Annotated in this window: 107 protein-coding genes, 5 tRNA genes and 1 other RNA gene (2 of these 113 running past the window's edge); 62 read left to right on the forward strand and 51 right to left on the reverse strand. The window is 63.4% G+C overall.

The window, feature by feature from the left end; translation table 11 throughout:
- The 9 genes in view from K426_RS12145 to K426_RS12185 are tightly spaced (at most 36 nt apart) and all read right to left on the reverse strand, a layout consistent with a single transcriptional unit that may run on beyond the window.
- Positions 1–320 carry the 5' portion of a Zn-ribbon domain-containing OB-fold protein gene (locus tag K426_RS12145; RefSeq protein ID WP_066557395.1) on the reverse strand. It extends 97 nt beyond the left edge of the window, so 320 of the gene's 417 nt are visible here — the first part of the coding sequence; its start codon is at positions 318–320; its stop codon lies beyond the left edge, outside the window.
- Positions 321–323: 3 nt separating this feature from the next.
- Entirely contained in the window at positions 324–1,475 is a 1,152-nt protein-coding gene (locus K426_RS12150; RefSeq protein WP_206377390.1) for a thiolase family protein, read from the reverse strand.
- Entirely contained in the window at positions 1,472–3,547 is a 2,076-nt protein-coding gene (locus K426_RS12155) for a 3-hydroxyacyl-CoA dehydrogenase NAD-binding domain-containing protein (protein WP_066557397.1), read from the reverse strand. The genes K426_RS12150 and K426_RS12155 overlap by 4 nt, the downstream gene beginning before the upstream one ends.
- Positions 3,534–5,612 carry a PQQ-dependent dehydrogenase, methanol/ethanol family gene (locus tag K426_RS12160; protein ID WP_066561722.1) on the reverse strand — a complete coding sequence of 693 codons (2,079 nt, stop codon included), beginning with the start codon at positions 5,610–5,612 and terminating at the stop codon, positions 3,534–3,536. Before K426_RS12160 ends, K426_RS12155 begins: the two co-directional genes overlap by 14 nt.
- A 5-nt stretch (positions 5,613–5,617) precedes the next feature.
- Positions 5,618–7,153, reverse strand: a complete 1,536-nt coding sequence (locus K426_RS12165) for an AMP-binding protein (protein WP_066557399.1) — start codon at positions 7,151–7,153, stop codon at positions 5,618–5,620.
- A complete protein-coding gene (locus K426_RS12170) occupies positions 7,153–8,481 on the reverse strand; it encodes an MFS transporter (protein ID WP_066561724.1) in 1,329 nt (442 codons plus the stop codon). The genes K426_RS12165 and K426_RS12170 overlap by 1 nt, the downstream gene beginning before the upstream one ends.
- A 36-nt stretch (positions 8,482–8,517) precedes the next feature.
- Positions 8,518–9,744: an acyl-CoA dehydrogenase family protein gene (locus tag K426_RS12175; protein ID WP_066557401.1), complete on the reverse strand. Its 1,227-nt coding sequence runs from the start codon at positions 9,742–9,744 to the stop codon at positions 8,518–8,520.
- Between the two features lie 23 nt (positions 9,745–9,767).
- Positions 9,768–10,508, reverse strand: a complete 741-nt coding sequence (locus K426_RS12180; RefSeq protein ID WP_066557403.1) for an SDR family NAD(P)-dependent oxidoreductase — start codon at positions 10,506–10,508, stop codon at positions 9,768–9,770.
- Positions 10,509–10,526: 18 nt separating this feature from the next.
- A complete protein-coding gene (locus tag K426_RS12185; RefSeq protein ID WP_066557404.1) occupies positions 10,527–11,549 on the reverse strand; it encodes a phosphotransferase family protein in 1,023 nt (340 codons plus the stop codon).
- A gap of 97 nt (positions 11,550–11,646) precedes the next feature.
- On the opposite strand from K426_RS12185, the gene K426_RS12190 reads away from it, so the two are divergent.
- Genes K426_RS12190 through K426_RS12210 form a run of 5 tightly spaced genes read left to right on the forward strand, consistent with a single transcriptional unit; the run spans position 11,647 to position 17,143 of the window.
- Positions 11,647–12,366: a TetR/AcrR family transcriptional regulator gene (locus K426_RS12190; RefSeq protein WP_066561725.1), complete on the forward strand. Its 720-nt coding sequence runs from the start codon at positions 11,647–11,649 to the stop codon at positions 12,364–12,366.
- Between the two features lie 30 nt (positions 12,367–12,396).
- Positions 12,397–14,793, forward strand: coding sequence for a 5-amino-6-(D-ribitylamino)uracil--L-tyrosine 4-hydroxyphenyl transferase CofH (gene cofH / locus K426_RS12195; RefSeq protein WP_443018225.1), 2,397 nt, complete (start codon positions 12,397–12,399; stop codon positions 14,791–14,793).
- Positions 14,783–15,448, forward strand: coding sequence for an NADPH-dependent F420 reductase (gene npdG / locus K426_RS12200; RefSeq protein WP_066557415.1), 666 nt, complete (start codon positions 14,783–14,785; stop codon positions 15,446–15,448). The genes cofH and npdG overlap by 11 nt, the downstream gene beginning before the upstream one ends.
- Positions 15,449–15,462: 14 nt before the next feature.
- On the forward strand, positions 15,463–16,635 hold the full coding sequence (locus tag K426_RS12205; protein ID WP_066557418.1) for an acetyl-CoA C-acetyltransferase: 1,173 nt from the start codon (positions 15,463–15,465) through the stop codon (positions 16,633–16,635).
- Positions 16,636–16,687: 52 nt separating this feature from the next.
- Positions 16,688–17,143, forward strand: coding sequence for a carboxymuconolactone decarboxylase family protein (locus tag K426_RS12210; protein WP_087575796.1), 456 nt, complete (start codon positions 16,688–16,690; stop codon positions 17,141–17,143).
- Positions 17,144–17,391: 248 nt separating this feature from the next.
- Here the strand turns inward: K426_RS12210 and K426_RS12215 are convergent.
- Together K426_RS12215 and folK are read right to left on the reverse strand one after the other, a co-directional pair.
- Positions 17,392–17,467: transfer RNA gene (locus K426_RS12215), tRNA-Lys, on the reverse strand.
- 45 nt (positions 17,468–17,512) lie between these two features.
- On the reverse strand, positions 17,513–18,013 hold the full coding sequence (gene folK / locus K426_RS12220) for a 2-amino-4-hydroxy-6-hydroxymethyldihydropteridine diphosphokinase (RefSeq protein ID WP_066557421.1): 501 nt from the start codon (positions 18,011–18,013) through the stop codon (positions 17,513–17,515).
- Between the two features lie 23 nt (positions 18,014–18,036).
- Between folK and K426_RS12225 the strand changes: the two genes are divergently transcribed.
- Complete coding sequence (locus K426_RS12225) at positions 18,037–18,690, forward strand: uracil-DNA glycosylase (protein ID WP_066557423.1); 654 nt, start codon at positions 18,037–18,039, stop codon at positions 18,688–18,690.
- Position 18,691: 1 nt separating this feature from the next.
- Here K426_RS12225 and K426_RS12230 read toward each other — a convergent pair whose 3' ends face one another.
- From K426_RS12230 to K426_RS12250, 5 genes are all read right to left on the reverse strand, one after another.
- Positions 18,692–18,982, reverse strand: a complete 291-nt coding sequence (locus tag K426_RS12230; RefSeq protein WP_066557424.1) for a putative quinol monooxygenase — start codon at positions 18,980–18,982, stop codon at positions 18,692–18,694.
- A 16-nt stretch (positions 18,983–18,998) separates the two neighbouring features.
- On the reverse strand, positions 18,999–19,847 hold the full coding sequence (gene aguB, locus K426_RS12235; RefSeq protein WP_066557426.1) for an N-carbamoylputrescine amidase: 849 nt from the start codon (positions 19,845–19,847) through the stop codon (positions 18,999–19,001).
- Positions 19,848–19,857: 10 nt separating this feature from the next.
- Positions 19,858–20,211 (reverse strand): DUF3147 family protein, encoded by a 354-nt coding sequence (locus tag K426_RS12240; RefSeq protein ID WP_066557429.1) that lies wholly within the window; start codon positions 20,209–20,211, stop codon positions 19,858–19,860.
- Complete coding sequence (locus K426_RS12245) at positions 20,212–21,192, reverse strand: agmatine deiminase family protein (protein ID WP_066557434.1); 981 nt, start codon at positions 21,190–21,192, stop codon at positions 20,212–20,214. It lies immediately after the preceding gene.
- A 255-nt stretch (positions 21,193–21,447) separates the two neighbouring features.
- On the reverse strand, positions 21,448–23,103 hold the full coding sequence (locus K426_RS12250) for a M28 family peptidase (RefSeq protein WP_066557437.1): 1,656 nt from the start codon (positions 23,101–23,103) through the stop codon (positions 21,448–21,450).
- A gap of 123 nt (positions 23,104–23,226) precedes the next feature.
- On the opposite strand from K426_RS12250, the gene K426_RS12255 reads away from it, so the two are divergent.
- Positions 23,227–25,212, forward strand: a complete 1,986-nt coding sequence (locus tag K426_RS12255) for an alpha/beta hydrolase family protein (RefSeq protein ID WP_066557441.1) — start codon at positions 23,227–23,229, stop codon at positions 25,210–25,212.
- A gap of 62 nt (positions 25,213–25,274) precedes the next feature.
- Here K426_RS12255 and rpsD read toward each other — a convergent pair whose 3' ends face one another.
- Entirely contained in the window at positions 25,275–25,889 is a 615-nt protein-coding gene (rpsD, locus tag K426_RS12260) for a 30S ribosomal protein S4 (RefSeq protein ID WP_066557445.1), read from the reverse strand.
- A gap of 192 nt (positions 25,890–26,081) precedes the next feature.
- On the opposite strand from rpsD, the gene K426_RS12265 reads away from it, so the two are divergent.
- A complete protein-coding gene (locus K426_RS12265; protein ID WP_066557448.1) occupies positions 26,082–26,381 on the forward strand; it encodes a chorismate mutase in 300 nt (99 codons plus the stop codon).
- A 36-nt stretch (positions 26,382–26,417) separates the two neighbouring features.
- Here K426_RS12265 and K426_RS12270 read toward each other — a convergent pair whose 3' ends face one another.
- The 4 genes from K426_RS12270 to rpiB all read right to left on the reverse strand — a co-directional run bounded on the left by K426_RS12270 (position 26,418) and on the right by rpiB (position 29,799).
- Positions 26,418–27,473, reverse strand: coding sequence for a TrmJ/YjtD family RNA methyltransferase (locus K426_RS12270; protein WP_082748591.1), 1,056 nt, complete (start codon positions 27,471–27,473; stop codon positions 26,418–26,420).
- Between the two features lie 88 nt (positions 27,474–27,561).
- The gene (nrdR, locus tag K426_RS12275; protein ID WP_022682631.1) at positions 27,562–28,023 is read right to left on the reverse strand and encodes a transcriptional regulator NrdR; all 462 of its coding nucleotides are present in this window, start codon (positions 28,021–28,023) and stop codon (positions 27,562–27,564) included.
- A gap of 6 nt (positions 28,024–28,029) precedes the next feature.
- The gene (gene glyA, locus K426_RS12280; RefSeq protein WP_066557451.1) at positions 28,030–29,349 is read right to left on the reverse strand and encodes a serine hydroxymethyltransferase; all 1,320 of its coding nucleotides are present in this window, start codon (positions 29,347–29,349) and stop codon (positions 28,030–28,032) included.
- Between the two features lie 12 nt (positions 29,350–29,361).
- A complete protein-coding gene (gene rpiB / locus K426_RS12285) occupies positions 29,362–29,799 on the reverse strand; it encodes a ribose 5-phosphate isomerase B (RefSeq protein WP_066557453.1) in 438 nt (145 codons plus the stop codon).
- Between the two features lie 102 nt (positions 29,800–29,901).
- Between rpiB and K426_RS12290 the strand changes: the two genes are divergently transcribed.
- Positions 29,902–30,099, forward strand: a complete 198-nt coding sequence (locus K426_RS12290; protein WP_066561728.1) for a hypothetical protein — start codon at positions 29,902–29,904, stop codon at positions 30,097–30,099.
- On the opposite strand, the gene K426_RS12295 is transcribed toward K426_RS12290, so the two are convergent.
- Together K426_RS12295 and K426_RS12300 are read right to left on the reverse strand one after the other, a co-directional pair.
- On the reverse strand, positions 30,096–31,181 hold the full coding sequence (locus K426_RS12295; protein ID WP_066557456.1) for an HPP family protein: 1,086 nt from the start codon (positions 31,179–31,181) through the stop codon (positions 30,096–30,098). The genes K426_RS12290 and K426_RS12295 overlap by 4 nt on opposite strands.
- A gap of 184 nt (positions 31,182–31,365) precedes the next feature.
- Positions 31,366–32,022, reverse strand: a complete 657-nt coding sequence (locus tag K426_RS12300) for an alpha/beta hydrolase (RefSeq protein WP_046762752.1) — start codon at positions 32,020–32,022, stop codon at positions 31,366–31,368.
- A gap of 131 nt (positions 32,023–32,153) precedes the next feature.
- On the opposite strand from K426_RS12300, the gene K426_RS12305 reads away from it, so the two are divergent.
- The 12 genes from K426_RS12305 (at position 32,154) to K426_RS12360 (ending at position 42,173) form a co-directional block, all read left to right on the forward strand.
- The gene (locus tag K426_RS12305; RefSeq protein WP_066557458.1) at positions 32,154–33,200 is read left to right on the forward strand and encodes a cysteine desulfurase family protein; all 1,047 of its coding nucleotides are present in this window, start codon (positions 32,154–32,156) and stop codon (positions 33,198–33,200) included.
- Positions 33,197–34,285 (forward strand): cysteine desulfurase family protein, encoded by a 1,089-nt coding sequence (locus K426_RS12310; protein ID WP_066557459.1) that lies wholly within the window; start codon positions 33,197–33,199, stop codon positions 34,283–34,285. The genes K426_RS12305 and K426_RS12310 overlap by 4 nt, the downstream gene beginning before the upstream one ends.
- Positions 34,286–34,308: 23 nt before the next feature.
- Entirely contained in the window at positions 34,309–34,644 is a 336-nt protein-coding gene (locus tag K426_RS12315; RefSeq protein ID WP_066561729.1) for a 2Fe-2S iron-sulfur cluster-binding protein, read from the forward strand.
- A 2-nt stretch (positions 34,645–34,646) separates the two neighbouring features.
- Positions 34,647–35,576 carry an SGM family class A beta-lactamase gene (gene blaSGM, locus K426_RS12320; RefSeq protein ID WP_066557463.1) on the forward strand — a complete coding sequence of 310 codons (930 nt, stop codon included), beginning with the start codon at positions 34,647–34,649 and terminating at the stop codon, positions 35,574–35,576.
- 152 nt (positions 35,577–35,728) lie between these two features.
- Positions 35,729–35,826: signal recognition particle sRNA small type (gene ffs, locus K426_RS12325), an RNA gene on the forward strand.
- 103 nt (positions 35,827–35,929) lie between these two features.
- Complete coding sequence (locus tag K426_RS12330; RefSeq protein ID WP_066557466.1) at positions 35,930–37,540, forward strand: DNA polymerase III subunit gamma/tau; 1,611 nt, start codon at positions 35,930–35,932, stop codon at positions 37,538–37,540.
- A complete protein-coding gene (locus tag K426_RS12335; RefSeq protein ID WP_066561731.1) occupies positions 37,537–37,860 on the forward strand; it encodes a YbaB/EbfC family nucleoid-associated protein in 324 nt (107 codons plus the stop codon). The genes K426_RS12330 and K426_RS12335 overlap by 4 nt, the downstream gene beginning before the upstream one ends.
- A 130-nt stretch (positions 37,861–37,990) precedes the next feature.
- Positions 37,991–40,387 carry an endopeptidase La gene (gene lon, locus K426_RS12340; protein WP_066557468.1) on the forward strand — a complete coding sequence of 799 codons (2,397 nt, stop codon included), beginning with the start codon at positions 37,991–37,993 and terminating at the stop codon, positions 40,385–40,387.
- Between the two features lie 177 nt (positions 40,388–40,564).
- On the forward strand, positions 40,565–40,837 hold the full coding sequence (locus tag K426_RS12345; protein ID WP_007688799.1) for an HU family DNA-binding protein: 273 nt from the start codon (positions 40,565–40,567) through the stop codon (positions 40,835–40,837).
- A 290-nt stretch (positions 40,838–41,127) separates the two neighbouring features.
- Positions 41,128–41,204 (forward strand) — tRNA-His (locus K426_RS12350).
- Between the two features lie 65 nt (positions 41,205–41,269).
- On the forward strand, positions 41,270–41,653 hold the full coding sequence (gene hisI, locus K426_RS12355; RefSeq protein WP_066561733.1) for a phosphoribosyl-AMP cyclohydrolase: 384 nt from the start codon (positions 41,270–41,272) through the stop codon (positions 41,651–41,653).
- A complete protein-coding gene (locus tag K426_RS12360) occupies positions 41,640–42,173 on the forward strand; it encodes a hypothetical protein (protein ID WP_066561732.1) in 534 nt (177 codons plus the stop codon). The genes hisI and K426_RS12360 overlap by 14 nt, the downstream gene beginning before the upstream one ends.
- A 28-nt stretch (positions 42,174–42,201) precedes the next feature.
- On the opposite strand, the gene K426_RS12365 is transcribed toward K426_RS12360, so the two are convergent.
- The 4 genes from K426_RS12365 to K426_RS12380 form a co-directional block, all read right to left on the reverse strand.
- Positions 42,202–43,398 carry an MFS transporter gene (locus K426_RS12365; protein WP_066561735.1) on the reverse strand — a complete coding sequence of 399 codons (1,197 nt, stop codon included), beginning with the start codon at positions 43,396–43,398 and terminating at the stop codon, positions 42,202–42,204.
- A gap of 118 nt (positions 43,399–43,516) precedes the next feature.
- Positions 43,517–44,185: a L,D-transpeptidase family protein gene (locus K426_RS12370; RefSeq protein ID WP_066557473.1), complete on the reverse strand. Its 669-nt coding sequence runs from the start codon at positions 44,183–44,185 to the stop codon at positions 43,517–43,519.
- A gap of 58 nt (positions 44,186–44,243) precedes the next feature.
- Positions 44,244–46,511: an NADP-dependent malic enzyme gene (locus K426_RS12375; RefSeq protein WP_066557480.1), complete on the reverse strand. Its 2,268-nt coding sequence runs from the start codon at positions 46,509–46,511 to the stop codon at positions 44,244–44,246.
- 62 nt (positions 46,512–46,573) lie between these two features.
- Positions 46,574–47,500, reverse strand: coding sequence for a LysR family transcriptional regulator (locus K426_RS12380; protein ID WP_066557482.1), 927 nt, complete (start codon positions 47,498–47,500; stop codon positions 46,574–46,576).
- A gap of 92 nt (positions 47,501–47,592) precedes the next feature.
- On the opposite strand from K426_RS12380, the gene K426_RS12385 reads away from it, so the two are divergent.
- The 3 genes from K426_RS12385 (at position 47,593) to K426_RS12395 (ending at position 53,708) form a co-directional block, all read left to right on the forward strand.
- Positions 47,593–49,686: a malate synthase G gene (locus K426_RS12385; protein WP_066557484.1), complete on the forward strand. Its 2,094-nt coding sequence runs from the start codon at positions 47,593–47,595 to the stop codon at positions 49,684–49,686.
- A 140-nt stretch (positions 49,687–49,826) separates the two neighbouring features.
- Complete coding sequence (gene alaS / locus K426_RS12390) at positions 49,827–52,481, forward strand: alanine--tRNA ligase (protein WP_066557486.1); 2,655 nt, start codon at positions 49,827–49,829, stop codon at positions 52,479–52,481.
- A gap of 288 nt (positions 52,482–52,769) precedes the next feature.
- Positions 52,770–53,708, forward strand: coding sequence for a glutaminase (locus K426_RS12395; RefSeq protein WP_066557488.1), 939 nt, complete (start codon positions 52,770–52,772; stop codon positions 53,706–53,708).
- Here K426_RS12395 and K426_RS12400 read toward each other — a convergent pair.
- From K426_RS12400 to aroA, 7 genes are all read right to left on the reverse strand, one after another.
- Complete coding sequence (locus tag K426_RS12400; protein WP_066557489.1) at positions 53,705–55,489, reverse strand: cation:proton antiporter domain-containing protein; 1,785 nt, start codon at positions 55,487–55,489, stop codon at positions 53,705–53,707. The two genes, K426_RS12395 and K426_RS12400, sit on opposite strands and share 4 nt — an antisense overlap.
- A gap of 78 nt (positions 55,490–55,567) precedes the next feature.
- Positions 55,568–55,653 (reverse strand) — tRNA-Leu (locus tag K426_RS12405).
- 54 nt (positions 55,654–55,707) lie between these two features.
- Positions 55,708–55,998: an integration host factor subunit beta gene (locus K426_RS12410; protein WP_066557492.1), complete on the reverse strand. Its 291-nt coding sequence runs from the start codon at positions 55,996–55,998 to the stop codon at positions 55,708–55,710.
- 168 nt (positions 55,999–56,166) lie between these two features.
- On the reverse strand, positions 56,167–57,879 hold the full coding sequence (gene rpsA / locus K426_RS12415) for a 30S ribosomal protein S1 (protein WP_066557495.1): 1,713 nt from the start codon (positions 57,877–57,879) through the stop codon (positions 56,167–56,169).
- A gap of 170 nt (positions 57,880–58,049) precedes the next feature.
- Positions 58,050–58,685: a (d)CMP kinase gene (cmk, locus tag K426_RS12420; RefSeq protein ID WP_066557497.1), complete on the reverse strand. Its 636-nt coding sequence runs from the start codon at positions 58,683–58,685 to the stop codon at positions 58,050–58,052.
- Positions 58,682–58,933: a CBU_0592 family membrane protein gene (locus tag K426_RS12425; RefSeq protein ID WP_066557499.1), complete on the reverse strand. Its 252-nt coding sequence runs from the start codon at positions 58,931–58,933 to the stop codon at positions 58,682–58,684. The genes cmk and K426_RS12425 overlap by 4 nt, the downstream gene beginning before the upstream one ends.
- The gene (aroA, locus tag K426_RS12430; RefSeq protein WP_176392327.1) at positions 58,930–60,240 is read right to left on the reverse strand and encodes a 3-phosphoshikimate 1-carboxyvinyltransferase; all 1,311 of its coding nucleotides are present in this window, start codon (positions 60,238–60,240) and stop codon (positions 58,930–58,932) included. The genes K426_RS12425 and aroA overlap by 4 nt, the downstream gene beginning before the upstream one ends.
- 178 nt (positions 60,241–60,418) lie before the next feature.
- On the opposite strand from aroA, the gene K426_RS12435 reads away from it, so the two are divergent.
- The 10 genes from K426_RS12435 to trxA all read left to right on the forward strand — a co-directional run bounded on the left by K426_RS12435 (position 60,419) and on the right by trxA (position 72,850).
- Positions 60,419–60,754 carry a TIGR02300 family protein gene (locus tag K426_RS12435; protein ID WP_066557504.1) on the forward strand — a complete coding sequence of 112 codons (336 nt, stop codon included), beginning with the start codon at positions 60,419–60,421 and terminating at the stop codon, positions 60,752–60,754.
- A 90-nt stretch (positions 60,755–60,844) separates the two neighbouring features.
- Positions 60,845–60,920: transfer RNA gene (locus K426_RS12440), tRNA-Ala, on the forward strand.
- Positions 60,921–61,118: 198 nt separating this feature from the next.
- Positions 61,119–61,194 (forward strand) — tRNA-Ala (locus tag K426_RS12445).
- Between the two features lie 427 nt (positions 61,195–61,621).
- Positions 61,622–63,967, forward strand: coding sequence for a sensor histidine kinase (locus K426_RS12450; protein WP_066557507.1), 2,346 nt, complete (start codon positions 61,622–61,624; stop codon positions 63,965–63,967).
- The gene (tsaE, locus tag K426_RS12455) at positions 63,960–64,418 is read left to right on the forward strand and encodes a tRNA (adenosine(37)-N6)-threonylcarbamoyltransferase complex ATPase subunit type 1 TsaE (protein WP_066557509.1); all 459 of its coding nucleotides are present in this window, start codon (positions 63,960–63,962) and stop codon (positions 64,416–64,418) included. The genes K426_RS12450 and tsaE overlap by 8 nt, the downstream gene beginning before the upstream one ends.
- Positions 64,415–65,401, forward strand: coding sequence for an aminoglycoside phosphotransferase family protein (locus tag K426_RS12460; protein WP_066557512.1), 987 nt, complete (start codon positions 64,415–64,417; stop codon positions 65,399–65,401). Before tsaE ends, K426_RS12460 begins: the two co-directional genes overlap by 4 nt.
- Positions 65,398–66,108, forward strand: a complete 711-nt coding sequence (locus K426_RS12465; RefSeq protein WP_066557515.1) for a nucleotidyltransferase family protein — start codon at positions 65,398–65,400, stop codon at positions 66,106–66,108. The genes K426_RS12460 and K426_RS12465 overlap by 4 nt, the downstream gene beginning before the upstream one ends.
- Complete coding sequence (addB, locus tag K426_RS12470) at positions 66,101–69,076, forward strand: double-strand break repair protein AddB (RefSeq protein ID WP_066557523.1); 2,976 nt, start codon at positions 66,101–66,103, stop codon at positions 69,074–69,076. Before K426_RS12465 ends, addB begins: the two co-directional genes overlap by 8 nt.
- Positions 69,057–72,500, forward strand: a complete 3,444-nt coding sequence (addA, locus tag K426_RS12475; protein WP_066557529.1) for a double-strand break repair helicase AddA — start codon at positions 69,057–69,059, stop codon at positions 72,498–72,500. Before addB ends, addA begins: the two co-directional genes overlap by 20 nt.
- A 29-nt stretch (positions 72,501–72,529) precedes the next feature.
- Complete coding sequence (gene trxA, locus K426_RS12480; RefSeq protein WP_066557531.1) at positions 72,530–72,850, forward strand: thioredoxin TrxA; 321 nt, start codon at positions 72,530–72,532, stop codon at positions 72,848–72,850.
- Between the two features lie 69 nt (positions 72,851–72,919).
- Here trxA and K426_RS12485 read toward each other — a convergent pair whose 3' ends face one another.
- The 4 genes from K426_RS12485 to K426_RS12500 are packed head-to-tail and all read right to left on the reverse strand — an operon-like array spanning position 72,920 to position 77,132.
- Positions 72,920–73,531, reverse strand: a complete 612-nt coding sequence (locus K426_RS12485) for a glutathione S-transferase family protein (RefSeq protein ID WP_066557539.1) — start codon at positions 73,529–73,531, stop codon at positions 72,920–72,922.
- A gap of 18 nt (positions 73,532–73,549) precedes the next feature.
- Positions 73,550–74,347, reverse strand: coding sequence for an inositol monophosphatase family protein (locus K426_RS12490; protein WP_066557541.1), 798 nt, complete (start codon positions 74,345–74,347; stop codon positions 73,550–73,552).
- A gap of 16 nt (positions 74,348–74,363) precedes the next feature.
- Positions 74,364–75,590: a bifunctional glutamate N-acetyltransferase/amino-acid acetyltransferase ArgJ gene (gene argJ, locus K426_RS12495; protein ID WP_066557543.1), complete on the reverse strand. Its 1,227-nt coding sequence runs from the start codon at positions 75,588–75,590 to the stop codon at positions 74,364–74,366.
- A 30-nt stretch (positions 75,591–75,620) separates the two neighbouring features.
- The gene (locus K426_RS12500) at positions 75,621–77,132 is read right to left on the reverse strand and encodes an ArnT family glycosyltransferase (protein WP_066557546.1); all 1,512 of its coding nucleotides are present in this window, start codon (positions 77,130–77,132) and stop codon (positions 75,621–75,623) included.
- A 227-nt stretch (positions 77,133–77,359) separates the two neighbouring features.
- On the opposite strand from K426_RS12500, the gene secA reads away from it, so the two are divergent.
- Positions 77,360–80,092, forward strand: a complete 2,733-nt coding sequence (gene secA / locus K426_RS12505) for a preprotein translocase subunit SecA (protein ID WP_066557553.1) — start codon at positions 77,360–77,362, stop codon at positions 80,090–80,092.
- Positions 80,093–80,291: 199 nt separating this feature from the next.
- On the opposite strand, the gene K426_RS12510 is transcribed toward secA, so the two are convergent.
- Positions 80,292–80,744, reverse strand: a complete 453-nt coding sequence (locus K426_RS12510) for a DUF983 domain-containing protein (RefSeq protein ID WP_140404553.1) — start codon at positions 80,742–80,744, stop codon at positions 80,292–80,294.
- 273 nt (positions 80,745–81,017) lie between these two features.
- Positions 81,018–81,218, reverse strand: a complete 201-nt coding sequence (locus tag K426_RS12515) for a hypothetical protein (RefSeq protein WP_066557556.1) — start codon at positions 81,216–81,218, stop codon at positions 81,018–81,020.
- Positions 81,219–81,602: 384 nt separating this feature from the next.
- On the opposite strand from K426_RS12515, the gene K426_RS12520 reads away from it, so the two are divergent.
- Together K426_RS12520 and K426_RS12525 are read left to right on the forward strand one after the other, a co-directional pair.
- The gene (locus tag K426_RS12520; RefSeq protein ID WP_066554352.1) at positions 81,603–82,505 is read left to right on the forward strand and encodes a tyrosine-type recombinase/integrase; all 903 of its coding nucleotides are present in this window, start codon (positions 81,603–81,605) and stop codon (positions 82,503–82,505) included.
- Positions 82,506–82,510: 5 nt separating this feature from the next.
- Complete coding sequence (locus K426_RS12525; protein WP_066554355.1) at positions 82,511–83,704, forward strand: IS91 family transposase; 1,194 nt, start codon at positions 82,511–82,513, stop codon at positions 83,702–83,704.
- A gap of 525 nt (positions 83,705–84,229) precedes the next feature.
- Here the strand turns inward: K426_RS12525 and K426_RS32530 are convergent.
- A complete protein-coding gene (locus K426_RS32530; protein ID WP_237229782.1) occupies positions 84,230–84,592 on the reverse strand; it encodes a hypothetical protein in 363 nt (120 codons plus the stop codon).
- On the opposite strand from K426_RS32530, the gene K426_RS32535 reads away from it, so the two are divergent.
- Entirely contained in the window at positions 84,591–84,731 is a 141-nt protein-coding gene (locus K426_RS32535) for a hypothetical protein (protein WP_237229783.1), read from the forward strand. The genes K426_RS32530 and K426_RS32535 overlap by 2 nt on opposite strands.
- Positions 84,732–84,733: 2 nt before the next feature.
- Here K426_RS32535 and K426_RS30320 read toward each other — a convergent pair whose 3' ends face one another.
- A complete protein-coding gene (locus tag K426_RS30320) occupies positions 84,734–84,892 on the reverse strand; it encodes a DUF2274 domain-containing protein (protein WP_443018189.1) in 159 nt (52 codons plus the stop codon).
- A 113-nt stretch (positions 84,893–85,005) separates the two neighbouring features.
- Here K426_RS30320 and K426_RS12535 point away from each other — a divergent pair, with 113 nt between their 5' ends.
- The 10 genes from K426_RS12535 to K426_RS12580 all read left to right on the forward strand — a co-directional run bounded on the left by K426_RS12535 (position 85,006) and on the right by K426_RS12580 (position 95,476).
- The gene (locus tag K426_RS12535; protein WP_158511725.1) at positions 85,006–85,317 is read left to right on the forward strand and encodes a hypothetical protein; all 312 of its coding nucleotides are present in this window, start codon (positions 85,006–85,008) and stop codon (positions 85,315–85,317) included.
- A gap of 31 nt (positions 85,318–85,348) precedes the next feature.
- On the forward strand, positions 85,349–85,543 hold the full coding sequence (locus K426_RS12540; protein WP_066554362.1) for a hypothetical protein: 195 nt from the start codon (positions 85,349–85,351) through the stop codon (positions 85,541–85,543).
- A 506-nt stretch (positions 85,544–86,049) separates the two neighbouring features.
- On the forward strand, positions 86,050–87,942 hold the full coding sequence (locus tag K426_RS12545) for a TonB-dependent receptor (protein ID WP_237229784.1): 1,893 nt from the start codon (positions 86,050–86,052) through the stop codon (positions 87,940–87,942).
- Between the two features lie 92 nt (positions 87,943–88,034).
- Positions 88,035–89,405: an IS1380 family transposase gene (locus tag K426_RS12550; RefSeq protein ID WP_066557561.1), complete on the forward strand. Its 1,371-nt coding sequence runs from the start codon at positions 88,035–88,037 to the stop codon at positions 89,403–89,405.
- Positions 89,406–89,589: 184 nt separating this feature from the next.
- Positions 89,590–89,943, forward strand: a complete 354-nt coding sequence (locus K426_RS12555; RefSeq protein WP_066554375.1) for a TonB-dependent receptor — start codon at positions 89,590–89,592, stop codon at positions 89,941–89,943.
- Positions 89,944–89,983: 40 nt separating this feature from the next.
- Positions 89,984–90,838: an FAD binding domain-containing protein gene (locus tag K426_RS12560; RefSeq protein WP_066554377.1), complete on the forward strand. Its 855-nt coding sequence runs from the start codon at positions 89,984–89,986 to the stop codon at positions 90,836–90,838.
- Complete coding sequence (locus K426_RS12565; protein ID WP_066554380.1) at positions 90,838–91,362, forward strand: (2Fe-2S)-binding protein; 525 nt, start codon at positions 90,838–90,840, stop codon at positions 91,360–91,362. The genes K426_RS12560 and K426_RS12565 overlap by 1 nt, the downstream gene beginning before the upstream one ends.
- Complete coding sequence (locus K426_RS12570) at positions 91,359–93,770, forward strand: xanthine dehydrogenase family protein molybdopterin-binding subunit (RefSeq protein WP_066554385.1); 2,412 nt, start codon at positions 91,359–91,361, stop codon at positions 93,768–93,770. Before K426_RS12565 ends, K426_RS12570 begins: the two co-directional genes overlap by 4 nt.
- On the forward strand, positions 93,767–94,438 hold the full coding sequence (locus K426_RS12575) for an SRPBCC family protein (protein ID WP_066554390.1): 672 nt from the start codon (positions 93,767–93,769) through the stop codon (positions 94,436–94,438). The genes K426_RS12570 and K426_RS12575 overlap by 4 nt, the downstream gene beginning before the upstream one ends.
- Positions 94,439–94,465: 27 nt before the next feature.
- Positions 94,466–95,476, forward strand: coding sequence for an XdhC family protein (locus K426_RS12580; RefSeq protein ID WP_066554392.1), 1,011 nt, complete (start codon positions 94,466–94,468; stop codon positions 95,474–95,476).
- Here the strand turns inward: K426_RS12580 and K426_RS12585 are convergent.
- Positions 95,448–95,996, reverse strand: a complete 549-nt coding sequence (locus tag K426_RS12585) for a winged helix DNA-binding protein (RefSeq protein ID WP_237229785.1) — start codon at positions 95,994–95,996, stop codon at positions 95,448–95,450. The genes K426_RS12580 and K426_RS12585 overlap by 29 nt on opposite strands.
- Positions 95,997–96,209: 213 nt before the next feature.
- Here K426_RS12585 and K426_RS12590 point away from each other — a divergent pair, with 213 nt between their 5' ends.
- The 14 genes from K426_RS12590 to K426_RS12655 all read left to right on the forward strand — a co-directional run bounded on the left by K426_RS12590 (position 96,210) and on the right by K426_RS12655 (position 108,812).
- Positions 96,210–97,556, forward strand: coding sequence for a Rieske 2Fe-2S domain-containing protein (locus tag K426_RS12590; RefSeq protein WP_066554396.1), 1,347 nt, complete (start codon positions 96,210–96,212; stop codon positions 97,554–97,556).
- A 3-nt stretch (positions 97,557–97,559) separates the two neighbouring features.
- A complete protein-coding gene (locus tag K426_RS12595) occupies positions 97,560–98,597 on the forward strand; it encodes an FAD-binding oxidoreductase (RefSeq protein WP_066554398.1) in 1,038 nt (345 codons plus the stop codon).
- Positions 98,594–99,919 (forward strand): M20 family metallopeptidase, encoded by a 1,326-nt coding sequence (locus K426_RS12600; RefSeq protein ID WP_066554414.1) that lies wholly within the window; start codon positions 98,594–98,596, stop codon positions 99,917–99,919. Before K426_RS12595 ends, K426_RS12600 begins: the two co-directional genes overlap by 4 nt.
- A 31-nt stretch (positions 99,920–99,950) precedes the next feature.
- Positions 99,951–101,054: an alcohol dehydrogenase catalytic domain-containing protein gene (locus K426_RS12605; RefSeq protein WP_237229786.1), complete on the forward strand. Its 1,104-nt coding sequence runs from the start codon at positions 99,951–99,953 to the stop codon at positions 101,052–101,054.
- Between the two features lie 38 nt (positions 101,055–101,092).
- A complete protein-coding gene (locus K426_RS12610; protein ID WP_145907190.1) occupies positions 101,093–101,623 on the forward strand; it encodes a cupin domain-containing protein in 531 nt (176 codons plus the stop codon).
- 55 nt (positions 101,624–101,678) lie between these two features.
- A complete protein-coding gene (locus tag K426_RS12615) occupies positions 101,679–101,894 on the forward strand; it encodes a hypothetical protein (RefSeq protein ID WP_066554421.1) in 216 nt (71 codons plus the stop codon).
- Entirely contained in the window at positions 101,887–102,666 is a 780-nt protein-coding gene (locus K426_RS12620; protein WP_197672708.1) for an SDR family NAD(P)-dependent oxidoreductase, read from the forward strand. The genes K426_RS12615 and K426_RS12620 overlap by 8 nt, the downstream gene beginning before the upstream one ends.
- A gap of 53 nt (positions 102,667–102,719) precedes the next feature.
- The gene (locus K426_RS12625; protein ID WP_066554429.1) at positions 102,720–103,496 is read left to right on the forward strand and encodes a 2-keto-4-pentenoate hydratase; all 777 of its coding nucleotides are present in this window, start codon (positions 102,720–102,722) and stop codon (positions 103,494–103,496) included.
- A 3-nt stretch (positions 103,497–103,499) separates the two neighbouring features.
- Positions 103,500–104,456: an acetaldehyde dehydrogenase (acetylating) gene (locus K426_RS12630; protein ID WP_066554432.1), complete on the forward strand. Its 957-nt coding sequence runs from the start codon at positions 103,500–103,502 to the stop codon at positions 104,454–104,456.
- On the forward strand, positions 104,453–105,484 hold the full coding sequence (dmpG, locus tag K426_RS12635) for a 4-hydroxy-2-oxovalerate aldolase (protein ID WP_066554435.1): 1,032 nt from the start codon (positions 104,453–104,455) through the stop codon (positions 105,482–105,484). The genes K426_RS12630 and dmpG overlap by 4 nt, the downstream gene beginning before the upstream one ends.
- A gap of 37 nt (positions 105,485–105,521) precedes the next feature.
- On the forward strand, positions 105,522–106,379 hold the full coding sequence (locus K426_RS12640; RefSeq protein ID WP_197672709.1) for an alpha/beta fold hydrolase: 858 nt from the start codon (positions 105,522–105,524) through the stop codon (positions 106,377–106,379).
- Between the two features lie 63 nt (positions 106,380–106,442).
- Positions 106,443–107,387: a 3-carboxyethylcatechol 2,3-dioxygenase gene (locus K426_RS12645; protein ID WP_257721814.1), complete on the forward strand. Its 945-nt coding sequence runs from the start codon at positions 106,443–106,445 to the stop codon at positions 107,385–107,387.
- A 103-nt stretch (positions 107,388–107,490) separates the two neighbouring features.
- Positions 107,491–108,402 (forward strand): LysR family transcriptional regulator, encoded by a 912-nt coding sequence (locus tag K426_RS12650; RefSeq protein WP_082748433.1) that lies wholly within the window; start codon positions 107,491–107,493, stop codon positions 108,400–108,402.
- Between the two features lie 86 nt (positions 108,403–108,488).
- A complete protein-coding gene (locus K426_RS12655) occupies positions 108,489–108,812 on the forward strand; it encodes a hypothetical protein (RefSeq protein ID WP_066554438.1) in 324 nt (107 codons plus the stop codon).
- A gap of 15 nt (positions 108,813–108,827) precedes the next feature.
- On the opposite strand, the gene K426_RS12660 is transcribed toward K426_RS12655, so the two are convergent.
- The 8 genes in view from K426_RS12660 to trbE are tightly spaced (at most 5 nt apart) and all read right to left on the reverse strand, a layout consistent with a single transcriptional unit that may run on beyond the window.
- On the reverse strand, positions 108,828–109,049 hold the full coding sequence (locus K426_RS12660; protein WP_066554441.1) for a DUF2274 domain-containing protein: 222 nt from the start codon (positions 109,047–109,049) through the stop codon (positions 108,828–108,830).
- A complete protein-coding gene (locus tag K426_RS12665) occupies positions 109,046–110,266 on the reverse strand; it encodes a TrbI/VirB10 family protein (RefSeq protein WP_066554444.1) in 1,221 nt (406 codons plus the stop codon). Before K426_RS12665 ends, K426_RS12660 begins: the two co-directional genes overlap by 4 nt.
- Positions 110,263–111,279, reverse strand: coding sequence for a P-type conjugative transfer protein TrbG (gene trbG, locus K426_RS12670; protein WP_066554446.1), 1,017 nt, complete (start codon positions 111,277–111,279; stop codon positions 110,263–110,265). Before trbG ends, K426_RS12665 begins: the two co-directional genes overlap by 4 nt.
- Entirely contained in the window at positions 111,276–111,959 is a 684-nt protein-coding gene (gene trbF / locus K426_RS12675; protein ID WP_066554451.1) for a conjugal transfer protein TrbF, read from the reverse strand. Before trbF ends, trbG begins: the two co-directional genes overlap by 4 nt.
- Before the next feature lie 3 nt (positions 111,960–111,962).
- Positions 111,963–113,273, reverse strand: a complete 1,311-nt coding sequence (trbL, locus tag K426_RS12680) for a P-type conjugative transfer protein TrbL (protein ID WP_066554453.1) — start codon at positions 113,271–113,273, stop codon at positions 111,963–111,965.
- 1 nt (position 113,274) lies between these two features.
- Positions 113,275–113,577, reverse strand: a complete 303-nt coding sequence (gene trbK-alt / locus K426_RS12685; protein WP_066554455.1) for a putative entry exclusion protein TrbK-alt — start codon at positions 113,575–113,577, stop codon at positions 113,275–113,277.
- Positions 113,578–113,582: 5 nt separating this feature from the next.
- Complete coding sequence (gene trbJ, locus K426_RS12690) at positions 113,583–114,341, reverse strand: P-type conjugative transfer protein TrbJ (RefSeq protein WP_066554458.1); 759 nt, start codon at positions 114,339–114,341, stop codon at positions 113,583–113,585.
- A protein-coding gene (gene trbE / locus K426_RS12695) for a conjugal transfer protein TrbE (protein WP_066561377.1) crosses the window boundary here: on the reverse strand, positions 114,338–115,343 show its end. Its footprint extends 1,487 nt past the window's final position; the window shows 1,006 of its 2,493 coding nt (coding positions 1,488–2,493); its start codon lies off the right edge, out of view; its stop codon occupies positions 114,338–114,340. Before trbE ends, trbJ begins: the two co-directional genes overlap by 4 nt.

A 115,343-nucleotide genomic window follows, 5' to 3' on the forward strand; every position in this document is an offset into this window, starting at 1 on the left:
TCAATCAGCAAGCCCGGCACGCGCACGCCGGGCGCATCATCCGGCTCGAACAGGACGACGGTGAAGGGCACTTCCGCCTTGTGATCGCCGGGCAGCAGGCTGCGGATGACAGTGGTGAAGCTATAGGCGCTGCCCTCCGGCGAAACCGGGCGCCATTCCAGCACGGCGTCGGGCTTTCCGGGGATGACTTCGGGCGGATACCATATCCATTCGCCCGTCTCGGCGTCGGCGGTGATGCGCAGCTCGCCTGCTTCCAGCCCGTCATAATAGCCCTGAAACAGCGGGTCTTCGATCTTCGGGGGGTAAATCGGAATGCCCATGGATCAGCTCCGCGCCAATATGGTGGTGGAATGATTGTTGCCGCCAAGCCCCGCGACGGCGCAGAGCTTCGCGTTCGGCACCTGCCGATCGCCTTCCTGCCCGCGCAATTGCCGCACCGCCTCGATCAGCAGGTTCATGCCCGGCACATAGCCGCCCGACATATGTCCGCCGCTGGTGTTGATCGGCATGCGCCCGCCCGGCATCCCATGCCCCGCAGCATAGAAACGCGGCCCTTCGCCCCGCTCGCACAGGCCCAGCATCTCGGTCTGCACCAGCGCAGAGATGGTGAAGCCATCATAGATCTGCGCCAGATCGAGGTCCTTGGGATCGCAGCCCGCCATGGCATAAGCGAGCTTCGCCGACACCTCACCGGGGAAGTCGTAGGTGCAGGGCGTCTGGGTGAACAGTACCCCCTGTGGCCAGTTGTTGAAGCCCAACCCCAGCCCCTGCACGCTCACCACCGGATGGGGCATGTCGCGGGCTTCCTCTATGGCGCTCACCACATAGGCGCCGCCGCCATCGGTGGTGAGGCAGCAATCCGCTGCCCTGAGCGGCGTCGAGATCATGGGCGACTGGCGATAGGCGGCGAGGTCCATCGGATCGCGCCGCTGTGCGCTTGGCGTCAGCACCGCCCAGGCCCGATAGGTCATCGGGATGGCGGCCTGATCCTCCTCCGTCATACCATATTCATGGGCATAGCGGTTCGCCATGCTCGCAAAATAGGTGGGCTGGCCGAAGAAGCCGACCGGCATTTCGATCCCTGCCTTTTGCGGCTCGCGCGCATGGAAGCCATAGACGCCGCCCGGCTTGGTCGACTGGATCGCATAGGGCACCAGCACATGCCGCGCCAAACCTGCCTCGATCGCCATCTGCGCCAGTTGCAGCGCCTGCCCCGAAGTCGCCGTGCCACCGACGCTGTCGGTCGTGGCGCAAAAGCGCTTCTCCCCCGCGCCGATGGCAAAGGCGACCTCGTCCGATCCATGCCCCGCATATTTGTTGGAGATATAGCCGTCGATGTCCTTCGGCGTCAGGCCCGCATCGGCAATCGCCGCGAGGCTGGCGCGGGTCATCATCTTCATGACCCCTTCCTCGCCTTTACGGAGGAAGGGGGTTTCACCGACCCCGGTGATGGCGATGCGGTTTCCCTGTATCATGCGTCCTTGAACCCCTTGCCTTGCGCCACCAGCCGCTCGATCAGTGGAGAGGGCTTGAATGCCTCGCCATGGGCGGCTTCCAGCGCCTTCAGCTTCTCCAGCACCACGGGAAGCCCCTGCAAATCCGCCCAGAACATCGGCCCGCCCCGATATTTCGGCCAGCCGTAACCGGTGATCCAGACGATATCGATGTCCGACGCCCGTGAGGCGATACCTTCGTCGAGAATGCGCGCGCCCTCATTCACCATGGCAAAGAGGATGCGGTCGTGGATTTCCCCGTCACTCACTTCGCGCCGGGCGATGCCCTGCTTCGCGGCGAAATCCTCGATGACCTGCATGGCGATGGGGGAGGGCGTCTGCTTGCGGTTCTCGTCATAGTCATAATAGCCGCCCTTCGTCTTCTGCCCATGGCGGCCCATTTCGTTGAGGATTTCCCGTACATTGGCGGAACTGGTCGCGTCCCGATTCCAGCCGACGTCGAGGCCGACCAGATCGCGCATCTGGAAATGCCCCATGGCAAAGCCGAAGTCATAGAGCACCTTGTCTACTGCCCAGGGCGTCGCGCCTTCGAGCACCAACTGATCTGCCTGCGTGTTGCGCGCCGCAAGGATGCGGTTGCCCACAAAGCCGAAGCCATTGCCCACCAGCACGCCGATCTTGCCGATGGTCTTGGCCAGCTTCATCGCTGTGACGGTGATTTCGGGCTTGGTATCCTTGGTCCGCACCACTTCCAGCAGCTTCATGACATTAGCGGGCGAGAAGAAGTGCAGGCCGACGACGCTTTCGGGCCGCTGGGTGGCGGCGGCAATGTCGTCAATGTCGAGATAGCTGGTGTTGGTGGCAACGATCGCACCGGGCTTGGCGATCTTGTCGAGCTTGGCGAAGACCTCTCGCTTGACGTCGAGATTTTCGAACACCGCCTCGATGATGAGGTCGCAGTCGGCCAGATCCTCCATCGCCACCGATCCGGTCAGCAGGCCCATGCGGCTGTCGACATCCTCGGGCTTCATCTTGCCCTTCTTCGCGGTGGTTTCATAATTGCCGCGAATGATGCGCAGACCCCGGAACAGCGCTTCTTCGTTCGTCTCCAATAGGGTCACGGGAATGCCGGCATTGGCGAAGTTCATCGCAATGCCGCCGCCCATAGTGCCCGCGCCGATCACACCGACCTTCTGGATTGGCAGGATGGGCGTGTCGGCGGGAATGCCGTCGATCTTGGCCGCCTGCCGTTCTGCGAAGAAGACATGGCGCTGGGCGGCGGACTGGCTGTCGGCCTGAAGCTCGTTGAACAGTTCGCGCTCATAGACCATGCCCTCGTCAAAGGGCTTTTCCAGCGCGCCCTCGATGCAGCGGATGATATGTTCGGGCGCCTTGAAGCCACGGAATTTTCTGGCATTGGCCTTGCGGAAGTCCGCGAAGATTTCCGGCTTGCCGCGTGCTTCATCCAGCTTCTCGGTACGGTCGCGGACCTTGAGCAGTGGACGCTTCTCGTCGAGTACGCGCTGCGCAAAGACGATGGCCTCGGCGCGCAGATTGCCCTCCGTCGCGAGTTCATCGAGCAGCCCCATTTCCTTCGCCGCCTTGGCGCCGACCGGCGCGCCGGAAGTGATGAGGTCCAAAGCCTTCTCCACCCCGACGATGCGAGGCAGACGCTGCGTACCGCCAGCGCCGGGCAGCAGGCCCAGATTGACTTCGGGCAGCCCGCATTTGGCCGAAGGCACGGCAATGCGATAATGCGCCACCAACGCCAGTTCTAGACCGCCGCCCAGCGCCGTGCCATGGATGGCGGCGATCACCGGCTTGGACGCATTTTCGACAACCAACTGGAGATTGCGCAGGGTCGGCTCGACCGGCGGCTTGCCCAGTTCGCTGATCTCGGCCCCTGCGAAGAAGGTTCTTCCTTCGCAGATCAGCATCATCGCGCCCACGCCACTATCGCCGATGGCCGTCTGCACCGCGCCCGCGACGCCCTGCCGCACGGCATTGGAGAGCGCGTTCACGGGCGGCGAGTTGACCGTGATGACCGCGATTGGGCCTTCCACCTCATAGGTGACGACGTCATTGACCTTCATTCAAGCCTCTATGTGTCTGGGCGCCCGGCTTGGCAGCGGCTTGCGTTGCCAAAACCTCGCGGGCGCGTTGGCGGAAATAATGTTGCAGACTGGTGATTTCGGTGTCGGTCAGTTCCTCGAAGCGCGGCATGCCCCGTTCGCGCAAGATGCCCTTGTGCAGCACTTCTTCGAAACTGGCCTTGTCGAGCGGTACGCCGGACTGGAGCAGGTCCGGCGCCATGCCGCCCGACACCGCATTGGCGCCATGGCAGATGGAGCAGCGCTGGCCGAAAACGGTCGCGCCGGGGGCGGCCTTGGCAGGATCGACGGCGAAATCGGGCATGTCGATGACCGGCGTTTCGACGGGCTGCACCGGTGGCAAAGCAGCCTTGCCATCAAGCGAGAAGGTGAGGACGCGCCATTGCTGGGTGCGGTAGTTCCATTCATGTCCAATGCCGGTGGCGCTGGGGAAACGCGATCCCGCAATCACCGTCACATATTGCTTGCCGCGTGCCCGATAGGTGATCGGCTGCGCCATCACGGCTGTCTGCGCATCGAAGAACCAGAGCGGCGTCCCGTTATTCGCGGCATAGGCGACGAACTTGCCCGCCGCATTGCCCTGAAACAGCAGATTGCCCGCAGTGGTTGCCGTGCCGCCGCCACCGCGAATGCCCTGCATCGGCACGCGCCACGCCTCGCTCTGCGTCACCGGGTTCCAGGCGAGCAGGAAGCTGGTCGCGGGCCGATCCGGCACCACGTTCGGAGGCGGCGCGCCCGTGCCGACACTGATCCGCTGGCCGTTCAGATGCTTCCAGCCCTGCAAGGACTCGGCCGGATCGATATAGACCCGCCCCTGATCCATGGTCGGGATATAGACGAGGCCGGTCCCCGGATTGAACGACATCGCCTCGATATTATGCGCGCCGAAGGGGGAGGGGTAGACGATCGCCGCCTTGCCGCCCGGATAGCGCGCCGCCGGATTCTCGATCGGCCGCCCGCTCTTGATATCGATCCCGCTCGCCCAGTTGACGGGCACGATGTTGCGGGCGGAGATCAGCTTCCCCGTCTCCCGGTCGATTACATAGAAGAAGCCGTTTTTCGGCGCGTGCATCAGCACATCGCGCTCTTTCCCGCCGATCTTGAGCCGGGTCAGCTCGATATCCATCGCGCTGTTGAAGTCCCAAGTCTCGCCGGGATTGGTCTGATAGTGCCAGACATATTCGCCCGTATCGGCATCCAGCGCGACGATGGAGCAGAGGAAGAGATTGTCCCCGCCGCCCGGCGAACGGATCTTCTGGTTCCATGGAGAACCATTGCCGATGCCGATATAGATGCGGTTATATTTGGGGTCATAGGCCATGGCGTTCCACGCCGTCCCGCCGCCGCCATATTTCCACCACTGGCCGGTCCACGTCCGGGCGGCCATCGCCATCGCTTTATTCTCGAAGCCCAGCTTCGGATCGCCCGGCACGGTGTAGAAGCGCCAGAGCTGCTTCCCCGTCTGCTGGTCATAGGCGGTCACATAGCCCCGGACCGGCGCGAAGTCCGCGCCGCCATGGCCGATGATGACCTTGCCCTTGAACACCCAGGGCGCGCCGGTGACATAGCGCTCGTCATCCTTGCCGATGGTCTGCGCGGTCCAGACGGGATGGCCGGACTTGGCGTTGATCGCGATCAGCCGCCCGTCGATGGTCCCGGTAAAGACCATGCCACTGTCATAGGCGATGCCTCTGATGCCCCAGGCGGCGCGCATCTTCTGCCCCGCGACCTTCCAGCTTTGCGGATCATAGGTCCACAATTCCCGGCCAGTCGAAGCGTCCAGCGCATGAATAACGCTATAGCCCGAGGCATAATAAACGACGCCATCCACCGCGATAGGCGCGGAAAGGCTCGACCCGCCACCGCTGATGTCATGATACCAGGCGAGCTTCAGCTTCCCGACATTGCGGTCATTGATCTCGGTGAGCGAGCTGTAATGGTTCTCATCGATCCCGCCATAGCCCGGCCAGTCGCTCCCATCTCGCCGGGCTTCCCCCGAAGGCGCGCAAGCGGCGAGCAACAGCAGCAAGGGCAAGACAAAACGCATGAAGCTCAACCCCCGATGGTGCGATCAGAAGGCCAGAAGCGCTGGCGCAGCGCCTTCTTGTTGACCTTGCCCATGACGGTGCGGCCGATATCATCCACCATCTCGTAACCGCGCGGGCATTTGTAACCGGCGAGGTTGGCGCGGCAGAAGGCGTTGAGTTCTTGCGGACTCGGCGGATCGTCCGCATCCTTGGGAATGACCAGCGCCCGCGCTTCCTCGCCCATTTCCGCATTGGGTGCGGCAACCACGGCCACATCCGCCACCTTGGGATGGCGCAGCAGCACATGCTCGGACTCGGCGGGATAGATGTTCACCCCGCCGCTTACGATCATGTCGGACACGCGGTCGGTGATGAAGAGATAGCCCTCCGCATCGACATAGCCCATCTCGCCCAGCGTAAAGACGCCCGGCGCGATATGGGCGGCGGCCGTCTTTTCGGGATCGCCGCGATAGACGATGCCATGGCCGCTGGTGTCGCGGAAATAGACCTGTCCGACTTCGTTCGGCCCCAGCAACTGCCCATCCTCGCCATAAATCTCCGTCTCGAAAGGCGGGAGCGCCTTGCCGACGGACCCCGGCCGCTCCAGCCATTCCTGCGAGGTGATGTAGGTGGTCGATCCCGCCTCGGTCCCGCCATAGGCCTCGACCAGCACCGGCCCGAACCAGTCGATCATCGCCTGCTTCACCGCACGCGGACAGGCCGCGCCGGTATGGGCGAGCCGCTGGATGCTCGACACATCATATTTGGTGCGGATGTCTTCGGGCAGAGCCAGCATCCGCTGGAAATGCGTCGGCACCATCACCGATCCTGCGACCTTATATTTCTCGATCAGTGCCAGCGTCTTTTCCGCATCGAAATGCTCGACGGTAATCAGGCTCATGCCGCCAAAGACATTGCGCGCCATGCCGAGCGGCCCGGTATGATAAAGCGGCCCCACGGCAATGCCGGGCGAAGGCGTGATCTTCGATCGGATCGCTTCGGCCAGAGCCTTCACCGTGGCAGCGCGCGGGAAATATTGCGGCGGCGTCTCGGTGGCCTTGGGTCGTCCCGTGGTGCCGGACGTATAGTGGAGATGCGGCAAAGGTGGCACCTCAGGATCGGGTTCAGCGGTCGAAGCCGCCGCGATCCAGTCCTCCCAATGGATGACATCTTCACGATCAGGGCAGCGCCAGCCGATCACCGTCTTGACGCCAGCCTCAGCGGCTGCGGCAAGCCCGGCCTCCATCGTCTCCGGCCCGACCAGCAGCGCCACCGCGCCACTGTCCTTCAGAATATAGGCGGCCTCCGAAGGCGTCAGGTGAAAGCTCACCGGCACGCTGGAAATGCCCGCCTCCAGACAGGCGACATAGGCGATCACTGTCTCGGCGCTGTTGGGCGCGAACACCGCCACTCGCCGCTCGGTCAGGTCGAGGCCATTGAGCGCATTGGCCGCCCGGTTGAGCAGCTCATCCAACTGATGCCAGTCATAAGTCACCCGCTCATCGGCAAGGGCGAGTTGGTCACGACGCGCGGGATCGACCCCGCCAAGGCTCAAAGACATCAAACGTCCTTTCGGGAAGCAATGGCGGGCGCCAGATAGCGCAGCGCCATGCGGAAGGAGATCAAGGCGATCACCGAACAGACCGTCACCACGACGGCGAGCGACTGTCCCAGCGCGCCCTCATCATGGAACACATATTCGGTCAGCGCCGCGACGATCGCCGGCCCCGCACCGAGGCCAAGGATCGTGAAGACGAACAGGAAAAAGGCCAGCATCCGCGCCCGGATCGTGGCTGGCGCGATCAGCCCCATGACCGACGACACATAGACCATGAACGGCACGGTGATGAACTGCGCCACGCAATAGCAGGCCAGGAACACATAGACGTTGGTGGCGAAGAACATATAGCCGACCACCGGCAGGAAACCGATGATCAGCCAGCTATAGAAGCGCAAATGCGCGTCCTTCATGCCGCCGGAAAAGAGCCGGTCGACGATCCAGCCATTCACCACCAGCGACACGGCCGACACGATGTTCATCATGCTGAGCGCGAGGCCATATTGCACCGGCTTCCACCCGAAATGCCGCTCGATATAGGCGGGCACCCAGTTGGTCATCGAATAGCCGCACATGGCGAGGCAGGATGTGCCCACCAGCATCAGCGCCAGCAGCTTCCAGTTGCGCGAAACGAAGGTTCGGATTTCGCCCGAAGCCGCCATTGAAGCCGCGCCCGGCGGTTTCCTGCGGCCCGGATCGGGAAAGGTGAACAGCAACAGCGCGAAGATGATCCCCGGCAAGCCCACCATCATCATGACCAGCTGCCAGGGCTGCGCGGGGCCATGAAAGGGAATGTGAATGCCGGTATGCGCCGTCGCAAAGGCAATCGCGACGCCTCCCAGCGCAAAGGCCGTCGCCGACCCCACTTTGCCCGCCATCTGGAAGGTCGAGGTCGCCCGCGTCAGCAGGCGCGGCGGAAAGGCGTCGGCAATCAGCGAATAGGCGGCAGGTAGCAGCGCCGCTTCCCCCACGCCCACGAAAATCCGCCCGATCAGCAGCGCCTCATAGGTCTGCGCGAAACCGCAGGCCGTGGTCGCGATCCCCCAGATCACCACGCCGCCAAAGATGATCCAGCGCCGCGAAAACCGATCCGAAGCCCAACCGAGCGGCAAGCCGAAAACTGCATAAAAGATGGCGAAGGAGGTCGAAGTGATCATGCTGATCTGCACGTCGGACAGCAGCAGATGCGCCTTGATCGGCGTCACCAGCATCGACACGATCAGCCGGTCGACCCAGCTGAGCACGTACAGCCCGAACAGAACCGCCACCATCCACCAGGCACTGCCGAGGCCGGGGTTGGCCCGGCTGTCGGCTTGGTTCTGCGGGGTCATCAGCATGATCCTTCCTCGCCTTTCCGGTTAAAAAGTTCAGCGCACCGGCAATTGGTTGAGTTCAGCAATCTTGAGCTTGCCAAGCTGCGCCATGTGAACCTCGTCCGGGCCATCCGCGAAGCGCAGGTAGCGCGCATTCATGAAGGCGGCGGCGGGTGGGAAATCGCTCGAAATGCCGATGCCGCCGAACACCTGCATGGCCCGATCCGCCACCGTCTGGGTCATGCGCGGCGCGACGATCTTGATGGCGGCGATCAGGTCCTTGGCGATCTTGTTGCCATAGCGGTCCATCGCATCGGCGGCCTTCAGCGTCAGCAGCCGCGCCTGCTCAATCTCGCAGAAGGAGAGGGCGATATCCTGCCTTATGCTCCCCTGATCCGCGAGCTTGCGCCCGAAAGCGACCCGGCTTTCCACCCGCCGCGCCATATATTCCAGCGCCCGCTGCGCTTGCCCGATGAGCCGCATGCAGTGATGGATACGGCCCGGCCCAAGTCGTCCCTGCGCGATCTCGAAGCCGCGCCCTTCGCCAAGGATCAGGTTCTCCTTGGGCACGCGCACATCCTTGAACACCATTTCCGCATGACCGCCGGGCGAATGCACGGCGTTCATCACATCGAGCGGGCGGATGATCTCGATGCCGGGCGTGCCGGCCGGGATCAGGATCTGCGAATGCTGCTGGTGGCGCGGCCCGTCATTGGGGGTCTTCCCCAGCAGGATGAAGATTTTGGTATTGGGATCGAGCGCGCCCGAAATCCACCATTTGCGCCCATTGATGACGTAATCGTCGCCATCCGCGATGATGGTGGTGGCGACATTGGTCGCATCCGAAGAGGCGACCTCCGGCTCCGTCATCACATAGGAGGAGCGGATCGTGCCATCGAGCAGCGGCTTCAACCACTTCTCCTGCTGCTCCGGCGTGCCGTAGCGGGCCAGCACTTCCATATTGCCGGTGTCGGGCGCCGAGCAGTTGAAATATTCCGACGACCCGATCACGCGCCCCATGATCTCGGCCAGCGGTGCATATTCCAGATTGGTTAGGCCGGGACTCCATTCGCCATATTCATGCGGCAGGAACAGGTTCCACAGACCGGCTGCCTTGGCCTTGGCCTTGATCTCCTCCGTGCCCGGCCAGCGCTTCCACAGGTTCGCCGGGTCATGGTGGAAATGGTCGCGCTCTTTCTCGATCGGATAGACATGGGCGTCCATGAAATCGATGAGCCGCGCTTGCAGCGCTTTCACCTTATCGGAATATTCGAAGTTCATCGGATGATCCTTCTTGGAAAAATTCAGGTGAGCGTGAGGCCGCCGTCGACGACCAGAGTCTGCCCGCAAATATAACCGGAGAGGGGAGAGGCGAGGAAAAGCGCCACGCCCGCCATCTCCTCGACCGACCCGAAGCGGCCCAGGGGAATCTTCGCCAGCGCTCGGGTCCGCCGCTCGTCATTGTCCATCGTCACCTTGGTCATCTTGGTATCGACCAGGCTCGGCGCGATGCCGTTGACGCGGATGCCGTCGCCCGCCCAGGCAATCGCCAGCGCCCGCACCAGATTGACCGCGCCCGCTTTGGACGCCGCATAGGCGGGGTTGCCGAAGGTCGCCTTGAACGCGCCGATGGAACTGACGACGATGATCGCCCCCTTGGCGGCCGCCAGCGCTTCCCGGCACAGATTGGAAATATGCAGGATGGAGTCGAGATTGACCGCCATCACCTTGTTCCAGCCCTCGGCCTCGAACTCCTGCCGCCGGTAGAGCACGGCCCCCTGCGAATGGATCAGCACATCGAGCCTGTCGAAAGGCACCGGCGCCGCTGCAATCGCTGCCGCATCGCTGACGTCGACCTGCGTATAGCCGACGCCTTCGAGGTCGGAGCCTTCCTCGCCCGCATAGTCGGCCGCGCTGGTCCGCGTGCCCCAGACATGCACCTGCGCACCGCGCTGGCGGAAGGCCTGCGCCATGCCGTTGCCGATGCCGCTCGATCCGCCGACCACCAGCACCGTCTTTCCGGTGAAGTCGAGTTCGTTGGTCAAAGGGGATTCCTCTTCATGTCAGCGGATCAGCGCTTCAGCGCGCTCGAAAAGATGGATGGCGCGGCCGTGGAGCTTGTCGCCGGTCTCGCGCGGCGCCTTGCCAGCGCAGGCGCGGGCGTAAGTGCCCTCCAGCAGGATGCCGAGCTTGTAGCAGGCCAGCACATGATACCAATCGACAGCCGACAGATCGCGCGCCGATCCCTCCGCATAGCGCGTGACCAATTCGCCCGCGGCCGGGAACCCATTCCAGGGTTTCACCGATACCGTGCTTTCCGATTTCCCATCCGGCCAGGTCGCCAGCACCCATCCCAGGTCCAGCAGCGGATCACCGATCGTCGCCAGTTCCCAATCGATGATCGCCGCCAGTTCCGGCCCATCATTGCGATACATCACATTGGCCAGATGATAGTCGCCATGCATGATGCCGGGCATGAAGCGGTCGGGCCGATGCCGTTCCAGCCAATCCCCTACCGCGCCGACGGAGGGCAACGCCTCCGGCCCCGTCCACCCGTCAAACTCGCCATAGCCCGCAAGCTGCGATCGCCAGCGATCGACCTGCCGCCCGAGGAAATTCTCCGGCTTCCCGAAATCGGCCAGGCCCAATGCCTGATGATCCTGCGCGCCCAGGGCCGCGATCCCATCCACCAGAGCCAGCCCCATGGCATGGCGCATCGCCGGCGAACTGGCATGGGGTTCGGGCAATTGTCCCACCGGATTGAAGCCATCCACCGGCTCCATCAGATAGAAGGCGACGCCCAGCACGCTCTCATCGCTACAATCCGCGATCAGTCCCGGATGCGGCACTGCTGTCCCGGCCAAAGCGCGCAGCACGCGTGCCTCCCGCCGCATCGTCTCATTGCTGTTGGGACGGGGATGCGCGGGCGGGCGACGGAACACATAATCGCGCCCATCACGGCTGAAACGCAGCAGGATGTTCTGCGTCCCTCCCGCAAGCGGCGTCACGTCCATCAACGGGCCGGAGCCAAGCCCCTGATCCGTCATCCACGCCGCCAGCGACTCGATGTCGACCGCTGATTCCACTTAGGCATCCCTCACTTTTATCGACTGTTCACCCGTCGATTAGATCAATTGGATAATGCACTTGACGAACGCGCTTGGCAATGAGAAAAATGCACACATGGTCAGACTTCAACTTGCCAAGGCCGATGACGTCACGCGCAGCGCCGCTGCGGAGCAGCTCAAGAAGGTCGCCCTGCGCCTGTTCGCGGAACGGGGCGTGGATGGCGTCACCGTGCGGGAGATCGCGGCGGCGGCGGGGCAGAAGAATCACGGCGCTGTCGGCTATTATTTCGGGTCGAAGGAAGCGCTGGTGCGGGCCATCGTCATGGACGGCGCGGTGGCGCTCGACCGGGAACGCAACGCCGCGCTCGACTCGCTGGAGCGGGAGGGCGGACCCCGCACGATCCGGGAGGTCGTGGATATCCTTGTCCAGCCGGTTCTTGGCCTGCCCGATGAGCATTATGTCCAGTTCATCGTGATCTTCGCAATGACCCACAGGGACATGATGCTGGACGCGATCGATCCGGCGTGGAACATCGCCTATGGCCGCTGCCTCGATCATTTGCGCCGCCTGATGCCGCATCTGTCGCCTGGACTTCAGAACCAGCGCTTCGTGTTCATGGGCGCATATATCAGCGCGGTCCTTTCGGCGCGGCAGCGCGCCCTGGTCGACCATAGCCGCGCGCATCCGATGTGGGGTAGCGACTCCAGCCTCGAACATTTCATGCAGTCGCTGGTCGCCCTGCTGGACGCGCCCGCCGATCTCCCGCAGGAAATGCTCGACGGTATTGGTGGAGGCGCGGGCGCAATCCCCGAGCAGCCGGGGCCGGTCGGCTGAGACGGGCGCAAAGATAAGATGATGGAGCGGATGATGACGGGCAGGAACGGGATGAGCGAACAGGCGGCAGCTTTGCTGGAAACGCCCTTGGCCGATCTGCTGGCCGCCGCTTCGGCGCTGCGCGAGGCAGGCCATGGCCGTGTGCAAAGCTGGTCGCGCAAGATATTCATCCCGCTGACCCAGCTTTGCCGGAATCTTTGCCATTATTGCACATTCTCCCAGCCCCCGCGTCCCGGCGAGAACGCCTATATGACCCGCGAGGAGGTGCTGGCCGTCGCCCGCGCAGGCAAGGCGGCGGGTTGCACCGAGGCGCTGTTCACTCTGGGCGACAAGCCCGAACTGCGCTTCACCGCCGCCCGCGAGGAACTGGCGCGGCTCGGCCATGCCACGACCATCTCCTATCTCATCGAAATGGCCGCGCTGGTACGTGACGAAACCGGACTACTGCCGCACATCAACGCCGGCGTCATGACCCGCGAGGAAATGGCCGCGCTCCGCCGGGTTTCCGTAAGCCAAGGCCTGATGCTGGAGTCCATTTCAGACCGGCTCTGCCGGAAGGGTGGCGCGCATTATCGCTCGCCTGACAAGGAACCGGCGGCACGGCTGGAAACGATCCGCCTCGCGGGCGAACTGCAAATCCCCTTCACCACCGGCATATTGATCGGCATCGGTGAAACCCGCGAGGAGCGGGTCGAAGCGCTCGAAGCCATTCGAGACCTGCATGAAGGCTATGGCCACATCCAGGAAGTCATCGTCCAGAACTTCCGCGCCAAGGAGCGCACGGTGATGGCCCATGCGCCCGAACCGGACATGGAAGACCTGCTCTGGACCATCGCCGCCGCTCGCCTGATTTTGGGTCCTGAAATGAACATCCAGGCGCCGCCCAATCTCTCGGCTGCCGACTTCCCGCGCCTGCTGTCGGCGGGGATCAACGACTGGGGCGGAGTCTCGCCGGTCACGCCCGACCATGTGAACCCCGAAGCGCCCTGGCCCGAAGTCGAGCGCCTGCGCATGGCGACCGAAGGGGAGGGGCGGATGCTGGTCGCGCGCTTGCCGGTCTATCCCGCCTATGCGCAGGATAATGATCGCTGGCAGGATGCGGCCATGGTGCGCCACATCCTCGCCCATGCCGATGCGGACGGCTTTGCCCGCGAGGATAGCTGGTCGCCGGGCATAGCGCTGGAGCCCCGCGTCACGCGCCCCTCGACCCTGCCGGTCGATCCGAAGATCGCCGCCATCGTCGAGCGCGCCATGACGGGCACTTTGCTGGAAGAGGAGGAGATCGCTGCGCTCTTCTCCGCCCGCGAAACCGACCTCGAACATATTTGCGACAGCGCTGACGCCTTGCGCGAACAGGTGATGGGCGACGAGATCAGCTATGTCGTCAACCGCAACATCAACTATACCAACATCTGCGCCTATAAATGCAGCTTCTGCGCCTTCTCCAAGGGCGACAAGGCGGAGGAACTGCGCGGCAAACCCTATGATCTCGACCTCGAAGAAGTCATCCGCCGTACCCGCGAGGCCTGGGATCGCGGCGGCACCGAGGTCTGCCTGCAAGGCGGCATCCACCCGCATTATACCGGCGAAACCTACATCAACCTTGCCAAAGCGGTCCGCGCCGCCGTGCCGGAGATGCATATCCATGCCTTCTCCCCGCTGGAAGTCTCGCAAGGCGCTGCGACGCTGGGCCTGACGGTCGAGCAATTCCTGATCCGCCTTAGGCAAGCGGGTCTCGACACGCTTCCCGGCACGGCGGCGGAAATCCTCGACGATGAAGTCCGCGCTCAGATCTGCCCGGACAAGCTCAGCACCGAGAAATGGCTGGAGGTGGTCGAAACCGCGCACAAGGTCGGCTTCACCACCACCGCCACGATCATGTTCGGCCATGTCGACACGCCCCGCCATTGGGCGCGCCATCTGATCCGCATCCGCGACCTCCAGCGCCGCACTGGCGGCTTCACCGAGTTCGTGCCGCTGCCCTTCGTCCATATGGAAGCGCCCATGGGCCTGCGCGGCGAGGCGCGCCATGGCCCGACCTTCCGCGAAGTCCGGCTGATGCACGCCGTGGCGAGGCTCGCGATGCACCCCCATATCCGCTCGATCCAGACCAGTTGGGTCAAGCTGGGCGAGGAGGGAGTGAAGGCCTGCCTTATGTCGGGCGCCAATGACCTTGGCGGCACGCTGATGAATGAGAGCATTTCCCGCGCCGCCGGCACCCAGCACGGGCAGGAGATGCCGCCCGCCGCCATGGAGGCGCTGATCCGCTCGCTGGGCCGCACCCCGCGCCAGCGCAGCACCGCCTATGGCGCCATCGCCCAGGATATACATGAGCGCGGCATGGCCGCTGAGGAACTCACCCCGATGATCCTCACGCCCCCGCGCAAGCGCCGAAAAGAACAGGAGAGGTTTGAATATGCAGAATGAAGCTCTGGCGAGCATCGCCGTCCTTGGCGGCACCGGCAAGGAAGGCGGCGGCCTGGCCCTCCGCTGGGCGCATAAGGGCCACAAGGTCATCATCGGCAGTCGCACCGCCGAGCGCGCGCAGGAAGCCGCCGCCCAGATGAACGAGCTTCTGGGGGAGGGCGCTGTCACCGGCGCCGCCAACCCGGAAGCCGCCGCGCAGGCCGATATCGTCGTCCTCGCCGTGCCCTATGCTGCGCAGCAATCGACGGTGAAGGATGTCGAACCGGCGCTGGCGGGCAAGATATTGATCGACGTGACCGTTCCCCTGGTCCCGCCCAAGGTCAGCCGCGTCCAGCTTCCCGAAGGCGGTTCCGCCGTCGAAGCCGTGCAGAAGATGTTGGGCGAGGGTGTGCGCGTCGTCTCCGCCTTCCAGAATATCAGCGCCCATCACCTCACCAAGCTGGATGAGGAAGTCGAGTGCGACGTTCTGGTCTGCGCCGACGACAGCGAAGCCGCCGATACTGTGGTCGCGCTCGCGCAGGAAATCGGCCTGCGTGCCTGGAATGCAGGCCCCTTGTGCAACTCGGTCGTGGCGGAAGGCCTCACCTCCGTCCTGATCGCCCTTAACCGCAAATATAAAGTTCCCGGCTCCGGCATCCGTATCACCGGCGTCTGACAGGAGAAAAAGACATGGCTGAAGCCTATATCGCCGCCGTCGCGCGCAGCGCTGGCGGCAAGCGCGGCGGTCGCCTCGCTGGCGTCCACCCCGCCGATCTCGCGGGCAAAGTCCTTGCGGGGCTGGTCGAACGCTCCGGCTTAGACCCCGCCGCTGTCGAGGATGTCATCATGGGCTGCGCCTGCCCCGGCGGCGAGCAGGGCGCCAATATCGCCCGCAACGCCGTCCTCGCCAGCGGCCTGCCGGAATCCGTCCCCGGCACCCATGTCGACCGCCAATGCGGCTCTTCGCAACAGGCGCTGCACTTCGCCGCCGCCACGGTCATGTCCGGCGTGCAGGATGTGGTGATCGCGGCGGGGGTCGAAAGCATGACCCGCGTCCCCATGGGCCTGCCCTGGACGCTTCCCGCCAAACATGGCTTTGGCACCTATCGCAGCCCCGGCATCGAGGCCCGCTATCCGAACCAGCCCTTCAGCCAGTTCGGCGGCGCGGAAATGCTGGCAAAGAAATATGGCCTGACTCGTGATGTGCTGGACGCCTATGCGCTCGAAAGCCATCGCCGTGCAGCCGCCGCGACGGAAGCAGGCAAGTTCGACGCGGAAATCATCCCCCTCGAAATCGTCACCCCGGAAGGCGAAACCGTCCTCCACAAGATCGACGAGGGCATCCGCTTCGACGCGACCCTGGAAAGGATCGCCAGCGTCAAGCTGCTGACCGAGGATGGCGTGATCTCAGCCGCCAACGCCAGCCAGATTTGCGACGGAGCCGCTGCGCTGCTGGTGGTCAACGAACGCGGCCTCAAGGCGCATGGCCTGACCCCGCTCGCGCGCGTGCATGAGATGACCGTGCTGGGCCACGACCCCGTCATCATGCTCGAAGCCCCGATCCCCGCGACGGAAAAGGCGCTGGCCAGAGCGGGCATGAAGCTCTCCGACATTGACCTTTATGAAGTCAACGAAGCCTTCGCCCCGGTCCCGCTGGCATGGGCGCAGGCGCTCGGTGCCGACCCGGCGAAACTCAATGTCCATGGCGGCGCGATCTCGCTCGGTCACCCGCTCGGCGGCTCAGGCGCGAAACTCATGGCGACGCTGGTGAGCGCCCTCCGCGACCGGGGCTCCCGCTATGGCCTGCAAACCATGTGCGAAGCGGGCGGCATGGCCAACGTCGCTATCGTCGAAAGGCTCTGAGATCATGGCGCGGCTCGCCCTCCCACCCGGCGACGGAGAGGAGGGCGCCCGCATGTGGTCCCTCCGCCCGGATCTTGGCGCTGCGGCGCATGCCTTTGGCGACGCGTTGCAGGAGGGGGCGCGGCTTCCGGTCCGCATTCGCGAAGCCGCCCGCATCCGTATTGCCCATATCAACGGCTGCATTCCCTGCTCGGAAACGCGGGTGGAGGATATGGAACGCCACGGCCTTACCGAAGATTTCTACGCAGGGGTCGACGATCCGGACCGGCGCACCGATTATGCGCCACGCGAAGCGCTGGCCATCGCTTTTGCCGAACGCTTCGCGACAGGCCCGGCCGCCTTTGACGACCTGTTCTGGGCGGAACTCCATGCCCAATTCAGCGCCGCAGAATTGCTGGAACTCGCCACCCATTGCGCGAAATGGCTGGGCCTTGGTCGCCTCAATGCAGTGATGGAGATCGCCACATCCTGCCCGATCCGCATCAGCGCCGGGCCGGATATTCCCTGACAACCGGCTACATCTCTCCACCATTTCGCCGGAAATGCGGTGAACCGATGCTCTGCGCCAAAGCGCTCCGGGAACCAGACGCATGGTTAAGCCGTTCATCTTGCAGAAAGAATTGGAGAGGGCAGATGGACGACGCGCTGAAGCCTCATGCCATGTTCGGCATCCTGTTCGGCCTGCTGGTGTCGATCGAACTATGGTGCTGCGCCGCGCTGCTGCTGACAGCCCTGACCTGATGATCGGAAGGGGGATGGTGAGCCCTGCTGGATTCGAACCAGCGACCTACTGATTAAAAGTCAGTTGCTCTACCGACTGAGCTAAGGGCCCTCATATCATGAGGTCCGCACGCACTAGAGGCGGTGGTGCGGCTGGTCAACCTCCAGAAATCGCTTTTCGTAAGCGGAAGCGCAAATGGCGCATGGAAAGTCCTGAAACCGGGTCGCGCCAATCCGGGGCAATCGCGCAAAGCGGCGTCAGCACGAAGTCCCGCTCCCGAAAAGCCGGATGCGGGATGCGCAGTGAACGGCTGTTCCACCGCCCGCCGGACCAGAGAATGATGTCGATATCCAGACGACGTGCTCCCCAATGCATGAATCGCTGGCGCCCCAGGCGGCGCTCGATCGCCTGCAAGTGCAAAAGCATCGCCTCGGGCGGCAAGCGGCTCTCCACCAAGGCCGCGCTATTGGCGAAAATCCGCCGCGATGGTCCCAGGGGCAGTGTTTTTATGACAGGAGCCACGGCCAGAACCGTGCCCAACTGCCCGATCAGGCGAACTGCTTCCTTCAGCAAGCGCGCAGGAGCGAGCCGGGCCGACAGCGGGCGGTTCGATCCCAATGCGAGCGCGTAAACATGACGAGTGCTTGTCTTTGTCATCCGACAGCGCCTATCCCGTCGCCATGACGCTGCAAAGCCCTATCCCGCATAGCGAACCGCCGCATGATTGTCCGCTTTGCCCGCGCCTCGTTGCGTTCCGCGACGAAAACCGGGCAGAACATGCCGACTGGTGGAATGCTCCGGTTCCCGTTTTCGGTGATCCTCTCGGCAAGATCGCGATCATCGGACTGGCGCCCGGCAAATCGGGCGCCAACCGCACCGGCCGGCCCTTTACCGGAGATTATGCCGGCGATCTTCTCTTCGCGACGCTCCACAAATTCGGGCTTGCCGAAGGCGTCTATGAAGCGCGCGCGGATGACAGCCTGAAGCTGCGGAACATCATCATCCTCAATGCGGTCAAATGCCTGCCGCCGCAGAACAAGCCACTGCCGGAGGAAATCCGCAATTGCCGGGCCTTCCTGAAACCCGCGGTGGCAGCGTTGCCCAATGCGCAGGTCTTCATTGCGCTCGGCCAAATCGCGCACCAGTCAGCCGTGAAGGTGCTGGGCGGCAAGCTCCCCAAGGCGCGCTTCGCCCATTTGGCGGAGCATCGCATGCCCAGCGGCAAGATCGTAATCGATAGCTATCATTGCTCGCGCTACAACCAGAATACGGGGCGGCTGACCGCCGAGATGTTCGAGGCGGTCTTCGCCCGCGCGCTGACGCTCAGCGCATGAGTCAGCGCATCAGATAGTCAAGATAAGCCCCATCCGGCGGCCCGTCGAGCGCCGCCATCAGCGAGGCGAACAGCCCCTTGTCGATCAGCGCCGCAGCCGATTTGTGCGCGTCGACGTCGGCCCATCGCTCGATAAAGACGAAGCGCCGTTCATTCCCCAAATCGCGCAGCATTTCGACACCCTCGCAGCCGGGCAGCGGACGCACTGCATCCGCTATGGCACGCAGGGCCGTTTCCAATGCGGCGTCCATGCCTTCCTTCGCGTGCATGATATAGTGCCGGGCAACGGTCATAGCCTCTCTCCTGCTGTCAGATATCCTGGGCGATACGTGCATAAAGCTCCGGCCGCCGGTCGCGAAAGAAGCCCATGCCGGCCCGATGTTTGCGCGCTTGCGCCAGATCTAGTGTCGCCACCAGCGCGCCATTGTCCCTAGCGTCGGCTTCGGCGGCGAAATCGCCCCATTCGTCGCTGATGAAGCTGTGGCCGTAGAATTTCTGACCATCTTCCTCACCGATACGGTTGGCGGCGACCACCGGCATGCAGTTGCTGACCGCATGGCCGATCATTGCGCGGCGCCACATGCGGCTGGTGTCGAGGCCGACGTCATAGGGTTCCGATCCGATCGCGGTCGGGTAGAACAGCATTTCCGCGCCCATCAGCGCCATCACCCGCGCGGTTTCGGGATACCATTGATCCCAGCATATGCCAACGCCGATGGTGCCGAACTTGGTCTTCCAAACCTTGAAGCCCGTATTGCCGGGGCGGAAATAATATTTTTCCTCATAGCCCGGCCCGTCCGGGATGTGGCTCTTGCGATAGAGACCCATGATCTCGCCCTCATCGTCGATCATGGCGAGCGAATTGTAATAGTGCTGCCCATCGCGCTCGAAGAAGCTGGCCGGGATATAGACGCCCTCGGCCTTCGCCACCTTGCGCATTTCCTGCACGGCGGGATGCTCGTCGAGCGGCAGAGCATTGGCGAACAGCGCTTCTTCCTCGACCTTGCAGAAATAGGGGCCTTCGAACAGTTCCGGCGGGAGGACGATCTTCGCGCCCCGCGCGGCGGCCTTCACGACATGGCCGGCGACCATTTCGATATTGTTCGCCCGGTCGTCGGAAAAGGCGAGCTGGAGCGCGGCAACGGTGACTTTGGTCATGAACGATACCCTAGAGTCGAATGCCCATCCGGGCGGCAATGGCAACGGTCAGGAGATAGAGCAGGATCGTCAGCACGCAACCCACGATCAGCGCTGGCCCAAAGCCAACCCCACGCCGCAGCAGCATCGGGATCAGCAGGAACATCGGCAGCGAGGGAATGACATAATAGAATGTCGCCTCTGCATGGCGCGCCATATTCTCGACATCGGGCTTGTCGTTCCACAGCCAGATCATCCCCATCACCGAAATCAGCGGCAGCGATGCGATCAGCGCGCCAAGGCCCGGATAACGCCGCGACACCACCGACACGATGGCGATGATGATACCGGAAATAAGCGCCCGCAGCGCCAGAATCGCGCTCATCTAAGCGGACGGCATTTGCTGGCTGCAACAGTGGAAGCTGCCGCCGCCCGAAAGAATGGCGTCGCTGCGCAGCCCGACAATCTCCCGGCCAGGGAAGAAGGGTCTGAACGCATTCAAGGCTGCCTGATCATTGGGCTGGCCATAGATGGGCACGATGACCGCTGCATTGCCGATAGCGAAATTCATGTAGCTTGCCGGAATGATTTCGCCGTCCACGACGACGCGGCCGGGGGAGGGGATCGACGCCACCTCTATGCCGAAGGCCTTGGCCCGTGCCCGCGCATCGGCATAGATCGCCGCATTGGGATCATCCTCCGTGCTCGCTTCGGGCAGGGCCAGCACGCCCGGCGCCACGAAGCGCGCCAGATTGTCGACATGCCCGTCCGTATGGTCATTGAGCAGCCCATCGCCCAGCCACAGCATATCCGACAGACCCAGCGATCCGGCCAGCAGGGTTTCGATCTTGCCCCGGTCCAGTTCCGGATTGCGATTGGGGTTGAGCAGGCATTGCTCGGTCGTCACGAACAAACCCGTGCCGTCTGTATCGACCGCCCCTCCCTCGAACACCCAATGCTGGGTCGAGGTCGGCAGGCCCGTCATCGCCGCCAGGCGCGCGCCGATATTCTCATCGCCGGGCATCCGATATTTGCCGCCCCAGCCGTTGAAGCCGAAATCCACCAGCGCACGTTCGGACTCGCGCAATACTGCAATGGGGGCCGTGTCGCGCAACCATACATCGCCCAGCTTTTGAACGACGATGCTGACGTTCGGCGCCAGTCTGCGCCCGACCTCCGCATCGCCTTCATTGGCGCAGACCAGCCTTACTTCCTCACCCCTGCCATTGGCGTGAAGCGCGCTCGCAAAATCCGCGATCTGCTGCCGCGCCTGGTCAAACGCGCCTGGCCATTCCTCGGGAGAGGTGGGAAAGCCGATCCAGGTCCATTCATGCGGCGCCCATTCGGCGGGCATACGGAAAGTCATGGGCTTGGCTCCTGTCTGCGGGTGTTCTTCGCGCCTCTACAGGATCGCGGCGCGCATTCCAGAGGCATTATGAGGAATGGCCAATTCGGGTGGAAGGCGGACGGTCTGCTTCGTACGGCTTTTCTTGAAGCACATCGTGCTCCTGCGAAGGCAGGAGCCCAGTTCCTATGGTGCGATGATCCACAAGCGGCGGAACTGGGTTCCTGCCTTCGCAGGAACACGGATCACTTAATGGCTTGCATTGCCCGAAACCCGCTATTTCCCGGCGCGGCTCTTGTCGCGGATCGCCCGGAATTCGTCCCCCGGCATCCAATTGGGCCAGTCGGTCGTGTTCGCCAGCGCCCGCCCGACATCATAATAAAGCTTCAGATCCGCCTTCACGCCACCCCAATCCCATTTGGGATCATATTCATCCTTGGGCCCGTGATAATGATGTTCCTCATACTCCTTGGCGGTTTTGGCGCCCGCAGCGGGTCCGCCCTTCACCAGGTTCTGCCCGCCCTCGAAATAGAGCATCGGCACGCCATGCTTGGCGAAGCTGAAATGGTCGGAGCGGTAATAAAAGCCCTTTTCCGGCGTCGGCTCCAGGCTGGCGACCCGCTTCTGCGCCGCCAGCGCCCGGTCCAGATAGGCATCGAGCTGGGACTTGCCCTTGCCGATCACGACGACATTTTTCGCCAGCCCCGCCATGCTGAGCGCGTCCATATTCACGCCGCCCACCGTCCGGCCCAGCGGAAAGACCGGATGATTGCCATAATAGGCTGATCCCAGCAGCCCCGATTCCTCCGCCGTCACCGCCAGGAAGACCTGGCTGCGATCCGTCGGTCCGGCCTTCACATTGGCTTCCGCCAACGCCACCAGCGCAGCGGTCCCCGTCGCATTGTCGATAGCGCCGTTGCAGATGTCGTCGCCGTCGGGCGCCGCTTCGCAATGGCCCAGATGATCCCAATGCGCGGCATAAAGCACATATTCGTCGGGCCGCGCCTTGCCGGGCAGCAGGGCGACGACATTCTTCGAACTATGCTTGCGGATGGCATTGTCGAAGCTGAGGTTCGCCTTCATGCCCTTCAACGGCACGGCCTTGAACCCGCGCTTCTTCGCCGCCGCCATCAACGTGTCCAGATTAAGCCCCGCGCTCGCCATCAGCGCGGCAGCCTTGTCCTTCTGCATCCAGCCGATCGCGGCGGACTGGTCGGCATTGCCGTTGGCGCTGTCCGCGACATGCTGAGCGCCGGTCCAGCTCGACTGCACGACATTCCAGCCATAGGCGGCGGGCACCGTGTCATGCACGATGATCGCCGCCGCCGCGCCCTGCCGCGCCGCTTCCTCGAACTTGTAGGTCCAGCGGCCATAATAGGTCATCGCCCGCCCGTTGAACGGCCCGCGCAGGGTCGGGGTCTGGTAATCGGGATCGTTCACCAGAATGATGACCGTCTTTCCCTTCACATTGACGCCGGCATAGTCGTTCCACTTCTTCTCCGGCGCGTTGATGCCATAGCCGACGAAGATGACCGGGCTGTCCTTCACCTCGACATGCGGCTGTCCGGTGCGATAGGTGGCGATCACCATTTCCGGTCCGTAACTGGCGGAAACAGCGCTCTTGCCGCCGGTGAAGCGGAGCGGCGACACATTTTTCGCGTCGATCTCGACCAGCGGCACATCCTGGAACCAGCTACCCTTGTTGCCGGGCTTCAGTCCCAGCACCTCGAACCGCTGGACCAGATAGGCGAGGGTCTTTTCCTCCCCCACCGTCCCCGGCGCGCGGCCTTCATAAGCGTCGGAAGAAATCTCCTTCACCACCTCCTTCATCGTGTCGATGGAAGGGCCGTCGTTCGAGGACGCGGCGGAGGCTGGCAGCGCGCAGGACAGGGCGATGAGCGGTAGCGTGATCTTGGCGAAAGAGGGGCGCATCAGGGGGGAACCTCGACAGATGGATTGGTGCGATGATGGCACCGCGCACCGGAACCGGCAAGCGTCAGGCGTTGACAGTTTTACGGCTGTATATATTTCTGGACCCCGCAAGGGGGTAGTTTCATGCGATTGAAGTTTCTGAATTTTTTACCATGGGTTGCGTTCGTCGTGCCGGCCCATGCACAAAGCGATGCTGCCAAGGCCTTCGGCGCCCGGCCCGCCGTTTCCGATGTCAGCATTTCGCCCGATGGCCAGTCGCTGGCGATGATCGAGGCGACAGCAGGGCGTGGATCGGTCGTGTCGGTGCTCAAGATCGGCGGCGATGCCGACCGCAAGTTGATCCTTGCCTCGAACGGCAATCCGGACCAACTGACATCCTGTGGCTGGTCGACCAATGACCGCATTCTCTGCAACGTCTATATGATCAGCACCGTGTTCGGACAGAGGACCGGCCAGACGCGCATGTTGGGCGTCAATGCCGACGGGACGGACGTCAAGATGGTGAGCGCCCGGCAAAGCACGACGCAGCTGGGGATCGCTCTTGGCGGCGGCAGCATTCTCGACTGGATGGGGGAGCGTGAGGACGGCACCGTCCTTATGGATCGTTATTATATTCCCGAACAGACGACCGGGCACTTGACGGCGCAAAGCAGACAGGGGCTGGGCGTAGACCGCGTGAACACGCGCAGCCTTGCGCGTTCTATGGTCGAAATCCCGCGTGGCGATGCCGTGTCCTACATCACGGACGGCCATGGGGCGGTGAGGATCATGGTGACGCGTCCGACGACCAGCATGGGCTATGGCGGGCATCGTTACGAATATTTCTATCGGAAGAAGGGAAGCCGCGACTGGCTTCCGCTCTCGACCCAGTCGGTTTCGGGTGTCGTTGCACAGGGTTTTGAGGCGCAGGCGGTCGATTCCGACCTGGACGTCGTTTACGGCACGGATGCGGAAAATGGGCGTGCGGGCCTTTACCGCATCAGTTTGGACGGCAGCATGAAGAAGGAGCTGGTCTACGACCGCAGCGATGTCGATGTGACCGACCTGATCCAGATCGGCCGCCAACAGCGCGTCGTGGGCGTCAGTTGGGCCACCGACCGGCGCCATTCAGCTTTTTTCGATCCGGAGCTCAAGAAATTCGCGGCGGCGCTGGGCAAAGCGCTGCCCAATGCGCCGCTGGTCAGCTTCGTCGATGCCAGCGCGGACGAGCAGAAGCTGGTCCTTTATGCAGGCAGCGATATCGACGCGGGCCGCTATTATCTGTTCGACAAGGCGACCAAGCAATTGGGCGAGATCATGGCGATCCAGCCGGCGCTGGATAAATACAGGCTCTCGCCGGTCAAGCCGGTCGGCTTCGTCGCTTCGGACGGCAAGACGATCCCCGGCTATTTGACCTTGCCGCCAGGCAGCGACGGCAAGGGGCTGCCCGCCATCGTCATGCCTCATGGCGGGCCGTGGGCGCGCGATGAATGGGGCTTCGACTGGCTCGCGCAATTCTTCGCGCATCAGGGTTATGCCGTGTTCCAGCCCAATTTTCGCGGTTCGACCGGGTTTGGCGCTGACTGGCTGGGAGGCAGCGGCTTCAAATCATGGCAAAGGTCGATCGGTGACATCAACGATGCCGGAAAATGGCTGGTCAGCCAAGGGATAGCCGATCCCGCCAAGCTGGCGATCGTCGGCTGGTCTTATGGCGGTTATGCCGCTCTTCAGTCCGCGGTGGTCGATCCGCGGCTCTACAAGGCCATCGTCGCCATCGCGCCGGTCACGGACATAGGCGACTTGCAGCAGGAATGGAAAAGCGACCTCAGCCCCGCCTCACTCGAAGCGATGTTCGGTGACAGCGCCGTCGCGCAGGCCGGGTCGCCTGCCCGTCATGCCGATGCCTTCGTCGCGCCGGTGCAGCTATTCCATGGCGATATCGATCAGAATGTTTCGATAGCGGAATCGCGCACCATGGCCTCCCGCCTCAGGAGCAAGGGCAAGTCGGTCGAACTGGTGGAGTTCAAGAATCTGGACCATCAGTTGAACGATAGCGATGTGCGCGCGCAGATGCTTGATCGCGCTGATAATTTCCTGAGGTCTGCCCTGAAACTCGAACCGGCCAAATAGGCAAAAGAAAAGGGGCGGCCCGATCGGACCGCCCCTTTCTTGTTTCGAATATTCGCCGCCGATTAGCGCGAATAGAATTCGACGACCAGATTGGGCTCCATCTTCACCGGATAGGGCACTTCGTCCAGCGAGGGCACGCGGACATAGGTGACCTTGGCGGCGCCATCGGGCGACACATAGTCGGGGATGTCGCGCTCGGGCAGACCCTGCGCTTCCAGAACCAGCGCCATTTCCTGCGCCTTCTTGCCCAGGGTGATTTCGTCGCCCGGCTTTACCAAGCGGCTGGCGATGTTGCACTTCACGCCGTTCACATAGATGTGGCCGTGCGAAACGATCTGGCGGGCCGAGAAGATGGTGGGCGCGAACTTGGCGCGGTAGACCACGGCGTCCAGGCGGCGCTCGAGCAGGCCGATCAGGTTCTGGCCGGTGTCACCCTTCATGCGGGCGGCTTCGATATAGCTCTTCTTGAACTGCTTTTCGGTGATGTCGCCGTAATAGCCCTTCAGCTTCTGCTTGGCGCGGAGTTGGATGCCATAGTCGGACATCTTGCCCTTGCGGCGCTGGCCGTGCTGGCCGGGGCCATATTCACGCTTGTTGACCGGGCTCTTGGGGCGACCCCAGATATTCTCGCCCATGCGGCGGTCGAGTTTATACTTGGCGCTGGAACGCTTCGACATGATATTTCCTTACAACTGCTAACAACGTTATGCCCGGTATCGCCTACGATCCATATTTCAGGGGCAGGGCCACCGCTTCACCGGGATGCGGGACCAATCGCGAAGCGGCGCCTATGGAGAAGGGATGGGAGCCTGTCAACCCCGAACGTCAACCCTCGACAGGCCCGGTTTCCGGGCTTAGTTCCACCACCCATGAATCCTGAAAGCTACACGACCATGGCCGAAGTCCGCGCAGGCGTGGACGAAATCGACCGCCAGCTTGTCGCGCTGCTCGACCAGCGCTTTGCCCATATGCGCGCCGCTGCCCGGATCAAGCCGGATCGGGGGGCTGTTCGCGATGAGCCTCGCAAAGCTGAAGTCATCGCAAATGTGTGCGCTGAAGCGGAGCGCCTGGGCGTCCCTTCCGATGTGGTCGGGGAGTTGTGGGACAAGTTGGTCGAAGCCTCGATCGCCTATGAGATGAACGAGTTCGATCGCCTCCGGTCCTCTTAGTCCGTCATTTCCCGCGCAGGCAGGGATGACGGAGGTTCAGCGCGCCCGTGGATTGCCCAACGCCGACAGCACGCCGCGAAGGGTCCGCACTTCCAGATGGTTCCAACCCGGCTTAGTCAGCAGGTTCCGCAAAGTCCGCTTGGTTGCGGGCGCCCGATCCGGCGGAAAGAAATAGCCCGCGCCTTCGAGCAGCGTCTCGAACTGGTCGATCATCCCCTCCAGTTCCGCTTGCGGAGCCGGTTCGCCTAGATCGACCACGGTCGGCTGCTCCAGCCCAGCCTGCTTCGACCATTCATAGGCGCACAGGATCACCGCCTGCGCCAGATTGAGCGACCCGAACTCCGGATTGATCGGTACGGTCAGGATTTTCCGCGCCAGCGCCACATCTTCGGTCTCCAGCCCCGACCGCTCTGGCCCGAACACATAGGCAGAGCGCCCCGCTGCCTCATGGATTTCCCGTGCAGCCTCTTCCGGCGTCACAACCGGCTTGGTCACGCCCCGCTTGCGCACGGTGGTCGCATAGACATGGGCGCAGTCGGACACTGCATCAGCCAGCGTCTCGAAAACCTTGGCCTTGTCCAGCACCACATCCGCGCCAGCCGCAGACGGTCCGGCATCCGGATTGGGCCAGCCATCACGTGGGCTGACCAGCCGCATCTCGGTCAGCCCGAAATTGAGCATGGCACGCGCCGCCTTGCCGATATTCTCGCCAAGCTGCGGCCGAACTAGAACGATGACGGGGGAGGGGGATTGTACTTGTTCCATAGTTCCGTTCGTCCTGAGTAGGGGCTGAGCTTGTCGAAGCCCCGTATCGAAGGATTTGCGCGCCAACAGGCGGATCTCGTTCCAATCGCCCGCGATCAAGGCTTCCTTTTTCTTCCGCGACCAGCCCTTAATCTGTTGCTCGGCGGAAAGCGCTTCGTTGCGAGTCCCGAAATCCTGTTGCCAAACGAGTGATACAGGGCGCCGTTTTTGCGTGTAACCTTCGACCTCACCAGCCTGATGCTGGGCTACGCGATATTCGAGATTATCCGTGTGACCCAGATAATAGCTGCCGTCCGAGCAGCGCAGCATATAAGCGTGGAATGTCATGGCATGGTCCTTCGATACGCCATTTCGACTTCGCTCAATGGCTACTCAGGACGAACGGAGGTGGGAAGGCGGTGGGGAGATCACCGTCTCACTCACTGCCCACCTCTTTCACGGTGGAGGCAAAATCCTCGAAGTCCCGTGCGTCGGTGAAGTCCTTATAGACGCTGGCAAAGCGGATATAAGAGACGCTGTCGAGGCGTTTCAGACCCTCCATCACCATCTCGCCTATAGCCCGCGCAGGAACTTCGCCGTCGCCGGACGTTTCCAACTGCCGCTGGATGCCGGAAATCAGCTTTTCCAGGCGGCTCGGATCGATCGGCCGCTTGCGGCACGCGATCCCGATGGAGCGGGCCAGCTTGTCGCGATCAAAGGCTTCCTTGCGCCCCTCGCTCTTCACCACCCATATGTCGCGGAGCTGAATCCGCTCGAAGGTGGTGAAGCGCGCGCCACAGGCTTCACACTGACGCCGACGGCGAATGGCGGCGCCATCCTCCGTCGGGCGGCTGTCCTTGACCTGACTGTCGTCATGGGCACAGAAAGGGCAACGCAAGGGCGATCAGCCTTCGTAGATCGGGAAACGGGCGCAAAGGGCCGAGACGCGCTCGCGGACATTGGCTTCCACGGCGGCGTCGCCATGCTCGCCATTGTCACGCAGGCCTTCCAAGACGTCCGCGATCATGTCGCCAATGGCCTCGAACTCGGCCACGCCGAAACCGCGGGTCGTACCGGCGGGCGAGCCCACGCGGATGCCGCTGGTCTTGGTGGGCGGCAGCGGGTCGCCCGGCACGCCATTCTTGTTGCAGGTGATGAAGCTGCGCTCCAGCGCCTCGTCCGCATCCTTGCCCGAAATGCCATAGGGACGCAGGTCGATGAGTGCCAGATGCGTGTCGGTGCCGCCCGACACCACAGCTAGGCCGCGCTGCTCCAGCTTGCCGGCAAGCGCCTTGGCATTGGTCACGATCGCCTGGGCATAGGTCTTGAACTCCGGACGCAGCGCCTCGCCAAAGGCAACCGCCTTCGCCGCGATCACATGCATCAGCGGGCCTCCCTGAAGGCCGGGGAACACCGCCGAGTTGATCTTCTTCGCTATGGCTTCGTTATCGGTCAGAATCATGCCGCCACGCGGACCGCGCAGGGTCTTGTGCGTGGTGGTGGTCACGACATCGGCAAAACCGAAAGGCGTCGGATGCGCGCCACCCGCGACCAGACCCGCGAAATGCGCCATGTCGACCATCAGCAGCGCGCCGACCTTGTCCGCGATGGCGCGGAAGCGGGCGAAGTCCAAATGCCGCGGATAGGCCGAACCGCCCGCGATGATGAGGGTCGGCTTTGCCTCGATCGCCTGCGCTTCCAGTGCGTCATAATCGATGACATGCGTATCCTCGCGCACGCCATACTGTACGGCATTGTACCACTTGCCCGACAGCGCCGGCTTGGCGCCATGGGTCAGGTGACCACCAGCATCGAGCGACAGGCCCATGATGGTGTCGCCCGGCTTGGTCAGCGCCAGCATGACCGCGCCGTTCGCTTGCGCGCCCGAATGGGGCTGCACGTTCACGAAGCCGCAGTTGAAGATCTGCTTGGCGCGGTCGATGGCGAGCTGCTCGACCTCATCCGAAGGCGCGCAGCCCTGATAATAGCGCTTGCCCGGATAGCCTTCGGCATATTTGTTCGTGAAGACCGAACCCTGTGCCTCCAGCACCGCCTTTGACACGATATTTTCCGAGGCGATCAGTTCGATCTGGTTCTGCTCGCGCTTCAGTTCGTTGGTGACGCCCGCGAAGACCGCCGGATCGGCATCGGCCAGGCTGCGCGTGAAATAGCCTTCCGAACGGATATCGGACAGGTCGGGCTGGGTGAGGGTGGCGGTGCTCATAGGGCAGGCTCCTTAAAGCGCGGGCTGGGAGAGTTTCTCGACGCGGCCGGCATGGCGGCCACCGCCGAAATCTGTGGAAAGAAAGGTAGCGACGCAGGCCTTGGCCATGTCCACGCCGGTCAGGCGCGCGCCCAGGGCAAGGACGTTGGCGTCATTATGCTCACGCGAGAGCGCGGCGGAGAGAGGTTCGGACACCAGCGCGCAGCGACAGGCGGGGTTGCGGTTGACGGCGATGGAAATACCGATGCCCGACCCGCAAAGCGCAATGCCGCGCTCGGCCGCGCCCGAAGCAATTGCCGTCGCCAGCTTGTAACCGAAATCGGGATAATCCACCCGATCGGCGGTCGCCGGACCCAGATCGTCGACCTCATGGCCTTCGGCGCGCAGCCAGTCTGCGAGTTCCGCCTTCAGATCAACGGCGGCATGATCGGAAGCGAGTGCGATTTTCACGGTAAAGCTGTCCTGTCACGCAAAAGGTGATTCGTTCCCGCGCCTCATAGGGGCTGAACCGCGATATTGCCACAGTCCACCCGCCCGCCTATGGCCTGCTTCATGGCTGGCACGATTTTATCCATATTGATGCTTGCGGGCATGGCTCTGACGGGCGGCGGCATTTATGCGATCGTCAAGAAGAGGGACCGCAAGCGCGGCACGCTGATGATCGTCGCGGGGCTGGTGATGTTCGTCAACGTCGCCATCACCGCCATTCCGGGCTCCGACCTGCCCGTGCTGGAAAACGGCAGCCGTTAAGCGCGAAGGGCCACCGCCGCCAGCAGATCGGTCTGCGTGATGAGGCCGCGCAGCATCCGGTCGTCATCCACCACGATCGCCTCGCGCCGCCCTCCGCCGGTCAGGGGACGCAGCAGCGCCGCCACCGGCGTATCCGCGTGCACGATATAGGGTTCCGAAGCGATGTCGCCCACGCGCTCACCCACGCGCGCCAGGTCCAGTGGGCCGACTACGCCATGCACGCGTCCGGCATTGTCCAGCACTGGCAAGGACAGTAGCCGCCGGAGGTGGAGCAGTGCCCGCGCCTCGGCCACCGGCTGGCCTTCCCGCACCGAAATCACGTCGCGAGACATGATCTCGCCGCAGGTCAGCCGGCCATGCGCCCGCTCGGCTGCGCGCATCTCCGCGTCGTGCAGGACGATCTGCAAGTCGGCCGCATCCACGTCCAGCGTCTCGCCATAGGCATGCAATGCCTCTTCGACGTCCTGCTCCGACGGCGAGCGCAACAGGGGGGCGGGATCGCTGGTGCCATGGGTGCCGGGTGCCTTGGGCACGATATGGGGATAATTATGCCCGGCCAGCCGATGGAAGATGATCGCGACGGTCACGAGCAGCGCCGTATTCACCGCCACCGGAACGAAGGCGAACATATAGCTCGGTGCGCCTTGCGTGGCTCCCAGGACCGCGGACAGCGCCACGGCCCCGCCGGGTGGGTGCAAGCAACGCAATAGCGACATGACGCCGATTGTGCTGCCCACCGCCAGCGCGGCGGCAATGGTCGGATCGGGGATCAGCTTTGCCACGCTGATGCCCACCAGCGCCGACACCACATTGCCACCCAAGACCGGCCAGGGCTGGGCCAGCGGACTGGCCGGCACGGCAAAGAGCAGCACCGCCGACGCCCCCATGGGCGCGACCAGCAGCGGATGGGCGATCCCGTTCCCCAGCATCAGCCCGCATAGCAGGCCGGTAATGGCGATCCCGCCGATCGCTCCGCTTGCTGCCTTCAGCCGGTCCAGAAAGCCCGGTCCCGCCGGTGCGGGGATGAAGGCGCTATAATAGCGGCTCCAGATCAGGCGGACGTCATTCTTGGGCTCACTCATCACGCGCTGCCGCTAAAGCCCGCACCCTTCCAGGCCAAGCGCAAATTTACTCGTCCGCCGCAATCGCAGCTTCGCGCTAATGCTCTCACAAGCTTGGAGAGGGGATAGGAGGGGGCCAGTTCGTAACCCAAAAGAAAAGGGGCCGCTTTCGCAGCCCCCAATCTTGCAAATCTGTAACCCCAGCTCACCGTATAGGCGAATCCGGCGACAGCCGCATGTCGAGATAATTATCCACCGACTTCATCAACTGCTCCAGCTCATGTTCGAAAAAGTGGTTCGCGCCACGGATCTCGTCATGATGGATGGTGATGCCCTTCTGGGTGCGCAGCTTGTCGACCAGCTTCTGCACGGCGCTCGCGGTGACGACCTCGTCCGCCGTTCCCTGGACGATGATGCCCGAGGAAGGGCAGGGCGCCAGGAAGGAGAAGTCATACATGTTCGCTGGCGGTGCGACCGAGATAAAGCCCCGTATTTCCGGGCGCCGCATCAGCAACTGCATGCCGATCCAGGCGCCAAAGGAGAAACCGGCGATCCATGTCGTCTGCGCCTCCGGATGGAAGCTCTGCACCCAGTCGAGCGCCGCAGCGGCGTCGCTCAATTCGCCAATGCCGTTGTCGAACGTGCCCTGGCTGCGCCCCACGCCACGGAAATTGAACCGCAGCACCGCAAAGCCGCGCCGCACGAAGGTCTTGTAAAGCGCCTGGGTGATACGGTCGTTCATCGTGCCGCCGCCCTGGGGGTGCGGATGGAGGATCATCGCGACCGGCGCGCGGGGGCGGGGGGGAGGGCTGAAGCGGCCTTCGAGGCGGCCTTCGGGTCCGGGGAAAATTACGTCGGGCATGGCACCTGTTATGGTTCTGGGCCGTCGATACGGCGAATGGAGACGGCGCAGCAGCCAATGCTGGCGCTGCGCGACAGACCGCCTATATAGAAGTCGCCACCATTTCCGCAATCAATGAGTGTCTTCCGTCCGTGGCTTCCCACCGTCTCTATCTGGATCACGCTGCCACCACGCCGATATTGCCGCAGGCGCAAGCGGCGATGATCCAGGCGCTGGAAAGCTGGTCCAATCCCTCCAGCCCGCATGGCGACGGCCGCGCAGCCCGCGCCGCGCTGGAGGACGCTCGCCGTCGGATCGGTTCTGCGCTGGGTTGGGACGGGCATGTCATCTTCACCTCCGGCGCCAGCGAAGCCATTGCGATCGCGCTGACCCGCAGCAAGGCGGGACGAATCCTGACATCGCCGGTCGAGCATGATTCGGTCCTGCGCGTGACACCGGAGGCCGAGCGGCTGGAGGTGGATATCAACGGCCTCCTTATTCATCATTCCTGTTTGCACGTTAATGACGGCGGAAAAAGCCTCCTCGCCATCCAGCACGTCAACAATGAAACCGGCGTGATCCAGCCCCTGGAAGAGATCGACCGCGAGGGCGTCATCCTTTTCGCGGACTGCGCCCAGAGCGCCGCCAAACTCCCTCTCCCCGACGCTGACATGATCGCCATCAGCGCGCATAAATTCGGCGGCCCTCCGGGGATCGGTGCGTTGCTCATCAAGGATCTGACCCTGATCCACGCCAGCGGCGGGCAGGAACAGGGCTATCGCGCAGGCACGGAAAACCTCCCCGCCGTCCTCGCCATGGCGGCGGCGCTGGAGGCCCGCACCGACTGGATTCCCAAGGTAGCCACCCTGCGCGCCAAGCTGGATGACGCCATCGAAGCATTCGGCGGCGAGATCGTCGCGCGCGACGCCCCGCGCATCCCCTCCATCGCAAGCTACCGCATGCCCGGCCTTTCGGCCCGCGCCCAGCTTATCCAGTTCGATCTCGCGGGCATTTCCGTCTCGGCCGGCAGCGCCTGTTCCTCCGGCTCGCTCAAGACCAGCCATGTCCTCCACGCCATGGGTTGGGATGAAGCGCAGGCAGGCGAAGTCATCCGCGTCAGCTTTGGCCCCGCCACCAGCGAAGCCGACATAGACCGCTTCATCGAAGCCTGGACCAGCATGGCGGCGCGCGCCCGATGACCATCTATCTCGACTATCAGGCGACCACGCCGCTCGCGCCCGAAGCCTTTGACGCCATGGTCCCGCTGCTCCGCGACCAGTTCGCCAACCCCCATAGCGCCCACCGCCTGGGCCGAGTCGTCGCCGCGCAGGTAGAGGTCGCGCGCGCCGAAATCCTGAAGCTGTTTCCGGAGGGCGGCCGCCTCCTCTTCACTTCCGGCGCTACCGAAGCGCTGAACATGGCGATCCGGGGCGCGCCTTCGGGCGGAATCGTCACTGTCGCCACCGAACATGCCGCCGTTCTTGACACTGTCGAAGCGCAGGGCAGGGCGGGGCGCGACGTCGCCATCCTTCCAGTGGGCTCCGACGGCCTAGTGGATCTCGACCAGGCCGCCAAAGCCATCCGCCCCGGCGTGGCCTTGGTCGCGGTCATGCTGGTCAACAATGAAATCGGCGTCATTCAGCCGGTTGCGGAACTGGCCGAGCTTGCCCACCGTGCGGGCGCCCTCTTTCTCTGCGACGCCGTGCAAGGCTATGGCCGCGTCCCCATTCCGCCCTTATGCGACATGGTCGCGATCAGCGCCCACAAAATCCACGGCCCCAAAGGCGTCGGCGCTCTCTGGCTTCGCGAGGGCGTCGATCTCACCCCCGTCATCCATGGCGGCGGGCAGGAAGGTGGCCTGCGCTCGGGCACCCTTTCGCCCGCTCTCTGCGCGGGCTTCGGCGCTTCTGCCCGCTTGATGCGGGAGCGCGCCGAAACCGACCGCGCCCATGTCGAATCGCTTTGGACAGCCGCCCGCGACCTCTTTTTCCAATGGACGCTCAACGGCAGCGAAACCTGTCGCTATCCCGGCAATCTCAACCTTCGCCGGGCTGGAGTGGACGGTGCGCGGCTGTTGTCGGAATGCCGCGATGTCGCTTTTTCGCTCGGCAGCGCTTGCGCAAGTGGGTCCGGGCGGCCTAGCCATGTGCTGCGCGCACTCGGCCTTTCAGACGCGGAGGCGCGTGGATCGGTGCGGATCGGCTTTGGCCGGTACACGACGCTGGCCGAACTGGAGGATGCCGCGAGGATATTGAATGAGGCAGCCCAAATATGGGCGCCTTGAAGAAAAGCGGGGAACGTCGCACCATGACCAGGGTAATCTTCATCAGCGCCGATGGAGAGCATAAGCAGGAGGTTGAAGCACCGGCCGGATCGGTCCTGCTGGACGTCGCCCAAGCCGCGGGACAGCCGCTTGAGGGCACCTGCGAAGGCCAGATGGCCTGCTCCACCTGCCATGTCATCGTCGACGCCGCCGACTTCGCCAAGCTCAAAAAGGCGAGTGAGGATGAGGAGGACATGCTGGACCTCGCCGCCGCGGCGACCCGCACCAGCCGCCTGTCCTGCCAGATCATACTGGACGAGAAGCTCGAAAGCCTGACCGTCCGCATCCCCGGCGAATCCTATAATATGCAGGGGATGTAAGCTTGCCCAAACGCCTGATCTTTGCGGCCCTGCTGCTTGCCGCCCCGGCTTTGGCGCAGGATGAAGCCCCCCGCCAGTCGCTCCTCCCGCCGCCGCCCCGCTATATGGTGAGCGAATCGGCCATGAAATCGGTCCGCAATCCCAAGGAGATCGAAACCGAAACCGGTGGCCGGTTGGGCGTCGCGCTGGTCGACAGCAAGGGCGCGCTGATCCTGGGTTTCAACCGCGACGAGCGTTTCGCCATGTGCTCGACCTTCAAGGCGCCGCTCGCGGCAGCCATCCTGACGGGCGCGGAAGGCGGCAAATTCGGCCTCGAAGGCCAGATCAGCTTCACCAAGGCGGACATTCTGGACTATGCCCCGGTCGTCAAGAAGAACGGCAAGCGCGGACGCATGTCGATGGAGGAACTGGCCGCCGCTGCCGTAGAGGTCAGCGACAACAGCGCCGCCAATCTGCTGCTCCCGATGATCGGCGGCCCGGAAGGTCTTACGATGTTCATCCGCGCTCATGGCGACACCGTGACCCGCCTCGACCGGACGGAACCCACGCTCAACGAGAATGTCGAGGGCGACGAGCGTGACACCACCAGTCCAGCCGCCATGGCCGGACTGATGGGGCGCCTGATCTTTCGCGACCTCAAAACCGAGAGCGCCGGCAAGTTGCGGGGCTGGCTGAACGCCAGCACCACCGGCACCAACCGCATCAAGGCAGGCCTTCCCAAGGACTGGACTTCCGGCAGCAAGACCGGAAGCTGCGGCACCGCCTATAATGATGTGGCGCTGGTGAAGTCGCCCGCCGGAGAGGAATATATCCTCGCCATCTATCTCGACCGCCCCACGGTAGATGCCAAGGTTGCCGAAGCCGCCATAGCCGAAACTGCCCGAGCCGCGCTGGATTTTGTTGGAAAAGCGCAGAAGACGGGTCTGGAATAGCGCGGGACATCGACCTGTGGGTTGTCGTGCTCCTGCGAAGGCAGGAGCACCTAAGGCAGGAGCACCTGATTCCTTGGCCTCGCTTTTTGCCTTTCGTAACAGTGATCGTCCGCGACCCCTTGCTATAAACTCATCACTTCGCCATATGCCGCGCCGGGAGTCGGGCGGACGTAGTCGTCGCGAACCTGGTCAGGTCCTGACGGAAGCAGCCACAGTGATTTCGCTGCGGGTCGTTCCGGCTCCCACCTCCATTCATCGCAGCGTCGATGTCCTCATCCGGCAGCGAAACAAAACCCGCCCCTTAAAGGCTTTCCGGCTTCGACAGCCTCGCCCCAAGCCGCTAGACTGATCGAATGTCCGATTCCCCTCAGCCCTATCGCGTGCTTGCGCGCAAATATCGCCCGCGCAATTTCCGGGAACTGATCGGGCAGGACGCCATGGTCCAGACGCTGGGCAACGCGATCCGGCGGGGTCGGCTGGCCCATGCCTTTCTGATGACCGGCGTGCGCGGGGTGGGTAAGACCTCCACTGCCCGCCTGATCGCCAAGGCGCTCAACTGCATCGGCCCGGACGGGCGGGGCGGCCCGACCATCGACCCCTGCGGCGTCTGTGAGCCCTGCCGGGCGATTGCCGAAGGCCGTCATATCGACGTGGTCGAAATGGACGCCGCCAGCCATACCGGCGTCGACGATGTGCGCGAGATCATCGAGGCGGTGCGCTACGCCGCCGTCTCCGCCCGCTACAAAATCTACATCATCGACGAAGTTCACATGCTCTCGAAGAACGCGTTCAACGCGCTCCTGAAGACGCTGGAGGAACCCCCGGCGCATGTGAAATTCCTCTTCGCGACGACCGAAGTGAACAAGGTGCCGGTGACGGTCTTGTCCCGCTGTCAGCGCTTCGACCTGCGCCGCATCCCTGCGGAACTGCTCGCGGCCCACTTCGCCCATGTGGTCGAATCCGAGTCGGTCGCAGCCGAACCCGACGCGCTGTCGCTCATCGCCCAGGCGGCCGAAGGGTCTGCCCGCGACGGCCTTTCCATCCTGGACCAAGCCATTGCCCATGCCGAAATGGGCGAAGGGGCACCACTCGTTACCGCCACCCAGGTCCGCGACATGCTGGGCCTGTCGGATCGCGGTTCCACCCGCCGCTTGCTTGGGCTTTTGCTCGAAGGCGACACCGGCGCGCTGCTTGGTGCCGTGCGCGACCAATATGCGCTGGGCGTCGAGCCGTTGTCGCTGATGCGCGGCTTGCTCGAACTGGTCCACGCCGTAACGCTGGTGAAGGCCGGGCGCGACATCGCCAATCCCGGCCAGTCCGCCGAAGAACGCGAAGCGCTGGCCGACTGGGCCTCGCAATTGGGCTTCGCGCCGCTCCACCGCCTCTGGCAGCTTCTGCTCAAGGGCCATGACGAGGTCGCCAACGCCGCTCTGCCCATCGAGTCGTGCGAAATGGCGCTGCTGCGCGTAATGCACGCCGCGACCATGCCCGATCCGGGCGAGATCGCCCGCCTGCTTCGCGAAGGCGCGCCCACCGCTGCTGCCCCCGGCCAAGCATCCGCTGCGCCATCCTCCGGCGCGCCTGCGGCCAACTTTCCCGCCAGCTTTGAAGATCTCATCGAAGCTTTCTGGCAAAAGGGCAAAGGTCAGCTCGCGCAGGAAATGCACGATTGCATCGGCGTGACCCGCTACGCCCCGCCAGAACTGGACTTTACCGGCGCGCCCTCGCTGCTGCCTGGTTTTGTCAGCCGCATCACCCCGGCGTTGCGGGAAGTCACTGGCGTGGCCTGGCGCGTCACGCAAAGCGATGGCTCTGCCGTGCCGACCCTGCTCGAACAGGAAATGCGCAAGGCGGCGGACGCTCGCGCGGAAATCATGGAAACCCCGGTGGTCAAGGCGGCGTTGGCCGCTTTCCCCGATGCCGAGCTTAGCGATGAGCTTGAACAATGGAGCGCAGAGCGATGAAAGATTTGAATGAAATTCTAGGCATGGCGAGCCGCGTGCAGGAGGAACTGCAACGCGCGCAGGAAAATCTCGATAAGTTGGAGGTCGAGGGTTCGGCCGGCGGTGGTCTGGTGAAGGTTCGCGCCTCCGCCAAGGGCCGCATATTGGGCGTCGCCATCGACGACAGCCTGCTTTCCCCTACGGAAAAGCAGATGCTGGAGGATCTCGTCACCGCCGCGTTCAACGATGCGCGCAAGAAGGCCGACGAAGTGTCCAACGCCGAAATGGGCAAGATGACCGCCGGCTTGCCGCTGCCCCCCGGCTTTAAATTGCCTTTCTGATTGAACTTATGACAGGATCAGCCCTTATTCATCATTCCGGATCTATAAGGCATGATTGAACCATGCGGTGACTCTCCCCATAAAGGCGATGAACCGCATGACTGGGTGGAATAAGCGCCCCGGAGAGTGAATGACTACGCAATATCCCCTTCTTCCGCTGCGCGACATCGTCGTCTTCCCGCAGATGATCGTGCCGCTCTTCGTAGGCCGCGACAAAAGCGTTTCCGCGCTCGAATCAGCGATGGAAGGCAACAAGGAAATCTTTCTCGTTTCCCAGCTCGATCCCGCAGAGGATGATCCGGGTCAGGATTCGCTCTACGATACCGGCGTCATTGCCGTGGTCCTGCAATTGCTGAAGCTGCCCGACGGCACGGTCCGCGTGCTGGTGGAGGGCAAGCAGCGCGCCCGGCTTGGCGGCATCGCCAATGCCGATGGCCATATGGTTGCCGATGTGACCGAGGTCGAGGAACTGGCCGCCGAAGGCCCCGAAGCCGCCGCGCTGATGCGCTCTGTGGCCGAACAGTTCGAAAATTACGCCAAGCTCAACAAGAAGCTGCCTGCCGAAACGCCGGTGCAGTTGCGCGAGATCGAGGATGCTGGGCGTCTGGCCGATGCCATCGCCGCCAATATCAACGTCAAGGTTGCCGACAAGCAGTCGCTGCTGGTCGAGGCCGATCCGGTCAAGCGCCTGGAGATGGTCTTTGCCTTCATGGAAGGCGAGCTGGGCGTGCTCCAGGTCGAGAAGAAGATCCGTGGCCGCGTGAAGCGGCAGATGGAAAAGACCCAGCGCGAATATTATCTGAACGAGCAGTTGAAGGCGATCCAGCGCGAGCTGGGCAATGGCGAAGGCGAGGAAGGCGACGAGCTTGCCGAACTCACGGAGAAGATCGCCAAGGCCAAGCTCAGCAAGGAAGCCCGCGCCAAGGCGACGGCGGAGCTCAAGAAGCTCAAGGGCATGCAGCCCATGTCGGCCGAAGCGACAGTGGTACGCAACTATCTCGACGTGCTGCTCGGCCTGCCCTGGGGCAAGAAGGGCAAGGTCAAGACCGATCTCAAGAAAGCGCAGGCGATCCTGGATGAGGATCATTTCGCGCTGGAGAAGGTCAAGGACCGGATCATCGAATATCTCGCCGTCCAGGCGCGCACCAACAAGCTGAAGGGGCCGATCCTGTGCCTTGTCGGCCCTCCGGGCGTCGGCAAGACCTCGCTTGGCCGTTCGATCGCCAAGGCGACGGGCCGCGAATTCGTGCGCCAGTCGCTGGGGGGCGTGCGCGACGAAGCGGAAATCCGCGGCCATCGCCGCACCTATATCGGTTCGCTGCCGGGCAAGATCGTGACCAATCTCAAGAAGGCGGGGACGATGAACCCGCTCTTCCTGCTGGATGAGATCGATAAGCTCGGTCAGGACTTCCGCGGCGATCCGGCCTCGGCGCTGCTGGAGGTGTTGGACCCTGAACAGAACAGCAAGTTCCAGGACCATTATCTGGAGATCGACGTCGATCTGTCCGACATCATGTTCGTGACGACGGCCAATTCGCTGAATCTGCCGCAGCCGCTGCTCGACCGCATGGAGATCATCCGGCTCGAAGGCTATACCGAGGATGAGAAGGTCGAGATCGCCCAGCGGCACCTGCTCGCCAAGCAGATCGATGCCCATGGCCTCAAGGAAGGCGAGTTCGAGGTCACCGAGGACGCGGTTCGTGACCTGATCCGCTATTACACACGCGAGGCTGGCGTCCGCACGCTGGAGCGCGAAATAGCGCGTCTCGCCCGCAAGGCGCTGCGCAAGATCCTCGAAGGCGCTTATGACAAGGTCGTCATCACGCCGGAAAATCTGGCCGATTATGCCGGTGTGCGGAAGTTCCGCCATGGCGTGGGCGAGGAAGAGCATCAGATCGGGGCGGTGACGGGCCTGGCCTGGACCGAGGTGGGCGGCGAATTGCTGACCATCGAGGCAGTGACCGTTCCCGGCAAGGGCGCGATCAGGACCACCGGCAAGTTGGGCGAGGTCATGACCGAATCGGTGCAGGCGGCCTTCTCCTATGTGAAGGCGCGCTCGCCCGGCTACGGGATCAAGCCCAGCATCTTCAACCGCAAGGATATCCACATCCACCTTCCCGAAGGCGCGGTGCCCAAGGATGGTCCATCGGCGGGCATCGGCATGGTAACGACCATCGTGTCGACGCTGACGGGCATTCCGGTCCACAAGGATGTGGCGATGACCGGCGAAGTCACGCTGCGCGGGCGGGTGCTGCCGATCGGCGGCCTTAAGGAAAAACTGCTCGCGGCCCTGCGGGGCGGTATCAAGACGGTACTGATCCCTGCCGAGAATGAAAAGGACCTGGCGGAGATCCCGGCCAATATCAGGGAGGGGTTGGAGATTGTTCCCGTGTCCCATGTGGACGAGGTGCTGGCCCGCGCGCTGATGTCGAAGCCGGAAGCAATCGCCTGGACCGAGGAAGACGATCTGGCCGCCCAGCCGAATCCGGCGCAGGGACGGGACGGGGAAGCGTCGATCCGGCACTGAACCGGATCAGGAAATATCGGGTTTGACGGCTATTCAACAAGGTTTTGACGTAAAATCTTGTCTGGGTAGCCGTCGATGCAGCTTTCCCTTTGACAAGGCCCCAAAGCTGCGCCTTATTGCGCCGCCTACGCCGCGATTCCTAAGTTATCCAAACAGCTAGAAGGGGGTTCCCAAGGCATGAACAAGCAGGATCTTATCAGCGCAGTGGCTGAAAGCAGCGGCCTTTCCAAGAGCGACGCCAGCAAGGCCGTCGAGGGCGTTTTCGATGCGATCACTGGTGCGCTCAAGAAGGGCGACGAAGTTCGCCTGGTCGGTTTCGGCACTTTTTCCGTTTCGCAGCGCAAGGCTTCGACCGGTCGCAACCCGCGCACCGGCGAAACGATGACGATCAAGGCTTCGGCTCAGCCGAAGTTCAAGGCCGGCAAGGGTCTGAAGGATTCGGTCAACTAAAAGGTCCAGGGGCGCTCTTTCAAAGAGCGCCTTTGTCTGTTTTTTTAGAGCCGGCGTCGCGGTTGGCGAAAGTTTTACGGAGAGAAGTTTCAGGATTTGGGCGCAGCGGCACGGAGCCAGTCTCCCATGCGCGTGCCCATTTCCGAAAGGCATGAAAAGGGGTGAGGGCGTCAGGCTCGTCACCCCTTTTCTTTTTTATTTTGGCCTCATGCTTTTTTCGGCATCAGGCCGCTTGACGGCGCGGGATGGGCCGCATATGTCGCCCTTCTCTCAGGGGCACGGCCCTTGTGGCGATCGTAGCTCAGTTGGTTAGAGCGCCGGTTTGTGGTACCGGAGGTCGCGGGTTCGGATCCCGTCGATCGCCCCATTTTCTCCCTTATCCCTTGATAATCGGGGCTTCGCATGAGGCTCCGTGCGCTCTATAGCCCGCTGATGGACGAAGCGCGCGACAGAGGCCTGACCCTCAACCCCAAATATGACCGAGACGGCCTGATCACCGCCGTCGTCACCGATGTGGACAGCGGCGAAGTGCTGATGGTCGCGCATATGAATGCAGAGGCGCTCAAGCTCACCATGAACACCGGCTTCGCTCATTTCTGGTCGCGCAGCCGCCAGTCGCTCTGGAAAAAGGGCGAAACCTCCGGCCACATGCTGGAAGTCCGCGACCTTCGCATCGATTGCGATCAGGACGCCGTCTGGGTGAAGGCCGTCCCCGCCGGTCCCACCTGCCATACGGGCGCTCGCTCCTGCTTTTTCCGCCATATCGGCCCGGAAGGCCTTGCGCCGGTCACGCCGGACGCCGATGCGGCTGATTAGCCTGGGCGCGCTGGTCCTGCTCGCTGCGTGCCAGCGTGAAGCTGCGCCCGCGCCGGGCCGACATGAGACCGGCGTCCAGACAGGTTCGGGCCTTGAACGCGCAGCCATTGAAACCGGCGTGATTGAGGACGCGGCGCAAATTCCGGCCATCGGCCTCTACCAGCGCACCCATGAGGCGGGCCGCGATGCGCTTTGCGTGATCCCGGCGAAGAATGGCGATTACCGCTTCGGCCTGGAAGCGACCTTCGGGGAAGATCAAAGCTGCACGGGTGGAGGTTCGGCGCGCCGCGCAGGCGACAAGCTGATCCTCAGCTTCTCCCGCAGCGATCATTGCATTGTCGTCGCGCAATATGACGGCGATCAGATAGCGTTTCCCGGCGTGGTCGACATGAAGTGCGCCGATGTCTGCAAAGGCCGGGGGTCGCTCGAAGGCGTCAGTTTCCCGCGCATCGCCAGCGACGCGGCTTCAGCGCTCCAGGCGCGCGACAGCGCTGGTTACGCTCTCTGCAAGCCGGATTAGAGCGGTTTGTGAACCAACGGCAGTCGGCTTATTCGCAAGGAATGGGCGCCAGCCGCATCGAGCGCTGACGCTGGTTCAGTGCGAACAGAAAGATTGCGAGACCTGCCAGCGCCAGCGCCGCGCCGATCCACCCGGTCGAAGTAAAGCCATAGCCCGCCGCAATCGCCATGCCGCCCAACCACGGCCCCAGCGCATTGGCGAGATTGAAGGCGGCATGATGCGCCGCCGCCGCCAGCGTTTGCGCATCGCCCGCCACGTCCATCAACCGGGTCTGGAGCACGCTGCCCAGACCCCCGCCACAGCCGATCAGGAAGATCACCAGCGACAGGCTCCAGATATTCCCTGCCATCAGCGGGAACAGCGCCAGCGACGCAGCGCTCCACAACAGCACGATGACCGCCGTTCGGCTCTGTGCCCGATCCGCCGCCCAGGCCGCGACCAGATTGCCGATGGTCAGACCGATGCCGAAGATCGCCAGCACCACCGGCACCAGCTGCTCCGACACATGGGTCACCGAAATCATGGTCGACGCGACATAGGTATAGACGGCGAACATCCCGCCGAAACCGATCGCTCCGGTCAGCAGCGTCAGCAGCACCTGTGGTTCCCGCAACGCGCCCAGTTCCCGCATCGGGCTGGCTTCCGGATCGCCCGCGTCGCGTGGCGCGTACAGCGCTACCAGCGTCATGGTGATCATCGCCAGCAGCGCGACGATGCCGAAGCCCCAGCGCCACCCAAGCGCCTGTCCCGTCCAATTGGCCACCGGCACGCCGATGACGGTCGCGACGGTCAGGCCGGTCATCACCCGCGCCACCGCCAGCGCTCGCCGGTCGCTCGGCACCAGAGACGCTGCCACCAGCGCCGCAACGCCGAAATAGGCGCCATGGGGCAGGCCGCTCAGAAAGCGGAACAGAAGCATGGTCGCATAATCGGGCGAAACGGCGCTGAGGCCATTGCCGATCGCGAACAGGGCCATCAATCCGATCAGCAGCGTCCGCCGGGGCAATCGGGCGCCAAGCACGGCGATCACCGGCGCTCCGACCACCACGCCCAGCGCATAGGCGCTGATCGCATGGCCCGCCATCGGCTCGCTGATCCGCAGATCGTCCGCGAAAAAGGGCAGCAGGCTCATCGCCGCGAATTCGGTCGTGCCAATGGCGAAAGCGCCCATGGAGAGCGCAAGAATGACAAGAGCGGGATGTACCGCGCGGCTGGCTTGCGCCATCGGCTGCTCCATGTTGCGATGCGATAGGGGTTAAGCCCCGCACATGATCACGTTACCATGGAGAATCAAGCTGTAGCCCGGATGAATTTATTGCAGGTGCGTTGATATTCGGCGCAACTCAGGCAGCGGTTTTGGCATGGCTGGTGTCGAGCATCTTGCCATCGGTGATCACCACCAGATCGCCCAGATTCGCCACGCCGAACAACTTTTTCGCGAAAGCCTTGGGCACGCCGATGCAGCCATGGGTGGCATTGCCCCACTGCACGTCGCTGCCGTGGATCGCCACGCCGTCGCTGGTCAGTCGCAGCGTGTAAGGCATGGGCGCGTTGTTGTAGGTGCGCGAATAATGATCCGCATCCTTCTCCGTGATCGGAAAGGCTCCGATCGGACTGGGCTTGTCGTCCGCGCCATAGATGATGACCGCCGATCCGATCTCATAGCCCGCCCGGAAGACGGATAGCGTTTGCGCCTTGAGGTCGACGGTGATGATGACCGGTCCCGTTGCGGGAGCGCCGCCTTCGTCCCAGACATAGTCGCCATGGCGAAAGGGGCCGTCGATCGGCAGAACGCGCTTCACCAGCAGTGCATGTGGATCGACCGTTACGGGCTGGGCGCGGGTCCGTTCGATGGGCTTGGCTGGCGTGGCCGCTTTGGTCGCCTGAACAGGAGCAGGCCGGTGCGGCGCAAGGTCGCGTCCGCGTCCCATCGACAGACCCAGCAACAGCGCCACAGCCGCGACGCCGCCGCCTATCGCCAGCTTCACCCCTGTCGAAATCCGTCCCGCCATGAACCGTCCGTCACCGCAAAAAACCTTCGCCGGATTATCGCAGAAAAAGGTTAAGGCTTCAGCCCTCGCGCTCCACTTCCGCTGCGGCGATGGCGGTCAGGTTCAATATGCCCCGCGCCGTCACGCCGGGCGTCAGCACATGGACCGGCTGCGCCAGCCCCACCAGCATCGGCCCGACCGTAGGCGAACTGGACGAAGCCGACAGCGCCGTCAGCGTGATGTTCGCCGCGTCCAGATTGGGCATGACCAGCAGATTGGCCGGACCTTCGAACCGCGAATCCGGGATCAGCCGCTCGCGCAGCCCCTGGCTCAGCGCGGCATCGGCATGCATTTCGCCATCGACCATCAATTCGGGCGCGGCCTTCCTCACCAGCTTGAGCGCCTCGCGCATCTTGCGCGCGCTGGGCGAGTGGGACGCCCCGAAATTGGAGTGCGAGAGCAGCGCTATGCGCGGCGTCAGGCCGAAATGCTTGAGCTCCGTCGCCCCCAGCAGCGCCATTTCCGCGATCTGCTCCGGTGTTGGATCGGGCACCATATGGGTGTCGGTGATGAACAGCGCACCGGCGTCCAGAATGAGTCCCGACAGCGCATAGATACGGCTGTTGCCCGGCGTGCGGTCGATGATGCGCAGCACATGCTCGACCTCGCCCCAATATTCGCTGTTGCCGCCGACCAGTGCGGCATCGACGCGGCCGGTGCGCAGCAGCATGGCGGCGGTGACGCTCGGACGGCGGTAGACATGACGCACGACCTCGTTGGACGATACGCCCCGCCGCGCGGCAACGCTCCGATAGGCCTCGACCAGTTCGCCCATCAACAGATGGTCGGTTTCGGGATCGACCACCTCGACATCGCGGTCCAGTTGGAAACGCAGACCCAGATCCGGCAGCTTCTGGTCCAATATCCGCCGCCGCGCCACGATGACCGGGCGGACGATGCCTTCGTCCAGCGCATCCTGAATGGCGCGCAGCACGCGCTCATCCTCACCCTCGCCATAGGCGATGCGCCGCTGGGTGCCGCGCGCCGCCTCGAACACCGGCAGCATGAGTTGCGCCGAGCGAGTATTCTGCTGGGCAAGTTGGCGCTTGTAGACCTCAAGATCGAGCTGCTTCTTGGCGACGCCGCTGTCCATCGCAGCCTTGGCGACGGCGGTGGCGATCTCCGCGATCAGGCGGGGGTCGAAGGGGGTGGGGATGATATAGTCCGGCCCGAAGACCAGCTTGCGCCCGCCATAGGCCTGGGCGACGCTGTCATGGGCGGGCATCCGGGCGAGATTGGCTATGGCGTCGGCGGCAGCGACCTTCATCGCCTCGTTGATTTCGGTCGCCCGCGCATCGAGTGCGCCCCGGAAGATATAGGGGAAGCACAGGACGTTGTTGACCTGATTGGGATAGTCCGAGCGGCCGGTCGCAATGATGGCGTCGGGACGGGCTTCTCGCGCCGCTTCCGGGCGGATTTCCGGCTCCGGATTGGCGAGCGCGAAGATCAGCGGATTGGGCGCCATCAGTGGCAGCCATTCGGGCTTCAGCACGCCCGGCGCCGACAGGCCCAGGAACAGGTTCGCGCCCGGCAGCACGTCCGGCAAAGTCCGTGCATTGGTGGTGCGGGCATAGCGGGCCATGTTCGGCAACATGCCCTCGCGTTCCGAATGAATGACGCCATCCTTGTCGGTCAGCGTCACATTTTCGATCGGCAGGCCCATGGATACCAGCAGGTCGACGCAGGCCAGCGCCGCCGCGCCCGCACCGGACGTCACCAGCTTCGCATCGGCCAGCGTCTTGCCCTGCAGCACCAGCGCGTTGCGCACCGCCGCCGCGACGACGATGGCCGTGCCATGCTGGTCGTCGTGGAAGACCGGGATGTTCATCCGCTTCTTCAGCTCCGCCTCGATGGCGAAGCATTCCGGCGCCTTGATGTCCTCAAGGTTGATGCCGCCGAAGGTCGGCTCCAGCAGGGCGACGGCTTCGATGAATTTCTCGGGATCGGTGGTGTCGACCTCGATGTCGAACACGTCGATATCCGCGAATTTCTTGAAGAGGACGGCCTTGCCCTCCATCACCGGCTTGGAAGCCAGCGCGCCGATGGCTCCCAGCCCCAGCACCGCCGTGCCGTTGGAGATCACCGCGACCAGATTGCCGCGGGCGGTATAGTCCATCGCCTTTTCGGGATCTTCGGCAATGTCGATGCAGGGCGCGGCGACGCCGGGCGAATAGGCCAGCGCCAGGTCGCGCTGGTTGACCATGCGCTTGGTCGGTTCGATCCTCAGCTTTCCGGGTTGCGGATAGCGGTGATAGTCTAGGGCGGCGCGCCGGGTGTTTTCGTCCATGGGATGGCCTCTAGAGTGATTTGGAGCGAAATGGAACATTTCGCGGCTCGGAAATCACGGCATCAAAAAGGCTGCTTTTCCGCTGGGGCAATGCCCGACCGCTCCCAAGGCGGGCTGGGGGCATAGAGTTGACCAAGAAAATCGACAAAGGCGGTGATGGCGAGTGGCGGATTATTCTGCGGCAGATGAACGGCATAGAGGCCGACATCCGCCGATCCCTCATGGTCCGGCATGATCTGCCGAATGTCGCCGCGTGCTAGCGCGTCGCTCACGTCCCAGAGCGAGCGCAGCGCGATGCCCACGCCCGAAAGCGCCAGTTCGCGCACCATTTCGCTGCTATTCGTGCGGACATGGCTGTCGCCTTCGACGGAAGTCGCGCCCTTGGGCCCGATCAGCCGCCAAGGCAATTGCCCATCCGCCGCGAGCAAGCGATGTTTCCGGAGATCGGAGATCGTCTCCGGCACCCCGAACCGCTCCAGATAAGCGGGCGCGGCGCACAAGACCCGCCGGTTGGTCGCCAACCTGCGCGCGGCCAGCCCCGGCCCCGGATCGGAACAGATGCGAATGGCTAGGTCCGCCCGCGTCGCCAGCAGGTCGGCATAGTCGTCCGACAGGTCGATCTGCATCCGCACCTTGGGATGCGTTTCCAGAAATCGGCCCAGATAGGGCGCGACATGCATCCGCCCGAAGGATGTCGGCGCCGATACCCGCAAAGTCCCCGTCGCCTCCGCCGAAGCACCGGACACGCGCTGCTCCGCCTCATCCAGCGCCGCCATGATCGCGCGCAGATCGTCATGCAGCCGCTCGCCCGCCGGGGTCAACGCGAGCCGACGCGTCGTCCGGTGGATCAGCCGGGTGCCCAGCCGCTCCTCCAGCCGAACCAGTCGCTTCGACACCATGGCGGGCGAGATATTCAGCCGCCGTCCCGCCGCCGCCATGCCGCCTTCGTCCACGATGGTCGCGAACAGGTCATAATCCGGGTCCATCATTTGTTTCACCAGAGGAAAATCTGAATTCAAATAATATCGTCTACCGAACATAATGTGATCCGTCTATGGTCCCGCGCAAAAGGAGATCATCCATGACCAGCATGACCGATCGCGCAGGCCTCCAGGTCGCGCAGCAACTCGCCAGCTTCATCGAGGAACGGGCGCTCCCCGGCACGGGCATAGAGGCCGGAGCTTTCTGGCAGGGCGCCGCCGCGATCTTCGCGAAGTTCGCCCCGGAAAATGCCGCGCTGCTCGCCAAGCGCGATGCGATTCAGGAGCAGATCGACGCCTGGCACGGGGAAAGCGGTGGGCGCAGCTTCGATGGCGCGGCCTATCAGGGCTTTCTGCGCGAGATCGGTTATCTCGTCCCCGAACCGGCGCCGTTCCAGATCGGCAGCGAGAATGTCGATGACGAAGTCGCCCGCCTCGCCGGGCCGCAATTGGTCGTTCCGATCCTCAACGCCCGTTTCCTGCTGAACGCCGCCAATGCGCGCTGGGGCAGCCTCTATGACGCGCTCTACGGCACCGACGCGATTCCCGGCGCGGCGGCGGGCAAGGGCTATGATGCGCAGCGCGGCGCGCAGGTCATCGCTTGGGCCAAATCCTTCCTCGACGAAGCCATTCCGCTCGCTAGCGGCTCTTGGGCTGACCTTACCGGCGGCGACATCCAGTTGGCCGACCCGGCCCAATATCGCGGCAAAAGCGAAAAGGGCCGCCTGTTCCGCCATAACGGCCTGCACATCGAAGTCGTCTTCGACCGCTCGCATCCGATCGGCAAGGACGACCCTGCTGGCATAGCCGACGTCATCCTCGAATCCGCCCTTACCACCATCTGCGACCTGGAAGACTCGGTCGCCGCGGTGGATGCGGAGGATAAGGTCGCCGCCTATTCCAACTGGCTCGGCCTGATGCGGGGCGACCTCAGCGACACGTTCGAAAAGAATGGCGCGATGATGACCCGCGCGCTCAACCCGGATCGCAGCTACACCGCGCCCGACGGCAGCAGCTTAACCCTGCCGGGCCGCAGCCTGCTGTTCGTCCGCAATGTCGGCCATCTGATGACCACCCCGGCAATCCTGCTCGCCAACGGCCAGGAAACCCCGGAAGGCATTCTCGACGGCATCGTCACCACGCTGATCGCCTTGCACGACCTCAAGAGGAAAGGTGGCAACAGCCGCACTGGCAGCGTCTATATCGTCAAACCCAAGATGCACGGCCCTGAAGAAGTCGGTTTCACCAATCGCCTGTTCGACGCCATTGAGGATCTGCTCGGCCTTGCCCGCCACACGCTGAAGGTTGGCGTCATGGATGAGGAACGCCGCACCTCTGCCAACCTCGCCGCCTGCATCGAGGCAGTGAAGGACCGCATCGTCTTCATCAACACCGGCTTCCTCGACCGCACCGGCGACGAGATGCACACGTCGATGCGCGCCGGCCCGATGATCCGGAAGGGGGAGATGAAGACGTCCGACTGGATCACGGCCTATGAAGACCGCAACGTCCAGATCGGCCTCGCCTGTGGGCTTTCCGGCCGCGCCCAGATCGGCAAGGGCATGTGGGCCGCGCCGGACCGCATGGCCGATATGCTCGACCAGAAAGTCGGGCATCCGAAGAGCGGCGCCAACACCGCCTGGGTTCCGTCCCCCACCGCAGCGACGCTGCACGCGACTCACTATCATCGCATCGACGTCTTCGCCCGCCAGGTTGAGCGCAAGGCTGAAGCCATCGCACCGCTGGATAAGCTGCTGACCATCCCGGTCGCGCAGGGCCGCAACTGGTCCGAAGAGGAAATCGCTCAGGAACTGGACAACAACGCCCAGGGCATCCTTGGCTATGTCGTCCGCTGGGTCGATCAGGGCGTCGGCTGCTCCAAGGTTCCCGACATTCATGATATCGGCCTGATGGAAGACCGCGCCACGCTGCGCATTTCCTCTCAGCATATGGCGAACTGGCTGCTCCACGGCGTCTGCACGGCGGAACAGGTCGACGCCGCCTTCACCCGCATGGCGGCCAAGGTCGATGCCCAGAATGCCGGCGATCCGCTCTACCGGCCCATGAGCGGCAATCCGTCCAGCCTGGCCTGGCAGGCCGCTCGCGCTCTGGTGTTCGAAGGCGTCGGCCAGCCCAATGGCTATACGGAACCGCTGCTCCACAAATATCGCGCGCTGGCGAAGGCGGCGGCGTAACCAATGTGCCCCCTCCTGCTATCGGGAGGGGGCAAATGAGACGCTACCCGTCCCAATCCAAAACCCCATCGACCGATATTCCAATAAACGACGAAAAGCCCCGCTTGTGCGTTGGAGCGCTTCCCACTAAATCGCGCCTCATGACTTCGACCAACGACATTCGCCGCTCCTTCCTCGACTATTTCGGGGCCAACGGCCACACCATCGTCCCATCGGCGCCTCTGGTGCCGCACAACGACCCGACGCTGATGTTCGTCAATGCGGGCATGGTGCCGTTCAAGAATGTCTTCACAGGGCTGGAAACCCGCCCGTACAACAAGGCGACGTCGAGCCAGAAGTCGGTCCGTGCCGGCGGCAAGCATAACGACCTCGACAATGTCGGCTACACCGCGCGCCACCATACTTTCTTCGAAATGTTGGGCAATTTCAGCTTCGGCGACTATTTCAAGGAACAGGCGATCACCCACGCCTGGACCCTGCTGACCAAGGAATGGGGCATCCCGGCCGAAAGGCTGACCGCCACCGTCTATCACACCGACGATGAAGCCTTCGACCTTTGGAAGAAGATTGCAGGCCTGCCCGAGCACAAGATCATCCGCATCCCCACCAAGGATAATTTCTGGGCGATGGGCGATAGTGGTCCTTGCGGTCCCTGCTCGGAAATCTTCTACGATCATGGCGAGCATATCTGGGGCGGCCCTCCGGGAAGCCCGGAGGAGGATGGCGACCGCTTCGTCGAGATCTGGAACCTCGTCTTCATGCAATATGAGCAGGAGGCGAATGAGATCGTCTCCGAACTGCCCAAGCCGAGCATCGACACCGGCATGGGCCTGGAACGCGTCGCCGCTGTACTTCAGGGCGTCCACGACAATTACGACACCGACACTTTCAAGGCGCTGATCGAGGAATCGGGTGCGCTGACCAAAACCGCTATCGATGGCGAGCATAAGGCCAGTCACCGCGTCATCGCGGATCACCTGCGCTCGACCAGCTTCCTGATCGCGGATGGCGTGCTGCCCGCGAACGAAGGCCGCGGCTATGTGCTGCGCCGCATCATGCGCCGCGCCATGCGCCACGCCCACATCATCGGCGCGAAGGAGCCTTTGATGCATCGTCTGGTCGGGAGTCTCGTCTCCGAAATGGGCGGCGCTTATCAGGAACTGGTCCGCGCCCAGCCGCTGATCGAGGAAACGCTGCTGCGTGAGGAAACCCGCTTCCGCAAGACGCTGGAAAACGGGCTCAAGCTGCTCGACGAAGCGACCGGCGACTTGCACGAAGGCGGCACGCTCTCCGGCGAAACCGCGTTCAAGCTCTACGACACTTTTGGCTTTCCCTATGACCTGACCGAAGACGCGCTGCGTTCGCGCGGCCTCGGCGTCGATCGCGAAGGCTTCGACAAGGCGATGGCGGAACAGAAGGCCGCTGCCCGCGCCGCGTGGAAGGGATCGGGCGAAAAGGCGTCGGACGAAATCTGGTTCGACATTGCCGAAAGCACCGGCAGCACCGAATTCATCGGCTACACCGCCACAGTGGGCGAGGGCGAAGTCCTCGCGCTGGTCAAGGACGGCGCGCGCATCGATGCGGCCGGGCCGGGCGATGAGGTCATGATCATCACCAACCAGACGCCCTTTTACGGCGAAAGCGGCGGCCAGATGGGCGACGCGGGCACGATCAGCTCGCAGGCGGGCTTGGTCGCGGATGTGGAAGATACAGCCAAGCCGCTCGGCCGCCTCCATGCTCACAAGGCAAAGGTCGGCGCGGGCAAGATCAAGGTTGGCGACACCGTTCACCTGAGCGTGGACGTCAACCGCCGCGATCGCATCCGCGCCAACCACAGCGCGACGCATTTGCTGCATGCCGCACTCCGCAACCAGTTGGGTGCGCATGTCACGCAGAAGGGCAGCATGGTCGCGCCGGAACGCCTGCGCTTCGACTTCTCCCATCCCGAGGCGCTGACCCACAGCCAGATTTCCGCGATCGAGGCTGAGGTGAACGAGCAGGTCCGCCATAATGAGGCGGTGACGACCCGCCTGATGACGCCCGACGACGCCATCCAGGCAGGCGCCATGGCCCTGTTCGGGGAAAAATATGGCGATGAAGTCCGCGTTCTTTCGATGGGGACGGGTGACGCGCACAGCTATTCGGTCGAACTCTGCGGCGGCACCCATGTCCGCGCAACGGGCGACATTGCGATCTTCAAGATCATCTCGGAATCTGCCGTCTCATCCGGCGTCCGCCGCATCGAGGCGCTGACTGGCGAAGCGGCGCGCCTCTGGCTGTCCGACCGCGAGGATCGGCTGCGCCAGTCCGCCGCCGCGCTCAAGACGACGCCGGAGGAAGTCCCGGCCCGCATCGCCGCGCTGGTCGAACAGAGCCGCAAGCTCGAACGCGAATTGGCCGAAGCGAAGAAGGCATTGGCTTTAGGCGGCGGCGGCTCCGCACAGGCGGCAGGCCCCGAAAAGGTCGGCGCCATCGACTTCATCGGTCAGGTCATAGGAGGCCTTGACCCCAAAGAGCTGCGCGGCCTGGTCGACCAGAACAAGGCGACCTTGGGCAGCGGCGTCTCCGCGGTCCTCGCCGTTGTCGACGGGCGTGCCACCATCGCCGTCGGCGTGACCGATGATCTGAAGGACAGCATCAGCGCCGTCGACCTTGTACGCGCGGGCGTGGAAGCGCTGGGAGGGAAGGGCGGCGGCGGCCGTCCGGATATGGCCCAGGGTGGTGGCCCTGAAGGCGACAAGGCACAGGCCGCGATTGAAGCGGTCAAGGCTACCCTCGCCAACGTTCCAGCCTAAGTCCATCCCCTGCTGTAAGCGGGCCTTTCACCTGTCTAATAAGGGTGGTTAGCGGACGTTCTGTTTCGCGCTGTTTTCTTGAATTACACCGTGTTCCTGCGAAGGCAGGAACACGGATGCGCTCAATGGCAGCTAATGGCCAGTTACTGCCACCCATGCATCACCCCGATCAGGCTATGCCGCACCGGACTTTTGACCCGTAGGAAAAATCCGAGAAAACGACGTTCTTTCGCGCTTCTATCCATGTAACCTATCACCTGAATCATTCTCCGGAATCTGAGGCCAGCCATGGACCTGCCCGCGATCCTTTCTGATATCGTCGCCCAAGCCGCGACCCGGGAAGATCGCGGTACCGTCGCCAGCTATATTCCGGAACTGGCCAAGGTCGATCCCGGCCAGTTCGGCATCGCCATAGCCACCGCCGATGGCCGCTTGATCGAAGGCGGCGATTCCGACACCGGCTTTTCGATCCAATCCATTTCCAAGGTCTTCGCGCTGACCCTCGCGCTCGGCAAAGTCGGTGACCAGCTCTGGGAAAGGGTAGGGCGGGAGCCATCCGGCAATGCCTTCAATTCCATCGTCCAACTGGAGCAGGAACGGGGCATTCCGCGAAACCCCTTTATCAATGCAGGCGCGATCGTCGTCGCGGATGTCAATCTGGGCGGCCATCAACCCCGCGTCGCCATCGGGGAAATGCTGCGCTTCGTGCGCTATCTGGCCGGGGACGACAGCATCGCCATCAATGAAGCCGTGGCCGCCTCCGAAACCGCCACCGGATTCCGCAATATGGCGCTGGCGAATTATATGCGCGCCTTCGGCAATATCAGGCACCCGGTCGATCTGGTGCTCGGCACTTATTTCCACCAATGCGCGATCGAAATGAGCTGCCGTCAGCTTGCCCTGGCCGGACGCTACCTGATGCTCGACGGTCAGCATCCGGAGGGTGGCCGGGTCGTTTCGTCCAGCCGGGCCAAGCGCATCAATGCCCTGATGCTGACCTGCGGTCATTATGACGCATCGGGCGATTTCGCTTTCCGCGTCGGCATTCCCGGCAAATCGGGAGTTGGTGGCGGCATATTGGCGATCGTTCCCGGTCGCGCCTCCATCGCCGTCTGGTCCCCCGGCTTGAACGAAAATGGCAACAGCCAACTCGGGACATTGGCTCTGGAAGAACTGGCCCGCCGCACCGGCTGGTCGGTTTTCAGCCCGCCGCGAGATGAGGCTTAAGGCACCTCATCCGCGCGCAATCGCCGCAGCTTGGGCGCCGTCTCAAGCTGGGCGGCATCCTTGATGTCCATTCGCAGGTCTTCCCGCATCTGATGTATGGAGGCGATCACCGGCCCCATCGCCACGCCCAGGTCGACCAGCGCGGTTTCCGCCAGTTGAAGCGAGCTTTCCAGAGTTTCCGGAACCGCGTCGCTCGCGCCCGCCCGATAGAGCTGGGCCGCATGATCGGTGTCCCGCGCGCGTGCGATGATCGGCAAGTCCGGCACCCAGCCGCGCACGCGCTTCGTCATGCGGATGGATAGCACAGGGTCGTCCATCGTCAGGATCAACGCGCGCGCATGACCCAGGCGAAGCTTGTCGAGCATTTCGGTCCGCGACACGTCCCCGAACAGGATGGGATATCCCCTGCGCCGGGCCTCCGCGACGACATCCGGATCGGATTCCACGACGATGAAGCGCTGCTTATGCAGATTGAGCAAGTCGCACACCATGTGCCCCACGCGCCCGAAACCGATCACGACGGCAGCAGATTCTGCATGATCTTCGCTGATTTCGGACGCCTCTTCGCCTAGCGCCATTTCCAGCCGCCGGGCAACATCATGGCCCAGCCGCGCCAGCAGCGGGGTAATGGTCAGTCCGATTGCCGTCACGATCTGCCAGAAGGCGGCCGTGGAGGGCAATATCAATTGGGCGGCGGCGGCGGCGGAAAGCACGATGAGGGTGGTTTCCGATGGACTGGACATCAGCACGCCGACTTCCAGCGCGACACCTTTCCTCGCGCCTGAGAGGTACAGCAAAGCGGCGGTTACAAGCGTCTTGGCAAGAACCACTCCCACCACGGCCAGAATAAGATTTGGCCAATTGGCAAGGATGACGCGCACGTCCAGGCCCATGCCGACGGTGATGAGGAAGACGCCCAGAGCCAGCCCCTTGAACGGCGCGGTCATGACCTCGACCTCGCCATGATAGTCGGTTTCGGCAATCAGCAGACCCGCCAGAAGCGCGCCGACGATTGGTGACAAGCCGGCAATGGAGGTCGCCATGCTGGAAACGATAACGACCAGAAGACTGGCGGCGAGAAACACTTCAGGGCTTTTGGTGCGCGCGGCCTGACTGAAGATATGCGGCAGGCAGAGGCGGCCCAGGACCAGCATGATGGCGATGGTGATGCCGCTTTTCAGCAGCGTGTCGGCCAGTTCGCTCCAGGGCCCCTCAGGACTGGCTGCCACGGAAGGCGCGAGGGCGCCCAGCATGAAGATGATCGGGACGAGTGCCAGATCCTCGAAAAGCAGCATGGAAAATGCGGCGCGGCCCACGGCGCTCTGCGTGCCGACCATCGGCAGAACGACCGCCGTCGATGACAGCGCCAATGCGAGTCCAAGGCCGAAAGCGCCGGCGGGTGCCTGACCCAGTAAATAAAGGCCAAGTGCAATAAGAGTACCGCCGCCAATTAATTCTGCCGCGCCGACACCGAATACTTGCGTCCGCATGGTCCAAAGACGACGAAAACTTAGTTCCAGCCCTATGGAGAAAAGAAGCAGGATGACGCCGAGTTCGGCAAAGGGCTCTATCGCCGCTCTGTTGGAAATGGTGACATGATAGAGCCAGGGATATTGGCCGACCAATGCGCCCAATCCAGACGGTCCCACTGCCAGTCCGACCAGAATGAAGCCGATGACCGGGCTGATCCGGAGCCGAGCGAATCCTGGAATGACCAGCCCCGCTGCCCCCAATATGACGAGGGAATCGCTGAAGCTTTGTGGATTGATTGCACCGGCCATGACCGATCATCACCACAAATGAGGTGGATATCCAGCAATAAGCACTGGAATTGGGAAATTAGCGCCTGGAAAAAAAGCTGGTGCGGACGGCGGGACTTGAACCCGCATTCCCAGGGGGAGGCGGATTTTAAGTCCGCTGCGTCTACCGATTTCGCCACGTCCGCTCGGGCCGTTACCCCCTGAAGGCTAACGGCGCAGAGGTCAAGGATGTGCTTGAATCAGACCGCAGCTTTCGTGTTCAACCGCTCGCGCATTTCCTTTCCTGGCTTGAAATAGGGAACGCGCTTCGCGTCCACCGGAACCTGCTCCCCCGTTCGCGGATTCCGCCCCGTACGCGCGTCGCGCGCCCGTGTCGTAAACGCGCCAAAGCCGCGCAATTCCACTCGACCGCCACTTGAAAGGCGGTCGACTATTTCCTTGAAGAAAAGATCGACGATCCTTTCCACTTCCTGGAGGTTGAGGTTTGGATTTTCCTCAGCCAATTTTTGTATCAGTTCCGAGCGTATCATTGGTCCTCCAGACTCCCCCTTCTGGTTCCCGCTTAATTTATAATGAATCCTCAACGTTCTGACAATTGGCCAATATCGGTATGTCTTTCTCATTATGGGAAAAGAAAAAGCCCGCCGGAGCTAAGTTCCGGCGGGCTCTATTACTTAAGTTAGATATCGAAGGAGGCCTTAGCCTTCGCTCTTCGCCTTCAGCGCTTCGCCAAGGATGTCGCCCAGCGACGCGCCGCTGTCGGACGAGCCATATTGAGCCACGGCCTGCTTCTCTTCAGCGATCTGCATCGCCTTGACCGAGAAGGTCGGCTTCTTGGCGCGGTCGAAACCGGTGACCATGGCGTCGAACTTCTGGCCGATCTGGAAGCGTTCCGGACGCTGCTCGTCGCGGTCGCGGCCAAGGTCGCTGCGCTTGATGAAGCCGGCGGCGCCATCTTCGCCCGCCTGGACTTCCAGGCCGCCGTCGCGCACTTCCAGAACGGTCACGGTGACGATCGCGTTCTTGTTGAGGCCGGCAGCCGCAGCCGCGGTTCCGCCAGCGGCCGGACCGCCACGCTCAAGCTGCTTCATGCCGAGGCTGATGCGCTCCTTCTCGACATCGATGTCGAGAACGACGGCCTGAACCGTCTCGCCCTTGCGGTGCAGAGCCAGCGCGTCTTCGCCCGAAATGCCCCAGGCGATGTCCGACATGTGGACCATGCCGTCGACGTCGCCGTCCAGGCCGATGAACAGGCCGAATTCGGTCGCGTTCTTGACTTCGCCCTCGACGGTCGAACCGATCGGGTGACGTTCGGCAAAGCTGTCCCAGGGGTTGTTCTGGGCCTGCTTGAGACCGAGCGAGATGCGGCGCTTTTCGGGATCGACTTCGAGCACCAGAACTTCGACTTCCTGGCTGGTCGAAACGATCTTGCCGGGGTGGACGTTCTTCTTGGTCCAGGACATTTCCGAAACGTGGACCAGACCCTCGATGCCGGCTTCCAGCTCTACGAACGCACCATATTCGGTGATGTTCGTGACGCGGCCCGACAGCTTCGCGCCGACCGGATACTTGGCGGCAGCGCCTTCCCACGGATCGCTCTCGAGCTGCTTCATGCCAAGGCTGATGCGCTGGGTGTCGCGGTTGATGCGGATGATCTGAACGCGAACGGTGTCACCGATGTTGATCATCTCGTTCGGGTGATTGATGCGCTTGTAGCTGAGGTCGGTGACGTGCAGCAGACCGTCAATGCCGCCCAGATCAACGAATGCACCATAGTCGGTGATGTTCTTGACGACGCCCTCGATGATCTGACCTTCGGCCAGCGTCTGGATGAGGCCGCTGCGCTGTTCGGCGCGGGTCTCTTCCAATATGGCGCGGCGCGACACGACGATGTTGCCGCGGCGGCGATCCATCTTCAGGATCTGGAAGGGCTGCGGAATGTCCATCAGCGGCGTGACATCGCGCACGGGGCGGATGTCGACTTGGCTGCCGGGCAGGAACGCCACGGCGCCGTCGAGATCGACGGTGAAGCCGCCCTTGACGCGGCCGAAGATGACGCCTTCGACGCGGGCGCTTTCGGTGAATTCGGATTCCAGCTTGTCCCAGGCGGCTTCACGGCGCGCGCGGTCGCGCGACAGCATGGCTTCGCCATGGGCGTTTTCGACGCGGTCGACATAGACTTCGACTTCGTCACCGACCTTGAGGTCAGCCTTCTGGCCCGGCGCGGCGAATTCGCGCAGCGGCACGCGGCCTTCCGACTTCAGGCCGACGTCGATCAGCGCCATGTCGTTTTCGATGCCGGTAACGGTGCCCTTTACGACGCGGCCTTCGAAGCCGCCGTCCTCGCCACCGAGAGAATCATTGAGAAGCGCGGCGAAATCGTCGCGCGAGGGGAATGCCGTAGAGGCCATAATATAGTCCTTCACTCGTCATTGCTGGCCTACCGGTTGTCTCCGGTGGTCTTTCAGGCCAAAGCGCCCGCACGGCCGAATACCGTGCGAACATCCTTTCGGCCCTGACGAGTCGACGCCCCGCGGATAAGCGAAAAGGGCGCCTGGGAATCCCAAGCGCCGTCATCGCGTCAGGCTTTTGGCCGACGTTCCAACTGAGCGTCCACCAGTGCAATGGCCTGCTGGACGGCCGCGTCTATAGTCAAATTGCTGGTGTCGAGCAAGTCCGCTCCATCCGCCACGCGCAGGGGGGCATGATCGCGGCTCATGTCGCGGGTGTCGCGGGCCTGAATGTCCGCGATCAGGCTGTCCATATCGGGATGGCTGCCATGCGACAGGGCATCGTCATAACGGCGCTGGGCGCGGACATGGACGCTGGCGGTGACGAAGATCTTGGCATCGGCATCGGGCGCGATGACCGTCGCGATGTCGCGGCCGTCGAGGATGGCGCCGCCGGGCTGGGTGGCGAAGTCGCGCTGACGCTTGACCAAGGCTTTGCGGACGCTCTGATGGATCGAAACGCGGGAGGCAAGCGATCCGACGGCTTCGTTGCGGAGCGCCGGGTCGTTCAGCATCGCGTCGTCAAAATCGCAGGCGGCCAGCGCGTCGGCTTCATGATCGGGATCCCCGCTGGCCTTGAGGACGGCGAGGCCCACTGCGCGATAGAGCAGGCCGGTGTCGAGGACGGGCAGGCCGTAATGGCGGCCGAGCGCCTTGGCGATCGTGCCTTTGCCCGATGCGGCTGGGCCATCCACGGCGATGATCATGATGTTTTGCCTTTCCGCAGCGCCTTGGCGAGCCCGATCAGGGCAATGAAGGCCCAGACGACTTCCAGCGCCATCGACGCGACGTTGAAATGAACCATCAGCGAATAGATCAGCAGCAGCGAGCCGATCAGGTTCAGCAGGTTGAAGAGGGTGAAATTGAGCAGCTTCGCCATGTTGCTATAGGCATAGGCAATGACCATCAGGCCGCTGCCGATCAGGCCTATGATGTTGGCCAGGTCGAAATTCATGCCATGGCGCCGAGCGTCTGCAACAGGGCGGTGAAGCCGGGGAAGCTGGTCGCAACCGGGCGCATGTCGTCTATGGTGACGCCATTTTTCGACACGAGGCCGGCGATTGCGAAGCTCATGGCGATACGGTGGTCGAGCTTCGTGGCGATCGGGCCGCCGCCGGGAAGGAGCGCGCCGCCGCTGCCCTCTATGACGATGCCGTCCTCCAGCTCCTCGACCGTGACGCCAATGGCACGCAGGCCCGCCGCCATGGTGGCGATGCGGTCCGATTCCTTGACGCGCAATTCTTCCAGACCCCGGAAGATGCTGCGGCCCTCCGCGAAGGCGGCGGCGATGAAGGCCACGGGATATTCGTCGATCATCGACGGAGCGCGGGCAGGGTCGGGTTCGACACCCTTGAGCGCCGAGGCCGTGATGACGAGGTCGCCCACCGGCTCGCCGCCCACGTCGCGTGGATTTTCAATGGCGATATCGCCACCCATTTCGCGCAGCAGGTCGACAAGGCCGGCGCGGGTCGCGTTGAGGCCGACATTGGCGATGATGACCTTGGAACCGGGAACCAGCAGCGCGGCGACCATCGGGAAAGCGGCGGAGGAAGGGTCGCCGGGCACGACGATCGACTGTGGGCGGAGTTCGGCTTCGCCCTTCAGCGTGATGATGCGAGTGCCGTCCGTCTCGACTTCCACATTGAGATCGGCGCCGAAGCCTTTCAGCATCTTTTCGCTATGGTCGCGGGTGGGGATGGGCTCGACGATACGCGTGATGCCTGGGGTGTTGAGCCCCGCGAGCAGGATGGCCGACTTGACCTGCGCGGAGGCGACGGGGAGGCGATAGTCCAGCGGCACGGCCGGGCATGCGCCACGCATGGTCAGCGGCAGACGGTCGCCGGGGCTGGTCGTGAAGCCGGCGCCCATGCGGGACAGCGGCTCGGTGACTCGGGCCATGGGACGTTTGCTCAAGGACGCGTCGCCGACGAAGGTCGCGGTGATGGCGTGGCTGGCGACCAGGCCCATCAGCAGGCGGGTCGAGGTGCCGCTATTGCCCATGTCGAGCGCGCTTTCGGGCTGGAGCAGGCCGCCCACGCCGACGCCGTGAACGTGCCAGATGCCTTCCTCGTCTTTGCGGATGTCCGCGCCCATGGCGCGCATGGCGGCGGCGGTGGCAAGGACGTCTTCGCCTTCCAGCAGACCTTCGACGCGGCTTTCGCCCACGGCCAGCGCCGAGAGCATCAGCGAGCGGTGCGAAATGCTCTTGTCGCCCGGCACGGTGACCGAACCGGAAAGCGGCGGCGCGGCAGTGAAGGTCATGGGAGTTGGGTGGTCGAAAGAAGCGGTCACGGGTCAATCCGTCTGGAAGGAACTGAAAAATTGCGCCCGGCTTTTGACAGCGCGGTTTGGCTATGGCAAGGCGCCGTCTCTTCGCGGGCGACCCAGTCGTGCCGCGTAATATCCATTTTGAGCACTCGCAAGAAGGACAAGGCCGGACATGGTCAAGGCTGAATGGGGCACGAAGCGTACCTGCCCGAAATGCGCCACGCGCTTCTACGACCTGGGTAAGGATGACCCGGTCACCTGCATCAACTGCGGCACGGCCTGGGAACCGGAACCGGTGCTGAAGTCGAAACAGCCGCTGCCTTATGAGGAAGCGCCCAAGAAGGTCATCGAAACCGCCGATGGCGAAATCGAGACGGCTGATGACGATCTGGACCTGGATCTGGACGTTGATGATGACGGTGATTCGCCGGATAATGATGTCGATCTGGGTGGTGACGACGACCTGGGCGTCGATGCCGCCGCCGATGATGGCGACGACGACAATTAAGTGAATTTTATGCTTGCCAAGGAGGAAGCTGCCACCTAATGGCAGCGACCTCGCAGGCGCCGGACCCAAACGGCGCCGACACTGGAAAACGGGGCCTTAGCTCAGCTGGGAGAGCGCCTGCATGGCATGCAGGAGGTCAGCGGTTCGATCCCGCTAGGCTCCACCAGTTTTTCGGATAAAGAAAATGTCCGCGGGGCATTTTCCCGAAAAACTCCCGGGCGTAAGCGAGGGGTGTGGTGAGGTTGCAAACGACCTCGATCAACGCTCCCCAATGCAAACGACGGGCGTCCAGACATCCGGGCCGACGGCGCGAAGCCGGACATGGTTCGATCCATTGGGATGCGGTATGATGCCGCGCAACGATGGGGCCTTAGCTCAGCTGGGAGAGCGCCTGCATGGCATGCAGGAGGTCAGCGGTTCGATCCCGCTAGGCTCCACCAATTCCCGGGCAAGAAAATGCTCGGACATATCCTCACCACGAAGCTCTCAAACATCGGCAGTGAAGATGGCATAGCTTGGCTGGTATGCCGCAGGGCTGAGTAGTGCTCTGTCGGATTTCGACCCAAAGTGGACGTTTGATAATATCGTCATCCCTGCGAAAGATGGAATCTCGAGCGATAACGCACGACCTGGCCTCAAGAGATCCCAGCTTTCGCTGAGATGACGGAAATAAGGGCCATCTTACCCATTGCCGCTCCGGGTTTCGCGGCCAGACAATCACCCAAGCTCATCCAAAAGGCCGGCGACGCCGTCGCCCCGCATATAATTCTTTCCATCTCAGCGCTTCACGCTGCATCTGACTTGGGTTAGTCCCCTCAAGATCATGCACGGGGGCAATTTTTCGCGATGAGGGTGAAGTAGGGCGTAATGACGTTGACCCCACTTGCCGCCGTGATTCTCGGCGTCGTGCTGGCCGCATGGCTGGGCGCGGCGATCTGGGCGCTGTCCAGCGGCCAGCGCCGGCGTCGCGAAGGCATGCAGGCTCAGGGCAAGCTGGATCGGCTGTCGGTTCTGCTTGCCTCCGCACCGGCCGCCCCCATCGTCATCCACCCCGATGGCCGGCTGGAAGCGGCCGACCGGCTTGCCAAATGGCTTGGCAAGGATCGGGTGCCGACCTTCGTGTCCGAATTGACCGCACCCGACGGCGGCCTGGAAGCCGATGACGCCGCCGCATTGGCGCAGGAAATCGCCGCCGCCCAGCGCGCGGGCCGCAGCTTCGCGCTGCCGGTGCGGGGCGTCGATTCGTCCCGCCTGTTGCTGGTGCGGGGCGCGCCCGCGGGGCCGGTATTGGCCGAAAGCGGCGGGGTCGTGCTCTGGATTTTCGACGCGACCGACAGCCAGTCGGAAATCCAGACGCTGAAGGGCAAGGTCGAACAGCTCCGCGAGGCGCTGGAAGCACTGGCGGGACTGGTGGAGGCGGCGCCCTTCCCGATGTGGCATCGCACGGCGGACATGCGGCTCAGCCTCGTCAACACCGCCTATGTCCGGGCGGTGGACGGCGAAAGCGCCCGCGAAGTCATTGCCCATGGCACCGAACTGGTCGAGACGGTCGGCGGCCTCACACCGCAAGCCGCCGCTGCTCAGACGCTTGCCGACGGTACGCCCGTCGAGCGCATGGTGCCCGCCACGATCGACGGCGAGAGGCGGACCATGCGCGTCGTCGACGTCCCGCTCGGGACGGCGGGCGTGGCCGGTTTCGCGATGGACCAGAATGAGCTGGAACAGTCCCGCGTCGAACATCGGCGGTTGGAGGCGGCGCAGCGGGACTTGCTGGACCGCCTGTCCGCCGGCGTGGCGCGCTTTGGGTCCGACCGGGCATTGCGCTTCTGGAACCAGCCCTTCATGAGCCTGTTCGGGCTTGACCAGGAGTGGCTGGCGGACAATCCGCCCTTCGAGCGGGTGCTGGACCAGATGCGCGAAGCGCGGCGACTGCCCGAAAACCGGGATTTCCCGGCGTGGCGCGCGGAAAGGCGCGACTGGTTCCTCTCGCCCGATCCCCGCGAGGAAAATTGGCTGCTGGCCGACGGCACCCATTTGCGCGTCTATGGGCAGCCTTTGCCCGATGGCGGGCTGTTGCTGATCTTCGAGGATCGGACCGAGCAAGTCCAGTTGTCGAGCGCGCGCGATACGCTGCTCCGCGTCCGCACGGCGACATTCGACAATCTGTTCGAATCGATCGGCGTATTTTCCTCCGATGGGCGCCTGCACCTTTGGAACAGCCGTTTCCGCTCGATCTGGGACGTGTCCGAGGATTTGCTGGCGAAGCATCCGCGCATCGACGAACTGATGCGAGCGGTCCAATCGCGCCTGGCCAAGCCGCAGCAGGCGAATCTCGTTCGCGAACTGGTGCGGGCCGCCACGGTGGAACGCAAGCAGCGCGTCGGTCATGTCGGCTTCGCGGATGGGCGCATCTTCGAATTCGCAGCGATCCCGCTGCCCGACGGCAATGCGCTGTTCACCATGCTCGACGTCACCGACAGCCGCCGCGTGGAACAGGTGCTGCGCGACCGCAACGACGCGCTGGAGCAGGCGGATAAGGTGAAGACCGCCTTCGTCACCAATATGAGCTATGAGTTGCGCACGCCGCTCACCACCATCGCCGGTTTCGCGGAAATGATGAGCGCGGGTTATGCGGGAGAGCTCAGCACGTCCGCCAGGGAATATGTCGACGGCATCCTGCAGAGCACCAACCGGCTCTCCATGCTGATCGACAATGTTCTGGATTTGACGCAGGGCGAGGCGGGGATGCTGCCCATAGAAAAAGCGCCGGTGGACCTGGCGGTGGAAGCCCGCGACGCCGTGGCGCGGATCAAGGGCGACGCCACCGCCAAGGGGATCGACCTTGCCATGTCGCTCCAGTCCAGCCTGGGCACGGTGCAGGGCGACAAGCGCCGGATCGGGCAGGCGCTGGATCATCTGCTGGAAAATGCGGTGCGCTATTGCAGCCGGGGCGGCCGCGTTCTGCTGCATGGCGACGGCACGGCGGACAATGCGCGTCTTGTCGTGTCGGATAATGGTCCGGGCATCAGCGCCAAGCGGCAGGGGACCATCTTCGACGCTTCCTCCCGGACCGAGCAGGCGCGCAACGGCGGCAAGGCGGGGATCGGCCTGCCGCTCGCCAGGCAATTGGCGCAGGCGCATGGCGGGACGCTTCAACTGGTGTCGGAACCGGGGCAGGGCACCATGGTCGTGATCGAGCTGCCCCGTGACTGAGAACGAAATCATCCTGGCGGGGGAGGGCGAGATGCTGGCATTCGGGCATCGTCTGGCCGCGCTTGTCCGCATAGGTGACGTGATCGCGCTGGAAGGCGGACTTGGCGCAGGCAAGACGACGTTGGCCCGAGGCATATTGGAAGGGCTGGGGCTGGAGGAAGAAGCGCCTAGTCCCAGCTTCGCCATCGTCCAGCCCTATGACATTCCCGAAGTCCGCCTGCCCGTTGCTCATGTCGACCTCTACCGGCTCGACAGGCCCGAGGAAGCGGAGGAACTGGCGCTGGACGAGTATCTGATGGACAGCCTGCTGATCGTCGAATGGCCCGACCGGCTGGGAGAGGGCGCCTGGCCCGAAGCCTTGCGGTTCCACATCGGCATCGAACTCGATGGCGCTCGGCGCTTGACAGCGCGCGCGCCGGACGCTTGGACGGAGCGATGGTCACAGATATGATCCCGCCCGCCGCCGCTCCCGCTTTCCTCGCGCAAGCGGGGTGGGAGCATGCCGCCATCGTGCCGCTGGCTGGCGATGCGTCTTTCCGCCGCTATTTCCGCGTGATCGACGGTGCGCGCCGGGCGGTGCTGATGGACGCGCCGCCACCCCATGAAGACCCGCGCCCCTTTATCGCCATTGCAGAGCATCTGACGGCGAACGGTTTTGCCGCGCCACAGATATTGGCCCGCGATCTGGAAGAAGGGCTGGTTCTGATCGAGGATTTCGGTGATCTGCGCGTCAAGGAGCATGTCGAGGACGTGCCCGACGCGGAATGGGATGTGTATAGCCGCGCCGTCGATTTGCTGGCTGCCCTGCATCGTCTGCCGCCCGCCGATGTTCCGCCCTATGACCGCGCAGTCTATCAGCGCGAAGCCGGCCTTCTGACCGAATATTATTGTCCTGCCATTGGTCTGCCGGTGGATGAGGATGCCTATGCCGAGGCTTGGGACGCGGTCCTGCCGATCGTCGAGCAATCGGCCAGCCCGGTCGTCACGGTGCTGCGCGATTATCACGCGGAAAATATCATGCTGATCGACCGGGCGGCTTCCCATGGGCTGGGTCTGCTCGATTTTCAGGACGCGCTGGCCGGGCACCCGGCCTATGACCTCGTTTCGTTGCTCCAGGATGCGCGGCGCGACGTGCCTCCCGCGCTGGAGGCGGCGATGCTCGACCATTATCGCGCCATCGCCAATCCGCCAGCGGATTTCGACGCCGCCTATGCTGTGCTGGGCGCGCAGCGCAATGCGAAGATCATCGGTATCTTCACCCGTTTGTGGAAGCGCGACGGCAAACCGCGCTATCTGTCCTATCTGCCGCGCATGTGGGATTTGCTGGAGCGCGACCTCGCCCATCCCGCGCTGGCGCCCGTGGCGGCTTGGTTCGCGGCCAATATTCCTGCCGACAAGCGTCATCACGCGTTACAGGATTTCACCCCCGCATGATCGATACCGCGATGCTGATGGCCGCAGGATTGGGCAAGCGCATGCGCCCTTTGACCGCGACCCGCCCCAAGCCGCTGGTCAAGGTGGCGGGCAAGCCGCTGATGGACCATGCGCTGGATCGGCTGGCGGCGGGTGGCATCAGGAAGCTGGTGGTCAATGTCCACTATCTGGCCGACACGGTCGAGGCGCATCTGCATGCGCATTGCAACGGCATGCAGGTGGCGATTTCCGACGAACGCCGGAAGCTGCTGGAGACCGGCGGCGGGTTGATCCATGCCAGGGAGCAGCTTGGCGATGCGCCCTTTTTCTGCGCCAACAGCGACAATCTGTGGATCGACGGCCCACAGGAAACGCTGGGCATGATGCGGAAGATCTGGGATCCGGAGCGCATGGACGCCCTGCTGCTGCTGGTCCCGCTGGCCCGCGCCAATTGCCATAAGGGGCCGGGCGATTTTCATATGGACGCGAACGGCCGGCTGACCCGGCGCAAGACGGCCCATGTCGCGCCCTTCGTGTTTACCGGCGTCCAGATCATGTCGCCCAGCCTGCTTGTCGATCCGCCGTCGGAGGTCTTTTCGACCAATGTCTTCTGGAATCGGGCGATAGAGGCGGGGCGCCTCTATGGCGTCTCGCACCAGGGCTTGTGGTTCGATGTCGGCACGCCGCAGGCCATCCCCGCCGTGGAGACGATGCTGGCCGATGGGTGACCGCACCCGCCCGGCGCTGTTCAACATACCGGCGCACCGCGCCTTTTCCGATGCGCTGGTCGCGGGCCTCCTCGCCCAGCATGGCGGCGATCCGATGCGGCTGGCGCAGGGCATGATCCTGTTGCCCAATAATCGCGCCGTCCGGTCGGTCAGCGACGCTTTCGTGCGGAAATCGGGCGGCGGGCTGCTATTGCCGCGCCTTGTCGCATTGGGTGATGCCGATCTGGGCGAACAGGTCGGCAGCGCGCTCGATCCGCTGGGCGAGGACGAGGCTGTGCCGCCCGCCATAGCGCCGATGCGCCGCCAGATGATCCTGGCGCGGATGGTCCAGCAGGCATCGGCGCACCCGGTGGACGCGGGGCAGGCATTGCAACTCGCCCAGGCGCTGGGCACGGTCCTCGATCAGATACAGGTTGAGCGGCTTTCGGTCACCGCGCTGGCCGATCTCACTTTGTCCGACGAACTGTCGCAGCATTGGCAGACCTCGCTCAAGCTGTTCGGCATCCTATTGGCGCAATGGCCGCAGGAACTAGCGCGGCTCGGTTGCATCGATCTGGCGGATCGCCGCAATCGGCTGCTGGATCGTGTGTCCGCCCGCTGGGCGAAGGCGCCGCCCGAGGGCTTCGTCATTGCCGCGGGCATGTCCACGACGGCCCCGGCGATTGCCGCGCTGCTGCGGCGGATCGCGCTGCTGCCCAAGGGCGCTGTAGTCTTTGCCGGTCTGGATCAGGAGATGGATGGCGACGCCTGGGATGCTATCGGTCCCTTTGACGCCGATCCACTGACCGGCCGGGCGCCCGCGGGGCATGAAACCCATCCCCAATACGCCCTGAAGCGCCTGCTCGACCGGATGAGCGCGACGCGTGACGATGTGGCGCTCTGGCGCTGGGGCAGCGAGCATGACGCCCGCGCCGTGCGGGGACGCAATATTTCCAACGCCATGCTGCCGCCGCGCCTAACCAGCCGCTGGCGCGATCTCAAGACGGCGGATCGCTCGCTCGCGGGGGTGGAGGCGCTGGAGGTCGCGACACCCGGCGAGGAGGCGCAGGCCATCGCCATTGCTCTGCGCGAAGCGGTGGAGACGCCGGGCCGCACCGCCGCTCTGGTGACGCCGGACCGGCAATTGGCGACCCGCGTGTCCGCGCATCTCAAGCGCTGGGGCATCGACGCCGACGATTCCGCCGGGCAACCGCTGTCTCGCTTGCCGCCCGGAACCTTGCTGATCGCCATGGCGGAAGCATTGGCGGAACGCTTTGCGCCGGTTGCGTTGCTAACCCTGCTCAAGCATCCGCTCGTCATGCGCGGGGAGGGGCGGCTCGCCTGGCTGGAGGGCGTGCGGGGTCTCGACCTGCTGCTGCGCGGGCCAAGGCCGCAGGCGGGGATCGTCGGTCTCGACCTGCTGCTTGGCGACCGCGAGGGTGAAGATCGGCAGCGCACGCTGCGCGCTCGCACGCGGCATTGGTGGGCGGAAGCCCGCACCCTGCTCGAACCGTTGGAACAAGCCTTTCTGGCCGCGCCGGACCTGGCCGGGCAGTTGGCGGTCATTCGCGAACATGCCGGTCGCCTGTCGCGCGATGCGGTCTGGGCCGGGCATCAGGGCCATGCCGCCGCCGACCTCTTCGCTGAGATGGAGGAGGCGGCTAGCGAAGGGCCGCGCCAGGCCGACATACGTGCGCTGCCAGCCCTGTTCGACCATCTTCTGGGCGGGCTGTCGGTGCGCCCGCCGCAGGGGGGACATCCTCGCATCAGCATCCTTGGCCTGATCGAAGCGCGGTTGGTGCAGACGGACCTGATGATCCTGAGCGGCCTTAACGAGGGTACATGGCCGGGCTTGCCCGCGCCCGATCCCTGGCTGGCGCCCCGCATCCGGCGGGAAATCGGGCTGCCGGGACTGGAAAGCCGGATCGGCCTTGCCGCCCATGATTTTGCGAGTGCCTTGGGTGCGCCGCAAATCCTTATCACGCGGGCCCGGCGCGGATCGGGCGGCCCGGCGGTCGCTTCGCGCTTCTGGCTGCGGCTGAAGGCCATGACGGGGCCGCAATGGAAAAGCGCCGATCGCTATGCCGCGCTGGCGCAAGCGATCGATGATGCGGCGGACCACCGGCCCGCCAGCCGCCCCGCGCCGGTGCCGCCGCTGTCGGTGCGCCCGAAAGTCATTCCCGTCACCGATGTCGATCGGTTGAAGGCCGACCCTTACGCCTTTTACGCCAAGCGCATCCTGCGTCTGGCGCGGCTCGATCCGGTGGACGCCGATGCCGGGCCGGCCTGGCGCGGCACGGCGGTACATGAAATCCTCCAGCAATGGGCAGAGGCGGGCAGCCGCGACCTGGCCGATCTCGAAGCCCGTGCGCGGGCGATGTTCGACCAGCCGAATGTGCATCCCTTGCTGAAAGCGCTCTGGCAGCCGCGCCTGATCGAAGCGATCCGTTGGATCGCCGCCGAGGTGGCGAGCGACCTCGCCGCTGGGCGCAAGATCCTTTCCGTCGAGATTGACGGCCGTGCGGACATTGCAGGGGTCACGCTCACCGGCAAGGCCGACCGCATCGACCTGCTGCCGGACGGGAAGCTCGGCATTGTCGACTACAAGACCGGCAAGCCCCCCAGCGCCCGGCAGGTCAAGGCTGGCTATGCGCTTCAGCTCGGATTGCTGGGCCTGATCGCGGAGCATGACGGCTTTCCCGGTCCCCACACGGCGCCTGTGGCGGGGAGCTTCGAATATTGGTCGCTCGCCAAGAAGGGCGACGCCTTTGGCTATCGGGAAAGCCCGGTCGATCCGATGGGCAAGCGGGACAAGATCATCACCGCCGACTTCACCTCCCAAGTCTACGCGCAGTTCGAGGATATTGCCGCCACCTACCTCCTCGGTTCGGCGCCCTTCGATGCGCAGGTGAACCCCGAAGTCGCGAACTATGGCGATTATGACCAGCTCATGCGGCTGGAGGAATGGTATGGCCGCGACGATGGCTAAAAAGGCCAAGGCTCTGCAACCGCTGGCCGGCGCCCAGGCGCAGGCCGCCGCGCCCGACGCCCATGTGTGGCTGTCGGCATCGGCGGGCACGGGCAAGACCCATGTGCTGACCGCGCGCGTTTTCCGTCTGCTGCTGCAAGGGGTGCGGCCGGAAAATATCCTCTGCCTGACCTTTACCAAGGCGGGCGCGGCGGAGATGGCCGATCGCATCCATGACCGGCTCGCCGCCTGGGTGCAGATGGAGGAAGGCGATCTCTTCCACGATCTGGAGGCTTTGAGCGAGGAGTCCGGCCCGGAAGCCCGCGACCGGGCGCGCCGCCTTTTTGCCGAAGTGCTGGAGTCGACTGGCGGCGGCCTGCGCATCCAGACGATTCACGGCTTTTGTCAGCAATTGCTGACCGCTTTTCCGCTGGAGGCCGACTTGCCGCCCGGTTTCCGGCCGCTCGATCAGCGCGAGCAGGCAACACTGGCGCGCCAAACGCTGGCCGACATGGTGGTGGTCGCACAACAGCAGGGCGACGATGCGCTGATCGAAGCTTTGCAGGCGCTCAGCCTGCGCATGGGCGAGGGAGGCGCGGAGAATTTCCTGCTGCGCTGTGCGGCCCGGCTGGACGCGCTCAAGGCCTTGCCGGAGGATATCGCGCCCTGGCTGCTGCGGGAACTGGAACTGCCCGAAGGCGATATCGACGCTCATATAGCCACACAGTGCGCGGACGACCTGTTCGATATGCGCACGCTGATATGGATCGCGCAGGCCAATGCGGATTGGGGCACGGGTCGGGCGCTGGAGCGCTGCGACCGGATCGCGCGCTGGCGGAATCTCGATCCGGCGGCGCGGGCGGCCACGCTCACCGATCTCCATGTCGTCTGGGCGAAGGCCGATGGCGAACTGATCTCTACCGCCAAAGGCTGGGCGCCCCCGGTGGATGGCTATGGGGACGCCATTGCACGCATCCATGAGCGTTGTGCCGAACTGTTGGGCCTCAGGCTCCGCGCCGCCTATGCCGCTTTGCTCGCCAAGGCTCTGCACGCCGGGCGGGTTTATGCCCGCGCCTATGCCCAGGCCAAGCAACTTGCGGGCGCGGTCGATTTCGACGACCTGATCGCCAACACCGCGCAACTTCTGTCCCAGCCCGGCATTGCCGACTGGATACGCTACAAGCTTGATCAGCGCATCGACCATATATTGGTGGACGAGGCGCAGGATACCAATGTCAGCCAGTGGCAGATCGTCGGCGCGCTGGCGGCGGAGTTTTTCGCAGGCGAAGGGGCGAAGGGCGACAAGGTCCGCACCATCTTCACCGTGGGCGATTTCAAGCAGGCGATCTTCGGTTTTCAGGGCACCAGCCCCGAATCTTTCCGGGCCGCGCAGATCGTCTTCCAGCGCCATGCCGAGGATGCGAGTCATCCTTTTTACGACCTCTCGCTTCAGCACAGCTTCCGCTCGACGCCCGCGGTTCTGGATGTGGTCGACCGCACCATCGCGACGCTGCGCGCCGAGCGTTTCGGGCTGGAACCGGGCGAAGTCCGGCATATCAGCGCGAATCGCTTCCCCGGCGAAGTGCTGCTCTGGAAGCCTGTGGTCGCGGGCCTGTCCGACGAGGCCGAGGGGGAAGAGGATTGGGCCGCCGATCAGGAGCGCGTTCTGGCGCAAACCATTGCGCGCCAGATCAGGCAGCGGATCGATGACGGGCTGATGCTGGAAAGCCGGGGCCGCCCGGTGACGGCGGGCGACTTCATGATCCTGGTCCGCCGCCGCAGCGAACTGGCGCGGCTGATCGTGGCCCGGCTCTATGAGGAAAAGGTCGCGGTGGCGGGCATCGACCGCCTGCGGTTGAACGCGCCGCTGGCGGTGCGCGATCTGCTGGCGGCGCTGCGCTTTGCCGTGCAGCCGGAGGATGATCTGAACCTCGCCGCGCTGCTGGTCTCGCCGCTGATCGGGTGGACGCAGGACGCGTTGATGGACCGCCTCATCAACCGGCGCGCCGGGCTGTGGCAGCATCTGACGCAGACGCTGGACGCTGCGCTGCTGGAGCCTTTGCGCCAGTTGCTGGGGCAGGCGGACTTCACCACCCCCTATCGCTATCTGGAGGCGATATTGTCCGGCCCGATGGATGGCCGCCGCCGCCTGATCGAGCGCCTGGGCTCCGAAGCCGCCGATCCGATCGAGGAATTGCTGAACGCCGCGCTCGCCTTCGAGAATGACGATTATCCCTCGCTCCAGCGCTTCATCGACTGGTTCGACCGGGGCGAGGTGGAGATCGTACGCGATGCCGCCGCGCAGGGCGATTCGCTGCGTCTGCTGACGGTGCATGGCGCCAAGGGTTTGCAGGCGCCCATCGTCATTCTTGCTGATGCCTGCCTTGATCCGGATGCGGGTAATCGCGCGGATTCGCTCGAATGGAACGGGTTGCCGATCATCGCGCCGCGCAAGGCGGAACGGCAGGGCGCGATCGGACAGGTGGCAGAGGAAGCGAGCGCCGTCGAACGCGCCGAGCATTGGCGCCTGCTCTATGTCGCCCTGACGCGAGCGGAAGAAAGGTTGGTCGTCGCCGGATCGCTCGGACCCAGGGCCAAGGGGGAGGTCAAGCCCGAAAGCTGGTATGCGGCTGTCGAAGGTGCGCTGATCTCGCTGGAGGCGGAATGGGAGGCCGATCCGCTCTGGGGTGCGCGGCGCAGTTGGCGCGGGAGTGAGATTCTCCCCTCGAAACCGGCGGAACATGGCATCGCGGAAAATCAGGCGGTTCACAACGAGCCATCCTGGTTGCGTCGTCCCGCTCCAGCGGAAGCGCGGCCGCCGCGTCCCTTGGCGCCGTCTGCCGCTGTGGAGGATGATGTGCCCTATCCGCCGCCGACCCCTGCGATGCGGGATGCGGCCGAGCGGGGCCGCTGGTTGCATCGGCTGTTCGAGCGGCTGGCCGATGTGCCGCCCGACAGCCGCCGCCTGCGTGCCGACAAATGGCTGGCGCAACAGGGTCTTGCCGATCCTGCGCGGCGGCATGACGTCATCAAGCAGACGTTGCGCGTTATCGAAGACCCGCAATTTGCCGGGCTTTTCGGACCGGATGCGCTGGCCGAAGCGCCGATCGCCGCTGTCGTGGGCGAGGCGGTGATCGCCGGAACCGTCGACCGGCTGCGCATCAGCGACGGTCTGGTGCAACTGATCGATTTCAAGACAGGCCGCATATCGCCGCTTGTCGTGGAGGAGGTTCCGTTGGCCCATGTCCGGCAGATGGCGGCCTATGCCGCCGCGTTGCAGGTGATCTTCCCCGATCGCAGGATCGAGGCGGGGCTGCTCTACACCGCTGCGCCCCGGCTCATCACCCTGCCGCCCGAGCTGCTGGCGCGGCACAAGCCGGCCTTTCCGTCCGCGCAGGAGAATTTGCCGCTTCCGCCCGTTGAGACCGACGCCACTCCGTCCTAAATATCTGCCAACCGAAGGAGATACCAAAAATGGCTACCAAGGCAGTCACCGACCTGAGCTTCAAGCAGGACGTCATCGATGCGGACAAGCCTGTCCTCGTCGATTTCTGGGCGGAATGGTGCGGCCCGTGCAAGATGATCGGCCCCGCTCTGGAAGAAATTTCGGAAGAACTGGCTGACAAGGTCGTCATCGCGAAGATCAATATCGACGAAAATCCCGATGCGCCCGGCAAATATGGCGTGCGCGGCATTCCGACGATGATCCTCTTCAAAAATGGCGAAGCCGCCGCCACCAAGGTCGGCGCGGCGCCCAAGAGCGCGCTCAAGGGCTGGATCGAAAGCGTTCTTTGATGGAATGAGGAAAGGTCGGTCACGGCCTTTCCAAAATATGCTCCTGCGTTCGCAGGAGCATATTTTATCTTAGGTCAGCGGGATCATGACGGTCTCGGCATAGGCTGGCCTTTCGCGTAGCCTGTCATACCAGGCGCGCGCATGCGGCACCTTTGGCCGCTCCATCTCCAGCGTGAAGAAAGTATGGGCATAGACGCCCATCGGCACGTCCGCGACGCCGAAGCTTTCCCCCGACAGCCAGGGCTGCCCGGCCAATGCGCGGTCGAGGATCAGCATCGCTTCACCCGATGTCCGCGCCGACTTCGCCAAGGCCGCCGCATCCCGATCTTCCGCTTTCCTGCGGATCAGGTTCACAAAGGCATCCCGCTGCGCATCGGCAAAGCTGAACTGCCAATCCATCCATTTGTCGCCCTGCGCCCGTGCAGCGGGATCGGCGGGCCACATCGGCTCAGGCGCATAGCGTCCAGCCAGATAGCGCAGGATCGCGTTGGATTCCCACAGCATAACATCGCCATCCTCGATCGTCGGGATCAGCCGGTTGGGGTTCATCTCCACATAGGCGTCGTTCATGCCGAACTGGCCGCCGACATCATGGCGAACATAAGGCAGGCCTATTTCGCCAGCGAACCAGGCCACCTTCTTCACATTATGCGAGTTGAGGCGTCCCCAGATCGTCAGCATGTCCGTCCTTTCCCTATTTCAGCGGAACAGCCGCTCCGCCGCCAGATCCCAAAGGCGCGGGGACGAAGCCCCCAGCAGCCCGCGCCGCAGATCGCCCACGACATAGGGCGATCCGTCCAGCCGCTGGCACCGCCCGCCCGCCTCATTGAGAAACAGCGTTCCCGCCGCATGATCCCAGGGCAAAGTGCGCGCGAAGACCGAAATGTCGTTCTGCCCCAGCACCAGGCGCGGATATTGCTCCGCAGCGCAGCGGGGAATATCCACCAATTGGAAACTGGCCTTCGACCGGCGCTTGATGTCGGCGCGTTCTTCATCGGTCATGAAATAGACGGCGAGTGCGGCGATTGGCAGCGCTTCGCCGCTTTCCCGGGCATAGACCTGCTTGCCATCGATATGGCTGCCCGCGCCCAATATGGCATGGCATAGACGTCCCGTCAGCGGGTCCAATATCCACCCGGCCAGGATTGTCCCCGCATCGGCCAGCGCGACCATGATGCCGAAGGGCGGCTTTCCCGCTGCGAAATTCCCCGTTCCGTCGATTGGGTCGATGATCCAATTGAGGCCGTCGCCTGCGCGGTCCAGGATGGCGGGATCGGCAGCGCAGGCTTCCTCCCCGATGATGCCCGCTTCCGGCAATATGGCGGCCAGCCCTTCGGCCAGTCGGATTTCGCTTTCCTTGTCCGCGATGGTGACGAGGTCGTCGGCCGCTTTCTCGCTGACTTCATGGCTGGCGAGATTCTGGTAGCGCGGCATCACGACGTCCCGCGCCACTTCGCGCATCAGCGCGACGACAGGATCGTGCAATTCGATCGGCATCGGCTCCGCCCTATTCTCAGCTACGATAATCCGCGTTGATCGAGATATAGCCGTGAGTCAGGTCGCATGTCCAAACTGTCGCCCGACCGTCGCCAAGCCCCAGATCGACGCCGATCAATATGTCCTGTCCCTTGAGATGGGCTGCCACCGGCACTTCGTCATAGCCCTCGACCGCCAGGCCGCCGGAAGCCACCTGAGTCGCGCCGAAACGGATGGAAAGCCTGTCCCGATCGGCAGGCTCGCCCGCCTTGCCGATTGCGGCCACCACGCGGCCCCAATTGGCGTCCTCCCCGGCAATGGCCGTCTTCACCAGCGGCGAATTGGCGATGGAAAGGGCGATGCGATGCGCGCTCGGATCGTTTTCCGCGCCCTCGACGGTGATCTCGACGAATTTCGTCGCGCCTTCCCCGTCGCGCACCACCAGATGCGCAAGCTGGCGGCAGAGATCGCCCAGCGCCGCCGCAAAGGCATCCGCTCCGGCATCCTCCATGGAAGTGAGCGGCGCATTGCCCGCCTTGCCCGTAGCAAAGGCCAGCACAGTGTCGCTGGTCGAGGTGTCGCTATCGACCGTGATGCAGGAAAAGGTCTTCCTGTTGGCGGCGGACAGCATCTGCTGCAACAGCTTGGGATCGACGGCGGCGTCGGTGAAGATATAGCCGAGCATCGTCGCCATGTCGGGCGCGATCATCCCCGAACCCTTGACGATCCCGACCAGCTCGACCCGCGTGCCGCCGATCATGGCGGAGGCGTGAGCGCCCTTGGCATAGGTATCGGTCGTGCCGATGGTCGTCGCGGCATCTTCCCAGCCGCAGGGGGGGGCCGTGAAAGCAGCTTCCAGCCCGGCCTCGGCCTTGTCCACCGGCAACGGAACGCCGATCACTCCGGTCGAAGAGATGAAGATATCCGAAGGCTGGCAGTCCAGATGATTGGCGACCTTGGCGGCGATCGCCTCCACGGCGGCGCGGCCGCGATGCCCGGTAAAGGCATTGGCGTTACCCGCATTGACCACCAAAGCCCGCGCAGATCCCAGCGGAATGGCGTCCCGGCACCATTCCACCTCGGGGGAGGGGCATTTGCTCTGCGTCGTGACGCCCGCGACCGCCGTACCTGCGGTCAGTTCGACATAGGTGAGGTCGCAGCGGTCCCAATTCTTGTAGCGCGCTCGCGCCACGCGCGCCGTAACGCCCGCAATGGGCGGAAGATCGGGGAAAGCGGCGGGGGCAAGGGGCGAGCGTTCAGTCATGCCCGTCGATTAGCGCAATATGCCCGTCCGTCAACGGCGAGATGGGCGGATATACAGCTTTCCGACGCCGTCCGGCATGGCGAGCATCCGATAGGCACGCCGCTTTGCATAGGCGATCAGGCTGTCGTCGGGTCTCAGAGGCAGTTTGCGCGTCCCCATTTCATAGCCGACCAATATGGCCTCGGGCGGATCGCGGTCCAGATCCGTCAAGATTGCCGGGATCATCGCATGAATGCTGCGCGCTTCGGCCTTGTCCATCGTCCATCCCGTCCGATAGACGAAGGGGCCTGGAGCAAAGCGCCGGTCGATGTTCAGGCCGCTATCGACCAGTTGCTGGGGCGAAAGGCTGACGATCTCGTCATCGCCGGTCAGAGCGCGCACCTGCGCCCCCGCCCAGCGAGCGTTGGCGCTCGCGGTCAGGATAGGCGATCCGTGGCGCGTCATCGCTGCGACATGGCCGCCCGACGGCAACAGCCCCGGCACAGCGGCAAGGCAGAGCAAAGCGATCAAACCCGGCCGCATACGACCATGCCATGCCCGCGCATCGTCCAGCATGATGCCGAGCGCCAAGCCCAGCGGCGGCAGCAGCGGCATGACATATTGAAGCTGCGACGGCGTGGGCAATGCAGCGCCGATCAATCCGCCGCCGATCATCCAATAGGCAAACTGCCTCTCAGGCGGGCAGGCTCGCCCGCGATTCGCCCACCCATGGCCAAGGATCATTGCAAGGCTCATCAGAGCCGGTCCCCGCCAGAGATATTTCGCGAGGTCCGCGAATTTCTCGCCCAATGCCAGCTCGTCGCCCGCCCCATTGGCCGCATACCAGGCGAAGGGACCGCTCGCGGCAAAGGTGACGACGCCATAGGAAAAGGCGGCTGGCGCTGCGGCCCAGGCCATGAGCATCGGCGCGATCCCGGCCAATGCGCCAAGGGCGAGCCAAAGGGCATGGCGGCGATAGGCCAACAGGGCAAAGCCGCCCGCCGCCGCGCCCAATGGAATGAAATTGAGCTTGGCGGCGATCGCCAGCCCGAAGAACACCCCCGCCGCGAACCAGTGGCGCCGCCGCCCGATGTGCAGCGCTGCGATCATCAGGAGCATCGCCAGCGTGGCCAGCATGGTTGGCAGCATGTCGTTGCGCGTCACGCTGGCGGTGAACTGAAACGCTGCCGTGGTGGCCATGGAGATGGTCGCGAGGACCGCGCTGCCGCGTGAAACGCCTGCCCGGCGCTGAACAAGGTATAGCAGCAGGAGCGTGCCGACCGCACAGGCCGCCGTAGCAAGCCGCATCGCCGCGAGCATCTTTCCCGGAAACGCCCAGGTGAGCGGCGCGAACAGCCAAGCGTGCAGCGGCGGCTGAAGGTAGAGGAAGTCCCGATAGATCAGCATGTGCGAACTGAACCAGGCACCCGCTACATATTGGCTCTCATCATGATCTAACGGCGTGGCGAGCGCCGTAATCCCGAACCAGAGAAGGGCCGCAACCACCGCCATCACGATAAAAGTCGCGCCACGCAACTTCATGCGGGCAGGGGCGGGAACCATCGTCAAATGCCTCTCATTTTATCAGGCTTTGGCACAAGACGCCGCGATCCGCCAATATCCCGCTTATCCGATCATTTCGTTTCTGAAAATTGGCGCGGTCAGCCCTTATTGGGATACCAGGACATACCCGCTCTGATTGACTAACGCCTGTGCGCCCCCTAAATCGCCGCGCATGTCTGCGTGCGTCGCCCTTAAGGCGCGCGCGTCCCCTTTTGTCAGGAACTTGCATGTTCGGCGCACTCGCCAAGTCCATTTTCGGCTCCTCCAACGACCGCTATGTGAAGTCGCTGGGCAAGACCGTCGAACAGATCGCGTCTTTCGAACCCACCATCTCCGCGATGACCGATGAGGAATTGACGGCGCAGACCGTTCGATTCCGGGAGCGGCTGGCGCAGGGCGAAACCCTGGACAGCCTGCTGCCCGAAGCCTTCGCCACGGTGCGCGAAGCGGCCAAGCGCACGCTGGGCCAGCGCCATTATGATGTGCAGATGGTCGGCGGCATCGTCCTCCATCGCGGCGAGATCGCTGAAATGCGCACGGGTGAGGGCAAGACGCTGGTCGCGACGCTTGCCACTTACCTGAACGCGTTGGAGGGGAAGGGCGTCCACGTCGTCACGGTGAACGACTATCTGGCCAGCCGTGACTGCGAATGGATGGGGCAGGTCTATCGCTTCCTTGGCCTCACGACCGGCGTGATCGTGCCGAACCTGTCGGAAGACCAGCGGCGCGAGGCCTATAACGCCGACATCACCTATGCGACGAACAACGAACTCGGCTTCGACTATCTGCGCGATAACATGAAGTACGACCGCGCATCGATGGTGCAGCGGCCCTTCAACTTCGCCATCGTCGACGAGGTGGACTCGATCCTGATCGACGAAGCGCGCACGCCGCTTATCATTTCGGGGCCGACCGATGACAAGTCGGAACTCTATGTCTCGGTCGACGCCATCGTGAAGCGGCTGGACGAGGCCGATTATGAAAAGGATGAGAAGCAGCGCACCGTCACCCTGACCGAGGACGGGACCGAGAAGATCGAGCGCATGCTGGAAGAGGCGGGGCTGCTTCAGGGCGCCAACCTCTATGATTTCGAGAACACCGCCGTCGTCCATCACGTCAATCAGGCGCTGCGCGCGAACGCCATGTTCCGCCGCGACATCGATTATATCGTCAAAGACGGCAAGGTCATCATCATCGACGAGTTTACCGGCCGCATGATGGACGGCCGCCGCTGGTCGGACGGCCTGCACCAGGCGGTGGAAGCCAAGGAAGCGGTGAATATCGAGCCGGAAAACCAGACCCTCGCCTCAATCACCTTCCAGAATTATTTCCGCATGTACCCGAAGCTGGGCGGCATGACCGGCACGGCCGCGACCGAAGCGACCGAATTCTTCGAAATCTACAAGATGAACGTCGTCACCATCCCGACCAACCGGCCGGTGCAGCGGGTCGACGAGGAAGACAGCTTCTACAAGAATCTGGAAGACAAGTTCCGCGGCATCGCCAAGACCATCAAGATCCACGCCGAGCAGGGCCAGCCGGTCCTCGTCGGCACGGTATCGATCGAAAAATCGGAAATGCTGTCCGAGTTCCTGAATCAGGAAGGGGTCAAGCACGCCGTCCTCAACGCCCGCTTCCATGAAAGCGAAGCGCATATCGTCGCGCAGGCGGGTCGCAAGGGCGCGGTGACGATCGCCACCAACATGGCCGGTCGTGGCACCGACATCAAACTCGGCGGCAATCTGGAAATGCGCGTCGAGGATGAGCTGCGCGACATGCCGGAAGGACCGGAGCGCGAGGCGGCCATCGCCCGCATCGATGCCGAAATCGAGGCCGAAAAGGCCGAAGTGCTCGCGGCCGGCGGCTTGTTCGTCCTCGCGACCGAGCGGCATGAAAGCCGTCGCATCGACAATCAGCTTCGCGGTCGTTCAGGCCGTCAGGGCGACCCCGGCCTGTCCCGCTTCTACCTCAGCCTTGACGACGATCTGATGCGCATCTTTGGCCCGGACACCATGTTCGCCAAGATGATCCGATCGAACCTGGAGGATGGCGAGGCGCTGCCCCCGTCCAAATGGCTGAGCAAGGCGATCGAGACCGCGCAGAAGAAGGTCGAGGCGCGCAACTACGATATCCGCAAGCAGGTCGTCGAATATGACGACGTGATGAACGACCAGCGCAAGGTCATTTACGAACAGCGCAGCGACATCATGGACGCGGAGACGGTGGACGATGTCGTCGTCGACATGCGGCATGAGACGGTCAACGATCTGGTCGGCGCCTCCTGCCCGCCGGGCACCTATCCCGAACAATGGGACATGGAGCGCCTGAAGGCCCGCACAGCGGAGGTGCTGAACCTCGAACCCGATTTCGACGCCTGGCTGGCGGAGGATCATGTCGATCCGGAAATGATCGAGGAACGGCTGACTGCGCTGGCTGACGAAGCCGTGGCGGAGAAGGTCAAGGAACTCGACCCCGAAAACTGGCATATGATCGAGAAGAGCATCCTGCTCCAGAGCCTCGATCATCATTGGAAGGAGCATCTGTCGACCCTCGACGCGCTCCGCCAGGTCGTGCACCTGCGTGCTTATGCACAGAAGACGCCGATCAACGAGTATAAGCAGGAAGCCTTCGCCCTGTTTGAGCGGATGCTGGGCAATATCCGGGAGGATGTGACCGGGTCGATCGCCCGCGTTCAGTTCCGCATGGAGGAACCGCTGCCCGAATTCGAGCTGCCGGTACTGCCCGACTTCATCACCACGCATATCGATCCCTTTTCGGGTGAAGATAATAGCGGGGACATTGACGGCGGACAGATTGGCGGCATCACCACGACTTTGCCGCGCCCGCCTGTAGGCGCTGGTCAGGGCGGAGAATTCGCCAATCTGGACATCAGCCGGAACGCGCCGTGCCCCTGCGGTTCGGGCCAGAAATACAAGCATTGCCACGGCGCGCTTAGTTAAGCGCGCCGAGATTTCTGCCATACTGATCTAGGGTGTGTGGAGATTCAGCTCAGGGTGAGGCGAAAATTGCGGATTTCGAGAACCGGCGCGCAGCGACCATGAAGGTCGTGAGCACCGGAAGCGCAGAAAGCCGCGATTTGCAGCCCGCCATAGGCTGAATCCCCACACACCCTAAATCGACAGGCTCCGCAGGCGGCCGTTAATCGCCGGGCCGACCGCCGTGCAATTTCGCCCATAATTGAGCGGTGCCGGCTTCCTGGGCCTTGTTCACATATTGCGCGGCGATCAACCATCCCTTGATTGGCCGCAGGGGCAGGATCGTCGTCAGGATCAGCACCGGAACGCCGACCGCCAGATGGACCCACAGCCCCGGTCGCGCCAAGATTTCCAGCATGATGATGAAGACAACTCCCGGCACGCAGGCGAACAACTGCACGAACACGGCTGGCCCGTCCGCCGGATCGGCAAAGTCATAATTCAGCCCGCAGACCTCGCAATGATCGCGCACCGTCAGAAAACCGCGAAATATATGCCCCTCGCCGCAGCGCGGGCAGCGGCCCAAGAGCCCTGTCTCGATCGGTGAACGCCGTTTCCATCGTCCGCCATTTTCCGCCGCCGATTGCATCGTTGAAATCCCGCCTGTGTCGTCCATCGTCATGCCATCCTATCAACGGCAGAAATGTCGGCATTCCAGGGGAATTTTCAATTGGGCTTTTTGCCCTGGGGATGCCTGCCTTCGACCATATGGGTTACGTTACGGAAAGCATGCGCTCTACCTTTGGGTAGATTGCCAGAAACCCGCCCCCTTGCTATGCGGAGGATGATTTGGATGCCCGACAGCAAACAAGTCGCGCTCCCGGCTATCCCTTGCCCGGGGGCGCTTTTTTTTAAATTCTGTGCGTGGGTAGAAGTTCCCGCCAGCCGATCACGGCTCTCTTTCCATCGCGTCGTGCAGAACCTGATCGGGGCAGGACAGCGCCAAGGCCCTGACTTTATAGCGCAGCGCGAGTTCGCGATGGGCCGCGACCTCCTGCGACGAAGCGCTCCGCCGTGCCGCAGCATCGGCCTTCGCGGTTTCCTCTCTTGCGCGCCGAAACAAATAGCGCGCGTCAGTATCGGCAGACATCGTCACCTCCGATGATGAACGAGCCGATTCTAGCATCGGAAAAACCGCCCCGCTTTAACCAGGATCAATTTTACCGACTTGAGGAAGGGAATGGCGGGCCACGCCCGATGAGGATGGGCACTTTACCTTCGCCATAGCACTACCCTAGAGCCGCCGGGAGATGCCAACTATCGTCTATTGGCGCCGTCTCGCGCCGCTCGATCTACGAACCCGACAATGGCTTAGCCGACGTTTCGACGAGTCGGGTTCTGGGCGATGCACGAACCCGCTGCGCGGGAGGGGTGCTCGGGAACAGGTTAAGGCCCAGGCGGTAGGCAGGTCCTGAGTTGAGGGCGGTAGGGCGCGAGCAGACCATCGAGGTTCCTTCAACTGAGGAGCCTCACGATGACCGACCTCATACCCGTTGTCCCCCATAGCCCGCTGCGCCAGCGGCTCATCGACGACATGACCTTGCGCCGCTTCTCGCGCGAGACGCAGCGCAACTATCTCCGGGACGTTGGGCGGTTCGCGACCTGGCTGGGACGTTCGCCGCATACAGCCACGGCGGAAGATGTCCGCCGGTTCCAGATCGAGCAGCAGGATGCTGGCGTGCCGGTGCCGACGATGAACAGCGTGGTGGGAGCGCTACGGTTCTTCTTCACCCATACGCTCGACCGACCTGAGCTCGCCCGCAAGCTGGTTCGGACCGCTCACATCCGCAAGATACCGGTGGTCCTGTCCCTTGAGGAGATGAAACGGCTCCTCGAAGCCACCACGTGCCTGAAGCACCAGGCGGCATTGTCCGTGGCTTATGGCGCGGGCCTGCGCGTATCGGAGGTCTCAGCGCTCAAGGTGAGCGATGTCGACAGCAAGCGCATGCTGCTGCGCATCGAGCGTGGCAAGGGCGGGCGCTATCGCAACGCCATGCTTCCCGAGGGGCTTCTCCTGCTGCTTAGGGACTGGTGGCGTGCTGGTCGCCAGCAAGGCATCATGCGAGAAAATGGCTGGCTCTTTCCGGGGCAAAACGCCCAGGTGCCGCTGAGCACGCGGCAACTCTATCGTGTCGTCGTCGAGGCGGCTCTGGCGGCCGACATCAACAAGCGTGTCGGCATGCACACCTTGCGGCACAGCTTTGCGACCCACCTGCTCGAAGACGGTGTCGATATCCGCGTCATCCAGGCGCTGCTCGGCCATGCCAAGCTCAACACCACCGCCTTTTACACGCGCGTCGCCACCAAGACGGTGCGCTCCATCACCAGTCCACTCGACAAGCTGCTGCTGCCGTCTGGAGCCGCAACGGACGGCTGAGCCAGGTGCGGACCTCGCTCGAGGTCGCCGACATCTTCAGGAGTGCGGGCCCGGCATATCGCAGCGCGCGCGCCGGTCATCTGAGCTTGCACCAGCTGAAGATCATGTCGGCGGTTGAATATTGTCGTACGTCAGCGATGGGCGGGCATGTGGAAGCCTGCACAGACTGTGGTCATTGGCGCATCGCCTATAATAGCTGTCGCAACCGGCACTGCCCAAAGTGCCAAAGCGCAGCCGCACGCACATGGCTGGCCGAGCGCGAAGCCGACCTGCTGCCGGTCGGCTATTTCCATGTCGTCTTCACCCTTCCCGCTGAGGTCGCTTCCATCGCGCTGCAGAACAAGAGGGAGCTCTACGACCTGCTGTTTCGTGCCGCATCTCAAACCATGCAAACCATCGCTGCTGACCCAAAACACCTCGGCGCGCGCATCGGCATCACGGCGGTGCTCCACAGCTGGGGTTCAGCCCTGACCCACCATCCGCATATCCACATGATAGTGCCCGGAGGCGGGCTCTCGCTCGACGGCGAACGTTGGATCTCAGCCCGCCCGGCGTTCCTGCTACCCGTGCGCGTATTGGGAGCTCTTTTCCGCCGCCTGTTCCTGACGCGGCTCCTCGATCTCCACCAGGCCGGCAAGCTTGGCTTCTTCGGCGGTATGGCACATCTCGCCGACCGCCGGGCTTTCCTGCGTCACCTGTCTCCGGTGCGAAAGAAGCGCTGGGTGGTCTATGCCAAGCCACCCTTTGCCGGTCCCGAAGCGGTACTCGCCTATTTGTCGCGCTACATCCACCGCGTGGCCATTTCGAACAGCCGGCTTCTCGCCTTCGACGGGGACAAGGTCGTCTTCCGCTACAAAGACTACCGCCGCAACGGCACAGACCGGCAACAGGTCATGACGCTTGCCGCCGAGGAGTTCATTCGCCGCTTCCTGCTGCACGACCTGCCCAGAGGCTTCCATCGTATCCGTCATTACGGCCTGCTCGCCAGCGGTGCTCGAAGGGAGAATCTCGAACGGGCTCGCCGCCTGCTGGGGACGGAGCCACCCGCCGCCGAAGAAATGCCGCCGGACGCTTCAGGCTCATGTCCGCCATGCCCATGCTGCGGTGGCAACATGGTCATCATCGAGACCTTTGAGCGACGGTATCACCCACGCGGACCGCCATCTCCGCCGGCGCCCACCGGGAGAACAACGTCGTGACCCGGCGCGGCATATCGTTTCCACCCTCCGAAGGCCTTGTGCTCCGGAGGACCGCTACGCTCGTGCCTCGTCACCCGAAAAGCAGACGAAGTCGCCTCATAAGCGGACCGTCTTCATTGAGACGACCGTCAGAGGTGCTCAAAAACCGCCGGTCTGCTTTCGATACCGTCCACTTTGGGGCAGACATCCATCACCCCAAGGCTCGCGCAAAACGCAAATCCCCATAGATCACGCGCGGGAACCGCGGGTTCGGGCACCGTCGACTTTCTGACGCCTCACGGCGTCTGAAACTCTCAACGATTGCGGACAGGCAGACTTCCGTCAGGCGACTAGCGGAAGCAGACGGCGCGCGACGCGGCACACCTTTTCCAAAAAAATCGTGTATGTCCGGGAAGTTTGGGCCGATGCCCGCATACGCCGAATGCGTCGCAGTGCTCCGGGAAGACCGCCAGCCTGCGTGCGGGTATGTCGGGCGAAAGTCTGACTGGCCGTTAGTTTCGCTTGCGTCTCCATTGCTTGAGACGGCTAGAGAGAAAAAGTCGGGGGAGTGAGCAATTGATCGAGGGCACGAAAGTTGGCGCGGTTTGCTGGCGAGACGATAACGGCAATCCTGCGCTTCGACGATCCCTTGGGTTCATCAAAACGCAATACGCGCTGTCTTTTGATTTTCCACCGAGATTCCAGTAAGATGAGCCAGTGATCTTTGGAGTGCAAAGCCATGTCGCAAGGTAAGACAATCATCGTCTTGATCGTCACTTTGGCGATCGGTTTCGCGGGCGGATTCATCTTGCGGCCTGTCATCTCGCCATCGCCTGCAACCGTCGTCGCCAGTGCGCTGACACCCATGTCACCGGCATCGAGCGAGGCGCGCGGGACAAAGTATTTCATGGCGCATCTCGACGAAGCGCGACAGGTCGTGGCCGGATGCCGCGACGGCTCGGTGCGCGGCGGCGAATGCGCCAATGCCGAGGAAGCGATTATCAAGGTCGATGCCCAGGAGCGCCGCAGACGGTTCTTGGGTAATTGACCCTAGCCGGACGGCTCAGCCCTTGGTATCATGGCGGTGGGAGAGCCCCGGTCGCTCGCCATAAACTTCGCCAGCATCGGCGAAGCGAGCTTTTCGGGAGGAATGGCGTCCCCGCCGGTCTCGGCCGCGAGCGCAGCGGCGTAACTGTTTCCCTCCCCCACAGGGATCTTTGATTACAGCTTCCGGAGGCCGGGGACGTGGCATCGCTATCGACGGTCGCCAATGTGCACAGCTGCGGCTGGCCTCGATCGAGGCGGACGCCGCGGTGCCTATCGTGCCGGGTCGCCTTAGCCTTATGCGCGCTGGGCTATTACGATCGGTCTTCGATGATCGAACGACGTTCGCAAACCTGCTGACGGGCGTGACGCGCGACGGCGTCGCCAATCGGACGATGATCGCTGATCCTCGCAGCCGCTTCAAATCGATTAGCGGCGAGTTGCGGGTGACGCGCAGCTTCATCGAAGGACGGCGGCTGCACGTCATCCACCTCTCAGCGCGCGGGCGCGATTTGCGGCAACAATATTCCGGCTCGGCGGTGATCGACTACGGCCCAACCCGGATCGGGGAGCAGGCCGGTCGAGCCTGAATTCTCTTTCACCGAGCGAATCTAGAACCGCGTGCGCCAATGGACAGGTGGGATCACCTATGAAGGTCGCTGGCAGGGCGTCGGTGAACTGAGCTTTGGCGTGTCGAAGACCGACTATACCAAGCGGTTGGAGCTGCCGGGCCCGCCGCCGCTCGAGACGCACTCACAGCCTTGGCTCTACAATGTCACCGCGGCAGGTCTCCTCGGTCCACGGCTGACAGTCTAAGCGGGCTATGCTCGGGCTTGGAGGATAGCGGGGTTGCCCCGAACAACGCGGTGAACCGTCGCGAGATCCTATGGCCGAGCCCTTCCGCATTCCAATTTTTTATCCTCTTATTTCTGGCGGTTAAAGTTTCACCGCCCCTTTTTTCGCACCTAGGACACTAGGCCATGACCTAAGTGTGGTTTACAATTGATACTCAATGGACTATCTATTGACTAATGATGGGAAGTATGCGAGTTACCCAGCGTGCACCAAAATAGGATCGGCTAGGTCAGGACGATGCAGGAGCCGTTCCGTCCGCGAAGGAGCACCGGAAGCTTGCGCGCCAGGTTTTACTCGAAAGGGGAGATATTGGGATGAAAGCCCATAGATCAGGGATACTAACGCTATGTCTGGGATCGGCGTCGCTGTACGCTCTAATGCCATGTGCCGCGCTCGCGCAGGACGCGGTCGATAGCGGCACCGATATCGTCGTCACGGCAAACAAGCGCGAGCAGTCGATCAACAAGGTGGGCCTGGCGATCACGGCGCTTAGCGGCGACACGCTCAAGAGCCAAAACATTGTCTCCCTGAGCGACCTGGCAAATTCCATTCCCGGTCTCAGCTATGCCCCTTCGGCCACACAGACCCCGGTCTATACATTGCGCGGCGTCGGCTTTTACGAGACTTCCCTTGCGGCCTATCCGACGACCAGCGTCTACGTCGATCAGGTTCCGCTGTCGTTTCCGGCGCTCTCTACCCATGCCAATTTCGACTTGGAGCGGGTGGAAGTTCTCAAGGGACCGCAAGGGACGCTGTTCGGCCAGAACTCGACAGGCGGCGCGATCAACTTCATCGCAGCCAAGCCGACGAACAGCTTCGAAATGGGCGGCGATATATCCTATGGCCGCTTCAATCGTATCGAGGGGAATGCCTATGTCAGCGGACCGCTGACGGACACTCTGCGCGCTCGTCTTGCCGTCACCGGCGCGCATGCCGATGACTGGCAACGCAGCTATACGCGTAATGACAAACTGGGCGAAGTCGCTTACTACGGCGCACGTCTGCTACTCGACTGGGATCCGGTCGATACCGTCAGCGTCGAGATCAACCTCAATGGCTGGCGCGACCGGAGTGATCCGCAGGCCCCGCAATATCAGACCTTGTTGTCACAATCCCCGGCAACCACGGTTCCGGGTTTGCGGGCATTCCCCTTCTCCCCGTTCAATGCGCGCGCGGCCGACTGGACTCCCTCGACCCGCCCGCATGCAGACAACCGTCTGCTGCAAGGGTCGGCGCGTATCAATTGGGATGTGACAAGCGATATCACCGTGACCTCGATCACATCCTATGTAGACTACAAGCCCGATCAGGGATTCGAAACCGATGGCACTACTCTTATGGCCGATGATTTCATCGTCGACAAAGGGCGCATCAAATCCTTCAGCCAAGAGCTTAGAATCGCGAACAGACCGAGTGGTGCCCTCCGGTGGGTCTTGGGGGCGAACTACGAAAAGAGTCATGTCTACGAATATCAGTTGCAGACACTTTCTGACATCAGCACCGCTCCCATATTTGGTTACACCGGTGCTTATGTCTATTCAGACCAGCGCATGCGTAACTACGCGTTCTTCGCCAACGCCGAATACGACATCAACGAACGGATTACGTTGAAGGGCGGCGCCCGGTATACGAATGCGCGAAGGACCGCAGCGACCTGTACGGGCGATCCCGGGGATGGCACCTTCGCCGCTGCATTCGACGGTCTGGCAAATGCGATCCAGCTCGGATCCTTCCCGGTCGCCGGCTTCACCCCCACCGGCGTTCCCGTGCCGCCCATTGGCGCGGGTTGCGCGCCGCTCGACAACACCACGCTCGACGGAACGCCGGCGACCTATCTCCCCGGCGAATTCCGGGACATGCTGAAGGAAGACAATGTCTCCTGGCGCGCGGGTGTCGATTTCAAGGTGTCGGGGAACGCGCTGCTCTACGTCAATGTCGCAAAGGGGTACAAGGCGGGCAGCTTCCCTATCGCATCGGCCGCGACTTTCGAGCAGTTCCTGCCGGTGACGCAGGAATCGCTGCTGTCCTATGAAGCCGGCTTCAAACTGTCTGCGCTTGAGCGGCGCCTTCAGATCGTCGGCGCTGGCTTCTATTATGACTACAAGGATAAGCAGCTTCGTTCGAAGATCGTCGACCCGATTTTTGGCGTACTGGATGCGCTCGACAACATCCCCAAGTCCCGGATGATCGGTGCCGAACTGGATGTGACGCTCACGCCCGTTCCCGGCCTGACGCTTGCCGCGTCGGGCTCCATCCTCGACAGCAAGGTCACGAAATTCGTTGGCCTGGATACAGCCGGCGGGCCGATGGACTATAAGGGATCAGTCATTCCCTATACGCCTAACCCGGCATATTCATGACGGTGTGTAATTTGGGTTGGCGGATGTGGCGTAACGCTTTGATCTGCATTAGGAAAATGGTTGCTAACACCTGACCTGATGCCGGACAGAAAATGCCACAGACCACACCCGCCGCGAGCGACGATAGTCGCACCCGTTTTGGATTCCCAGCCATTGCACGCAAGAAGGTGAGTGCTGCCTTCGATGGCGGTCGGATGACCTGCGATGGCGGTGTACTTCTGCTGTCCCAGGCCGAGCGTTTGATGGGGATCTGCGAGAGGCTTGCCGCCTGCATCGCCGATCCGCGCGATCCTTCGCGCATCGTCCATTCGCTGACCGACATCTTGCGTGCGCGGGTTCTGGCGATTGCCTGCGGGTATGAGGACGCCGATGACCTCGACACGCTGCGCGATGATCCCGGTTTCCGCCTGGCCTTGGGCAAGCTGCCGGGTTCGGGTGCGGGTCTGGCCAGTCAGCCCACCATGAGCCGCTGGGAAAACGCACCGACCACGCGCGAGCTGGCGCGCATGATGGTCGCGATGGTCGATGTCTACTGCGCCAGCTATCCGGCAGCGCCTGCAGCAGTGACGCTGGACATCGACGACACCTGCGATGTGGTTCACGGCTATCAGCAGCTGTCCTTCTGGAATGGCCATCACGGCGAGCGCTGTTTTCTGCCGATCCATGTCTACGACACGGCGACTGGCAGGCCGGTCGCGATGCTGCTGCGCACCGGCAAGACGCCCTCGGGCGCAGAGGCTGCCGGCCACATCCGGCGCCTGATCCGACATATCCGGCGGCACTGGCCCGACACCCACATTACCATTCGTGGCGACGGGCACTATGGCAGGCCCGAGGTCATGACCTTCTGCGAGGCGCACGGCATCGACTATGTCTTTGGCCTGCCCACCAACGCCGCCCTGCGCACGGATCCCGAAATCGTGAAGGTCGCCGATGCCTGCGCGGTCAAGCGCGCCGAGGGAAATCATGTGGTCCTGCGCAACTATACCCAGACACGCTACGGCGCAAAAAGCTGGAACTGCCAGCGCCGTGTCGTCGCCCGGATCGAGGCCAGCATCCTGGGCATGGATATCCGATACGTCGTCACCTCGCTCGAGGAGGGATCGGCCGAGCACATCTACGACACGCTCTACTGCGCACGGGGTCGGGCCGAAAACCTGATCAAGCTGCACAAGGCGCAGCTGGCCAGCGATCGCACCTCGTGCCGCTCGGCCAACGCCAACCAGATGCGGCTGATCCTGCACACCGCTGCGTTCTGGCTGATGTGGCGTATTCAGCAGGCCATTCCCAAGGCCAAAGCACTCGCCAGCGCCGAGTTCGCGACCCTGCGCCTGCGGCTCCTCAAGGTCGCCGCCCGCGTCATCGAGAGCGCATCCCGCATCCGCGTGGCCTTCGCTTCCGCCTGTCCGGATGCCGCCGTTTTCCGGACCATTGCCGCGGCCCTCAGATCAGCCCCGACCTAGCGAACGCGGCCGTGCCGCCGAACGTCTGAGCCCCGTCCATTAACCCCGCAAACCTACCGAAATCCAGCGGTGAAAAAGACGCAGCGCAGGCGCTCGCCCTGATTACGCGGCCAGGGCTCGCCGAGCTCCGCTGCGCGCAGAAACGACGCTGTGATGAATAGGAGGGGCTAAATATCAGTTGAGGTTGGCTGCCGACTATAAATGGCAGATGGGCAACGCCGAACCCTTCGTGGGCATCGTCTTCTCGACGCGCAGCAAGGCCAATGCCAATATCGGCGGGGCGCGCGGACTGGTGATTACACCCGACTTCGCATCGTCCGTAGCCCCCCAAGATACCTACACCATCCCCGGCTATTCGCTGGTGGACGTGCGCGCCGGCGCATCCTTCAACGATGGCCGCTATCGCGTGACGCTGTTTGGCAAGAACGTGTTCAACAAATACTATGTGACGAGCATATTCACCGACTACGACACCATTGCGCGGTTCGCCGGACAACCGGCGACATATGGTGTGACGGTCGCATTCAAATTCAATTGAGCGGCGGGGCAGGTATGAGACGAATCGGAGCACTGAATTCATGAAGTTTCCGCCTTTTTCTTATGCCTGTCCTACGTCCCTCGCAGATGCGATCGAATTGCTGAGCGATGATGAGGATGCCCGTCCGCTGGCGGGCGGGCAGTCGTTGCTTCCGATGATGGCCCTGCGCGTCGCCGCGCCCCGGATGCTGGTCGACCTTGGAGGCATAGACGGGCTTCGGCAAAGCAGCGTCCTCCCGGAGTCGATGCGGATTGGCGCGATGGTCACGCATGCTGCCAATGCGTCATCACTGGATATCTGGATGCATTTCCCGCTCATGTCCGAGGCGCTGCATCATGTAGCCCATCAGGCAGTACGAAGCCGGGGAACGTTCGGGGGAAGCCTCGCCCATGCGGATGCCGGGGCGGAAATGCCTCTCGTGGTGTCTGCGCTGGACGGCATGTTGCTGCTTGAGGGGCCCGGGGGATCGCGCTCCGTTGCAGCGGTTGATTTCTTTCAAGGCCACTACACCACCGCGATCGAGCCCGGCGAGATATTGACCGGCGTAGAGGTCCCCTTTTCTGACATGGAATGGGCGTTTGAGGAACTGGCACGGCGGTCGGGCGATCTCGCGATCGCGATGGCGGCCGCGGGCCTACGTATCGAGGACGGGATCTGCCGCAAGGCCCGGTTGATGCTCGGAAGCATTTCCGACCGCCCCATCCGCGCGGTAGCCGCCGAGGCCTATCTGATCGACCGGGAACTGACCCCATCGGTCATTCGCGAGGCGTCCGCTCTGGCGACGACGGACATTCATGCGCGGTCCGACACCCATGCGAGCGCCGAATACCGGATGTCACTGGCCACGACGTTGATGCGCCGCGCGCTCACCCGCCTCGCAACGGGAGCGTTTTGATGCGCAGGGCCGAAGAAGACCAAACGCTGGAGGTGATCGCCACCATCAACGGGCGCGAGCGGCGCTTCAGCGTCTTACCGCGTCTGAGCCTTGCGGACACATTGCGCGAGGAACTGGGCCTCTATGGAGTCCGGACGGGCTGCGAACACGGCGTCTGTGGCGCGTGCACCATCATCGTTGACGACCTGGCGGTCCGCTCATGCCTGATGCTTGGCGTACAGGCGGACGGCAAGACAATCCGGACTGTCGAAAGCCTGGCCAAGGGCAATACGCTGCATCCCCTGCAGGAGGCATTCCGCAGGCATCATGCACTGCAATGCGGTTTCTGCACCGCAGGTATCCTCGCGACGACACAGGCCTTGCTCGCGGAAAACCCCCATCCAACGCGCGGTGAGGTGCGCGAAACGCTGTCGGGCAATATCTGCCGCTGCACAGGGTACCAGACGATCGTGGATGCGATCATGGACTATGCGGAAACCGGACGGCCCGACATCGCTGACGGCGATCGGGAGTGTGCCGAATGAGCAAGAGCGAAGTCGCCCAGCTCAGACCCCAATCGATCGGCACGTCGATCCCGCGCCGCGAAGACCCCGGTCTGTTGACGGGTCGGGCACGTTACATCGCCGATATCGTCTTGCCCGACATGCTGCACGTTGCGATCCTGCGCAGTCCTGTCGCGCATGGCAGAATCAGGCACATCGATACTGCCCCAGCGTTGGCAATGCCCGGAGTGGAGCTGGTCTGGACAGGCCAGGACAGCGGCGCGCGCTGCCCGGGAATTGCGTCTGCGCTCGAACATAAGGGCTTCGTCGCGACCATCCAGCCGCTGCTTGCCTATGATGAGATCTGCTTCGTCGGCGAAAGCATTGCCGTCGTGGTCGCGCATAGCCGGGCCCAGGCGGAAGACGCGCTCGAACGGATCGAAGTCGACATCGAGGAGCTGCCCGTCGTCACCGATGTCGTAACGGCCATCGGCACGGACGATCTGGCCAATGCCGCGGTGCCGGCCAATCTCGTCTATCGCTCGCATCGGGTGGCGGATCCGGTGGAGGATGTCTTCGCCCAAGCCGCCCTGTCGGTCGAGGGAAGGTTCCTCACGCCACGCATCAACGCATCGCCGATGGAAACGCGCGGCTTCGTCGCCCGGCACGAATGGACCACGAATATGCTGACCTGCTGGTCGGCAACGCAGATGCCCAGCTTCATTAAAACGATGACAGCGATCTTTCTTCAGTTCCCCGAGCAGAATATCGAAGTCATCACGCCGATGGTCGGTGGCGGGTTCGGGCAGAAGGCGCATCTTCATCCCGAAGAATTGCTGACGTGCCTGCTCAGCATAGAACTGGGGCGACCGATCAGCTGGATCGAAGACCGGCAGGAAAATCTCTTCCGTGCCCCCCAAGCCAAACAGCAGATCAACGAAATTGCGCTCGCGCTGGACGATCAGGGCCGTTTTCTCGCGCTGCGCGATCGTGTGACGACCGACAGCGGTGCCTATAATTCCCTGCCGTGGACTCCATTGGTCGAGGGCCATTCCGGCATGCTGGTTGTTGCCGATCCCTATAAGATCGAACTTCTGTCCGCCGAATCCTTCTCCGTCACGACCAACAAATGCCCGATTGGCGCGTATCGCGGTGTGGGCTTTACCGCGCCTACTCTCGCGCGCGAGGTGTTGATTGACCGAGCGGCGCGGAAACTGGGCTTGTCGCCTTTCGAGATCCGACGGCGCAATGTTCTGCGACAGGAGGATTTTCCTTATCAGACCCGGGCCGGCATGACGATCCGCGAAGGTACTTTCCTCGAAACCGTGGACCGGCTCGAGGCAATGGTCGGCTACGAAGACTTTCGAGAGCGGCAGAAGGAAGCTCTCGGGCAAGGCCGTCTGCTCGGCCTGGGCATCTCGATTTTCAGCGAGATCAGCGGGATCGGCACGCGCGCGCTCAATTTTCTCGATTATCCGCTGACCTCTCACGATACGGCGACCGTTCGTGTCGAGCCCACCGGTAAGGTAACGGTCACGACCGGCATTGTCACATCCGGTCAGGGCAATCCAACCACGCTTGCCCAGATCGCGGCAGACGCCTTTGGCGTGTCCGTAGACGATGTCACCATTTTGGCTGGCAGCACCAATCATGCGGTCGGATTCGGCAACGTGGCCAGTCGGTCCGCCGTGTTCGGAGCGGGGACAATCGGCCGTGCCGCCGAAATCGTGCGAGGGCGGATGCGCGCCGTCGCCGCGCGGCTGCTTCAGGCTTCGCCCGACGAGATAGAGATGAGCGGCGGCATGATCCACGTCCGTGACGATCCTGGCCGCAAGATGCCGTTCGCAGCCGTTGCCGGCGCGGCCTATTTTGCTGAGGCGACGCATCCCGACAATTTCGATCCGGCGCTGGAAGCCACTGCCGCGTTCGACCCGTCCGACATCGTGCTCGCCAATGGCGGCCATGCGGTGATCGTCGAGATCAACATCGAGACCTGTCTGGCGCGCGTCGAGAAGGCCTATGCCGTCGAGGACTGCGGTCGGATGGTCAATCCGATGATCGTTGAGGGCCAGATCAGAGGTGGCCTGGCACAAGGAGTGGGCATGATCCTGCTCGAAGAACTGGTTCATGACGAGCGGGGACAGCTCATAACGTCCACGTTTCAGGACTATCTGCTGCCGACCAGCCTCGACATCCCGGACATTGAGATATCCCATCTGGAAACGCCGTCCTCGCTCGTGCCTGGCGGGATCAAGGGCATGGGCGAGTCCGCGATGATTTCGGCGCCTGCGGCTGTCGCAGGTGCGGTCAACGACGCGCTCGCCTGCCTCGACGCCAAGATCGAGCAGTTTCCTGCCTCGCCCCAGCGGATTTTCGAAGCCCTGTCGAAAGCCGGTGCGTGGGCACGGGCCGAACACCTCGACGGCATTAAGGAGGAACCAGACCGGTGAATTTCCAGTATCGTTTCAAACTGCCCGTACCGGTCGAACGAGCATGGCCCATCCTCCTTGATGTTCGTCGCGTGGCATCCTGCATGCCCGGGGCAGGCATCGAATCCGGCGAAGGGGACGATTATGTCGGCCGCATGAAAGTGAAGGTCGGCCCGATCGAGATGGCCTATAGTGGAGATCTCCATTTCGTAGAGCGGGACGGAGCCGCGCATCGCATGAAAGTGGAAGGCGTGGGCCGCGAGGTGCGTGGCGGCGGCGGCGCCAAGGCGGTTGTGACGATGCAGGCCTCGTCTGTTCCGGGCGGCTGCGACATCGCAATCGACAGCGAATATGAACTCAGCGGTCGCGCCGCGCAATTCGGCACGGGTATGATAGATGAGATCGGCGCCAAGTTGATGCAGGAATTTGCCCGGCGTCTTGAGAAACTGATCCTAGGCAGTGGTTCGCAGGAGTCCGTCCCGGCAGGAGCTACCTCAAAGCCACCATCAATGCCGCAACCTGCGATGGCCACTGCATCATCGGCTCGACAGGACTGGCCGGAAGAGGAGAATGAAGCGCTCGACCTCGTCGGCTTAGCCTGGGCACCGGTGCTTCGGCGTAGCCTGCCGATCATTCATCTGCTGATCTCCGCGGCGACGCTGATCTATTTGATCGTTCGCCTGCAATGACCCGCAGCGATTGAACGAGCGTTTGCCATGAAAGGTGCCTCGGCCCTCTTCCGGTTTCTGAACGATGCCGCAGCCCGCGGCGAACGCACCGCGCTGGTGACGATCACCGGCGTTGTTGGCCAATCCTCGCGTGCGCCAGGAACACACATGGCCGTCGCCGAAAGCGGGACCTATCACGGCTCTCTTTCGGGCGGCTGTGTGGAGGCAGCCGTCGTTGGCGAGGCGCTCCGCATCATGAAGTCGTGCATTCCGGAATGTGTGCGTTTCGGTGCAGGTTCGCCCTATATCGACATTCGGCTCCCCTGCGGCGGCGGACTGGACTTGCTGATCATTCCCGATCCGGCCCAGGAGAGCATAAAGGCGGCGCAGCGGATGCTGGACGGCCGCGTCGCGGTCGCGCTTGTTGTCGGGCGTGACGGCGGCCTTGCTACGGAAGAGATTCATGCCTCCACAATCGGTTGGCGTGGGAATGCCTTTGTTGCACATCATCATCCCGACCTCCGTCTGGTCATCGTTGGACACGGCACAGAGACCGAAGTCCTGGCTCAGCTCGCTTACCCTTATGGCGCGCAGGTCACCGTCATCAGTCCCGACGCGGACCTCCTCGCCAGGGTGGCGGAATGGGGCGTGCCGGGCTTCTTGCTCAAGACACCGGCGCGGTCGGATCATTTGCGGATAGACGGTTATACGGCTGTGGTGATGCTGTTCCACGATCATGACTGGGAACCGGATCTGATCATGCAGGCATTAGAACAGGACGCATTGTTCATAGGCGCCATGGGAAGCCGAACAACGCATGCGCGGCGCCTGGCGGAACTGCGGTCACGCGGTGTCGAAGACGTAGCGTTGAAGCGTCTGGTCGGGCCGATCGGCCTGATCCCGGCAACACGTGACCCTGAAACGCTGGCGCTTTCGATCCTCAGCCAGATTGCGGCGCTGTATCAGTCGCTGATCCTTGCACGCAGACTCCAGCCTGCGAGCAGGTCGACCGACATGGAAAATAATCCGCTCAGGAGGGTGGCAGTTCGTTCGGCGTGATGGTTGCGCTGTCACGAGCAGCCTCTTCATAAACTCCCGTCAGTATCGAGAGAAAATTGGTGAGCATTTCCAGCTTTTCTGGCACATCCTGAATCTGCATCAGGCGATTCATTAAGATCTGCGCCTTAATACCGTGGTATTCGTCGGTAACTTTTTCGCCCTTTTCAGTGACCGCATAGGCGAATTGATTTCCTTTTCCTTCACGGATTTTTTGGACCAGGCCAGCCGATTCAAGTTTCCGAAGACAATATTGTATATTCGGAAGATCATCCCGGTTCATAAGTCGAGCAATGGTAGCGCCATTCTTCGGCCGATCCTGCATGCGAATTATGTGCAGAATTATATGTTCCGACATCTTCAGGTCACTTGTGAAGATGACTGAACCCGTTTCAGCGACAAACCGGGCAAACGATTCTGAGAAGCGCAGCACCGACCATTCGAAACCGGTAACGCGATATTCGAAATCTGATTTCGCCAAGTGCCAGCCTCGATAATATTTTGGTTCCATGACGCTGTTCATCTCGATTTTTCAGGACCTTCTATGAAAATCGCATGGCGCGCGGCCTACCGCAACGGGACAATCCCTTCAAGTTGCGAATCCTTTTTATCCATGCTCGATTGAAAATCTATTGACTTTCTCTTGATAAACTGGCTTCTCGCCTTCGAGTGCAGCCATGTCCCTTAGCGCGATGCGGGGGGGGGCGGCCGGGCATCAAAAATGGCGGAGAGACTAATGAGCGAGAGCGATACTTCGATCGTGCGACGGCGCCAGGTCCGTGGAGGCGACGACGCTGGCGCGGCCCGGGTGAACGATACCGGTCTTCAAAGCCAGTATCAGCCATACAAGGACGCAGCCTGGGGTTTTATCAATCACTGGTATCCCGCGCTGTTCAGCGAGGAACTTCCTGAGGAAGCTGTCGAAGGAATTCAGATTTGTGGAATCCCCATCGTGCTGCGCCGGGTGGAGGGCAAGATCTATGCATTGAAGGATCAGTGCGTTCACCGGGGAGTCCGTCTGTCCGCCAAGCCGACCTGCTTTACCAAGGATTCGATCAGCTGTTGGTATCATGGCTTCACCTTCGATCTTGAAAACGGCAAGCTTTCGACGATCGTCGCCAATCCCGACGATCCGCTGATCGGCACGACGGGATTAACCACCTATCCGGTGGAAGAGGTGGCGGGCATGATCTTCGTGTTCGTACGCGAGGATGACTTTGCGCTCGAAGACGTGCCGCCGCTGGCCGAAGATTTACCCTATCGGTTCCCGCAGAACAGCGAGCGTTTTCCGCACCCGCTCTGGCCTGCGGCGCCCAGCATTCTGGATGAGGGTGCGGTGACCAAGGGGATGCATCGCACTGGCTTTGGCGACTGGCGCATCGCGTGCGAAAACGGCTTCGATAACGCACATATCCTTGTCCACAAGGATAACAGCATCGTCCATGCGCTGAACTGGACGCTGCCGCTCGGCATTTTGCCGACCTCCGAAGACTGCATTGAGGTGGTCGAGGACGAGGGGCAGCCCAAGGGCATGATGCAGTGGCTGTTCACCGACAAGTGGGCGCCGGTTCTCGAGAACGAGCGGCTCGGCCTCAAGATCGAAGGGATGAACGGACGTTTCTATCGAACCTCGGTTGTGCTGCCCGGCGTTCTGATGGTCGAAAACTGGCCGGAAGAACATGTCGTCCAGTATGAATGGTATGTTCCGATCACCCACGACACCCATGAATACTGGGAGGTCCTGGTGAAGATATGTCCCGCCGAGGAAGACCGGAAGGCTTACGACTATCGCTACAAGACATTCTACAAGCCGCTGGCGCTGAATGGCTTCAATGACTGCGATATCTACGCTCGTGAGGCGATGCAGGACTTCTATGCCGATGGTAGCGGCTGGGATGACGAACAACTCGTCTCCACCGATGTTTCACCGATCACCTGGCGCAAGCTCGCCTCGCGCTGGAACCGTGGCATCGCCAAGCCGCCGCGCGGTGTGGAGGGCAAAATTCCGACCACGAGCCTTCGCATGCGCCGCACAGCCGAGGGCGTGCCTCCCGGTTACAAAGTCCAGAAGATCGAGGACTGATCGGTGGCCGGCTCTGCCGACGTGCTCCTGGCTTTCGCTGACGGTGTCGAGCGCACCGTCAGTGTAAAGCCGGGTGAGAGCATACTGGATGCAGGCATCGCTGCCGATCTGCCGCTGCTCTACCAGTGCCGGTCGGGAAGCTGCTCCAGTTGCGTTGCCCGGTTGATCGCCGGGGAAACGCGGCAAGCGGGTGGACACACCACGTTGCTCCGCAGCGAATACGAAGCTGGAATGCGGCTGCTGTGCCAGACGCAGGCGATCGGCTCTTGCCGGTTCGAACTCGGCTATGACAGCGAGGCAGGCGCGGTCCGGGCGACCAAGGCGAAGGCTTTCGTCAACGAGGTCGAGCGCATTGCCTCCAATGTCGTGCGGCTGCGGCTGGAACTGGCGGACGGCTTCTGGGTGGATTTCCGTCCGGGGCAGTTCTTCCAGATTTCAGTTCCCGGCGCCGAGGCTGTGCGCAGCTATTCGCCCGCCAGCACCCCGAAGGATCTGCCGCATCTGGATTTCCTCATCCGGCTCCTGCCGGGCGGCGTTATGTCGCAATGGCTGACTGACGAAGCCAAACCGGACGATGTGCTGGATATCGAAGGTGCGTTCGGCGCCTTCTTTCTGCGCGACAAGGTACGTGCGCCGCATATCCTGGTAGCTGGCGGTACTGGTCTTGCGCCGATGCTCTCCATTCTTGACGGACTGCGAGCCCAGTCCGGTCCGAAACCCAGGACCGTCTTGAGCTTCGGTTGCACCGATCCCGATGCGTTGTTCGGTCTCGATGCAATCCGCTTGCGCGAACAGTGGATGCCGACCCTGCGCTCGCGCATATCCGTCGATCGCGGGGCAACGGGTTCTTTGCTGGCGGGCAATCCGGTGGACGCGCTGGGGCCGGATGACGTCACCCACCCCGATACGGTCGCTTATCTGTGTGGTCCGCCCCGGATGATCGAGGCCGCCTTCGCCCGGTTGGAGGAGCTGGGCGTCAACCCGGACAACATCTTTGCCGAACAGTTCGTGCCCAGCGAAGCCGCGGGAGGAAATCCATGAAGCCCACAGTGCAGGTGCCTTTCGGCGAACAGCGTCAGCAATGGCTGGATGCGACGGTCGCACGGCTTGATCCCACGCGGCTCCAGCGGCTGATCTTCGATCTGACGGATATTCATAGCCCGACGGGCGCAACCCGCGAAGCCAGCGAGTTCATGGCATCCCGGCTTGGCAAGATCGGCATGAATGCGCGCTACATGCCGATAAACGAGATCACCGGCAATGTGCTTGCCGAAAAGCGTGGCAGCGGCGGCGGTGCAGCGGTGATGCTTTATTGCCCAATCGATACGCATCTGGAAGGCAATGCGGACGATCAGCCATGGGTCGGTCCGTCCCACTTCATTGATCTTCATCCGCAGGCGAAGATTCTGGGGGACTGGGTCTATGGTTTGGGAGCATCCAATCCCAAGGGGATGATCGCCACGCTGACCGAGGTGGCGACCGCGCTGATCGAGGCGGAAGTGCCGCTTACCGGCGATCTGCTGTTCGGCCTTGCCGATGGCGGCATGCCGGTGGACATTGCCGCGCGCGATCATGCGGGCATGTCCAATGGCCTGCATCACCTGCTGGCGCGCGGCGCGGCGGCGGATTTCGCCATTATCATGAAGCCGTGGAACTTCGTCTATCACGAAGAGCCGGGCATCGGCTGGTTCCGCCTGCGTGTTCTGGGCAGCTATGGTTACGCCGGAGTACCGCGCGGAACGCCGGGCTTTCGCAGTTCCATCATTCCGGCGGCCACAGTCATTCCTGAACTGGAACAATGGCTGATCGACTATGCCGATCGCAATGAGTCGGGCGTCATCAAGCCGCACGGCTGGATAGCGGGCATCCGTTCCGGCTCTGACGAGCGGCCCTCGTTCCCTTCGGCGGTGACCGAGCTGTTCTTCGACTTGCGGATCAACCCGCGCACCAGTCCGGCGGAAGTGAAGGCGCAGTTTGCGGCTTTCGTGCGCGATCTTTCGGCGCGTTTTCCCGATCTGGAGCTGGAATGGGACATGTATGGTTCCGTGCCTGGCGGCACGACCGATCCCGATAATTGGATTATCCAGTCTGCCCGGCGTGGCTGGGAGACGGAGGAGGGGCGTCCGCATCCCGTGCCCGATCCGCTGGGCGGGCAGACCGATGGCGCCGCGCTGCGCCGATATGGGGTACCCACTGCACGGATCGGCTGGCCTTGGCCAGCGAGTGGATCGCCCGAACCGGTGGCGGAAGGACTGGGTGGCATGGGCGCGACTTACGTGCCCGATCTGATGCCCTGCGCGCGCAAGATTGCCTACGCACTGATCGACACATTGACCCGCCCGCGCAGCGAACTGGGCCTTTGAAAACACGAACCGACGACGAGGAGAGAAGCAAATGGCCAAGATGAACGCGGCGCGTGTCCACGCGCCCGGCGGGTCCTTTCTGGTAGATGAAATCGATCGCCCTGCGCCCCGCGCGCTCGACGTTGTGGTCGCGGTCAAGGCGGCTGGCGTTGTTCCCAATCTGCGCAACGTGATGAGCAATTATGGTGACCGGGCCTATCTCACGGTGCCGCCGCTTCCGGCTATTTATGGGCTGGATGCCGCAGGCGTAGTTGAGGAAGTGGGAGAGATGGTGACGGGCATCGCGCCCGGTGATCGGGTTTATATCAATCCCGGCCGCTCATGCGGATCGTGCCACGCCTGCCGTTCGCTCGATGCGATCAATTGTACGGCCTATACCTTTCAAGGCTATTTCGGCTTTGGTCCGGCATCAACGGAAGTCTATCGCAATTATCCCTATGGCGGTTTCAGCCAGTATGCGACCGCGCCTGCCAACGGACTGGTGAAACTGCCCGAAGCGGTGAGCTTTGAGCAGGCGGCGCGATTCGGATACCTCGGCACCGCCTATTCGGGCCTTGTCAAAGCCGGGGTTGGACCGGGGCGGACGGTGCTTATCAACGGGGCGAGCGGCACGCTGGGCCTTGGCGCTGTCTTGCTGGCGCTGGCCATGGGCGCGACGCGGGTTCTGGGCGTGGGGCGGAATAAGGAACTGCTGGGGCGGGTGCGGGCGATCGATCCTTCGCGAATATTTGTGCTGTCATCTGGTGAGGAGCCTGTTGGCGATTGGGCCAAGGGGCTGACCGATGGGCTGGGCGTGGATGCCGTACTCGATACAATGGGGCCGGGTGCGCCCGCGCAAGTGATGATCGATGCCATCGACGCGCTGCGGCGCGGCGGCAAACTGGTCGACGTGGGCGGGATGAACGCGCCGATTTCGGTCAACATGCATCAATTGATGTGCGCGCAGATCAGCCTTGTAGGCTCACTCTGGTTCACCGTGGCTGAAGGGCAGGACGTGGCCGCGATGGCTGCTGCCGGAACGCTGGACCTGTCCGTTTTCGAACATCGTGTTTTCCCGCTCGATCAGGTGAACGAGGCGCTTGCCGTCGCTGAAAAGCGCGCGGGCGGCTTCGTCAACGTGGTCGTCCAGCCCTGATGCACGGCGCTTGAACGCGCAAGGAAAGGAAAATTGAGATGGTAAGACGTGTGGTAACGGCGGAGCGCGATGGACGTTCCTATGTCATGTCTGATGGACCGGTCAGCAACACGCACAACTTTGCTGCGGTGCCCGGATTCCAGACGACGCTGGCGTGGGAAGCTCCAGCGGTGCCCAGCCTGCCTTTTGACGGGAAAGATCCTGTTGCGCAGGTGGTTTCCATGCTGCCTTCGCCGCACGGTTCCTCGTTCATCATCGTTCAGTTCCCGCCTGACAGTGTGATGGCTTCTCCCGATTTCGATCCCGAAGCCGCCGGCGCCGAACAGATGAAGTTCCTGCCCGGTCTTGCCGAGACGTTCGATCCCGATGGTTCGGGCAAGCACAAGACCATGACGGTCGATTACGACATCATCCTCGAAGGGGAACTGTGGATGGAGCTGGATGATGGCGAGCTTACCCATCTCAAGGCCGGGGATGTCGTCATCCAGAACGGCACGCGCCACGCGTGGCGCAATCTTGGCGACAAGCCTGCGCGCATGGCGTCCATCCTGATCGGGGGCGGGCAATAAGACCTGCGGGGCGGTGTTGCCGCCTTCGCATTTTGGCATCGGACAGAACGCTACCATGATTGTCAACGACCTCCATTATGCTGATCTGGCGACTGTGGATATTGGCCGCGAAGCTTCGGCCATGACGTGTCAGCCGTGTGCGCCAGCGGCGAACGGAGCGCCGCTTGGCTTTCAGCTTGCGGCGGCGCGGGGGCGTAAAGACCTTTTATTGCGCGCGGGAATCGCCTTCCAGCGCGAGACGCTCTGGCACCTGAACCGCCCGATTGACTGACAGCAAGACGCTCTGGGAACTGAACGAAATGGAACTGCGCGGAAAATACGGGATCGTAACCGGGGGCGGAAGTGGCATGGGCCGCGCTGCGGCTCTCGCCATGGCACGAGAGGGCGCGACGTTGCTTCTGGTCGGCCGCCGTCTTGCGCCGCTGGAAGACCTTTGCTCGGAGATCGCGGGCCTGGGCGGCACAGCCTTTGCTCACAGCGCGGACGTTTCGGTACGTGACGGGATCAAGGGCGTAGTGGACGCGGCGGTCAGCCGCTTCGGGAGGCTGGATCTCGCTTTCAACAACGCAGGCGGCCATGCCGATTTCAAGCCAATCGACCAGATCCCTGAGGACGAGGCCGAATGGGTGATCAACCTCAATTTCAAGGCCGTTTACTGGGGCGTGAAATACCAGTTCGAAGCGATGGCGGAGACAGGCGGCGCCATCGTCAACAATGCCTCGATCTTCGGGCTCAAGGCGATGCCGGGCCTGTCCCACTATGTCGCGAGCAAGTTCGCGGTCGTCGGGCTGACCAAGGCGGCCGCGCTGGACGGCGCCAAGGCGGGTATCCGGGTCAACGCGGTCTGTCCCGGCGGCACACTTACCCCCAATTTCCTGAAAGTCACCGGCGGAGACGCACATGCGATGGATGATGCCGTGCCCATGGGGCGCATCGGCCAGCCCGCGGAAGTGGCCGAAGCAGTTGTTTGGCTCATGTCCCCACGCGCTGCCTATGTGACCGGCGCGGCGCTGCCGGTCGATGGCGGCATGTCCGCCGGGTGATGCGCTCTTCTTCTCAACTCTTGGTTCGTCAACACAAAACCGGATACCGATAAATGTCCCAGCAACACATAGCCGCCGAGCGCTTGCGTGAAGCCTATTCCAATGGAGCCGTTGCGCCCTTGCGCGATATCCTCGCGGTTGATGATGGCGCGGGCGCTTACGCCATTCAGTCGATCAACACGCGTCACTGGATTGATCAGGGCCGCCGCGTGGCGGGGCGCAAGGTCGGACTGACGGCCAAGGCGGTGCAGGCGCAGCTTGGCGTGGATCAACCCGATTTCGGCGTGCTGTTCGAAGACATGGCGGTGGCCGATGGTGGCACCGTTCCCGTCAGCCGCCTGCTCCAGCCCAAGGCGGAGGCTGAAGTCGCGCTGATCCTTGGGGCTGATTTGCCGGATCGTACGGTAATTCGCGAGGAACTGGAGGCAGCTATTGCCGAGGTGGCGGCGGCCATCGAAATCGTCGACAGCCGGATCGCGGACTGGAAGATCAGTTTCGCAGATACCGTCGCCGATAACGGCTCATCAGGTCTCTACGTGCTGAGCAATACCCGCCATGAACTCGCCGGGCTCGACCTGTGGACCTGCGGTATGGTGCTCGAGAAGAACGGGGAGATCGCGTCGCTTGGCGCGGGCGCAGCGTGTCTGGGCCACCCCCTCAACGCAGCCATTTGGCTCGCAAACCTGCTTGCCGAGCAGGGAGAACCGCTGCGCAAGGGCGACTTGATCCTTACCGGCGCGCTCGGCCCAATGGTGCCGATCGCCGCGGGCGACATTGTCAGGGCCACCATCGGTGGCCTTGGCACTGTCTCCTTCTCTTACAGGGACTGACTCATGAGCGACAAACTTCCCGTTGCGATCATCGGATCCGGCAACATCGGGACCGATCTTATGATCAAGGTGATGCGTCTTTCCGACAGTCTGCAGATGGGTGCCCTTGTCGGCATCGACCCTGAATCGGATGGCCTGAAGCGCGCCGAGCGGCTCGGCGTCCCCACCACTGCTGAAGGTGTCGCTGGCCTGGTAGCAATGCCCGGGTTCGAAAAGATCGGCATCGTCTTCGATGCGACGTCTGCAGGAGCCCATTCCCGGAACAACGAGATCCTCCAGCGCCACGGCAAGCATGTGGTCGATCTGACGCCCGCTGCCATCGGCCCGCACGTCATACCGCCGGTCAATGGTGACGATCATCTCGATGCCCGCAATGTGAACATGGTGACCTGCGGCGGTCAGGCAACGATCCCGATCGTCCACGCGATCAACCGTGTCGCCAAGGTCCACTATGGCGAGATCGTAGCGTCAATTGCGTCGAAAAGTGCTGGGCCCGGCACCCGCGCCAACATCGACGAGTTCACCGAGACGACCAGCCAGGCCATCGAGCAGGTCGGCGGCGCGACGCGGGGCAAGGCTATTATCGTTCTCAATCCCGCCGAACCGCCGCTGATCATGCGCGACACGGTCTATTGCCTCACCGAGGTGGCCAATACGGCCGCCATCGAACAGTCGGTGGCGCAGATGGTGGCGCAGGTGCAGGACTATGTTCCGGGCTACCGTCTGAAGCAGCCCGTTCAGTTTGAACATGTCGGATCCAATTACCCGCTCCGCATCCCGGAAATGGCGGACACCGGTCAAACCGAGTTCACCGGACTGAAGGTCAGCGTGTTCCTCGAGGTCGAGGGCGCCGCCCATTATTTGCCTGCGTATGCTGGCAATCTCGACATCATGACGTCCGCGGCGCTCCGGACCGCCGAAAAGATCGCGCAGCGTCTTCGCGAAGGAGTTTCGGCATGACCTTCGATCCAACCCGCGACAAGCTGTATATCCAGGATGTCACTCTGCGCGATGGTATGCACGCCGTGCGACATCAGTACGGAATCGATCACGTGATCGCGATTGCAAGGGCGCTGGACCGTGCGAAGGTCGATGCGATCGAGGTCGCCCATGGCGATGGCCTTTCAGGTTCCTCCTTCAACTATGGCTTTGGCGCACACACCGATTGGGACTGGATCGGCGCGGTGGCCGAAGTGTTGGAGCACAGCGTACTCACGACGCTGCTTTTGCCTGGTATCGGCACGATCCATGATCTGAAACGTGCTCACGAGATGGGCGTGCGTTCGGTGCGGGTGGCGACCCACTGCACCGAGGCTGACGTCGCGAAGCAACATATCGAATATGCGCGCGGCCTCGGGATGGACGTGTCGGGCTTTCTGATGATGAGCCACATGTCAGAACCGGAGGCGCTGGCCAAACAGGCGCTGCTGATGGAAAGCTACGGCGCCCACTGCGTCTATGTGACGGACAGCGGCGGTGCGATGACGATGGACCAGTATGCCGCGCGCCTTGCGGCCTATGACCGCGTGCTGAAGCCGGAAACCCAGCGCGGCGTTCATGCGCACCACAACCTCAGCCTTGGCGTCGCGAACAGCGTGGTTGCGGTTCAGGGCGGTGCGGTGCGTGTCGATGCCAGTCTGGCGGGCATGGGCGCCGGGGCAGGCAATGCGCCGCTCGAAGTATTCATTGCGGCCGCTGACGTGATGGGCTGGAACCACGGCACGGACTTGTTCGCGCTGATGGACGCCGGTGAAGAACTTGTCCGCCCCTTGCAGGATCGCCCGGTGCGGGTGGACCGGGAGACGCTGACGCTCGGCTATGCGGGGGTCTATTCCTCTTTCCTGCGTCACGCGGAAAAGGCGGCGGCCGAATATGGCCTCGATACCCGCGCAATTCTGGTCGAACTGGGCCGCCGCAAGATGGTGGGCGGACAGGAAGACATGATCGTCGACGTTGCTCTCGACATGCTCAACGACAAGGCCGGCTGATGCGCCACGCCCCACACACATTCTGGCTGGAGCCGTGATGATGACCATCAGTGAAGAAAATGCGAGCCATTTCGTCACCGTTGCGGAAGGCGATGGCGAACTGAATATTCACTATAACGACTTCCGCGCCGGATCGCGAGTGGTCGTGATGCTGCACGGGTCCGGTCCGGGCGCGAGCGGCTGGGCGAACTTTCACCGCAATGTCGAGCCGCTGGTGGATGCTGGCTTTCGCGTCCTGCTGATCGACGTGCCGGGTTGGGGGAAGAGCGACAGCATCGTCAACGCCGGTTCGCGTTCTGACCTCAATGCCCGCATCGTGAAGGGCGTCATCGACGCGCTCGGAATCGACCGGGTGGATATGCTCGGGAATTCTATGGGCGGGCACAGCGCGGTCGCCTTTGCGCTCACCTATCCCGAGCAGACCGGCAAGCTGGTGCTGATGGGAGGCGGAACAGGCGGGGCCAGCCTGTTCGCCCCGATGCCGACCGAAGGCATCAAGTTGCTCAACGCGCTATATCGCGACCCTACGTTGGAGAACCTGAAGCGGTTCAATGACGTCTTCGTGTTCGATCCCAGCGTGCTTACAGGCGATCTGCTCAATGTTCGGCTTGCCAATATGCTGGATCGGCGCGACCATCTGGAGAATTTTCTAAAGTCCTCTGAGCTCAATCCGCGCCAGTTCCCGGACTTCGGCCCCAGACTGCCCGCCATCGCTGCACCGACGCTGATCGTCTGGGGGCGTCAGGACCGGGTTGTCCCCATGGACGCAGGCCTACGCCTGGTCGCGGGCATCCCGGATTCGCGGCTGCACATCTTCAACCAGTGCGGACACTGGGCACAGTGGGAACATGCCGATGAGTTCAACCGGATGGTGCTGGATTTCCTGCGCCACTGATCGGTTACGGCTACACCTGCACCATGAGCCCGCAAAAGCGGGGAGAGGAACGAGGCGATGATTATGGGGGCCATCTGCATGAGCCATTCCCCGCTCATGGACCGTAACCGCACCGAGCCGGAAGCCGAGCAGCGTTTCCACGCGGCCGTGGCGGAGAGTGCGCGAATATTAGAGGAGATGCGCCCCGATCTTCTCGTCGTCTTCTATCCCGACCATATGAACGGCTTTCAATACAACATCCTGCCGCCATTCTGCATCGGTGCCCGGGCTCGCTCGCTAGGAGACTATGGCTCCGTGCCGGGAGCAATGCCGGTGGACGAGGAAGCGGCCCTTTCGCTTTCGGCCTCGGTGATAGACCAAGGCGTGGATGCTGCCTTGTCGTTTGACATGCTGGTCGACCATGGCGCGACCCAACCGCTCGAGCTGCTGTTTTCCAAAATAGGGGCGGAATTGCCGCGGCTCGTCCCGATATTCATCAATTGCGCCGCCGCACCGCGCCCGCCTTTCCAGCGTACCCGTGTGCTAGGCGAGGCCGTAGGCGAATGGGCGAAGGGCCGACCCGAACGGATCGTGTTCATCGGCTCCGGCGGCCTGTCGCACGATCCGCCGCTCCCCAACATCGCCACTGCCAGCCCCGAAGCGCGGGCACGGATGATCGCGGGGGGCGAAACATCCTTTGCCGATCGCGCCGCGCGACAGGGCAATGTCTTCCGGGCCGCTGCGGCTTTCAAAAGCGGCGGGACAGGTTTGCGGAACCTCAATCCCGAGTGGGACAGGCATTTCATGGCCGCAATGGCGAATGGAGAGATCAGCATCGCAGACCACTGGAATGAGTCCGATCTAATTGAGTCGTGTGGGGGCGGCGTCAATGAAGTGCGCTGTTGGATTGCCGCCATGGCAGCGCTTGCCCGGTCCCGTCCGTACCAGGTTGTCAGCCAATATTATGAACCCATACCTGAATGGATCACCGGCATGGGGATGCTAACAGCGCGATCAGGACAAATCTGATGCTACTAAACTGCATTTGATATCGGAATAGTATCTACAGATGTATTTAATAGGGGGGGGATATTTATTTTATGTAGAAAATGTATGATTGGCGGAGTGGTAGTTGCCTTTCAATATTTGTCAGCTTCGTTATGCAATCGCCGCGGCGGATCATGGCAGTTTCTACCGGGCTGCGCGCGTGCTGAACGTGGAGCAGTCCACGTTGAGCCGGGCTATCCTCAAACTGGAGCGCGTCATCGGCGGCCGGATTTTCAACCGCTCGCAGGCCGGTGTCAGCATAACGCTCGCCGGCGCACAGTTTATTCGCGCGGCGCGGCACATGGTGGCGAGCGCGGACAAGATGGTTACGACCATGCGGGCGGCGGGTCAGGGCCGCGCCGGCGGCCTCGCGATCGGGCACAACAGCGCGATCTCGACGGGTTATCTGCGGGCGGCGATGCTGGGCTGGCTGGCGGCCAATCCAGATGTAGAGATCGACGGTATGGAAGCCGATCGGGGCGCGCTGCTGGCAGGGTTGGACACGGGTGAGATCGATATTGCCATCCTGATCGGGGAAGCAAACCATGTCGATTTGCGCCGCGAGCCGTTTTGGACTGAGCGTGTCATGGCCGCGCTGCCGGCCAATCATACCCTTGCCGCGAGCGAAACCGTTCACTGGACCGATTTGCGGCGCGAGCGCTTTCTGCTGCCCGCCGCCGATCCCGGCCCGGAAATTCGCGACCTGCTGCTCGGCCGCCTGATGGTGGCGGGCGAGCCTCCCGACATCAGGATGCATCAGGCCAGCCGCGAGGCGATCCTGAGCGTGCTGGGCGGCGGGTCGGCCGTGTCGATCGTCTGCGAGGGCGCGACGGGCGCGCGCTATCCCGATGTCGTCTATCGCCCCGTCCAGGGCGAGCAGGGGCCGGCCTTCATCAGCTATTCGGGCTACTGGCGAAAGGACAACTGCAATCCCGCGCTGAGGCGTTTCCTCGCCTTCGTGCGCGACCGCCATGCGCTGTCCTTCGACATCCCGTGAACGCGCGATGCAGTGAGATGTGACGTTAACAGGCCGGATCGCAACCAACGGCCGGACTGATTTGGAACCGGACAAAGAAGCGCATCATGGCGCAAGGCGAGATAATCACCATCGTGCTGCTTACGCTGGTCGTCCAGTTCGGAGCGGGCTTCGTCATGCTTGGGGACCTGACCGAAATCCTTCGGTCCCGACGTGATGGTCTAGGATGCGGCGCGGCTTTCGGTATTGCAGAGTTACTTGTCCGCCTTTTCCTCTTTGGGCGCGATAACATCGCAAAGCGAGCCGCTGAGGCTGCGGCCGACCACTACGCCGAACGCGGCCAGCGCCTTCTTCGACAGGCACATGACGCGCGGCCCCGGCCCACGAAGCTGGACGCGCAGGAGCGCCGCAGGCGGTTCTTGGGTAACTGACCCTAGCCGGACGTCTCAGCCCTTGGCGTCACGGCGGCGGGAGAAGCCCCGGTCGCTCGCCATAAACTTCGCCAGCATCGGCGAAACGAGCTTTTCGGGAGGAATGGCGTCCCCGCCGGTCTCGGCCGCGAGCATAGCGGCGTATGCCGCAAGATCGCGGTGGACGGAAGCCGGCAGCTCCACTGTCAGCTTCACGGGGCGGTCGTCGGCGAGCGGACCCAGCTTTAACTTCGTCATCTTGTTGCTCCCACCGGTTCAAGCACCAGGTCGCGGGTGAGAACCACGCGCAAAGGATGCCCCGGTCGTATTGTGAGCGTCGGCTGCACGTTGAGCTGCCGCCGAACGATCTGCTGGCCGGTCTGATTGATGGTGTCCTGCGAGCCGCGTCGCAACGCGCGGGTCAGGTTGTCTTCATCGTCCGCGCCTAGCTCGGCGCCCGCGCCAAGCAGGGTCGAGATGGCCGCGGCCTTGAGCAGATTGCCCCAATGCTGGTTTACGCGGTCCTGTAGGCCCGCGAAGCCTGCACCGTCGGCGCCGGGCTGGCGCTCGAGAACGACCGAGCGGCCGTCCGGCATGATGAGCCGATCCCAGGCGAGCAGCACGCGGGTCTGCCCGGCGGCGATCTTGCTGTCATACTCGCCGATCAGGCGGGCGCCCTGCGGGATGAGCAGGATGCGGCCGGTTGGGCTATCATAGACGTTGGCCGTCACTTGGGCGGTGATCTGGCCGGGCAGGTCCGAACGGACGCCGGTGATGAGCGCGGCCGGGATGATGCTGCCGGCCTGCACGAGGTTCGGGGATGCCGGCGCGGTCAGTCGCTCGACGCTGACCGTGCGCTGGTTGGCCGCCGGCGCCATGAAGGCGCGCTTGCCGGCCTGATCGCCTTGCGCTTCCTGCTGAGTCGGTTCCTGCGCGGAAGGCGCCGGCAAGCCCGGCGTCGAGACCGGCTCCGCACCCGCGCGCGGGCCGCCGCTGCCGAGGAACACCGAGCTGGTGCGGGCCGCATCGCGCTCCTGCGCCGCACGTTGCCGAGCCGCCTCCGCGGCCTGCGCGCGCGGATCGGGCGGACCTGGCCGCGCGCCGATCGGCGGCACGGGCACGTCCTCGCCGCGCTGCTGCGCCGACACGATCGGGCGGCCGAGGTCGCCGGGGAGTGGCGGGCCTAGCCGGGGCGCCTGCGCATAATCGCGCGGGCCGGACGTGATCGTCTCGGACGTAGCGCGACTGTCGGTGTTGTAGAGTTCCTGCGCGGCTCGATCGCCCGGCGGCCGTAGCGCGTATATCAATGAACCACCTATGCCGAGCCCGGCGGCCACGCCGACGACGGCGAGCGCCTTGCGGGACAGCCGCATGACGCGGGGCGGATGGCCGCGAAGCTGGAACGCGGCGGGATCGGGGCGAGCGGCCTGCGGCTCCGACCGCGCTTCGGCTGGCGCATCGTGGCTGTCGGTCACGGCCGCCCCCTCCGCCCGTCGTCGCGCACGATGCGGACGCGCTGCTCGGTGCGCCGGTCGCCCAGGCGCAACTCGGCGGCGGCGAATAGGCGATCGACCACCATGTAGCGGCCCTGCACCCGGTAATTGACCAGCTCGGCGTCGCCGTGCGCGCCGGTCACGAACAGCGGCGGCATCTCGCCCTGCGAGATCCCTGCGGGAAACTCGATGAACACCTGCCGCCCGTCGTCGAACGCACGGGCTGGCGTCCACGGCACGCGGTCTCCTTCGATCCGGTAGCGGAAATTGAGCACCGTCACGTCCACGCCGGTGGCTGCCGGCGCGGCGGCAACAGCAGCCGCATTGCGACCCTGTAAGGCGATGAGCTGGTCCTGCGGATAGGACCAGGACACTGACGCCATGTAGGTCGCGGGCGTGGCGCGCAGCTCCAGATGATAGGTGCGACGGTCGGTGTTGATGACAAGATTGGTGGCGAGGTCAGGCCGGGTGGGCTTCACCAAGATATGCACGCGCGCGGTCGCGCCGCTGCCGCTCACCGTGTCGCCGATGATCCACCGCACCGTGTCGCCGGCCGCGACCGGCCCCGGCCCGACGAGCTGCTCGCCTTCCTGCAAGGCGATGTCCGTCACCTGGCCGGGCGCGGCATAGACTTGATAGAGCGCGCCTTCGGTCCACGGATATTGCTGGATGGCGTTGAGGAAGCCGTCGCGCACCGGCTGGATGCGCGCGGCGTCGTTGGCGTCGCCGACGCGGCGGCGTGGATCGGCGGGCTCCGCCGGCCGCGGACCTTCCGTCACCGGCTTCAACTGACCGGGCAGCGGCAGCGGCTCGGGGATCGTGACGATCTCGACCGCGCGGGGCGGCTCGGCCGCGGGCGTCGCCACGATCGCCGGGGGCGGATCGTCGAACGCGATGACGGGCGGCCTGGCCGACGTGGTGGCGCAGCCGGTGTGCGCGGATGCGGAGACGAACAGCGCGGCCGTGGCCGCGCGGCGGATGGGTATGCCGGTCATTGCGACAGCTCCTTCGACCAGTTGAGGGCATTGACGAAGACGCCGAGCGGGTTCTTGCGCAGGGCGTCGGGCGTTCGCGGCGGCTGCACGACGACGGTGAGGATCGCCGACCAGCGCTCGGTCGCGGCGAGGCTGCCGTCCTGATAGCGCCGCTCGGTCCAGGCGACGCGGAAGCTGTCGGACGAAGCACGGATCACGCTCGACACATCCACCGCGACCTGCACCTTGCCGACCTGCGCGAACGGGTCGTTGGCGCGTGCATAATCGTTGAGGAACAGCGCGCCCTTGTCGGTCGTGAAGTCGTAGGCGCGAAGCCAGTTCTGGCGCACGATGACCGGATCGGCCGGAACCGCGCGAACCTGCTCGATGAAGCGCGCGAGATGGAACGCGACTTGCGGATCGGTCGGGCGGTAGCCGCCCTCGGCGGGCGCGAGCGCCTGCGCCTCGCCGAGCCGATCGACCTGCACCACCCACGGGACGATGTGGCCGCGAGCCGATTGCCAGATGAGGCCGCCGGTTAGACCGCCCGATAGCGCCAGCGTCCCGAAGAAAGCGAGCCGCCAGTTCTTCGCCTGCACGCGCGCGGACCCGATGCGGTCGTCCCATGCCTGCGCCGCGCGCTGATAAGGGGTCGCGGGTTCGGGCGTCTGGCCGTAGCGGATGCTGGGGCGCTTAAACATGGATCAATCCTTCTGGCTGGTGTCGACGGACGCGCCGCTGCCGCCGCCGTCGCCGGAGCGCAGCGTGTGGGCGGCGATGGTCCCGCCGTGGGTCATGGTCTGGCGGTTCTTCATCGCGGACGCCCAGGCCGGAGCGCCAGCCGGTGCGTCCGGCGACGGCGTGGAGCTGCCGCCTGAAATGGTCCCGCCCGTTGCGGTGACGGCGGCGCGGCCGCCGGAGCGGTAGCTGTCCTTAAGCGAGGCGGCTGCCTTGCGCAGCGGCGACATGGCTGCGCCCACAGCGGCCTGACCGACGCCGCCAGCGCCACCGCCAACGGCTGCCGCGCCGGTCTTGCCGGCCGAGCCGAGCGCATAGGCGCTGTTGGCAGCGCCAGACGTAAATGCAGCGCCGCGGGCCGCGCCGCCGACTGCACCCGCCGCCGCGCCGACGCCGAGGCGGGCGGCGGCAGCGCCACCGGCGAGCGCGCCGCCGGCCGCGAGCGCGGTGCCGGCCGCGGCGCCTGCGCCGAGCGCCGGGCCGCCCGAGACGATGCCATTGGCGATCGACGGGCCGAAGATGCCGAGCCCCAGCAGGCAGAGCGAGGCGAGCGCGACGGCCAGCGCGTCCTCGATGCTTGGCTGCGCGCCGCCGAAGCCGGCGCGGAACTCGTCGAACAAGGTGGAGCCGATGCCGACGATGACGGCGAGCACCAACACCTTGATGCCCGACGAGATCACGAGCCCCAGCACGCGCTCGGCCATGAAGGCGGTCTTGCCCAACAGGCCGAACGGGATGAGGACGAAGCCGCAGAGCGTCGCCAGCTTGAACTCGATCAGGGTCACGAAGAGCTGGATCGCCAGAATGAAGAAGGCGAGAATGACCAGCAGCCAGGCGATCAGCAGCACGGCGATCTGGATGAAATTCTCGAAGAACGCGACCCAGCCCATAAGGTCGGAAATCGACTGGAGGATGGGCTCGCCGGCTTCCAACCCGACTTGCGCGACCCGGCCCGGCTGGAGCAACTCGGCGGCGGTGAAGCCCGTGCCGGACGCTTTCAGGCCGAGCCCGGCGAAGCTCTCGAAGACGATCCGCGCCAGGCTGTTCCAGTTGCCGATGATGTAGGCGAAGACGCCGACGAACAGGGTCTTCTTGACGAGGCGCGCGATGATGTCGTCGCCTTCACCCCAGGTCCAGAACAGCGCGGCCAAGGTCACATCGATGACGATCAGGGTGGTGGCGATGAACGCCACCTCGCCGCCGAGCAGGCCGAACCCGCTGTCGATGTAGCGGGTGAAGACATCCAGAAAGCGATCGACGACGCCGGTGCCGCCCATATCAATTCTCCTGCGGGGTAGCGCCATCGGCGATGCGGGCGGCGGGGCGCGCGCCGGGCGCGAGGAACCGGCGACGGTTCTCCCCCCAGGCGCGCAGGCAATCGGGGTCGCTTGCCCCGGCCGCGCCGATCGACTGGCAGCGGCGCAACTCGATCAGCAGCGGGTCCGTCGCCGAGGTATCGGAGACGGCCGCTGGCGCCGCGCGCGGTGGTTCGGGCGCACGACTCATCTCGATCGCCGTCATCGTGATGGTGATGGCGATGAAGACAATGGCGCCGATGCGCGCGAGGAGCTTGCTGTCCACGGGCGTCAGTCGTGGAACATGCGGGCGTTGCCCGGCTGATAGCCGGTGGAGCGCGTCAGGAAGCGGCGGAGCCGTTCGCGGCTTTCGGCTTCGACGGTCGCGTTGCGCGCCGAGTCCAGCGCCTGCGCACGGCCCTGCGCGGCGAGCAGCGCCGTCAGGTCGGCGAGCTGCTGCGATTGCAGCGCGAGAAGCTGGTTGCCTGCCTGCGCCGCCTGGAGCGCACCCGTCGCCGACTGGCTGGACGTGACCAGGCCGTCCATCGTGGTGCGCGCGCCGTCGATGTTGCCGACGACACCGGCCTGAACGCGCAGCGCGTCCTCGAACGCGCCGACGCTATCCTCCCAGCGCGCATTGGCGTTGGCGACCATCTGCGCATGGGTGCCGGTCAGCGCCGCGCCCTTGTAGCGGCCATTGAACACCTGCTGGACGTTCTGCACGTCGTAGGCGATCCGCTGCGCCTCGCCGAGAAGCTGCTGGGTGCGCTGCACCTGCTGCTGCAATTGCTGGAGGGAGCTGAACGGCAGCGAAGCCAGGTTGCGCGCCTCGTTGATGAGGCTGGTCGCCTGCTGCTGGATTTGCTGAATCTGGTTGTTGACCTGCTGGAGCGACCGGGCGGCCGTCAGCACGTTCTGCGCATAGTTGGTCGGGTCATAGACGATCCCGCCGAACTGAGCGTGCGCCGGCGTGGCGGCGGTGATGCCGATCATGCTCGACGTGGCGATGGCGCCCGCCAGCATGGCGCGGCGCAGGATATCGGGTTTCATGGGGTCATGTCCTTCAAGGCAAGGGGGAGCTGGCCGGCATCTTCCCGGCGACCGGCCAGCGGATCGGGTGGGGGTTCGGGAAGAAGATCGACCGCCCAGGCGAGGCCGCGATGGCGCAGCCATTCGGCGGCAAAGCGCTCGCGGCCGTGGGTCTCGACCAGCTCGGCGATGCGGAGCTGATCGGTCTTGGAAGATGCGGCGGCGAAGGCCAGCGCGACCTCGCCGAGGCCTAGCTCGAACAGCCGGTTGCCACGCCGGGACTGGCAGTAATAGTCGCGCTTGGGCGTGGCCCGGCTGAGGATTTCGATCTGGCGGGCGTTGAGTCCGAAGCGCTCGTAGATGGCGGCAATCTGCGGTTCGGCCGCGCGCTCGTTGGGCAGGAAAATGCGCGTCGGGCAGCTCTCGATAATGGCCGGCGCGATGTTCGAGCTTTCGATGTCGGCGAGGCTCTGCGTGGCGAACACCACGCTGGCGTTCTTCTTGCGCAGGGTTTTCAGCCATTCGCGGAGTTGTGCGGCGAAGTCGGGGCTATCGAGGACAAGCCAGCCCTCGTCGATAATGATGAGCGTGGGCGAGCCATCCAGCCGGCCTTCGATCCGGTGGAATAGGTACGACAGGACGGCGGCGGCGGCCGATCCGGCGCCGACCAAGCCCTCCGTCTCGAACGCTTGGACCGACGCCTCGCCGAGACGCTCGGCCTCGGCGTCGAGCAGCCGGCCCCACGGCCCGCCAAGGCAATAGGAGGCAAGCGCCTGCTTGAGCTGCTGGCTCTGCAACAGCACGGCGAGCCCGGTCAGCGTGCGTTCCGGCACGGGCGCGCTAGCAAGGGAACCGAGCGCCGACCACAGATGCTCCTTGGCCTGCGGATCGACCGCCACGCCTTCGGACGCGAGGATCGCCGCCAGCCATTCGGCCGCCCAGGCGCGCTCGGTCGGATCGTCGATGCGGGCGAGCGGCTGGAGCTGCACGCCGTCGCCGGCCTCGTCGGCGAGCATCCCGCCA

The sequence above is a fragment of the Sphingobium sp. TKS genome (genome assembly GCF_001563265.1).
GTDB lineage: Bacteria > Pseudomonadota > Alphaproteobacteria > Sphingomonadales > Sphingomonadaceae > Sphingobium.

Bases quoted from the DNA above. Each gene is read 5' to 3' on its own strand.
- K426_RS12150 (WP_206377390.1), bottom strand. From the start codon at position 1,475: ATGATACAGGGAAACCGCATCGCCATCACCGGGGTCGGTGAAACCCCC.
- K426_RS12155 (WP_066557397.1), bottom strand. From the start codon at position 3,547: ATGAAGGTCAATGACGTCGTCACCTATGAGGTGGAAGGCCCAATCGCG.
- K426_RS12160 (WP_066561722.1), bottom strand. From the start codon at position 5,612: ATGCGTTTTGTCTTGCCCTTGCTGCTGTTGCTCGCCGCTTGCGCGCCT.
- K426_RS12165 (WP_066557399.1), bottom strand. From the start codon at position 7,153: ATGTCTTTGAGCCTTGGCGGGGTCGATCCCGCGCGTCGTGACCAACTC.
- K426_RS12170 (WP_066561724.1), bottom strand. From the start codon at position 8,481: ATGACCCCGCAGAACCAAGCCGACAGCCGGGCCAACCCCGGCCTCGGC.
- K426_RS12175 (WP_066557401.1), bottom strand. From the start codon at position 9,744: ATGAACTTCGAATATTCCGATAAGGTGAAAGCGCTGCAAGCGCGGCTC.
- K426_RS12190 (WP_066561725.1), top strand. From the start codon at position 11,647: ATGGTCAGACTTCAACTTGCCAAGGCCGATGACGTCACGCGCAGCGCC.
- cofH (WP_443018225.1), top strand. From the start codon at position 12,397: ATGATGACGGGCAGGAACGGGATGAGCGAACAGGCGGCAGCTTTGCTG.
- npdG (WP_066557415.1), top strand. From the start codon at position 14,783: ATGCAGAATGAAGCTCTGGCGAGCATCGCCGTCCTTGGCGGCACCGGC.
- K426_RS12205 (WP_066557418.1), top strand. From the start codon at position 15,463: ATGGCTGAAGCCTATATCGCCGCCGTCGCGCGCAGCGCTGGCGGCAAG.
- K426_RS12210 (WP_087575796.1), top strand. From the start codon at position 16,688: ATGTGGTCCCTCCGCCCGGATCTTGGCGCTGCGGCGCATGCCTTTGGC.
- folK (WP_066557421.1), bottom strand. From the start codon at position 18,013: ATGACAAAGACAAGCACTCGTCATGTTTACGCGCTCGCATTGGGATCG.
- K426_RS12225 (WP_066557423.1), top strand. From the start codon at position 18,037: ATGACGCTGCAAAGCCCTATCCCGCATAGCGAACCGCCGCATGATTGT.
- K426_RS12230 (WP_066557424.1), bottom strand. From the start codon at position 18,982: ATGACCGTTGCCCGGCACTATATCATGCACGCGAAGGAAGGCATGGAC.
- aguB (WP_066557426.1), bottom strand. From the start codon at position 19,847: ATGACCAAAGTCACCGTTGCCGCGCTCCAGCTCGCCTTTTCCGACGAC.
- K426_RS12240 (WP_066557429.1), bottom strand. From the start codon at position 20,211: ATGAGCGCGATTCTGGCGCTGCGGGCGCTTATTTCCGGTATCATCATC.
- K426_RS12245 (WP_066557434.1), bottom strand. From the start codon at position 21,192: ATGACTTTCCGTATGCCCGCCGAATGGGCGCCGCATGAATGGACCTGG.
- K426_RS12250 (WP_066557437.1), bottom strand. From the start codon at position 23,103: ATGCGCCCCTCTTTCGCCAAGATCACGCTACCGCTCATCGCCCTGTCC.
- K426_RS12255 (WP_066557441.1), top strand. From the start codon at position 23,227: ATGCGATTGAAGTTTCTGAATTTTTTACCATGGGTTGCGTTCGTCGTG.
- rpsD (WP_066557445.1), bottom strand. From the start codon at position 25,889: ATGTCGAAGCGTTCCAGCGCCAAGTATAAACTCGACCGCCGCATGGGC.
- K426_RS12265 (WP_066557448.1), top strand. From the start codon at position 26,082: ATGAATCCTGAAAGCTACACGACCATGGCCGAAGTCCGCGCAGGCGTG.
- K426_RS12270 (WP_082748591.1), bottom strand. From the start codon at position 27,473: ATGACATTCCACGCTTATATGCTGCGCTGCTCGGACGGCAGCTATTAT.
- glyA (WP_066557451.1), bottom strand. From the start codon at position 29,349: ATGAGCACCGCCACCCTCACCCAGCCCGACCTGTCCGATATCCGTTCG.
- K426_RS12290 (WP_066561728.1), top strand. From the start codon at position 29,902: ATGGCTGGCACGATTTTATCCATATTGATGCTTGCGGGCATGGCTCTG.
- K426_RS12295 (WP_066557456.1), bottom strand. From the start codon at position 31,181: ATGAGTGAGCCCAAGAATGACGTCCGCCTGATCTGGAGCCGCTATTAT.
- K426_RS12300 (WP_046762752.1), bottom strand. From the start codon at position 32,022: ATGCCCGACGTAATTTTCCCCGGACCCGAAGGCCGCCTCGAAGGCCGC.
- K426_RS12310 (WP_066557459.1), top strand. From the start codon at position 33,197: ATGACCATCTATCTCGACTATCAGGCGACCACGCCGCTCGCGCCCGAA.
- K426_RS12315 (WP_066561729.1), top strand. From the start codon at position 34,309: ATGACCAGGGTAATCTTCATCAGCGCCGATGGAGAGCATAAGCAGGAG.
- K426_RS12330 (WP_066557466.1), top strand. From the start codon at position 35,930: ATGTCCGATTCCCCTCAGCCCTATCGCGTGCTTGCGCGCAAATATCGC.
- K426_RS12335 (WP_066561731.1), top strand. From the start codon at position 37,537: ATGAAAGATTTGAATGAAATTCTAGGCATGGCGAGCCGCGTGCAGGAG.
- lon (WP_066557468.1), top strand. From the start codon at position 37,991: ATGACTACGCAATATCCCCTTCTTCCGCTGCGCGACATCGTCGTCTTC.
- K426_RS12345 (WP_007688799.1), top strand. From the start codon at position 40,565: ATGAACAAGCAGGATCTTATCAGCGCAGTGGCTGAAAGCAGCGGCCTT.
- hisI (WP_066561733.1), top strand. From the start codon at position 41,270: ATGGACGAAGCGCGCGACAGAGGCCTGACCCTCAACCCCAAATATGAC.
- K426_RS12360 (WP_066561732.1), top strand. From the start codon at position 41,640: ATGCGGCTGATTAGCCTGGGCGCGCTGGTCCTGCTCGCTGCGTGCCAG.
- K426_RS12365 (WP_066561735.1), bottom strand. From the start codon at position 43,398: ATGGCGCAAGCCAGCCGCGCGGTACATCCCGCTCTTGTCATTCTTGCG.
- K426_RS12370 (WP_066557473.1), bottom strand. From the start codon at position 44,185: ATGGCGGGACGGATTTCGACAGGGGTGAAGCTGGCGATAGGCGGCGGC.
- K426_RS12375 (WP_066557480.1), bottom strand. From the start codon at position 46,511: ATGGACGAAAACACCCGGCGCGCCGCCCTAGACTATCACCGCTATCCG.
- K426_RS12380 (WP_066557482.1), bottom strand. From the start codon at position 47,500: ATGATGGACCCGGATTATGACCTGTTCGCGACCATCGTGGACGAAGGC.
- K426_RS12385 (WP_066557484.1), top strand. From the start codon at position 47,593: ATGACCAGCATGACCGATCGCGCAGGCCTCCAGGTCGCGCAGCAACTC.
- alaS (WP_066557486.1), top strand. From the start codon at position 49,827: ATGACTTCGACCAACGACATTCGCCGCTCCTTCCTCGACTATTTCGGG.
- K426_RS12395 (WP_066557488.1), top strand. From the start codon at position 52,770: ATGGACCTGCCCGCGATCCTTTCTGATATCGTCGCCCAAGCCGCGACC.
- K426_RS12400 (WP_066557489.1), bottom strand. From the start codon at position 55,489: ATGGCCGGTGCAATCAATCCACAAAGCTTCAGCGATTCCCTCGTCATA.
- K426_RS12410 (WP_066557492.1), bottom strand. From the start codon at position 55,998: ATGATACGCTCGGAACTGATACAAAAATTGGCTGAGGAAAATCCAAAC.
- rpsA (WP_066557495.1), bottom strand. From the start codon at position 57,879: ATGGCCTCTACGGCATTCCCCTCGCGCGACGATTTCGCCGCGCTTCTC.
- cmk (WP_066557497.1), bottom strand. From the start codon at position 58,685: ATGATCATCGCCGTGGATGGCCCAGCCGCATCGGGCAAAGGCACGATC.
- K426_RS12425 (WP_066557499.1), bottom strand. From the start codon at position 58,933: ATGAATTTCGACCTGGCCAACATCATAGGCCTGATCGGCAGCGGCCTG.
- aroA (WP_176392327.1), bottom strand. From the start codon at position 60,240: ATGACCTTCACTGCCGCGCCGCCGCTTTCCGGTTCGGTCACCGTGCCG.
- K426_RS12435 (WP_066557504.1), top strand. From the start codon at position 60,419: ATGGTCAAGGCTGAATGGGGCACGAAGCGTACCTGCCCGAAATGCGCC.
- K426_RS12450 (WP_066557507.1), top strand. From the start codon at position 61,622: ATGACGTTGACCCCACTTGCCGCCGTGATTCTCGGCGTCGTGCTGGCC.
- K426_RS12460 (WP_066557512.1), top strand. From the start codon at position 64,415: ATGATCCCGCCCGCCGCCGCTCCCGCTTTCCTCGCGCAAGCGGGGTGG.
- K426_RS12465 (WP_066557515.1), top strand. From the start codon at position 65,398: ATGATCGATACCGCGATGCTGATGGCCGCAGGATTGGGCAAGCGCATG.
- addB (WP_066557523.1), top strand. From the start codon at position 66,101: ATGGGTGACCGCACCCGCCCGGCGCTGTTCAACATACCGGCGCACCGC.
- addA (WP_066557529.1), top strand. From the start codon at position 69,057: ATGGCCGCGACGATGGCTAAAAAGGCCAAGGCTCTGCAACCGCTGGCC.
- trxA (WP_066557531.1), top strand. From the start codon at position 72,530: ATGGCTACCAAGGCAGTCACCGACCTGAGCTTCAAGCAGGACGTCATC.
- K426_RS12485 (WP_066557539.1), bottom strand. From the start codon at position 73,531: ATGCTGACGATCTGGGGACGCCTCAACTCGCATAATGTGAAGAAGGTG.
- K426_RS12490 (WP_066557541.1), bottom strand. From the start codon at position 74,347: ATGCCGATCGAATTGCACGATCCTGTCGTCGCGCTGATGCGCGAAGTG.
- argJ (WP_066557543.1), bottom strand. From the start codon at position 75,590: ATGACTGAACGCTCGCCCCTTGCCCCCGCCGCTTTCCCCGATCTTCCG.
- K426_RS12500 (WP_066557546.1), bottom strand. From the start codon at position 77,132: ATGGTTCCCGCCCCTGCCCGCATGAAGTTGCGTGGCGCGACTTTTATC.
- secA (WP_066557553.1), top strand. From the start codon at position 77,360: ATGTTCGGCGCACTCGCCAAGTCCATTTTCGGCTCCTCCAACGACCGC.
- K426_RS12510 (WP_140404553.1), bottom strand. From the start codon at position 80,744: ATGGACGACACAGGCGGGATTTCAACGATGCAATCGGCGGCGGAAAAT.
- K426_RS12515 (WP_066557556.1), bottom strand. From the start codon at position 81,218: ATGTCTGCCGATACTGACGCGCGCTATTTGTTTCGGCGCGCAAGAGAG.
- K426_RS12520 (WP_066554352.1), top strand. From the start codon at position 81,603: ATGACCGACCTCATACCCGTTGTCCCCCATAGCCCGCTGCGCCAGCGG.
- K426_RS32535 (WP_237229783.1), top strand. From the start codon at position 84,591: ATGGCGCATCTCGACGAAGCGCGACAGGTCGTGGCCGGATGCCGCGAC.
- K426_RS32530 (WP_237229782.1), bottom strand. From the start codon at position 84,592: ATGAAATACTTTGTCCCGCGCGCCTCGCTCGATGCCGGTGACATGGGT.
- K426_RS12550 (WP_066557561.1), top strand. From the start codon at position 88,035: ATGCCACAGACCACACCCGCCGCGAGCGACGATAGTCGCACCCGTTTT.
- K426_RS12560 (WP_066554377.1), top strand. From the start codon at position 89,984: ATGAAGTTTCCGCCTTTTTCTTATGCCTGTCCTACGTCCCTCGCAGAT.
- K426_RS12565 (WP_066554380.1), top strand. From the start codon at position 90,838: ATGCGCAGGGCCGAAGAAGACCAAACGCTGGAGGTGATCGCCACCATC.
- K426_RS12570 (WP_066554385.1), top strand. From the start codon at position 91,359: ATGAGCAAGAGCGAAGTCGCCCAGCTCAGACCCCAATCGATCGGCACG.
- K426_RS12580 (WP_066554392.1), top strand. From the start codon at position 94,466: ATGAAAGGTGCCTCGGCCCTCTTCCGGTTTCTGAACGATGCCGCAGCC.
- K426_RS12585 (WP_237229785.1), bottom strand. From the start codon at position 95,996: ATGAACAGCGTCATGGAACCAAAATATTATCGAGGCTGGCACTTGGCG.
- K426_RS12590 (WP_066554396.1), top strand. From the start codon at position 96,210: ATGAGCGAGAGCGATACTTCGATCGTGCGACGGCGCCAGGTCCGTGGA.
- K426_RS12600 (WP_066554414.1), top strand. From the start codon at position 98,594: ATGAAGCCCACAGTGCAGGTGCCTTTCGGCGAACAGCGTCAGCAATGG.
- K426_RS12605 (WP_237229786.1), top strand. From the start codon at position 99,951: ATGGCCAAGATGAACGCGGCGCGTGTCCACGCGCCCGGCGGGTCCTTT.
- K426_RS12610 (WP_145907190.1), top strand. From the start codon at position 101,093: ATGGTAAGACGTGTGGTAACGGCGGAGCGCGATGGACGTTCCTATGTC.
- K426_RS12615 (WP_066554421.1), top strand. From the start codon at position 101,679: ATGATTGTCAACGACCTCCATTATGCTGATCTGGCGACTGTGGATATT.
- K426_RS12625 (WP_066554429.1), top strand. From the start codon at position 102,720: ATGTCCCAGCAACACATAGCCGCCGAGCGCTTGCGTGAAGCCTATTCC.
- K426_RS12630 (WP_066554432.1), top strand. From the start codon at position 103,500: ATGAGCGACAAACTTCCCGTTGCGATCATCGGATCCGGCAACATCGGG.
- dmpG (WP_066554435.1), top strand. From the start codon at position 104,453: ATGACCTTCGATCCAACCCGCGACAAGCTGTATATCCAGGATGTCACT.
- K426_RS12640 (WP_197672709.1), top strand. From the start codon at position 105,522: ATGATGACCATCAGTGAAGAAAATGCGAGCCATTTCGTCACCGTTGCG.
- K426_RS12645 (WP_257721814.1), top strand. From the start codon at position 106,443: ATGGGGGCCATCTGCATGAGCCATTCCCCGCTCATGGACCGTAACCGC.
- K426_RS12655 (WP_066554438.1), top strand. From the start codon at position 108,489: ATGGCGCAAGGCGAGATAATCACCATCGTGCTGCTTACGCTGGTCGTC.
- K426_RS12660 (WP_066554441.1), bottom strand. From the start codon at position 109,049: ATGACGAAGTTAAAGCTGGGTCCGCTCGCCGACGACCGCCCCGTGAAG.
- trbG (WP_066554446.1), bottom strand. From the start codon at position 111,279: ATGACCGGCATACCCATCCGCCGCGCGGCCACGGCCGCGCTGTTCGTC.
- trbF (WP_066554451.1), bottom strand. From the start codon at position 111,959: ATGTTTAAGCGCCCCAGCATCCGCTACGGCCAGACGCCCGAACCCGCG.
- trbL (WP_066554453.1), bottom strand. From the start codon at position 113,273: ATGGGCGGCACCGGCGTCGTCGATCGCTTTCTGGATGTCTTCACCCGC.
- trbJ (WP_066554458.1), bottom strand. From the start codon at position 114,341: ATGAAACCCGATATCCTGCGCCGCGCCATGCTGGCGGGCGCCATCGCC.